This is a genomic window from Methylomonas fluvii (assembly GCF_014850975.1).
Taxonomy (GTDB): domain Bacteria; phylum Pseudomonadota; class Gammaproteobacteria; order Methylococcales; family Methylomonadaceae; genus Methylomonas; species Methylomonas fluvii.
Genome location: NZ_JACXST010000003.1, coordinates 173,015 through 288,124, shown reverse-complemented (window position 1 = coordinate 288,124; position 115,110 = coordinate 173,015). Strand labels below are relative to the sequence as shown.

Annotated in this window: 110 protein-coding genes, 2 tRNA genes, 3 pseudogenes and 1 other annotated feature (2 of these 116 only partly in view); of the genes and pseudogenes, 54 read left to right on the top strand and 61 right to left on the bottom strand. The window is 52.6% G+C overall.

Annotated features, from left to right (window positions below):
* Positions 1-244, bottom strand: the 5' portion of a protein-coding gene (locus EBB_RS18865) for a protein YgfX (RefSeq protein WP_192395303.1). Its footprint begins 188 nt before the window's first position; only the first 244 of its 432 coding nucleotides appear in the window; it begins with the start codon at positions 242-244; its stop codon lies beyond the left edge, outside the window.
* Positions 245-408: 164 nt separating this feature from the next.
* On the opposite strand from EBB_RS18865, the gene ygfZ reads away from it, so the two are divergent.
* The 4 genes from ygfZ to EBB_RS18845 all read left to right on the top strand — a co-directional run bounded on the left by ygfZ (position 409) and on the right by EBB_RS18845 (position 4,981).
* Positions 409-1,275 carry a CAF17-like 4Fe-4S cluster assembly/insertion protein YgfZ gene (gene ygfZ / locus EBB_RS18860; RefSeq protein WP_192395302.1) on the top strand — a complete coding sequence of 289 codons (867 nt, stop codon included), beginning with the start codon at positions 409-411 and terminating at the stop codon, positions 1,273-1,275.
* 14 nt (positions 1,276-1,289) lie between these two features.
* Positions 1,290-2,132, top strand: a complete 843-nt coding sequence (locus EBB_RS18855; protein WP_192395301.1) for an HDOD domain-containing protein — start codon at positions 1,290-1,292, stop codon at positions 2,130-2,132.
* Between the two features lie 13 nt (positions 2,133-2,145).
* Positions 2,146-3,120 carry a COX15/CtaA family protein gene (locus EBB_RS18850; protein ID WP_192395300.1) on the top strand — a complete coding sequence of 325 codons (975 nt, stop codon included), beginning with the start codon at positions 2,146-2,148 and terminating at the stop codon, positions 3,118-3,120.
* A 121-nt stretch (positions 3,121-3,241) separates the two neighbouring features.
* Positions 3,242-4,981 carry a DEAD/DEAH box helicase gene (locus tag EBB_RS18845; protein ID WP_192395299.1) on the top strand — a complete coding sequence of 580 codons (1,740 nt, stop codon included), beginning with the start codon at positions 3,242-3,244 and terminating at the stop codon, positions 4,979-4,981.
* A 201-nt stretch (positions 4,982-5,182) separates the two neighbouring features.
* Here EBB_RS18845 and EBB_RS18840 read toward each other — a convergent pair whose 3' ends face one another.
* Genes EBB_RS18840 through EBB_RS18830 form a run of 3 tightly spaced genes read right to left on the bottom strand, consistent with a single transcriptional unit; the run spans position 5,183 to position 8,095 of the window.
* Positions 5,183-5,365: a YbdD/YjiX family protein gene (locus tag EBB_RS18840; RefSeq protein ID WP_192395298.1), complete on the bottom strand. Its 183-nt coding sequence runs from the start codon at positions 5,363-5,365 to the stop codon at positions 5,183-5,185.
* 11 nt (positions 5,366-5,376) lie between these two features.
* Complete coding sequence (locus tag EBB_RS18835) at positions 5,377-5,808, bottom strand: PilZ domain-containing protein (RefSeq protein ID WP_225587598.1); 432 nt, start codon at positions 5,806-5,808, stop codon at positions 5,377-5,379.
* Positions 5,798-8,095: a DNA internalization-related competence protein ComEC/Rec2 gene (locus EBB_RS18830; protein WP_192395297.1), complete on the bottom strand. Its 2,298-nt coding sequence runs from the start codon at positions 8,093-8,095 to the stop codon at positions 5,798-5,800. Before EBB_RS18830 ends, EBB_RS18835 begins: the two co-directional genes overlap by 11 nt.
* A gap of 260 nt (positions 8,096-8,355) precedes the next feature.
* On the opposite strand from EBB_RS18830, the gene EBB_RS18825 reads away from it, so the two are divergent.
* Positions 8,356-9,675 carry a PepSY-associated TM helix domain-containing protein gene (locus EBB_RS18825; protein WP_192395296.1) on the top strand — a complete coding sequence of 440 codons (1,320 nt, stop codon included), beginning with the start codon at positions 8,356-8,358 and terminating at the stop codon, positions 9,673-9,675.
* 30 nt (positions 9,676-9,705) lie between these two features.
* Here EBB_RS18825 and EBB_RS18820 read toward each other — a convergent pair whose 3' ends face one another.
* The 17 genes from EBB_RS18820 to EBB_RS18740 all read right to left on the bottom strand — a co-directional run bounded on the left by EBB_RS18820 (position 9,706) and on the right by EBB_RS18740 (position 31,539).
* Positions 9,706-10,566 carry an HDOD domain-containing protein gene (locus EBB_RS18820; RefSeq protein WP_192395295.1) on the bottom strand — a complete coding sequence of 287 codons (861 nt, stop codon included), beginning with the start codon at positions 10,564-10,566 and terminating at the stop codon, positions 9,706-9,708.
* Entirely contained in the window at positions 10,559-15,670 is a 5,112-nt protein-coding gene (locus EBB_RS18815) for an EAL domain-containing protein (protein WP_192395294.1), read from the bottom strand. The genes EBB_RS18820 and EBB_RS18815 overlap by 8 nt, the downstream gene beginning before the upstream one ends.
* Positions 15,671-15,683: 13 nt before the next feature.
* Complete coding sequence (locus EBB_RS18810) at positions 15,684-16,223, bottom strand: YfiR family protein (protein ID WP_192395293.1); 540 nt, start codon at positions 16,221-16,223, stop codon at positions 15,684-15,686.
* Between the two features lie 63 nt (positions 16,224-16,286).
* Entirely contained in the window at positions 16,287-18,272 is a 1,986-nt protein-coding gene (locus EBB_RS18805) for a TOL_0244 family TonB-dependent receptor (protein ID WP_192395292.1), read from the bottom strand.
* A 387-nt stretch (positions 18,273-18,659) separates the two neighbouring features.
* A complete protein-coding gene (locus EBB_RS18800) occupies positions 18,660-19,727 on the bottom strand; it encodes an SPM autocatalytic domain-containing protein (protein ID WP_225587597.1) in 1,068 nt (355 codons plus the stop codon).
* A gap of 56 nt (positions 19,728-19,783) precedes the next feature.
* Complete coding sequence (locus EBB_RS18795) at positions 19,784-22,582, bottom strand: class I adenylate cyclase (protein ID WP_192395290.1); 2,799 nt, start codon at positions 22,580-22,582, stop codon at positions 19,784-19,786.
* A 42-nt stretch (positions 22,583-22,624) separates the two neighbouring features.
* Entirely contained in the window at positions 22,625-23,224 is a 600-nt protein-coding gene (locus EBB_RS18790) for a histidine phosphatase family protein (RefSeq protein ID WP_192396398.1), read from the bottom strand.
* 10 nt (positions 23,225-23,234) lie between these two features.
* Complete coding sequence (locus EBB_RS18785; RefSeq protein WP_192395289.1) at positions 23,235-23,981, bottom strand: phosphate/phosphite/phosphonate ABC transporter substrate-binding protein; 747 nt, start codon at positions 23,979-23,981, stop codon at positions 23,235-23,237.
* Positions 23,982-23,993: 12 nt separating this feature from the next.
* A complete protein-coding gene (locus EBB_RS18780) occupies positions 23,994-24,470 on the bottom strand; it encodes a PAS domain-containing protein (protein ID WP_192395288.1) in 477 nt (158 codons plus the stop codon).
* A gap of 27 nt (positions 24,471-24,497) precedes the next feature.
* Positions 24,498-24,860 (bottom strand): roadblock/LC7 domain-containing protein, encoded by a 363-nt coding sequence (locus EBB_RS18775; protein WP_101052602.1) that lies wholly within the window; start codon positions 24,858-24,860, stop codon positions 24,498-24,500.
* Positions 24,861-24,900: 40 nt separating this feature from the next.
* Complete coding sequence (locus EBB_RS18770) at positions 24,901-25,557, bottom strand: hypothetical protein (RefSeq protein WP_192395287.1); 657 nt, start codon at positions 25,555-25,557, stop codon at positions 24,901-24,903.
* Between the two features lie 5 nt (positions 25,558-25,562).
* Positions 25,563-26,099, bottom strand: a complete 537-nt coding sequence (locus EBB_RS18765) for a GTP-binding protein (protein WP_192395286.1) — start codon at positions 26,097-26,099, stop codon at positions 25,563-25,565.
* A gap of 19 nt (positions 26,100-26,118) precedes the next feature.
* The gene (locus EBB_RS18760; RefSeq protein ID WP_192395285.1) at positions 26,119-27,348 is read right to left on the bottom strand and encodes a hypothetical protein; all 1,230 of its coding nucleotides are present in this window, start codon (positions 27,346-27,348) and stop codon (positions 26,119-26,121) included.
* Complete coding sequence (locus EBB_RS18755) at positions 27,345-28,046, bottom strand: type IV pilus assembly protein FimV (protein ID WP_192395284.1); 702 nt, start codon at positions 28,044-28,046, stop codon at positions 27,345-27,347. The genes EBB_RS18760 and EBB_RS18755 overlap by 4 nt, the downstream gene beginning before the upstream one ends.
* A 60-nt stretch (positions 28,047-28,106) precedes the next feature.
* Positions 28,107-29,498, bottom strand: coding sequence for an argininosuccinate lyase (argH, locus tag EBB_RS18750; protein ID WP_192395283.1), 1,392 nt, complete (start codon positions 29,496-29,498; stop codon positions 28,107-28,109).
* Positions 29,499-29,533: 35 nt separating this feature from the next.
* Positions 29,534-30,877 (bottom strand): ATP-binding protein, encoded by a 1,344-nt coding sequence (locus EBB_RS18745; RefSeq protein ID WP_192395282.1) that lies wholly within the window; start codon positions 30,875-30,877, stop codon positions 29,534-29,536.
* On the bottom strand, positions 30,874-31,539 hold the full coding sequence (locus tag EBB_RS18740) for a response regulator transcription factor (RefSeq protein ID WP_192395281.1): 666 nt from the start codon (positions 31,537-31,539) through the stop codon (positions 30,874-30,876). The genes EBB_RS18745 and EBB_RS18740 overlap by 4 nt, the downstream gene beginning before the upstream one ends.
* A 135-nt stretch (positions 31,540-31,674) precedes the next feature.
* Here EBB_RS18740 and EBB_RS18735 point away from each other — a divergent pair, with 135 nt between their 5' ends.
* The 5 genes from EBB_RS18735 to lplT all read left to right on the top strand — a co-directional run bounded on the left by EBB_RS18735 (position 31,675) and on the right by lplT (position 38,350).
* Positions 31,675-32,304, top strand: coding sequence for a cytochrome b/b6 domain-containing protein (locus EBB_RS18735; protein WP_192395280.1), 630 nt, complete (start codon positions 31,675-31,677; stop codon positions 32,302-32,304).
* Between the two features lie 273 nt (positions 32,305-32,577).
* Positions 32,578-34,065, top strand: coding sequence for an Ig domain-containing protein (locus tag EBB_RS18730; RefSeq protein WP_192395279.1), 1,488 nt, complete (start codon positions 32,578-32,580; stop codon positions 34,063-34,065).
* Positions 34,066-34,134: 69 nt separating this feature from the next.
* Positions 34,135-34,752, top strand: coding sequence for a hypothetical protein (locus EBB_RS18725; RefSeq protein WP_192395278.1), 618 nt, complete (start codon positions 34,135-34,137; stop codon positions 34,750-34,752).
* A gap of 210 nt (positions 34,753-34,962) precedes the next feature.
* Positions 34,963-37,128 carry an AMP-binding protein gene (locus EBB_RS18720; RefSeq protein WP_192395277.1) on the top strand — a complete coding sequence of 722 codons (2,166 nt, stop codon included), beginning with the start codon at positions 34,963-34,965 and terminating at the stop codon, positions 37,126-37,128.
* Positions 37,129-37,174: 46 nt separating this feature from the next.
* Entirely contained in the window at positions 37,175-38,350 is a 1,176-nt protein-coding gene (gene lplT, locus EBB_RS18715; RefSeq protein ID WP_192395276.1) for a lysophospholipid transporter LplT, read from the top strand.
* Here lplT and EBB_RS18710 read toward each other — a convergent pair.
* Positions 38,289-38,918, bottom strand: coding sequence for a TetR/AcrR family transcriptional regulator (locus EBB_RS18710; RefSeq protein ID WP_192395275.1), 630 nt, complete (start codon positions 38,916-38,918; stop codon positions 38,289-38,291). The genes lplT and EBB_RS18710 overlap by 62 nt on opposite strands.
* Positions 38,919-38,986: 68 nt before the next feature.
* Here EBB_RS18710 and EBB_RS18705 point away from each other — a divergent pair, with 68 nt between their 5' ends.
* A complete protein-coding gene (locus EBB_RS18705; protein ID WP_192395274.1) occupies positions 38,987-39,490 on the top strand; it encodes an NUDIX hydrolase in 504 nt (167 codons plus the stop codon).
* 69 nt (positions 39,491-39,559) lie between these two features.
* Here EBB_RS18705 and EBB_RS18700 read toward each other — a convergent pair.
* Positions 39,560-39,636, bottom strand: a tRNA-Asp gene (locus EBB_RS18700).
* Between the two features lie 64 nt (positions 39,637-39,700).
* Here EBB_RS18700 and EBB_RS18695 point away from each other — a divergent pair.
* Positions 39,701-40,360 carry a class I SAM-dependent methyltransferase gene (locus tag EBB_RS18695; protein WP_192395273.1) on the top strand — a complete coding sequence of 220 codons (660 nt, stop codon included), beginning with the start codon at positions 39,701-39,703 and terminating at the stop codon, positions 40,358-40,360.
* On the opposite strand, the gene EBB_RS18690 is transcribed toward EBB_RS18695, so the two are convergent.
* The gene (locus EBB_RS18690) at positions 40,323-41,372 is read right to left on the bottom strand and encodes a cation diffusion facilitator family transporter (RefSeq protein ID WP_192395272.1); all 1,050 of its coding nucleotides are present in this window, start codon (positions 41,370-41,372) and stop codon (positions 40,323-40,325) included. The two genes, EBB_RS18695 and EBB_RS18690, sit on opposite strands and share 38 nt — an antisense overlap.
* 160 nt (positions 41,373-41,532) lie before the next feature.
* Between EBB_RS18690 and xseA the strand changes: the two genes are divergently transcribed.
* The 3 genes from xseA to EBB_RS18675 all read left to right on the top strand — a co-directional run bounded on the left by xseA (position 41,533) and on the right by EBB_RS18675 (position 43,964).
* The gene (gene xseA, locus EBB_RS18685) at positions 41,533-42,876 is read left to right on the top strand and encodes an exodeoxyribonuclease VII large subunit (RefSeq protein WP_192395271.1); all 1,344 of its coding nucleotides are present in this window, start codon (positions 41,533-41,535) and stop codon (positions 42,874-42,876) included.
* A 114-nt stretch (positions 42,877-42,990) separates the two neighbouring features.
* Positions 42,991-43,395 (top strand): bacteriohemerythrin, encoded by a 405-nt coding sequence (locus EBB_RS18680; protein ID WP_192395270.1) that lies wholly within the window; start codon positions 42,991-42,993, stop codon positions 43,393-43,395.
* Positions 43,392-43,964, top strand: a complete 573-nt coding sequence (locus EBB_RS18675) for an alpha-ketoglutarate-dependent dioxygenase AlkB family protein (protein ID WP_192395269.1) — start codon at positions 43,392-43,394, stop codon at positions 43,962-43,964. The genes EBB_RS18680 and EBB_RS18675 overlap by 4 nt, the downstream gene beginning before the upstream one ends.
* A 28-nt stretch (positions 43,965-43,992) precedes the next feature.
* On the opposite strand, the gene nqrM is transcribed toward EBB_RS18675, so the two are convergent.
* The 8 genes from nqrM to EBB_RS18635 form a co-directional block, all read right to left on the bottom strand.
* On the bottom strand, positions 43,993-44,181 hold the full coding sequence (gene nqrM, locus EBB_RS18670; protein ID WP_033159346.1) for a (Na+)-NQR maturation NqrM: 189 nt from the start codon (positions 44,179-44,181) through the stop codon (positions 43,993-43,995).
* Between the two features lie 87 nt (positions 44,182-44,268).
* The gene (gene nqrF / locus EBB_RS18665) at positions 44,269-45,489 is read right to left on the bottom strand and encodes an NADH:ubiquinone reductase (Na(+)-transporting) subunit F (RefSeq protein ID WP_192395268.1); all 1,221 of its coding nucleotides are present in this window, start codon (positions 45,487-45,489) and stop codon (positions 44,269-44,271) included.
* A gap of 10 nt (positions 45,490-45,499) precedes the next feature.
* The gene (gene nqrE / locus EBB_RS18660) at positions 45,500-46,108 is read right to left on the bottom strand and encodes an NADH:ubiquinone reductase (Na(+)-transporting) subunit E (RefSeq protein ID WP_101052580.1); all 609 of its coding nucleotides are present in this window, start codon (positions 46,106-46,108) and stop codon (positions 45,500-45,502) included.
* Positions 46,108-46,776 (bottom strand): NADH:ubiquinone reductase (Na(+)-transporting) subunit D, encoded by a 669-nt coding sequence (locus EBB_RS18655; RefSeq protein ID WP_192395267.1) that lies wholly within the window; start codon positions 46,774-46,776, stop codon positions 46,108-46,110. Before EBB_RS18655 ends, nqrE begins: the two co-directional genes overlap by 1 nt.
* 9 nt (positions 46,777-46,785) lie before the next feature.
* Positions 46,786-47,649, bottom strand: a complete 864-nt coding sequence (locus tag EBB_RS18650; protein WP_192395266.1) for a Na(+)-translocating NADH-quinone reductase subunit C — start codon at positions 47,647-47,649, stop codon at positions 46,786-46,788.
* Positions 47,642-48,841, bottom strand: a complete 1,200-nt coding sequence (locus EBB_RS18645) for an NADH:ubiquinone reductase (Na(+)-transporting) subunit B (RefSeq protein WP_192395265.1) — start codon at positions 48,839-48,841, stop codon at positions 47,642-47,644. Before EBB_RS18645 ends, EBB_RS18650 begins: the two co-directional genes overlap by 8 nt.
* Positions 48,841-50,187, bottom strand: a complete 1,347-nt coding sequence (locus tag EBB_RS18640) for a Na(+)-translocating NADH-quinone reductase subunit A (RefSeq protein ID WP_192395264.1) — start codon at positions 50,185-50,187, stop codon at positions 48,841-48,843. The genes EBB_RS18645 and EBB_RS18640 overlap by 1 nt, the downstream gene beginning before the upstream one ends.
* Positions 50,188-50,373: 186 nt before the next feature.
* Complete coding sequence (locus tag EBB_RS18635) at positions 50,374-51,102, bottom strand: metallophosphoesterase (protein ID WP_192395263.1); 729 nt, start codon at positions 51,100-51,102, stop codon at positions 50,374-50,376.
* 101 nt (positions 51,103-51,203) lie between these two features.
* Between EBB_RS18635 and ispG the strand changes: the two genes are divergently transcribed.
* Positions 51,204-52,424 carry a flavodoxin-dependent (E)-4-hydroxy-3-methylbut-2-enyl-diphosphate synthase gene (ispG, locus tag EBB_RS18630; RefSeq protein WP_192395262.1) on the top strand — a complete coding sequence of 407 codons (1,221 nt, stop codon included), beginning with the start codon at positions 51,204-51,206 and terminating at the stop codon, positions 52,422-52,424.
* Positions 52,425-52,726: 302 nt separating this feature from the next.
* On the opposite strand, the gene EBB_RS18625 is transcribed toward ispG, so the two are convergent.
* The 3 genes from EBB_RS18625 to EBB_RS18615 form a co-directional block, all read right to left on the bottom strand.
* Positions 52,727-53,899 (bottom strand): NnrS family protein, encoded by a 1,173-nt coding sequence (locus EBB_RS18625; RefSeq protein ID WP_192395261.1) that lies wholly within the window; start codon positions 53,897-53,899, stop codon positions 52,727-52,729.
* A complete protein-coding gene (locus EBB_RS18620) occupies positions 53,892-54,707 on the bottom strand; it encodes a ferritin-like domain-containing protein (RefSeq protein ID WP_225587596.1) in 816 nt (271 codons plus the stop codon). The genes EBB_RS18625 and EBB_RS18620 overlap by 8 nt, the downstream gene beginning before the upstream one ends.
* A gap of 105 nt (positions 54,708-54,812) precedes the next feature.
* Positions 54,813-55,202 carry a lipocalin-like domain-containing protein gene (locus EBB_RS18615; RefSeq protein ID WP_192395259.1) on the bottom strand — a complete coding sequence of 130 codons (390 nt, stop codon included), beginning with the start codon at positions 55,200-55,202 and terminating at the stop codon, positions 54,813-54,815.
* A 215-nt stretch (positions 55,203-55,417) separates the two neighbouring features.
* On the opposite strand from EBB_RS18615, the gene EBB_RS18610 reads away from it, so the two are divergent.
* Both EBB_RS18610 and EBB_RS18605 read left to right on the top strand, forming a co-directional pair.
* A complete protein-coding gene (locus tag EBB_RS18610) occupies positions 55,418-56,128 on the top strand; it encodes a DUF6901 family protein (RefSeq protein WP_192395258.1) in 711 nt (236 codons plus the stop codon).
* A gap of 375 nt (positions 56,129-56,503) precedes the next feature.
* Positions 56,504-56,590: transfer RNA gene (locus EBB_RS18605), tRNA-Leu, on the top strand.
* Positions 56,591-56,828: 238 nt separating this feature from the next.
* Here EBB_RS18605 and EBB_RS18600 read toward each other — a convergent pair.
* From EBB_RS18600 to EBB_RS18575, 6 genes and pseudogenes are all read right to left on the bottom strand, one after another.
* Positions 56,829-57,911, bottom strand: a complete 1,083-nt coding sequence (locus EBB_RS18600) for a phosphotransferase (RefSeq protein ID WP_192395257.1) — start codon at positions 57,909-57,911, stop codon at positions 56,829-56,831.
* 107 nt (positions 57,912-58,018) lie between these two features.
* Positions 58,019-58,764: pseudogene (locus EBB_RS18595) on the bottom strand (IS5 family transposase).
* An 87-nt stretch (positions 58,765-58,851) separates the two neighbouring features.
* On the bottom strand, positions 58,852-58,989 hold the full coding sequence (locus EBB_RS18590; RefSeq protein WP_192395256.1) for a hypothetical protein: 138 nt from the start codon (positions 58,987-58,989) through the stop codon (positions 58,852-58,854).
* Positions 58,990-59,016: 27 nt separating this feature from the next.
* Positions 59,017-59,259, bottom strand: a complete 243-nt coding sequence (locus EBB_RS18585; RefSeq protein WP_192395255.1) for a hypothetical protein — start codon at positions 59,257-59,259, stop codon at positions 59,017-59,019.
* A pseudogene (locus EBB_RS18580) lies at positions 59,259-59,468 on the bottom strand (lasso peptide biosynthesis protein); the annotation flags it as partial. The pseudogene EBB_RS18580 and the gene EBB_RS18585, both read right to left, overlap by 1 nt.
* 12 nt (positions 59,469-59,480) lie before the next feature.
* Complete coding sequence (locus EBB_RS18575; RefSeq protein ID WP_192395253.1) at positions 59,481-60,017, bottom strand: hypothetical protein; 537 nt, start codon at positions 60,015-60,017, stop codon at positions 59,481-59,483.
* A 114-nt stretch (positions 60,018-60,131) separates the two neighbouring features.
* On the opposite strand from EBB_RS18575, the gene EBB_RS18570 reads away from it, so the two are divergent.
* The 8 genes from EBB_RS18570 (at position 60,132) to EBB_RS18535 (ending at position 66,337) form a co-directional block, all read left to right on the top strand.
* Positions 60,132-60,635: a GNAT family N-acetyltransferase gene (locus EBB_RS18570; RefSeq protein WP_192395252.1), complete on the top strand. Its 504-nt coding sequence runs from the start codon at positions 60,132-60,134 to the stop codon at positions 60,633-60,635.
* A 112-nt stretch (positions 60,636-60,747) separates the two neighbouring features.
* The gene (locus tag EBB_RS18565) at positions 60,748-62,181 is read left to right on the top strand and encodes a tetratricopeptide repeat-containing sulfotransferase family protein (protein WP_192395251.1); all 1,434 of its coding nucleotides are present in this window, start codon (positions 60,748-60,750) and stop codon (positions 62,179-62,181) included.
* A 116-nt stretch (positions 62,182-62,297) separates the two neighbouring features.
* Positions 62,298-62,600: a PqqD family peptide modification chaperone gene (locus EBB_RS18560; RefSeq protein ID WP_192395250.1), complete on the top strand. Its 303-nt coding sequence runs from the start codon at positions 62,298-62,300 to the stop codon at positions 62,598-62,600.
* Position 62,601: 1 nt separating this feature from the next.
* A complete protein-coding gene (locus tag EBB_RS18555) occupies positions 62,602-63,540 on the top strand; it encodes a phosphoenolpyruvate carboxykinase (ATP) (RefSeq protein ID WP_192395249.1) in 939 nt (312 codons plus the stop codon).
* The gene (locus tag EBB_RS18550) at positions 63,537-64,373 is read left to right on the top strand and encodes a sulfotransferase domain-containing protein (protein ID WP_192395248.1); all 837 of its coding nucleotides are present in this window, start codon (positions 63,537-63,539) and stop codon (positions 64,371-64,373) included. Before EBB_RS18555 ends, EBB_RS18550 begins: the two co-directional genes overlap by 4 nt.
* 315 nt (positions 64,374-64,688) lie before the next feature.
* Positions 64,689-65,195, top strand: a complete 507-nt coding sequence (locus tag EBB_RS18545; RefSeq protein ID WP_192395247.1) for a phage tail protein — start codon at positions 64,689-64,691, stop codon at positions 65,193-65,195.
* Positions 65,196-65,215: 20 nt separating this feature from the next.
* Positions 65,216-65,749, top strand: a complete 534-nt coding sequence (locus EBB_RS18540; RefSeq protein WP_192395246.1) for a phage tail protein — start codon at positions 65,216-65,218, stop codon at positions 65,747-65,749.
* A gap of 12 nt (positions 65,750-65,761) precedes the next feature.
* Positions 65,762-66,337, top strand: coding sequence for a phage tail protein (locus EBB_RS18535; RefSeq protein WP_192395245.1), 576 nt, complete (start codon positions 65,762-65,764; stop codon positions 66,335-66,337).
* Between the two features lie 37 nt (positions 66,338-66,374).
* Here the strand turns inward: EBB_RS18535 and EBB_RS18530 are convergent, their stop codons facing one another.
* From EBB_RS18530 to EBB_RS18505, 6 genes are all read right to left on the bottom strand, one after another.
* Positions 66,375-66,527, bottom strand: a complete 153-nt coding sequence (locus tag EBB_RS18530) for a hypothetical protein (RefSeq protein ID WP_192395244.1) — start codon at positions 66,525-66,527, stop codon at positions 66,375-66,377.
* Between the two features lie 241 nt (positions 66,528-66,768).
* The gene (locus tag EBB_RS18525; RefSeq protein ID WP_192395243.1) at positions 66,769-67,284 is read right to left on the bottom strand and encodes a hypothetical protein; all 516 of its coding nucleotides are present in this window, start codon (positions 67,282-67,284) and stop codon (positions 66,769-66,771) included.
* Entirely contained in the window at positions 67,281-67,565 is a 285-nt protein-coding gene (locus tag EBB_RS18520; RefSeq protein WP_192395242.1) for a nucleotidyltransferase family protein, read from the bottom strand. The genes EBB_RS18525 and EBB_RS18520 overlap by 4 nt, the downstream gene beginning before the upstream one ends.
* Positions 67,566-67,668: 103 nt before the next feature.
* Positions 67,669-69,597 (bottom strand): asparagine synthase-related protein, encoded by a 1,929-nt coding sequence (locus EBB_RS18515; protein WP_192395241.1) that lies wholly within the window; start codon positions 69,595-69,597, stop codon positions 67,669-67,671.
* 54 nt (positions 69,598-69,651) lie between these two features.
* Positions 69,652-70,272, bottom strand: coding sequence for a hypothetical protein (locus EBB_RS18510; RefSeq protein ID WP_192395240.1), 621 nt, complete (start codon positions 70,270-70,272; stop codon positions 69,652-69,654).
* Between the two features lie 231 nt (positions 70,273-70,503).
* Positions 70,504-71,196, bottom strand: a complete 693-nt coding sequence (locus EBB_RS18505; protein ID WP_192395239.1) for a class I SAM-dependent methyltransferase — start codon at positions 71,194-71,196, stop codon at positions 70,504-70,506.
* Between the two features lie 305 nt (positions 71,197-71,501).
* Between EBB_RS18505 and EBB_RS18500 the strand changes: the two genes are divergently transcribed.
* A complete protein-coding gene (locus tag EBB_RS18500; RefSeq protein ID WP_192395238.1) occupies positions 71,502-73,178 on the top strand; it encodes a carbamoyltransferase family protein in 1,677 nt (558 codons plus the stop codon).
* A gap of 79 nt (positions 73,179-73,257) precedes the next feature.
* On the opposite strand, the gene EBB_RS18495 is transcribed toward EBB_RS18500, so the two are convergent.
* A complete protein-coding gene (locus EBB_RS18495; RefSeq protein ID WP_192395237.1) occupies positions 73,258-73,887 on the bottom strand; it encodes a 2OG-Fe(II) oxygenase in 630 nt (209 codons plus the stop codon).
* Positions 73,888-74,416: 529 nt separating this feature from the next.
* On the opposite strand from EBB_RS18495, the gene EBB_RS18490 reads away from it, so the two are divergent.
* From EBB_RS18490 to EBB_RS18425, 14 genes are all read left to right on the top strand, one after another.
* Positions 74,417-76,168 carry an ATP-binding cassette domain-containing protein gene (locus EBB_RS18490; RefSeq protein ID WP_192395236.1) on the top strand — a complete coding sequence of 584 codons (1,752 nt, stop codon included), beginning with the start codon at positions 74,417-74,419 and terminating at the stop codon, positions 76,166-76,168.
* Between the two features lie 3 nt (positions 76,169-76,171).
* Complete coding sequence (locus EBB_RS18485) at positions 76,172-77,413, top strand: lipopolysaccharide biosynthesis protein (RefSeq protein ID WP_192395235.1); 1,242 nt, start codon at positions 76,172-76,174, stop codon at positions 77,411-77,413.
* 105 nt (positions 77,414-77,518) lie between these two features.
* Entirely contained in the window at positions 77,519-78,634 is a 1,116-nt protein-coding gene (locus tag EBB_RS18480; protein ID WP_192395234.1) for a hypothetical protein, read from the top strand.
* Between the two features lie 31 nt (positions 78,635-78,665).
* Positions 78,666-79,808: a glycosyltransferase family 4 protein gene (locus EBB_RS18475; RefSeq protein ID WP_192395233.1), complete on the top strand. Its 1,143-nt coding sequence runs from the start codon at positions 78,666-78,668 to the stop codon at positions 79,806-79,808.
* Positions 79,809-79,815: 7 nt separating this feature from the next.
* Positions 79,816-80,937, top strand: coding sequence for a glycosyltransferase family 4 protein (locus tag EBB_RS18470; protein WP_192395232.1), 1,122 nt, complete (start codon positions 79,816-79,818; stop codon positions 80,935-80,937).
* A gap of 6 nt (positions 80,938-80,943) precedes the next feature.
* Positions 80,944-82,035, top strand: a complete 1,092-nt coding sequence (gene wecB, locus EBB_RS18465; RefSeq protein WP_192395231.1) for a non-hydrolyzing UDP-N-acetylglucosamine 2-epimerase — start codon at positions 80,944-80,946, stop codon at positions 82,033-82,035.
* 3 nt (positions 82,036-82,038) lie between these two features.
* Entirely contained in the window at positions 82,039-83,334 is a 1,296-nt protein-coding gene (locus tag EBB_RS18460) for an O-antigen ligase family protein (RefSeq protein ID WP_192395230.1), read from the top strand.
* 40 nt (positions 83,335-83,374) lie between these two features.
* Entirely contained in the window at positions 83,375-84,322 is a 948-nt protein-coding gene (locus EBB_RS18455) for an NAD-dependent epimerase/dehydratase family protein (protein ID WP_192395229.1), read from the top strand.
* A 65-nt stretch (positions 84,323-84,387) separates the two neighbouring features.
* The gene (locus EBB_RS18450) at positions 84,388-85,122 is read left to right on the top strand and encodes a class I SAM-dependent methyltransferase (protein WP_229429436.1); all 735 of its coding nucleotides are present in this window, start codon (positions 84,388-84,390) and stop codon (positions 85,120-85,122) included.
* Positions 85,123-85,188: 66 nt separating this feature from the next.
* Positions 85,189-86,133 (top strand): class I SAM-dependent methyltransferase, encoded by a 945-nt coding sequence (locus EBB_RS18445; protein WP_192395227.1) that lies wholly within the window; start codon positions 85,189-85,191, stop codon positions 86,131-86,133.
* Positions 86,052-87,707 carry a hypothetical protein gene (locus tag EBB_RS18440; protein WP_192395226.1) on the top strand — a complete coding sequence of 552 codons (1,656 nt, stop codon included), beginning with the start codon at positions 86,052-86,054 and terminating at the stop codon, positions 87,705-87,707. Before EBB_RS18445 ends, EBB_RS18440 begins: the two co-directional genes overlap by 82 nt.
* Complete coding sequence (gene asnB / locus EBB_RS18435; protein WP_192395225.1) at positions 87,707-89,575, top strand: asparagine synthase (glutamine-hydrolyzing); 1,869 nt, start codon at positions 87,707-87,709, stop codon at positions 89,573-89,575. The genes EBB_RS18440 and asnB overlap by 1 nt, the downstream gene beginning before the upstream one ends.
* Positions 89,565-90,584: a class I SAM-dependent methyltransferase gene (locus EBB_RS18430; RefSeq protein ID WP_192395224.1), complete on the top strand. Its 1,020-nt coding sequence runs from the start codon at positions 89,565-89,567 to the stop codon at positions 90,582-90,584. Before asnB ends, EBB_RS18430 begins: the two co-directional genes overlap by 11 nt.
* Positions 90,581-91,849, top strand: a complete 1,269-nt coding sequence (locus tag EBB_RS18425) for a hypothetical protein (protein WP_192395223.1) — start codon at positions 90,581-90,583, stop codon at positions 91,847-91,849. The genes EBB_RS18430 and EBB_RS18425 overlap by 4 nt, the downstream gene beginning before the upstream one ends.
* Positions 91,850-91,899: 50 nt before the next feature.
* Here the strand turns inward: EBB_RS18425 and EBB_RS26850 are convergent.
* Positions 91,900-92,362, bottom strand: a pseudogene (locus EBB_RS26850) (IS5 family transposase); the annotation flags it as partial.
* 788 nt (positions 92,363-93,150) lie between these two features.
* Here EBB_RS26850 and EBB_RS18415 point away from each other — a divergent pair.
* From EBB_RS18415 to EBB_RS18395, 5 genes are read left to right on the top strand one after another with little or no spacing between them, the layout of a single operon-like run.
* Positions 93,151-93,309 carry a hypothetical protein gene (locus EBB_RS18415; RefSeq protein ID WP_192395222.1) on the top strand — a complete coding sequence of 53 codons (159 nt, stop codon included), beginning with the start codon at positions 93,151-93,153 and terminating at the stop codon, positions 93,307-93,309.
* 42 nt (positions 93,310-93,351) lie between these two features.
* The gene (locus EBB_RS18410) at positions 93,352-94,251 is read left to right on the top strand and encodes a hypothetical protein (RefSeq protein WP_192395221.1); all 900 of its coding nucleotides are present in this window, start codon (positions 93,352-93,354) and stop codon (positions 94,249-94,251) included.
* A complete protein-coding gene (locus EBB_RS18405; protein ID WP_192395220.1) occupies positions 94,251-95,102 on the top strand; it encodes a sulfotransferase domain-containing protein in 852 nt (283 codons plus the stop codon). Before EBB_RS18410 ends, EBB_RS18405 begins: the two co-directional genes overlap by 1 nt.
* A gap of 11 nt (positions 95,103-95,113) precedes the next feature.
* Positions 95,114-95,380 carry a PqqD family protein gene (locus EBB_RS18400; protein ID WP_192395219.1) on the top strand — a complete coding sequence of 89 codons (267 nt, stop codon included), beginning with the start codon at positions 95,114-95,116 and terminating at the stop codon, positions 95,378-95,380.
* A gap of 32 nt (positions 95,381-95,412) precedes the next feature.
* The gene (locus EBB_RS18395) at positions 95,413-95,946 is read left to right on the top strand and encodes a hypothetical protein (RefSeq protein WP_192395218.1); all 534 of its coding nucleotides are present in this window, start codon (positions 95,413-95,415) and stop codon (positions 95,944-95,946) included.
* On the opposite strand, the gene EBB_RS18390 is transcribed toward EBB_RS18395, so the two are convergent.
* From EBB_RS18390 to EBB_RS18370, 5 genes are all read right to left on the bottom strand, one after another.
* Positions 95,943-96,839, bottom strand: a complete 897-nt coding sequence (locus EBB_RS18390) for a 2OG-Fe(II) oxygenase (protein WP_192395217.1) — start codon at positions 96,837-96,839, stop codon at positions 95,943-95,945. The genes EBB_RS18395 and EBB_RS18390 overlap by 4 nt on opposite strands.
* Before the next feature lie 68 nt (positions 96,840-96,907).
* Positions 96,908-98,728, bottom strand: coding sequence for an asparagine synthase-related protein (locus EBB_RS18385; protein WP_192395216.1), 1,821 nt, complete (start codon positions 98,726-98,728; stop codon positions 96,908-96,910).
* A gap of 3 nt (positions 98,729-98,731) precedes the next feature.
* On the bottom strand, positions 98,732-99,193 hold the full coding sequence (locus tag EBB_RS18380) for a hypothetical protein (RefSeq protein WP_192395215.1): 462 nt from the start codon (positions 99,191-99,193) through the stop codon (positions 98,732-98,734).
* 263 nt (positions 99,194-99,456) lie between these two features.
* A complete protein-coding gene (locus EBB_RS18375; RefSeq protein WP_192395214.1) occupies positions 99,457-100,149 on the bottom strand; it encodes a 2OG-Fe(II) oxygenase in 693 nt (230 codons plus the stop codon).
* Between the two features lie 352 nt (positions 100,150-100,501).
* A protein-coding gene (locus tag EBB_RS18370; protein ID WP_192395213.1) for an IS3 family transposase occupies positions 100,502-101,727 on the bottom strand; the annotation gives its coding sequence in 2 pieces (ribosomal slippage) (positions 100,502-101,436 and positions 101,436-101,727; 1,227 coding nt in all).
* Positions 101,324-101,443 (bottom strand) — a sequence feature (AL1L pseudoknot). It overlaps the preceding gene by 120 nt.
* A gap of 182 nt (positions 101,728-101,909) precedes the next feature.
* On the opposite strand from EBB_RS18370, the gene EBB_RS18365 reads away from it, so the two are divergent.
* Positions 101,910-102,623, top strand: a complete 714-nt coding sequence (locus tag EBB_RS18365; RefSeq protein WP_192395212.1) for a TylF/MycF/NovP-related O-methyltransferase — start codon at positions 101,910-101,912, stop codon at positions 102,621-102,623.
* Entirely contained in the window at positions 102,616-103,878 is a 1,263-nt protein-coding gene (locus tag EBB_RS18360) for a nucleotidyltransferase domain-containing protein (protein ID WP_195880894.1), read from the top strand. Before EBB_RS18365 ends, EBB_RS18360 begins: the two co-directional genes overlap by 8 nt.
* 191 nt (positions 103,879-104,069) lie before the next feature.
* Here the strand turns inward: EBB_RS18360 and EBB_RS18355 are convergent, their stop codons facing one another.
* The gene (locus EBB_RS18355; protein WP_192395210.1) at positions 104,070-104,813 is read right to left on the bottom strand and encodes a WecB/TagA/CpsF family glycosyltransferase; all 744 of its coding nucleotides are present in this window, start codon (positions 104,811-104,813) and stop codon (positions 104,070-104,072) included.
* Positions 104,813-105,874 carry a glycosyltransferase family 4 protein gene (locus tag EBB_RS18350; protein WP_223146870.1) on the bottom strand — a complete coding sequence of 354 codons (1,062 nt, stop codon included), beginning with the start codon at positions 105,872-105,874 and terminating at the stop codon, positions 104,813-104,815. Before EBB_RS18350 ends, EBB_RS18355 begins: the two co-directional genes overlap by 1 nt.
* Positions 105,875-105,986: 112 nt before the next feature.
* On the opposite strand from EBB_RS18350, the gene EBB_RS18345 reads away from it, so the two are divergent.
* Entirely contained in the window at positions 105,987-106,661 is a 675-nt protein-coding gene (locus tag EBB_RS18345; protein WP_192395208.1) for a class I SAM-dependent methyltransferase, read from the top strand.
* Here the strand turns inward: EBB_RS18345 and EBB_RS18340 are convergent.
* Both EBB_RS18340 and EBB_RS18335 read right to left on the bottom strand, forming a co-directional pair.
* A complete protein-coding gene (locus EBB_RS18340; protein ID WP_192395207.1) occupies positions 106,648-107,946 on the bottom strand; it encodes an O-antigen ligase family protein in 1,299 nt (432 codons plus the stop codon). The two genes, EBB_RS18345 and EBB_RS18340, sit on opposite strands and share 14 nt — an antisense overlap.
* An 84-nt stretch (positions 107,947-108,030) precedes the next feature.
* Positions 108,031-108,516: a lasso peptide biosynthesis B2 protein gene (locus EBB_RS18335; protein ID WP_192396397.1), complete on the bottom strand. Its 486-nt coding sequence runs from the start codon at positions 108,514-108,516 to the stop codon at positions 108,031-108,033.
* Positions 108,517-108,801: 285 nt separating this feature from the next.
* Between EBB_RS18335 and EBB_RS18330 the strand changes: the two genes are divergently transcribed.
* From EBB_RS18330 to EBB_RS18310, 5 genes are read left to right on the top strand one after another with little or no spacing between them, the layout of a single operon-like run.
* The gene (locus EBB_RS18330) at positions 108,802-109,443 is read left to right on the top strand and encodes a 2OG-Fe(II) oxygenase (RefSeq protein ID WP_192395206.1); all 642 of its coding nucleotides are present in this window, start codon (positions 108,802-108,804) and stop codon (positions 109,441-109,443) included.
* Entirely contained in the window at positions 109,443-110,285 is an 843-nt protein-coding gene (locus EBB_RS18325; RefSeq protein WP_192395205.1) for a hypothetical protein, read from the top strand. Before EBB_RS18330 ends, EBB_RS18325 begins: the two co-directional genes overlap by 1 nt.
* Complete coding sequence (locus EBB_RS18320) at positions 110,282-111,583, top strand: sugar-transfer associated ATP-grasp domain-containing protein (protein WP_195880893.1); 1,302 nt, start codon at positions 110,282-110,284, stop codon at positions 111,581-111,583. The genes EBB_RS18325 and EBB_RS18320 overlap by 4 nt, the downstream gene beginning before the upstream one ends.
* A 56-nt stretch (positions 111,584-111,639) precedes the next feature.
* Positions 111,640-112,836 carry an asparagine synthase-related protein gene (locus EBB_RS18315; protein WP_192395203.1) on the top strand — a complete coding sequence of 399 codons (1,197 nt, stop codon included), beginning with the start codon at positions 111,640-111,642 and terminating at the stop codon, positions 112,834-112,836.
* 26 nt (positions 112,837-112,862) lie between these two features.
* The gene (locus EBB_RS18310) at positions 112,863-113,459 is read left to right on the top strand and encodes an asparagine synthase-related protein (protein WP_192395202.1); all 597 of its coding nucleotides are present in this window, start codon (positions 112,863-112,865) and stop codon (positions 113,457-113,459) included.
* Between the two features lie 4 nt (positions 113,460-113,463).
* On the opposite strand, the gene EBB_RS18305 is transcribed toward EBB_RS18310, so the two are convergent.
* The 3 genes from EBB_RS18305 to EBB_RS18295 form a co-directional block, all read right to left on the bottom strand.
* Positions 113,464-113,757, bottom strand: coding sequence for a PqqD family peptide modification chaperone (locus EBB_RS18305; RefSeq protein ID WP_192395201.1), 294 nt, complete (start codon positions 113,755-113,757; stop codon positions 113,464-113,466).
* 70 nt (positions 113,758-113,827) lie between these two features.
* Positions 113,828-114,676: a sulfotransferase domain-containing protein gene (locus EBB_RS18300; protein WP_192395200.1), complete on the bottom strand. Its 849-nt coding sequence runs from the start codon at positions 114,674-114,676 to the stop codon at positions 113,828-113,830.
* Positions 114,676-115,110, bottom strand: the end of a protein-coding gene (locus EBB_RS18295; RefSeq protein WP_192395199.1) for an ATP-binding protein. It continues 507 nt past the right edge of the window; 435 of the gene's 942 nt are visible here — the last part of the coding sequence; its start codon lies off the right edge, out of view — the gene reads right to left on this strand; its stop codon occupies positions 114,676-114,678. Before EBB_RS18295 ends, EBB_RS18300 begins: the two co-directional genes overlap by 1 nt.

The window sequence follows — 115,110 nt, the reverse complement described above, 5'->3', positions numbered from 1 at the left end:
TTCCAAGCAGCGACCATCCATGCTCAGGAGTATAGCGCAGATAAGCGACGCTAATTCCGCCGGATACCATATTGTTTCGCCAACTTAGTATTACGAGCATCGTCAGCAAACATTTGTATGGCGACGGTAGCGCGTTCAGCCAACATGCCGCCAGCGCCGCAGCGTGAATGGCGCTAACGATGAATCTCAGCGCCCGTGAGCGCCCCACTGTAAAATTTATGCTCTGTTCAAGATTTTTCGACACAATCGCCGCACCTTTTTCGAGCTAAGGTAAACTACCCTGCTAAATTATGTTCATGTATCTCTAAAAACCTAGCCACCATGCTTGAAGACCGGACAAACCCCACAAACGCTTTTAGCGAACCCAATGGGCTTGCTTTATCGAGACGAGTATTCGCATCCACCGGCTTGAGCCTCATAGAAGTTACCGGTCAGGATGCCGCAAAACTCTTACAAGGCCAACTAACATGCAATATTAACGATTTATCGGCATCGCAAGCCAGTATAACCGGATTCTGTAACGCCAAAGGCCGAGTTATCAGTACACTGTTGGTGGTTAAATCGCCAGCGTCTTTTTACCTGATACTACCTGCGGATTTGCTCGACACCGTGTTAAAAAAATTGCGGATGTACGTATTGCGTGCGGATGCAAAATTGCAGGATCAAACTGGAAGCATGCATATCCTGGGCATAACAGGACTTACGCCTGAGTTTGACGCTCCGATCGACCGTTTCGCTGTAGGGCAAATGCCGTTAACTACCATTAAATTACCGGACGCGCCGCGTCATCTGGTATTGGGTGCGCCAGATCAAATCGATGAATTTATCGGATTACTGCGTAGCCAATACGATTTCGAATCCGGCTGCCTGGACGAGTGGCGTTATCAAGACATCTCTACCGCCCTGCCCTGGTTTGATATTAACCAATCAGAACAGCACATTCCGCAGATGCTGGGTATTGACCAACTGGGCGGCATCAGTTTCAGTAAAGGCTGTTACACAGGCCAGGAAATTGTGGCTCGCAGTCATTATCTGGGCAAAGTTAAACGCGCGCTGTTTATTGCGGAGTGTCAGCCATCAGCCAGCGGCTTGGTTAATGGCTGTAAGGTGTTGGATGGTATTTCTCAGCAAAGCATGGGGTGCGTATTGGCTAACGCGGTCTGGTCTGGAATAAACCGGGCACTAGTGGTCCTGCAAATAGTTGATGGACTGCCAAAAAACCTTATACTTGATGACGACTATCGGACGCCTATCACGATAATTTCGGATCAATAGCGGAAATTCAATCCATGCAATTCAAATCTGTTCAAGACTTTTTAGTCCATGTGCAAGCGGAACTGGACGCCAACCGATTAATCCTGCCAACCTTGCCGGATGTGGCCATAAAAGTCCGTGATGCTGTTAGTAAGGGCGATGCCACCGCGCAAAGCTTGGCCGAGATCATCGCCACCGATGCCGCGATTTCTGCCCGTTTGATACAAGTTGCCAACAGCCCCTTGTATCGCGGTACGATGGAAATCAAAAATATTCAAATGGCTGTTACCCGGCTCGGCAATAACACCATTCGCACCCTGATCACCAGTTTGATCATGCAGCAAATGTTCACGCCTACCACGGCGCTACTGGAAGGCTATTTTCGCAGCACCTGGGAGCAAGGCGTCAATGTCTCGGCGATCAGCCGCGCTTTGGCTGCATTCGTGCCACATTTAAACGCCGACGAAGCGATGCTGGCCGGACTAATCCATCAAATCGGTAAATTGCCGATACTGACGCTGGTCGAAAAAATCCCTGAATTCAAAGACAGCCCATCGCGGCTGGATAAGCTATTGGAAAAAGCTCATCCGCACGTCGGCAAACTGATCATGAATACCTGGAATTTCCCGGAAGAACTGAAACTGGTGCCTTCCGAATATGTGGATTTTCAGCGCGACTCGGGCGCCAAGGCCGATTACGTCGATTTAGTGCAAGTCGCTTTCCTGCAAAGCATCGCCGGCACCGACCATCCAGCTTGCCGCGTCGACTGGAACACTGTACCTGCCTTTGTGAAACTGGGCATTCAGCCTGATACCGAAATTTTGGAAATTGAAGGGGTCTCGGAAGAGATCGAACTCGCGCATTCAATGTTCCTTTGAGATTTAACAAGACATGATAGACGCTCAAGACGCCGCCCGCTTTCGCCGCTTAGGCACACTGACCATCTTTGCTGTGTATTTCGTAATTCTGGTTGGCGGCATCGTCCGCGCCTCAGGAGCCGGCATGGGCTGCCCGGATTGGCCGACCTGCTTCGGGCAATGGGTGCCACCCACTCACGAATCGCAACTGCCTGCCAATTATCACGAAATATATGCGGCGCGCGGCTATGAAAGCACCACCTTCAATCCGGTAAAAACCTGGACCGAATATACCAATCGTCTGGTTGGCGTGACGATCGGTTTTCTGATTTTTCTCACCGCCTGGACGTCGCGGGTTTACCTGAAAGCCGACAAAGCCATCTTTTATCTAGCGTTATCGGTGTTTTTGCTGGTCGGTTTTCAGGGCTGGCTGGGTTCGGCCGTGGTAGCGAGTAACTTAAAGCCATTAATGATAACGCTGCACATGTTGTTGGCCTTATTTATCGTAGCGCTGCTAATCTACGCCATTGCCAGATCGCAAAAACCCATCCTGGAAGCCATCGACAGCCATTGGCTGACACCGCGTTTTGCTTTGGTTTTAAAAATGGCGATGGGTATGACCTTGCTACAAGTGGCAATGGGCACCCAAGTCAGGGAAGCAGTAGATTACATCGCTCATCAGCACAGCTATATCGACAGGCAATATTGGCGAGATAGTTTTCCGATCATTTTTTATATTCACCGGTCTTTTTCATCGATCATTTTGTTCACCAACCTCTGGCTGGCTTGGAAAATTTATCAACAGGCCGACAAACAGAGCTTGCTGTTGCGCACGGCTTACGTTTTAGTGGGATTGATCGTTACAGCCATTTTGGCCGGCGTCAGCCTGGACCGATTGGGCTTTCCGGCTGTTGCTCAGCCGGTACATCTTTTGATGGCTAATCTGATTTTCGGCGCGCAATTTTTCATCTTTATTTGCTTAAATTACTCATCCAAAAAAGCAAACTAAACAAGCCAGGATTTTACGGTAATTATCAATAAGTTAAGCAATATCAGGCCAAGTTGCGATACAATGCCGGGCATAGCTAGCCCATGGCCGGCGACTCTCTTTTTTTCTACAGGTATTATTAATGTCCGACGCCCCTTCCTCCGCCACGCCTTCCTTTAAAGATTTATCGCTTTCAGACAGCATTTTAAAAGCGCTGGAAAGTGTCGGTTACGAAACGCCTTCTCCGATTCAAGCTCAGATTATTCCGTTCGTGATGGCTGGTCGCGACGTGTTGGGCCAAGCCCAGACCGGTACCGGTAAAACCGCTGCATTCGCTTTGCCGATTTTGTCGCGTATCAATCTCAATCAAAAAGACCCGCAAGCTTTGGTGCTAGCCCCTACCCGCGAGTTAGCGATACAGGTTGCCGAGGCTTTTCAAAGTTATGCCGCGCACATCAAAGGCTTCCACGTCTTACCTATCTACGGCGGCCAGGATTACACTAGCCAGCTACGCCAATTGAATCGCGGTGCGCATGTCGTGGTGGGTACACCGGGACGGGTTATGGACCACATGCGCCGCGGCACACTGAAGCTGGACCAACTGTCTACTTTGGTATTGGACGAAGCAGATGAAATGTTGCGGATGGGTTTTATCGACGATGTCGAGTGGATTCTGGAACAAACCCCATCGACGCGCCAAACCGCACTGTTCTCGGCCACGATGCCGACCGAAATCCGCAAAATTGCGCAGAAATACCTGAACAACCCCGAACAAGTCACCATCAAGGTCAAAACCGCGACCGCCGCCAATATTCGCCAACGCTACTGGTTTGTCAGCGGCGTGCACAAAATGGACGCGCTGACCCGGATTCTGGAAGCGGAAAACTTCGACGGCATGATTATCTTCGTCAGAACCAAAACCGCTACCATCGAAGTCGCGGAAAAATTGGAAGCGCGTGGCTTTTCCGCCTCAGCGATCAACGGCGACATGTCGCAAGCCTTGCGCGAGCGGGCTATCGATAACTTGAAAAGCGGCAAACTGGATATTCTGATCGCCACCGACGTTGCCGCCCGAGGCCTGGACGTTGATCGTATCACCCATGTCGTCAATTACGACATCCCTTACGACACCGAATCTTATATCCATCGTATCGGCCGTACCGGTCGTGCCGGCCGCACCGGGGACGCCATTTTGTTCGTCTCGCCGCGCGAAAAACGCCTGCTGGCCAATATCGAGCAAGCCACCAAACAAAAAGTCGAAGAAATGCAATTGCCTTCCACCGACTTTATCAACAACGCCCGCATCAACCGTTTCAAACAACGGATTACCGATACGCTGGCCGGCGAGGAACTCAGCTTTTATAACCAATTAATCAACCAATATCAGGTTGAGCATAACGTCCCGGCGCTCGACGTTGCGGCGGCGTTAGCCAAGTTATTGCAAGGTGATACGCCTTTGCTGATGAAAGAACCCAGCAAAAAACCGCGTAAAGACGCCGATGAAAAAAGCCGTTCCGATCGTGGTGACCGTGGCCCGAGACGGGAAAAGGGCCGCGTCGGCGCGGTAGAAATGGAAACCTTCCGCATCGAAGTGGGCCATAGCGACGGCGTGAAACCCGGCAACATCGTCGGCGCCATCGCCAACGAAACCGGTATAGACGGCGATCACATTGCCCGCATCAAAATCGAGGAGCACTACAGCACCGTAGAGCTGCCCGCCGGCATGCCCAAAGACTTATTCCAGGCCCTGAAAAAAGTCCGGGTAGTTGGTAAAACCTTGGATATTTCCAAATTCGACCCGGCTTTGGTGAAAAAGGACAAAAGTAAAAAACGGGTCGGCTCACCGTCAAGACGGGGCAAAAATAAAGATCAAGCCGAATAATAGCCTCATCGGAATTGACTACAAAGGCTTAGGTTGAAAAACCTAAGCCTTTTTTATTGCCTTGCGGCTCGCAGTGTCAAACTTGGGTCAAACATAAGTTCACCGAATTGCACCGGTTTTCTGAGACTGGACTATTGGAATGGAATAGTGAACTGCGGTCGGAATACTTTTTAGCGCAAGCAACTCAAGCAATAATTAAATTCAGCAACAGCGCTTGATACCATTCCATTTACGCTGCGTTTCAGCCGCAAAAAACGCTTTTCGACTTAACGGCGGAAGCTGTTCTGCGTGATGCTCTTGCCAATGCAGCAGATAGCGCTCATAAGCGGCATCGCCGTTGAGGTGGCGCCAGCATGACTGCAAACACAGCATGAACCTGCTCATAAGAGTCTTGATTAATCTTTACGCTGCGGCACCAACTTAACGCATTCGAACATCAGATCGTCGAATTCGTCCTCGCTGTGCTTGCTCGGGTTATATTGCAAACCGCATTCGCGGTCTTCGCGGATATGCTTAATGTTACCGTGTATCGACATCGCCACCCGCGACTCCGGCAGTATGATGGAAATCCGCAATTCAGCCTCGTCCACTGCTTGACCCAGGGGTTCTTTCAAGCGAATTTTTATGCCGCTGTAACTCATATCGACGACTTGGCCGTCAATGATGATCTCGCCGCCGGGCGGGGGCGGTTCGATAATGATGTGCGCTACGAGTCCTTCCGGGTTAAAACGTATTCTGGTACGGTTTTCATTCTCCACTGCAATGCTCCATATTTTGGTCCTGAGAGTATAGGCAGAAACGCCGACACGGCAAAATTTATCTGACATCAATACTCTGCCGATTCGGCACGGGCGCCCGCCAATATCGTTGCCGTTTGGCTCGTTCGCCTATCGGCTGAATCCTTTCGGGTCCACTACGCACAGAAATAGCGCCCTGTTCGGCAGTATTCAACCAAGCGATACCAAGTTGGCTATAGCGTTCGATAACCTGCCGATGCGGAAAACCAAAGCGGTTTTGATAACCGGCGGGAATCAAAATAAGCGTGGGATTTACTTTTTCAAGCAAAGCCAGGCTTGACGAGGTTTTGCTGCCATGGTGCGGTGCCAACAACACCTCGCTGGCTAGACTGTCAGCGTACTGGCGCACCAACCAGTTTTCGGCGGTTTGTTCGATGTCACCGGTCAGTAAAAAACCCTGCTGTGCGGTGCTTACTTGTAACACGCAGGAGTTATCGTTATCACCGATGAATCCACTTTCCGGCGGGGACAGCAGCTTAAACGTTACTTCATCCCAACGCCAGGTTTGTCCGGCCCGGCAATACTCGCCGTGTTTGCGTGCAGCCCATTCAGGAACGCTGCTAACGGCCTTGTCTACCGGCAATTCGGCAAGTATCGACTCCGCGCCGCCACTGTGATCGTTGTCGCCGTGACTAATCACCAAGCTATCGATCTTAGAGATACCCTGCTCGCGTAAAAACGGCAGAACCACTGAATCGCCCATATCGGAGTATTCCGAATAACGTGCGCCGGTATCAAACACCAGAGTATGTTCCGCAGTTTGCACCACGGCTGCTAATCCTTGGCCCACATCCAGCACAGTCAGCCAAGCTTCGCCGGGTTTCGGTTTTTCAACATCAACCAGTATTAACGGTAAAAACAGTAACGGACTTAAATACCGGCACGGCAAGCCCCTTGGCGCTAACAGCAGAAGCACCCCGATGACCGCCAAACCAATCGCATACCCAGGCGGCGGGAGGCAATAGATGCTGGCTAATGGTAGTTCGGCCATTTGCGAAAGTACCCACCACAACCCTTGCAACACATAGTCCAGAAGTTGCAACAACAGCGCCCCGAGTGCCGGCCAGATAAACAGTAACACCACCGCCAGCAAAGCCGGCGGGACAATCAAAATACCGATAACCGGCACCGCCAGCCAATTGGCGACAGGTGATATTAACGATACCTGCTGAAAAAACACGATCAATAAGGGCGACAAACCCACGGCCGTAGCCAATTGCGCGCTGCTGGCTTCGCGCCAATACGAAGGTCTGCCCAATCGGCCCGCCGACACGTAAATCAATAATGCCACCGCCACGAATGACAGCCAAAAGCCGACCGATAGCACCGCCAACGGATCGAATAGCAATACAGCCAGCAACGCCAGCAATAAAATTCGCATCGGCGCGGTGTTACGCTGCCAAGCGATTGCTGCCAAAGCCACACTGAGCATAATCACCGCGCGTAGAGTGGGCACCGAATAACCCGCCAAACCGGCGTAAAACACCGCGGCCAGCCAAGCGCACAATGCGGCGGCCCGTTGCGGCGAAATGCTTAGTATCCCGGTCCAAGCCCAAAGCCGCCTGGTCCAAAGGTAAATCAGGCCGGCGATCAAACTGATATGCGAACCGGAAATCACGATTAAATGCACCACACCGGTGATTCTGAACACTCGCCATTGCTCTTGAGTGATTGCGTTTTGGCTGCCTATGGTCAGTGCTTTTATGACGCCGAACTGTCCGCTGCCGGACAAAGCAGCGTCCAGTCGGTCCGCAATCGCTTGCCGACACCGAGCAAAATATTGACCGACACTCGGCGATAACCTCACGATTTGCGGCGGCGGTTTGTCGCGCACATAACCCGTCGCACCGATATGGTTGGCAAATAACCACGCTTCGAAATCAAAGCCGCCGGGGTTGAGGCGGCCGTGCGGCCTGCGCAACTTAACCTGGAACTCCCAGCCCTGCCCCGCAGCTAAGTTGAGCTTTGGGTAATACCAGCTCAGGCGAATTTTATCCGGAAAGTTACCGGATGGCGCCGTGACAATAAAATCAAAATTGGTGCGCTGCTCTTGTTGCTGCGGCAGACTGGCGATATAGCCTTGAATCTTAACTTCCCGATTTTGATAGGTATCAGGCAATTGCTGGGACAGCCGCCAGCTACCAAATAGACTCGCCCACAACACCCCAGCCAGCAGCGCAAAAAATCGCCAATGGTGCCGGTAGATCAACAGCAAAAAGCTAACAGCCAAACCGACAAACTCAAACATATCTGGTAGGCGGCTGAATTGTTGTACGGCGACAATACCAACCAGAAACATTAAACTAGTCGAGTTCATTGCATCCACACCCCCTGTTTATCCTTTACTAAACAACCCATCTTTTCTACCACACAAACTCCGCCGCCTAACGTAATTAATGCAGTCTAGTCGATTTTTTAAACTTGTCCGCGGCGCAACGGCTGTCATGGGCTGGTTGTTGTGACATTAATCCTGCAAAATAGCCGGTTGCCGTGCCTGGCAAATGTTGTTTTTTAAATTGATAACGCCTACGTCTGCCCAACAGGCGGGCTGTCGCTAAATCTCCAACTGTTTACCCCATGCAAGAAACCCATTACCCGCTGATTGTCCGCCCACGCTTTATCCTGAATGCCCGCAAATGGTGGCGCTTGTGCCATGTTTATCTAGCATTGGGTTTGGGGCTCATCTTCGCGCTGATCGGCTTGACCGGTAGTTTGAGTATTTACCGGGGAGAATTGGATAGCTTGTTCAATCCGCAATTGCGCGTCGATACCCCACAATCTACGGCTTTATCGCCGGACAAAATCGTCGCTGCGGTACGCGCAGCCCACCCGGATCGACACGGCGCCTGGACCCTGGAAATGCCGCGTACGCCGGACGGCATGATCACCGCCTGGTTTGAAAAGCCCAAGGAAAGCGTAGACGCTTTTTATGCACCCTTGATGGTCGCGGTCAATCCTTACACCGGCCAGGTTGTCGACAGCCGATTATGGGGGCAAACCCTGACTACCTGGCTGCTGGATCTACATACCCAACTGCAATTGGACGGCTTTGGCCGAAATGCGTTGGCGGTTCTGGGTGGATTATTAATGTTGTCGGTACTCAGCGGTTTGTACCTGTGGTGGCCGGGCTGGCCCAAGTTGTGGCGCGCCTTTTCGGTACGCCACGATGCCGGCTTGATGCGGTTATTGTTTGATTTGCACCGACTACTGGGCTTCGCCAGTTCCGGCTTTTTAATCTTACTGGCCTTCACTGGTTTTCATTTGGCCTACCCTAGCCTGCTGGAGAACCTGACCGCCGCGTCCGGCATGGGACATGGTGACGCCGGGCCCAATGTGCGCAGCAGCGCCATACCCAATGATAGGCCGACCAGCCTGTCGGAAGCAATCCTGGTGGCCCGCGGACCGTTTCCCAGTTCGGAAGTCCGGCGCATTACCACACCGGTTGGCGAGCTCGGGACGTATCGGATCAATTTGCGCCAACTTAACGAGATCAATCAACACCACCCGTTCACTACCGTTTGGGTGGATCGCTGGAGCGGACAAATTCGCGACGTGCAAAACCCCAGCCAATTCTCGGCCGGGCAAACATTTACTACCTGGCTTTGGCCACTCCATACCGGCGAAGCCTTGGGCGCAAGCGGCCGCTTGCTGTGGTTTTTGGTGGGATTGACGCCGACATTCCTGTTTTTGAGCGGCCTAGTACACTGGTTGTACCGGCATGGCATGGTCGCGGATCGAGAAGTCAACCTGAAACGGGTTGCAGCCGCTGTGACAACTGCTTGCATGACGGCATTAAAATACGCCGCCAAGGCAATTTTTAGGGTCGTGATCCCTGCTGCAAACCGCTTTTTGCAAAAGATCTACGGCCGAATCAGGCAGATAAAAAGACTAAAGTAGTTGTTTCGGGGCTTGTTTCTGAGACAGTTTTTAAGGGAACAGCACTTTTGCTAATTCCTGCGTTTTTAAATATTGGGCTTGCAGGTCGGCAAATATCTCAGCCTGACAGGCCGGGCTGATGGGCAGTTTCTCAAAGGCCGAGACTGGCCACGTCTCTTTATCGTCGAACAGACTACCCACCATATGCGTCGCAGCGCCGACCAAAGCTGCCTGCCGCCAATAACTGCCTTGATAAGCCGGATTACGATGGTAGCGAATAATCGCCACCAACGCTTCGGGTATTCCCCAGGAAACGGTCAGATGCGCCCCTACTTCGCAATAATCTGTATGCAGCAATTTACGTAAGGCTTGATTCAAATCCAATTCGGGATTGGCTTGTTTAAAACGCAAGGCTTGATGGGTTTCTTCGGGCATGATGTCGGCCATGCACAGCAAGCCGATATTGTGCAGTATGCCGGCGGTATGTACAGTTTGCGCCAAGTGCTCATTGCCCCGCTCCGCCGCAAGCTCGTCGGCCAGCGCACGGGCAGCGTGCGCCACCAGCATGGTACTGATCCAATAGCGTTTGATATCGAAGCTTCGGCAATCCCTGACATTAAACGGCTTCATCACCGCCAGACCGATACCGACGCCTCGGACAATATTCAAGCCCAGTTTCAAACAGGTTCTTTCCAATGAAGTTACCGGTTCGCTGGAGTTGTTAAACCATGCCGAATTGGCCAAGGCAATCAATCGCGACGAGATCGTCGCATGCCCAGCCAGAATCTTGGCTAACCGGGAATAGTCCAGATTATCGTCGGACAAAGCTTTGACCACTTGATGAACATCGTGCGGTAAAGAAGGTAGCCGTTTAATATCTGCGAAGCGTTCCGGCAATTCAAGATCAGTCATAATCGTTTCGATGAATATCGTTATTGGCTGGTTTGGCGTGAATAAATTCCAGCCGGAAATCTTTGTCAAACATGGCCGGCACTTCGGCGGCAGTCAAAGGTTGGCTAAACAAATAGCCTTGCACCACTTGGCAGCCCAAACCGCTCATCACCATGGCTTGCTCTATCGTCTCGACGCCTTCCGCCACCAGCGAGAAATTCATCGCGTTGGCCATGCCGATAATCGTCCCGAGCAAAATCGGGGTTTGCGGATTGAACAACACATCCTGAACAAAGGTTCGGTCGATTTTCAGACAATCCACCGGCAATTGCTTCAGCGACGCCAGCGACGAAAAGCCGGTGCCAAAATCGTCTATCGCTATTTTCACTCCTATGCCCTTCAGCTTTTTAAATATCTCTAAGTCTGCCGCAGTTTGCATGGCACTTTCCGTGACTTCGATTTGCAAATAGTGAGCCGGCAATTGGGTCTGTTTGAGGATTTCCCGCAACGTGAACGGGAATTGCGGATCGCGGAAATGGCTTGCCGAGACATTAACAGCCGTGGTGCTTAACGGCAGCCCTTGATTTTGCCAGGCGATTAATTGCTCGCAAGCCTGTTGAATAGCCCAGTCACTAATTTTACCGTTCAATCCCAAGGCTTCGGCCAAAGGAATAAATTCGCCGGGCCCCAGTAAACCGCGCAGCGGATGTCGCCAGCGCACCAAGGCTTCGAGACCTATCATACGTCCAGCCAACATACTTACCTGGGGTTGGTAATATAATTGCAATTGCTGATGCTCCAGCGCGTCCCGCAAAGCTTGCTCGTCTTGCATCCGCTTAATCGCCAGGCCCGTCATCTCTGGCCGATAGTAAGCGTAGCGCTGTTTGCCGGCGCTTTTTGCTGCGTACATGGCTGTGTCGGCGGCTTTCATCAGGTCATGCTCGTTCTCGCCATCTTTTGGATAAATAGCAATACCAATACTGACGCGGGGCTTTAAATGGTGGGTGTCCAGAATTAAAGGCCGGTTGATTTCCTGCAAACAGCGTTCGGCGATTTCCATGGCTTGAAATTCGTCGGTAATGCTGCTGGCGATGATACAAAATTCATCTCCGCCCAGTCTGGCGGCAAAGTCTTCTTCACGCACCACACTTTGGATACGCTGAGCAATCGCTTTCAGAAATTGATCGCCGACGTTATGTCCGAAGCTGTCGTTGACATATTTAAACTCGTCCAGATCCAGAAATAAAAACGCAAACTCCAGCTTACCGCGCGCCGAAGCTTTGATGGTCTGTTGAATACGTTTGTGATAATGAACGCGGCTAGCCAGGCCAGTCAACTCATCGAAATACGCCAACTGGTGGATAATCTGTTCCGATTGCTTTTGCTTGGAAATATCCTGCACCGTCCCGGTGACAAAGCTCAGCTGCCCGCTGCTGATCAAGGCCGTATCCTGACGGACACTAATGGGCGTTTCCAGATCCGGCCGCAAGCGGTACTCGACATACTCGACTTGTTCGCCTTGGGCAGCGGCTTCTATCAAGGTCTGCACAATTTTGCGGTCCGCAGCCTCGATTAAATTCAAATAGTTGCTGAGCTCACCCCGAAAATAGTCGGCCGGCATCTGACACATTTCCGCTAAAAACGGCGATATTTCGAATTTGTCCTGCCGCGGGTCCCAAGTCCAGTAGCCCAAACCGGCAATACGTTGTGCGGCGGACAGTTGCTGCTTACTATTGCGTAATTCCGCCGTGTCATGGCTGGAGCGCAGCAAAAAACGGATGTGATGAATCAGCACCACATGATTCAGCGGTTTGATGATGAAGTCGGTAGCGCCGACCTTGAATGCCCGATTTATTGATTCGATGTCTTCCAAGCCGGTAGACATAATGATGGGAATGTCGGTCATGGCGGGGTTGGCAGACATGCGCCGGCAAGTTTCAAAACCGTCGATACCCGGCATAATCGCATCGACTATCACCAAATCCGGAATGGCTGTCTCCAGCAATAGCAGCGCTGCTTCACCACTCTCCGCCTCCACGATGTCGAAGCCCGAGGCTTTTAACTGCTCGCCGGTAATTAACCTGAAGTTTGGATCGTCGTCTATCAGTAAAATTCGCTTGGCTTCCAGGGACAAGTCGGCTACCGGCTTATCCATGCCGGCTTGCGGCACATCGGGCTGCGCTGCGCAGGCATGGGCAATAGCGCGCAACTCTACTAAAGCCGCCAGCAATTGCGCCTCGAATTCCGCCAGCAGTTCCGGAATTGCAGCAAGATCCGCTTGGCGGCCGGCAGTTTCCAGCAATCGGCAGGTTTTAGACAAGTCCCTGGCACCCAGATTGGCGCTGGACGATTTTAGGGCGTGAGCCATATCAGCTAGCAAATCCGCCTGCCCATCGGCAGCGGCTTGTCTAAGTTTTTCGGCGGTTTCCGGCGCGGTTTGCAGATAGAGTGCGATGGCCTTGTTTAATAAACTTACCCCATTCGCATCGTAAATATCCCGAAGCTGTGCCAGATCGGCCTGGCAAATAGGTCCAAGAGTAAAGTCCCCTGCCATCGCTGCGTCTTGATATTCCAGCGGAGCCCGCTCCAGTGCATTATCCGCAGCAATGGGCAGCCAATTTATCAACAGATGGCGCAGTTGTTCCTTGCTGAACGGTTTACTTAAATAGCCATCCATACCCACCATTTCACACTGATCGTGTATGCCTTTTTGCACATCGGCGGTTAAAGCAATAATGGGAATTCGGCTCGAGGCCGTGGCTTGTTCATGCTCGCGAATTTTGATGGTTGCCGAAAAGCCGTCCATAACCGGCATATGGCAATCCATCAAAATCAAGTCATAACGGCGCCGGCAGGCAGCTTGGAACGCTTCCTGACCGTCTGCTACCACCTCCGCGATGCACCCCATGCTTTCTAAGAAGCTTTTGACCACTTCCTGATTGACCAAGTTATCCTCAGCCACCAAAATGCGCCCGGATAACTTAATTTGCTCCGGTGAAACAGCGGAAGGCGCCGTTTGCTCCAGAGGTGCGAAAGTGGCGATTTCCAGCAAGCAATTCAGCAGACGTTGTTGGAAAACCGGCTTGTTCAAGTAAAAGCTGATGCCGTATTCGTGAGTCAGGCCGGTTTTAATGCTGACATTTTCGGAGCTGAGCATGATCAGCGGCAGTTTGGGAATCCGCTGGTCGCATTGAATGGCCTTGGCCAGCATCAAGCCATCCATCACCGGCAAATGCCAATCCAGCAGAGCAACTTGAAACGGATTATTTAGTGTAGCGGCCTCGACCAGTAGCTTCAGCGCCCTGGGACCGCTATCGACGGTCGTCACATGCGCGCCCCATAGCGAAACTTGATCGTGGAGTATGTCGCGGTTTATCGCATTGTCATCCACTACCAGGATGTGCAGACCTTCCAACGCACTGGTATCGGCGCGTTCGATGTCGGCCTGGATGCCCAACCCCAATTCTAAGTCAAAGTAAAACCGGGAACCCCGACCGATATTGCTTTCCAGCCCCAGACTACCGCCCATTAATTCGACTAATTGCTTGGAAATGGTCAAACCTAAACCGGTCCCGCCGTAACGCCGGGTTATGCTGCCGTCGGACTGCGTGAAACTGTCGAAAATTTCCGCCTGCCGCTCTGCGGCAACCCCTATGCCGGTATCGATCACTTCGAATAATAATCTGACTTTATCGCGGGCCGCATTTTCCGGAAAACTCACCTTTAGCTGCACATCGCCTTCTTCGGTAAACTTGATGGCATTGCTCAGCAGGTTTACCAGCACTTGCCGTAATCTTTCCGCATCGCCTTGCACAATAAAGTGCATTTGGTGCGGCAGATTCAATATCAATTCCAGGCCTTTACGGTGGGCTTGCTCCGCCATCATTTCCACGGTGTCTTCCAATAAGCGGCGCAGATCGAACTCCTGAACGATCAACTGCAATTTGCCGGCTTCGATTTTGGAAAAATCGAGAATATTATTGATGATGCTGAGTAGCGAATTGGCGGAACGGTAGGCAGTGTCTGCAAATCGGCTTTGCCGGTCGTCCAAACCGGATGACATCAACAACTCGGTCATGCCCAACACGCCGTTCATCGGCGTTCTGATCTCATGGCTCATAGTCGCCAAAAATTGCGACTTGGCTTTACTGGCTTGTTCGGCTTGTTCTTTTGCGGAAAGCGCTTCAGCGATGCTGATACTCAGTTCTTGATTTTTTTCTTCCAATTGCTGGGTACGTTCGACAACCTGCTGCTCCAAAGAATTGCGGTGCATCGCCAGTTGATCATCCCGGAACTGGATTTCGGCAAGCATGGCATTGTACACATCGGCTAAATCGCCAAATTCGTCGCTGCTGGTCTTGTTAATCCGATGCGAAAAACTCTTCTCATGCCCCACTGATTGCATCGCGTCCATCAGTTTGAGTAGGGGCGCCAAAAATATTTGCTGCAATTTGGTGGTCAACATACCGATTAAGATCATGGTAAACACCACGATCAAACCCATAGTCGAATAAAAAGCTTTTAATATGGCGTAGAAACCGCTTTGGTCATCCACCAAATGCAATACACCTACGACGTCACCATCCAGCTCTATCGACCGGACAAAATGCAGATTATTGTCCTCATCGTATTTGAATACGTTTTTTTCCCCAGCCTTACCGACAACATTATTAGTATAAGGAAACAAGCGCTCATACCAATCAGCAAAAACTTCGCTTATAAAACCATATAGGCCTTCAGAACTGGGAGGCAATTGCGCATCGTTTAACAGCGCGGAAGCTTTTTCCGCATCCCAATGACTAACACCCAATTTTTGCGAGTGATAATCGGCAAATAACTTGCCTTGCTTATCATATAATTCGGCATTTAATATGCTATCCCGGGTTTTCATACTATTCAGCATAGTATTAGCCGAGACAGTATCTTCAAAAACTAGTGCTGCTGAAATATTCGACGCAATAATATTGGCAATTAATACCAGCTGCTGCTCGGTATCTTTCTTTTTGGCATAATATTCATTCACAACAATCGCAGTGCTCGCCGAAAACAGTGTCACCACAGCGATCAAAGTCATAATAAATACTAGCTTGATCTTGATAGGCGCATTATTAAACCATTTAAACATGCGATTATCTCTCCTAATTATCGCCGACAATTTTCGCTAAGCGCAGAAGGCTGGAACTAATCGTTAGCCCCGAACTTTTAACCATGGCAAGATTGATATGTAACTGTATTTTTCCATCCGTATTCACCATAGCCACCATGCCTCCCGATCCGATAAAATCGGCTTCTTCACCTATCGTCAACACCGGATACTGCTTGGTATCCAGAAAGACTTGCGACAACACACTATTGGACAACTCACTCAGAAACAGAATATGACATTGATTTAAGTTACGTAATTTATCCGTATTAATTATTTTAATTACTCTATTCCCAACTGCTTTACCGCTAATTGAATCAAAAGATTGCAATAATGCATTATCCCCCACCAAACAAACCTGCAAGTTATTTCCGGAATTGGCAAACGCCTGCTCCGGCCATTGCGTAAAGTGCGCAAAATTAAGCGTCAATGCGACCAATACCGTATATTGTTCAAGCGCCAACGGCGCTGCAGAAGACGCGCTTGAACTTATTAATATCACTACCAGCAGACAAGTTCTTATTGCGTTTTGCATATTAGCCGCAGCAATAATCTAATTAAATAGAAAAAACGCAAAACAGTCTATCTGCCAGCGGCATTAGAAATTCCAACTGATTTTTCCGTACATACCCCGATCAATAAATGTCGGCAGCACCAGGTTTTCTTGTTGATATTCCAAGTGACTATTAGTTAATAAGTTTTGGCCTACCAACGATATTTCCAGATCCGGCTCCGGACGCCAGGCCAAGCGCGCGTCCATCGTCACATAATCGGGTATGTAACTATTGCCGGAAGCCGTTGCCGCAACATTGTTACCTACATAGCGAAACCACACATCAAAGTCCAAATCAGGCCGAATATTGACCGCACTACGTAAATTCATTCGTTGTTGTGGGCTGACGCCGACTACCGCCATAGCGGTCTGCGGCACTTCGGTTTTAAGCAGGCTGTAATTGGCATCCCAACGCCACCAATCCAGCATTTGCCAGACAGTCGACACTTCGAAGCCATAGGTCTTGGCCTTTAAATTATTGCCAAAGGGTAAAGGCTGGACCAAAACACCACGAATAGGATCAAAATAAGCGGCACCTTGAGAAGCGTCGCGCATGTGCGCGTAATCGTTGTAAAACGCCGTCACATCCACCGATAGCGATTTGATCATAGTGGTGCGGTAACCCACTTCGTAGGCAATCACATCCTCACTGCGCAAGCTTGTGTTACCTTGCAGCGCCAATTCCACCGGTATAAAAAATGGCGACGACGGCGGCACGACCGCCGTGGTTAAGCGCATATTGGCTTCACCGCGGGAAGGCGTGCGCACTGCTCTGGATACCCCGGCCCAAAGCCGATGATTCAGAGCCGGCGCCCACATTAATCTGGCAGTGGGCTGGCCTTCAAATCCGGTGAAATCGTTATGTTCAAATTTGTTGCCCAAGGTCAACCACAGCGTGTGGTCTATCAATTCCATTTCGTCCTGGACGAAGGCGCTGAATAATTGATTTTTCCGGTGAGCGGGCGACATGCTGAAGATAGTGCTGCTTTCAAGGCGATCCGAGGTCAGTTGGTAACCCAGCCCCCAAATCAGCTCATGGCTATCAAACAAGCCCAAGCGATGCTGAAAATCCAAGTCAAAAGTATCCCGCCCCTCGGACATCCAGTTCTCATTGCGCCGATAATAGTCGTAAAACAATTGTAGAGACATATCGGACTGGGTGGAAAACGTGTGCTGCCAACGCCCCATGATATTGCCGCCGTATGCTTCGGCTTTATCGCGGGCAGTTAAATGATACGGCGACACCGCACTGGGCTGGGACAGAACCTGGTTGAGATGACTGTGATAAAGATCGCCCTGAAACTTAAGTTCGTCCGCTGACGACAGCTGAGAATCTATGCGAAACCCGCCCTGTACTTTGTCCCAATCGTCGCCGGCACCATGGCCTTGCGCATTGGTATTTTGATCACGTTTGAACCCCTTGGCATATACCCGGCCCGTCGTATCCTCGCCCAACTTGCCACCGTAGCGAAGCGCACCAAATCCCTGTTCCTCAGTACCACCGCCCGCAGCGATCAAACCGCCCTGCGTTTTCGAACTGTGTTTGGTGATGATGTTGATCACGCCGTTTACCGCGTTTGCGCCCCACAGCGTTGCGCCAGGCCCCCTGATCACCTCAATCCGTTCGACATCCTCCATCATCACATCCTGGTTTTCCCAGTAGGTACCGGAAAACATGCGGCTATAAGTATTGCGGCCATCAATCAACACCAATAACTTGTTGGCGAAGCGGGCGTTAAAGCCGCGGGCACTGACCGCCCACTTGTTCGAATCGATACGCGCCACGTCAAGGCCCGGGGCCATACGCAGTGCCTCGGGAATACTAGTCGCGCCCGTTCGCTTGATGTCATCGTTGGTGATTACAAATATCGCGGCCGCGGAATCGTTCAGAGCTTGGGCTTTCTTGGAGACTGAAGTCACTTCAACATTCAGCAAATCTTCCACATTCAGCTCAAGTACGTCTGGAGATGCGGCCTGCAAGACGCAGGCGTGACCAGTTAATACTAAAAATCCGACAACATATTTTTTCATAGGGGCTTCTAAGCAGCGCTTTAAGTCATTTAATTGTTATTAATCAGCAATCCCGGACATCTGGATTCCTACTCCGGCATGCGGTTTAACTATCAACCGGCCTTCATATTGACAGCGAGGGACATTCCCACCGCTTAAGGGCTTTATGGACCGCGAAGGGAATCAGTCCGGGTTCGCCGGAACAGCAATACTTGAGGATCGGGCTAACCATAAAGCATGGCATGTAATGATTGTTTCGATATTGTTTTGCAATGTGGGCAAGTCTAGCTCAATTATCGAATTCAGACTGATGATGAGGCAGGCGTGAGATGCGTAGGTATCCATGCTCAGCCAAGCCGGAAAAAATGCCCCGACTCGGCCGTAGGAAAATTATGGGGAAGCTTTGTTTCAAGCCAGGAAATTAAGTTGCTGCACGCTGCCGGCTTGGCCTTGTTCGGTTAAATAGATACCGCTACTGGCAATTTCACCCAGCGCTTGATTGGCGGTGTCTTTTAATTGAAACGGCGTCGTCAAATGACCTAAGTAAATCGCGCCGACATTTTTATCGCCCAGCGCCAATAATTGCTGTGACCCGTCATCATGCCGTTGCCAGATTCGCAGTTGTTTGTAGACCGCATCGCCGGCGTCGATAAACTGATTGTTATCGTCGTCATAAGCCGCTAAGTCGGCAAAGCCGTTGCCGCTGCGCGGACCGAACAATTCCGAACCGTCGTTAATTAGGCCATCCTGGTTTTTGTCCAATGCCAGCAGACCGCTGCCGGCTTTCAAACCGGCTATTTGATCCAAACGCCCATCGGCATCGATATCAAATTGAAATCGGCTACCGCTTAGCTCTGCGGCATTGCCGTCGAAATTGATGACCAAAGGGTCGGTTTTCGCGGCGTCGCCAGCGCGGATACTGAGATTGGATTCGGTATAAAAGCTGCGGCTCATCGACATTGACACTGAAAAACTCAGGGTTTGCCCATCTCGGGTGGTGATATTACCTTCGGCGCTGAAATTAGTCGTTTCGCTTTCGAAATAAGACTCGGATTTTTGGTAGACCAGTCCATACCCTTCGCGCTCCGGGGCCGATGTTGCCGGTGCTTGCTGTGGAGCCTGAATGGTCACAGAGTCGGCTTGCCCCTTGAGATCATCCGGTGCGAATAACTCAAAGTCGCGGCCGGTAATCTCCTTTACCATGCGTCTAATGATTTGCAACAGCAGATTATCTTTGGAACTGAGCGCCCTATTGGTATCCACGGTTTGCGCTGCGGTTGCCGAAGTTTGCGCCGACTGGCTGAGATCAAGGGTATCTTGAATGGCGTTGCGCGCCGTTTCGGGACGAGTCTTTCGCACTGTATCGGCGGTATCTTCCGGCTTATCGATCCAGATCCGCAGCGATTCGTTGCGTTTGCTGATCTGTTGCGCTTGATGTTGACTTTGCAGGTGGACGGCGGAATTCTGGATAATCATGGCAACCCCCATAGCTCGACTGGTGTGAGCTAAATATCGGCTGCGACCCGGAAATATTAAATATTTAGTTTGTCTTCTATTTTTTGCTTGTAGTTTAGGAAATGGGCGGCTTGTAACTGCTCGTTTCGGTCTGTGCCCAACAGACGACAAGGTACATCTATTTCAGTGATGTGAAACGGATAGTCGTCGCTATTTTTCCGATAGCCCAGTATGTGAGCGCGGATCGGTTTGAAGCTGTCGGCGTTGGCGACGGAAAACTTTTGTTCGTTACAATAAATGGCAATAGTACCGTCTTCCTCGGTCGCTATCCGGACTCTCAGATCCATCACACTGGCGCCTAGATTGACCGGCACGACTTGGCAAGACAGCACCCCCGCTGAATTGCGCTGGATTTCGTAAAATTTGACACTCAAACCATCCGGCAATTGCGCACGCGCCAGCAAAGTGCCTAAAAACACGGAATAGTGCGTGATGACATGCTCAGGATTGGCATTGCTATGCTGATGGACAAACAGCGCGCCTTTTTCATCAAGCACATAAACACCCACATGTTTGCTGGTTGCATGGTAAAAAACCTGAATCACATCAGCCAAATTCTGCGTATATAAAAACGGAATATAGGTTTGATCCAGTACGTAGGCATCAAAAAATACTGCAGAAAATTGCGGATTCGGTTTGGCTAGTTCATGCAGCAGTTGATTTTGGGTGTCCAGCCGGTAATAGCTCAGGCTGCCATTTCTTAGTTGGAACAAGCCATAACCGGTCTCCGCAGCCACGATATAGCGCTGCAAGCCGTCCCGAGCGGATGCAAAAAACTTGAGCAAATTGCCGAACAAGGCTTCGATGCGCAATATTATGCTTCTGCCGCGTACCGGGTTGTAACATAGCGCTTGGAGTTTATCGGCAGACAAGGGCGCGGCGCTGTTGTTGAACACATCGACCAGGCAGTTAAAAATCCCCTCTATGCCTATGTAGCGCTGCAAACTGGCCTCACCCCAACTGGATACGGATAGGCGCTGGATGCTCTGGATGAAACACTGACGGCTGTCACCATAACTCAAGGGGTCTGAGCGTTCGCTCATCACCAATTGTTGATTGTTGGCGTCGATAGCCAAACTTTCGCCGAGATTTATCACTAACAAGGACGACGAAACGCGATTCGGCTCTCCATAAACCTCCAGATCGCTCTCCTTACCAGGCAAATAGCGGCTTAGAAACGCGTTTAACTCATTAAACAGTTGATACAAATCATTGTTAGCGATTTTAAGACTGGGTGTAACCAGTTGCAGATTGAGCGATTTTTTATACAAGCCGTTTACCACGGCCCAGCATAAAACTTCGAGCAAGCTCTCGCCGGATTTAACCGCGCTTTCCAGAGAGGCTTTCTGCGACGCCGCTCGGTCATCGTATAAACACCAGCGCGGCGGCGCGTCGTCAGTAAGAACTTCGACCACCACCAGCAGATCCGGTTTGGCATGGACAGTGGTTCTGGTGGTGAGCACTTCGATTTTGTCGGGGCGTAAATCCAGGCTTGCGCGCAATTTCCGGCCGATCAATTTCAAGTCTCTGTTTTCCCGCTGCGCCTGGTCCAATGGCAAACCGGAAAACTTTAAAATCATCCGCAGGCATTGTTGCAGTTGATCGCGAATCACCACATGCTCGACACTGGCTTTCTTAATGTCCCAAAATTTTTGGCTAGCCAAATTATCCAGCAAATCCTCCGGCCATTCCCATTGACTTGCCACGCTATGCAGATAATCTTCACGCTGCAAGCGCACTCTGTTTTCAGTGAGGTTTTCGGACGCAGCCATGATCTTCATGTAAAAACATTCCCGAATCAGATTCAAGCGGCGTTTGGACTGAGCCTGGCGCAGATAGGCATCCACTTTGCGATACATCAGCAGATAAGGATCCAGGCTTTCGACACTGAAATCGCCTTGATACACCGCCTGTTTCAATGACAGACACAGCCACTGCGGGTCGGGAAATTCGCTGGCATAACTTTCCATCAGCAGCAGCTTCAACAAGGACTTATGCGGGGATGTCAAAGACTTGTATATATGCCAAAGCGTCGCGCTGACAAATTCCGCCATCGGCATATCTTCTAGGCCGCCGAAATCGACGACGTCGGTTTCCGAAATAAAGCGGTTCTCCAGCAAATGCCCAACATATTGCTTGTAGTATTTTTCCTGTTGCGGAGGTACCAACCACCAGACCGGTATCCGCCCGGCGATGTAAATCGAGGTGCGGTAAAACTCTTCCAACAACAGATAATGTTGGGTTTCCCCGCTACTTTCTTTAGAGATCGGCGTATTTTCGCCGCGCAAAAACTGCGCGGCATCGACCAGAAAAAAATGCGTCTCAATTTTTAAGGTCGCCGCCCATTTTTCCACTTCCTGGGTTTTTTGCCGCAATTCGTTTAATTCATCTGGCGCTAAAGTGGCTGAATGGCAAAGCCAAATATCAATATCGCTGTTTTTCGAAAACGCCATACTCCCGACGCTACCCATCAAAAAAATTGCCTGGATAGGATAGTGTCTTAAGGCCTTGCGCTTGTAGACAAAGCCTTTGGAAAACTGCTTGGCAACATCGGTGGTCTGCTTGTTGGGCGTGTAATCGGGAATACCGGCCGGACCTTCCAGCGACACGAAACCCGGCAACAAGGGATGGTTTTGATGAAACAGTAAAGGCAGCAGCTTCAAGAAATCCTGCTGGCGCGGCTGTAGAAAACTTTGTACGTGTTGCAAACGCAACTGATTGAAGTGCTTGAATCGTTGGGCAACCGCATAGAGATCTTTTTTGCTGATCTCTTCGCCCGGCGCGCCTAAATGGATGGGTAGGAATCGATTGGTCAAAACGGCCGCGCCTAAATCAAGTGTAAGGCCAGTATAGAGGAATCAAACCGGCTTATGAAAATTAAGCTGGATGAAGCGCCCGTTACCATCATCGAAACTGGTAAAACGGGTTAAACAGGCGTGCGGCAAATCGATATGAAAACTTTGGGTAACCGGCAGCTTGAAGGCATCCGCGAATACTGCTCTGATCACACCGGCATGGGTTACTACCAGTACGCGGCGTCCGGCCTGCCCAGCCAATAAATTCTCCCAGCCCTCCCTGACGCGGGCAGCGAATGTTTGGTAGCTTTCCGCATTGGGCGGGGTGAAATTGACGGGGTCTTTATAAAATGCCGCCAGTGCGTCGGGCCAGCGACTGGAAATTTGCTCAGCGGTTTGGCCCTCCCAAGCGCCGAAATCAATTTCACGCCATGCCGGTTCAATCACCAGATCCTGTTGCTGTTGTTCGCACCAGGCGGCGGCAAAGGAACGGCAACGGCGTAGTGGCGAACTGATCACCACGTCCCACTGCCCTGCCCCGCATTGGCTATACATCTGCCGCCAACCGCGTTCGGTCAGCGGATCGTCTGTGACTCCGCGATAATACGAACCGCCACGGGCTTCGCCGTGTCGCAGAAAATCGATTATGGTTGACTGATGCATCACGATGGAATCAGGTGTTCAAGGTGTCCATCAAATCGATCATGAACTCCATTTCCTCGTCCTCGATCCGTTGCCATGCGTTAAAGCCTAAGGCATTCAGCACCCCACCGCCTTTTTCATCCTTATCCATCTCCAGCAATATCTTTTGGAAGTCGGCGCGGCGATTCTGCAATCTCGGACCTATCATCAAAGAATGGTAGATGACGCTTATTTGGCTACGCACCAAAATCCGCAGCTGTTTTTTTATCACACCGGACAGGTTGTCATATGCCTCGGCCAAAATGATGCCGACATCCGCCTCGCCTTTCAGCAGGTGTTTGGCCACCAAAACATGATTGTCCGATAACAGCGGGGCGATATTCCCGGCGTGCAAATCGGCGGGCTCCAACATGATCATCCCCATCAGGCGCACATCCGGATCGTCGGTGAATGCCACCCGAGTATTCGGTTTTAAGTCGGCCACATCGTTGATATTACTGTTGGCGTTAACGGCGATGATCGCTTCGTCGGATTCTCCCTGGGCGCGTACCAGCGGCAGAAAACCTTTCTCTCTGACCAGCATCGCGGCATCGAAGGGATTGGCGTAAATCAAATCGATCTTATCGGCTGCGATGGCCTGATGCAGATCTTGATAGTGATTGTACATTTCCAAATGGATGGCCTCGGCGCTCTGCTTTTGCAACCAAGTGTTGAAGATATACCAACCCGACAGGTGGTCTGGGGCAAAATCCGGGCTGACTGTAAACATGTAAGACATGATGCTCCCCAATTAACTAAGTGTCGGATACAGTGCGATGCATTCATCGACTTTACTGCGCGAGGGTTTGCGGCGCACCGAGGTATAGCCAACCACCTTGCCGCCGCGCACATTCGGAATTACCGTGGCTTTTACCCAATAATAACCGCCGTCCTTACGCAAGTTTTTCACGAAGCCTTGCCATTTTTCACCGCGCTGCACCGTATCCCATAAGTCTTTAAACGCGGCGGACGGCATGTCCGGATGCCTGAGAATACAATGCGGCGCGCCGATTAACTCCGCTTCGGTATAGCCCGACATTTCCACAAATGCGCGATTGACGTGGCTGATGATGCCATCCGGCGTCGTGGTGGAAACAATTAACTTGCCGTCGGGATACGGCGTTTCAAGCTCGGTGTACAGCACTTTTCTGGATTGACCATCGCAATAGGTAAGTGTTGCTTCCTGGTACTCGCCAATGATGTCTTCGGGCGTCATATCAACGATCATGATTTACTCCGGGTTGCCGGTTAGGGTTTACAGCATTTCGGAAATACTCTCTGCCGCACGCTTCACATCAAGAAAGATGAGTCCGAGCTTGGCGTTGGGTTTGGCGAGTACGGTAAGCACGGCTTCATTACCGGCATAGGTCATTAGCACATAGCCCCTGGCACCTTTGATCAACACCTGTTCCAAATTACCGCGATTTAATTCTTGGGCCGTTCTATCACCCAATGACAACATCGCCGCACTCATAGCGCCCACTCGATCCTCGTCCATACCGGCTGGCAACACCGAAGCCATCATCAGACCGTCGGTGGAAATCACACCGGAGGCTTCTATATCCGCCGAAGTACCGTTCAGCTCGTTTAAAACCGACGTCAGCATGTCTGCTTTCATAATCTAATTCCTATTAACTAATGGGTGATATGCGATACGTTTAATTGGAAGCATCAGCAGCTTTGGTTAAATAACGGGTGATTAAAGCCCAGGCCAAGGTTACAAACTCCGCTTGGTTAAAATGCGGTACGCCGCTGATCGCCAACACGAAACGGTGCTTACCGACGAACATCGGCCAAAAGCCGATTTGACTGTTACCGAACGGATCGACAAGGGCCCAGGCATGGCTGGAAATGCCCATATTGTTAATCAGTAATCCGGAACGGCGTTTATGCACGGTTGCCAGTTCCGCGCTGAGCGCGGACAATTCTTCGGCGACCTCATGCGGAAAACCGCTGCACGCCAGATAAAACCCTTGGTCATCTGCCAATAGCACTTTACCGCTCTCGGAAATCGTTCCCAATAAATCCGGCAATATCGTCTCAAGCGCAGCCTGTGGTGCCTGTAAAGGCGTGTCTACGCCTTGCACCCAACCTAGCTTTTGGCAGTACAGCAGCAATTGCAAGGCTTTGTCCTCGTCATCGATTTCCATCAATGTTTGCAACTGCGCGATAGTCAGTGCCGGTGTCTGCTCCTGTTGCAGCAAGCGGATTAAAAACCGCCGGGGTTTATCGTTTTCCGGTGACGAGACAGCGTAGTAAGCACCAGCGGGAGTAGGATAGAGATACAGCCCGTTAATCAGATCAAATCTTTCCATGGTGATTACCCCGCCAAACCAGGATCCAGGGAATACAAAAGAGCTTGCACCAACAAAGAGACATCATTCTTTTCCCGCGCATCCACCGAAAAAACCGGCGGTTTCAAGCCAAAGCCTTGCAGTTGCGCATGGTAGTCTTCTATTGAGGGTGTGCTGCTTAAATCCATTTGGGTCACCCCAATCGCCACGCTGGTGTCGTCGATAAACTTACCGAACGCATCCAGAAAAAAACGCATATCCTGAAAAGGGTCTGCGCGGGTATTGTCTAGCAATAAAATTAAGCCGATGCCGCCGTTAGTCAAAATATCCCACATAAAATCAAACCGTTCCTGGCCGGGAGTACCGTACAAGTGAATTTTTTCGCCGCCCGCCAAATTCATTACACCGTAGTCCATCGCCACCGTAGTGGATGCTTTACGGTTTTTTGTCATATCGCTGGCAGCCGCATCAGTTTTAATCGGAGGCACATCGCTAATGGCATTGATTGCAGTCGTTTTGCCGGCGCCTACCGGGCCCGTGAAAATAATTTTGTATTGACTCATCGAGATTCCTTATCGTTTGCTAAGCGCCGCGCAATTTATTGAGAATTTTGCTTAATAAACCCTCATTCTTGGGTTTCTTGGTGGGTTCTACGGCAATCACCGCATCGGCCTGACGTTCGCTCTGTTTTAATATGCCTATCGTCTGGCAGGCGCTAATAAACACAAACACATACTGCGGTTTGACATGTAACAGACCGGCAACTTCCAACGGCGTTCTCGGTGCCTGAACCAACAATGCGGCAATGCGCAAAGCATCGGGCGTGATGACCAGCCTGGTGAAATTCGGCCATCTTTCTAAGTAGACCGGCCCTTGAATATCCAGGCCTATCGGGAAACGTCCTTTGGATGTCCAGATTGCCAATTTCCAGACAAAAGCCCCCATATCTTGAAACTTGTCTTCGGCGCGCTGAATGGCGGTTGTGGAATCGACTGCCGTCAAAATCATTTTGCCGACGGAGCCTTTACCCAATGGCATTCCAGCAAATGCGCGGGTTTGTTTATCGTCGGCATCTATCCAGACTTCCTGGCTTTCCGGAAAAATCGTCAAAGGTTTCCAAATCGAACAAAGTTGTAAAACACGCGACTGCAAATTGGCCGTTTTATATGCCGACATCACGTAGCCCAAAAAATACTGGCGCGGATCGTAACAGGCTGTTAACAGCTGCACCTCGTCGTCAAAATCGATATCGCTCAGTGTTCCCAAAAACGCTGTGAAGCCGCCTTCGTTCAACTGCATCGCCGAATGATGTTTGCTGGCTTTGTGGTGCTCAGCGGCATCACCTGTTTTTGGCGCCTTAGCCTTATTGACATAGACATCCATAGCCATTTTTTTCGGCTTATCGTCCATGGGCGGTTTGGGCTCATCAGGTATCTTTGCAGGTGCTTGCGCAATCTTCGTACGCTCAGCAGCGGCTTTGCGAGCCTCGGCAACCGCCTTAATTTTGTCCAGCACCGCCATTATTTGCTGGACATTCACCGGCTTCTTGATGAAATAAGTATTATCCAGTTGCAGATTTTGTAAGGACAATAAGATGATCGGTCGGCCCGGTGCGGCGGCTTTTCTGGCATCCAGAATATCCCGGGCTTTGGGGTGATCCGCGTCGATCATATCAATGCTGGCTTCGGCATCCTCGACCACGACGGCAGCCCCCCGACAAGGCCCCTTCAGATACATTTCCATGGTTTTATAGGTGCGGCTATCCATGCCATGCAGAGCGATTCGAAATGGCGTTTTGTTCGACTTGCTCATGATGCCTGTCCTTCAAAATAGTTTGCCAATTCCAGCCATTCACCCTCCAGCACCACGCCGGAGTCGCTAAATCGCTGCCGATTGAGCTGAAAGCGCTCCCGGTTTTTTGTAGACTTATACAGCTCTAACAAAGCCAGTTGCAAATCCGGACGATCATGCTGCAGGTTGATGCCCGTTTCCAGCACATCCATGGCCTGCTCCAGCTGACTGTATTCGATAAAATCGTTGGCTAAGGCCAAATAATCATGTTGGGCTTCTGTTTGCTGTCTGGACTTTACCAGTTCGCGGCTAGCCAACAGACCTTTGCTGAACAAAGAATATCGATTAGCTGGCGGCGTCTGCCCGTCAGTTTTAAGCAAATCCTGACATTGCTGGACAAGCAGCCGCGACTGGCTAGCTTGTATCATACGGCGACTGATCGAAGCGCCCTTCCCATCCAAAATAATCATTAAATCCAACAAGGCCGCGTAGAGTTGCTCGGACAGGCGCCGGTCGTAACAAAAATAAATCCTGCGTAGATGCGCCAGTAGATCTTTCGGGTTTCTACTAATTTTAAAAACTAATGCGGTCAATGCGTAATCAGCATCGGCGCTGGGGCAGCTAAACAAACTAAGCTCCCGGTCGTGCCAAAAGTCGGTTTCTTGCGGGATTGCATCCAGCGATGGTCCAGCAAGCAGTCGGGAAAAATATTGGGGCATGCCACCCTCCGAATCAAACGATGCTCGAAGGGTAGCAGTTAAAATGCCAAATTCCAGGATTTAGTGGGGTATTTGTTGTCTTGCTTCACATATTGCCTGACGAACGGCGGCTGGCGCCGTGCCGCCGATATGATTGCGGGCAGCGACCGAGCCTTCCAATTTTAGAATATCGAAAACGTCGGCTGTAATGGTGCCGGAAAAGCCCTGCAACTCTGCGAGAGTTAATTCCGATAGATCCCGCTCTGTTTGCAGTCCTAAGCGCACAGCTTGACCTACGACTTCGTGGGCGTCGCGAAAAGGCATACCTTTGCGGACCAAATAATCAGCCAAGTCGGTAGCCGTGGCGAAGCCTCTTTTTGCGGCGTTGTACATGTTTTCGCGTTTGGCTTGAATGCGCGGCATCATGTCGGCAAAGGCCCGGAGACAATTGATTAAGGTGTCGGCGGTATCGAACAAGGGTTCTTTGTCTTCCTGATTGTCTTTGTTGTAAGCCAAGGGCTGGCTTTTCATCAGCATCAACAAGGACACCAAATGCCCCGTAACCCGGCCGGATTTGCCGCGCACCAGTTCCGGTACGTCAGGGTTTTTCTTTTGCGGCATGATTGATGAGCCGGTGCAAAACGCATCCGGAATGTCGATAAAATTGAATTGCGCACTGGCCCACAGCACCAGTTCTTCCGAGAATCTCGACAAATGCATCATGATTAAACTAGCGGCCGCGGCAAACTCAATCGCAAAATCGCGGTCGCTGACCGAATCCAAAGAGTTATTCGACGGCCGAGAAAATCCCAACAATTCGGCGGTCATGAAGCGATCAATAGGATAGCTGGTGCCAGCCAATGCTGCGGCGCCCAAGGGCATCACATTCAGGCGTTTACAGCAATCTTGCAGACGTTCTTTGTCACGGCACAGCATCTCGAACCACGCCATCAGATGATGGCCGAATGTCACGGGCTGCGCGACTTGCAGGTGGGTAAAGCCGGGCATGATGGTGTCGGCCTCGCGTTCCGCCACATCCAACAAAGCGATTTGCAGGCGTTGCAACTGCGTCAATATCGTTTCGATTTCGCTACGTAAATATAAGCGAATATCAGTCGCTACCTGGTCATTACGCGAACGGCCGGTATGCAGTTTTTTGCCGGCAATCCCGATCAAATCAGTCAAGCGCGCTTCGATGTTCATGTGCACATCTTCCTGCTTGATTGACCAGACGAACTCGCCGCGTTCGATTTCACCGCCGATTTGCATCAATCCGCTGCGAATGTCGGCGAGTTCCTGCTCGGTCAGAATACCTATTTTGCACAGCATGGCCGCATGCGCCAACGAGCCTTGAATATCTTGCCGGGCCATGCGCCGGTCAAAATTGACTGAAGCGGTAAATTCTTCGACAAACGCATCGGTGGCTTCGGCAAAACGGGCGCTGGAAAGTTTTTCGGTGTTAACGGTGGTCATAAGCAATCAAACGGTAAATGCAAAAGAAGGGGGAATTATACCGATGCTGCGGCTATCCACCTGGGGAATTGCACTGTTACTCGCAAACCGCCCAGTTGCGCGGAACGCATGATCTCCAGGGTGCCGCCATAAAATACGGCAATGTCGCGCGCAATCGCCAAGCCTAGCCCATGTCCTTGTACCGCTTCGTCCAGCCTTAAACCGCGCTTACTGAGTTGCTGCATTTCCTGCGCTGAACAACCCGGACCGTCGTCTTCGACACTGATAGTAATGCCGGCGCCATGTTCAACCGATACTATGACCTGCTTGTCAGCCCATTTGCAGGCGTTATCCAGCAAATTACCGGTCAGCTCCAACATGTCTTCCCGATCAAAATTAATTAGTTGATCGGGGGCATTGAGTTCGATCGCTAAATTTTTCTCCGCATACACATTTTGCAACAGCATGACTAAGGCAGTGAGTTCTTGCTGCGGATTAAACATGCTGGCGGTTTGCATATTACCGGAGATGCGGGCGCGTTTTAATTCTCGCTCGATGCGTTCATGGATCGCTTGAGTTTGCTGTTGCAGCAGATTACGCAGCTCGGGATGGGCATCCAGTTGCGAATTTTCAGCGAGACGAAACAGCATCGCCAACGGCGTTTTCAGCGCATGCGCCAAATTGCCAATCGCGGTGCGGGACTGATGCAAGCGCCTCTCAACCAACACCAACAAGCGATTAACTTCCGCAACCAAAGGTTTGATCTCCGCCGGCACCCTGGCCTGGATCTGTGACTGGTGGCCATAGGCGATTTCCGCCAATTCGTCGCGCGCCGCCTGCAACGGTTTCAGCGATCTGTACACATCGTTACTTTGCAAGGCAATTGCCGTCAACAGCACCATGGCGGTCAGCACCAGATAGGCGAGCCGAATGTGGTCTATATCATGGCCAATATCGCTTAAATCCTCGGCGATGCTAATGGTGATTGCATGACCAAACCGCTCGAAACCTCGACTCAAAACCAGTAAAGGTTGGTGATGCGGTCCATCAGGAAAATGGAATTGCCTGGCGGTATTGGCCGGCTCAGTAACAAAAGGCAAAACGTCGTCTTGCAGCGATTTTGAAAAATAGGCTTTTCCAGCCACCAGGATCACAAAGTAATGACCCGAATAGGCTTGGCCGTAAACCGTGCCGGCATGCGAGCTATCGAAGATCAGTTGTCCTTCCGCGTTAAGCGTCAAGGTATCCAGCAACGAATCGCCATCGTGCTGCAAGCGGGTCAGCATTTGTTTTTCCGCCACGGAGCGAATCACCCAATCTGCTGCCAACCAGTGTCCCGCAAACACCATACTCAGGATAATGATCAGGCCGCGGTTAAGACGCTGGCGTAATGAGATCACGGCTTGTCACCAAAGATGTAGCCTTGCCCACGCCGGGTAGCGATCAAATCCTTACCCAATTTACGCCGTAACCGATTGATATACACTTCGATAACGTTGCTGGCGGGGTCGCCATCGCATTCGTAGACGTGCTCAAGTAAATGGGTTTTGGTCAGCAGCTTGCCGGGATGCAGCATGAAATAGCGCAGCAAACGAAATTCGATTGCCGTCAGCTCAACATGCTCAGCACCATCAACGCTGACCGTTTGCCTGTCTTCATCCAAGGCCACGCCGCAACCACACAGTTGCGCCTGCATCATCCCGTGCATGCGCTTTAACAGGGCCTGGATGCGGGCCTGTAACTCCTCGATATGAAACGGTTTGCCTAAATAGTCGTCGGCGCCCACTTTGAAGCCGTCGACTTTTTCATGCCAAGCGTCCCTGGCCGTCAGCACAATGACGGGCACATGATTGCCCGCTTGCCGCCAACGTCGCAGTACTTCTAGTCCGGGCATTTTCGGCAAACCTAAATCCAGGATGACGATATCGTAGGATTCAGTCATCCCCAAAAACTCGCCGCTCTCGCCATCCATGGCCAAATCGACCGCAAACCCGGCTCTTTCCAGATCAGCTTTTAAAGATCGGGACAGGCCTGGATCGTCTTCTACCAGCAATAGTCGCATAGTTGAGTCATAAAAAAACTTGGTTTCAAAGAGTTACTCGGAGAAGCGTATTTTAACCCCGAACTTTTAAGATTGGATTTATCTCGGTTTCCTACACTAGCTACATCCGCAACTAAGCATGCCGAGGTAAACCACATGAATAACCAACACACCGTAGCGGTCTGGGACATTTTTATCCGTATTTTTCACTGGTCGCTGGTCATTGCTTTTACTGTGGCCTATTTCACCAGCGAGGAAGAAAACGCTTGGCATGTTTACGCCGGCTACACGGTTTTGGGTCTGATTATCTTCCGCATTCTGTGGGGAATCATCGGCAGCCACCATGCCCGCTTTAGCGATTTTGTCCGTTCTCCCGGAACTGTTTACCGCTATATTCGCGAACTGCGCGCAGGCTCCGCGAAACATTATGTCGGCCACAATCCTTTGGGCGGCTGGATGGTCATGGCATTGCTCTCAACGCTGCTGGTTGTGACTGTCAGCGGCTTAAAAGTATATGCGATAGAAGAAGGCCGAGGCCCTTTGGCTGCCAATCCCCCGACATTATCTTTAATTAGCGCTGCCCATGCGGATGAAGACGACGAAGATGATGGAAAAGCAGAAACGGAAAGCCAAGATGAAGAATTTTGGGAGGAAATTCATGAGGGTGCGACCAATTTTATGCTGGTCCTAATTGCCTTACACGTAGTGGGCGTCTTTGTTTCTGGTAGAGCGCATAACGAACACTTAATCAAAGCTATGCTAACCGGAAAGAAATCAATCAAATGACAATAGAAATGTGAGATTTAACACAATTTTAATTTTAATTTTAAATTCATTTTGGATTGTTATAAATCACGCGACTTTAGTTGCCTAGATTTTGAGATGAACTCCCGATTCAGGTGACTCACTAAGTGCCTTGCGGCAAGACTTTTTAGATTTTTACTCCAGTTGGGCTTTAGGTCGGCCTACCAAAATCGTGAAGTAATCGATTCGTCAGCCGCTAAGTCTCATTGCTAGTTGAGGTCAGTTTAAACACCACCAACCTACAAGGAACACTCAATGAAAAAGATGACACTCTTACTGCCATTGCTAGCGCTTGGCTCTGCCGCCGAGGCGAGCAACATCAGGGGCTCTTTAGGCAATTTTGATGCGATGAACCGCACCGGCGAAATCGTATACGGTATCGAAATAGAATTAGACGATTGTCACAGCAAAGACGTCATCAGCACTTACCCAGGTAATCACTATGGTTACGGAAAAATACGTGAAGACCTTACTGACCCGGCGCATCCAAAAACGTTTGTTCGTTATGAACAACCGGTAGCCAGCGGCTTTCAAACTGGCTTCACTAATTTTTTACCGCCTAATAGCGCCCCCTCTTGCTATAACTTGGCTCAAAACGTTGGTTGCGAGCATTTTGGTGTGCATTTTGCGTATGGAAACGCCAATCCCTACAGTGCTGTTAAATACAACTGGCTAGTCAAAGACGCCAGCGGCAAAGTCGTTGTCGGTCCATCGCTACTTATCAGCACACCCGTTTTTGATTTTACTCCCCCAATTGTCGGCATTCCTGCGCAAGTCGTTGCGACTATTCCCGCCCCCGTCGTTCCGCAACCCGTGGTTAAAGAATTTGGCGAACCTAGCTGGGTTAAGGTCATCAAAACCAAAACACATAAAACCCGGCCTTTGGTCTTGGGCGATCTGATTAGTGATGACCATGATGGCGACAACCTCCCTGACTGGACCAACGGCGAACCTGACGAAGTTGAGTCGGAATGGCATTTATTACAAACACGAAACGGCGCCAGCAGCAAGAAGACTGAGTTAACCGGCAAAGCCGAGGATATGGGCGAAAATGGTGACAAAGTCATTACCCGCCGTTATGAGTTTTATGCCTATGCGGGTCCCGCTGCCTCGATAGACGGTGAAAAAGGCGAAGCCATGTGTGACGCAGTTGGTGCAGACGGCGTCTCCGGCTTAGACGTCGTGGACGTAACAAACGCCTTTGGCGAAACTCAAAGTTTTGATTGCAGCACGGTAGCCGTCGTCGGTGAATATCTGGGCGCGCAAATGACAGAGTTTTTGGCTGCCACACCGTTCAGCATGGTCGATGCGTTGCAAAACGGCAGTGTCAATGAGCTATTTCCACAACGGCCTGTCGCTAACGGCGGTAATACACCCTACGTTGTAAACGTTACTACAGGTGCGTTACCAAACGGGTTGGCAATCGATTCGGACACCGGCTTGTTATCCGGTGTGCCGTCAAAAGTTGGCGTGTTTAGCTTTACAGTATCCGCAAGTGATACCGATGGCGCTGCCGCTTCAAAAGCCTACACCGTAAAAGTAACAGGCCCAGGCGATACCGATCGCGATAACGACATAGACTTGATTGATTTGAACACCATCAAAGCTAAATACGGTCAAGTTGTAAGCGCGGGCGATCCGTCCGATATGAACGGCGACTTAAGGGTTAATATTGCCGATTACAGAAAAGCCGCGACGCTATGCACTTTGGCAAAATGCGCTTTAGTTACACCGACGCCTTAAATTACTTAGCCTCTTTTTTACACGGTGCCGGGGGAATCGCTCCCGGCATGACAAATCGACGGAATTCATATGAACAAAAATGTATTGATTAAACTGATTACGCTGGCAATCGCCGGTATGTTCCATAGTGCGGAAGCGAACACTGTGAACATTAAATTTCCAAACAATTCTAATGTTTACACAACAAGTGTTGGCTCATTTTTCGACGCCAATATCTATGTCGACAGTTTCGCGGACCTAGGCGGGTTCGATCTTTGGTTGACCTATAACAGCGATAATTTGGCGGCCCAGTCCCTGACTTCCAACACCATATTTGGTGCGGATACCGACGCTAACTTTGCTAACAGCATTGCCCCTAATTCAATCCATTTTGCCGAAGCAATTGCTTTCGACAGTCCGGCAACCGCAGGTTTGAATGTCACCGGGCCTACTTTACTGGGTACAGTAAAATTCAAAGCCTTAACTGTTAGCCCAATAAACGCCGCCTACTTAATCAGCTTTAGCAGTGCGTCTGGGTTCTATACTTTCGACGGTACTCCGCAAGGAGCAACTGCGCAAGGTGGGAATGTCAGAGTAACTGTAGCTCCAGCCGCAGTACCTTTGCCAGCCTCCGTGTTTTTATTCGCACCTGCTTTATTAGCGTTGTTTGGTGTTCAAAACAAAAACCGAAAAATGCTTTTGGCATAGACCCTGAGGGAACGTTTAGTATCGATTGAAGTAACGTCACGAATCTGCGAAAACGTTGGTTGTTATGGAAAAAGCCATCTCGATTGGGATGGCTTTTTTGTTTGTGTCTTCTCCAAAAACAAAATAATTGAACGAAGTTTAATTTGTAGTTATAGTGCCTTCCGGCAAATCGCAATCTGTCTGCTAATATGCGCTTACGGGAGGAATACCATGTTAAAAACTGTTTTACGCTGGCTATTGACGCTAGTCTATCGAGTGAAGGTCCACGGGCTGGAAAATTACGCTAAAGCCGGCAACCGCGTGTTGATCGTCGCCAACCACACTTCATTTCTCGATCCTTTGCTGCTGGGCGTGTTTTTGCCGGACGACATCACCTTTGCGATCAATACCCAAATCTCCGAACGCTGGTGGCTAAAGCCATTTTTGCGTTTATCCAAAGTGTTTCCGATGGATCCAACGCATCCCTTGTCTTTAAAGGCGTTAATTCACCATTTGCAAAGCGATACCAAAACCGTGATTTTTCCGGAAGGCCGCATCACCGTGACCGGCTCCTTGATGAAAATCTATGACGGCACCGGCATGGTCGCCGATAAATCCGGTGCAACCTTGTTGCCGATTCGCATCGAAGGTGCTGAATACAGCCGCTTTTCCAAGCTGGGCAGCGTGCGTCAACACTGGTTTCCGCGTATCACCATTCATATTCAGCCGCCAACCTTGATCGAGACTCACGGCGATGTGACCGGTAAAGCCCGCCGCAAGCATAGCGGCCACATCCTTGCCGACATCATGACCGAAATGATGTTTGCCACCAGTCATTACCAACAAACCATCTTTGCGGCCTTATTGGAAGCGCGGGCACTGCATGGCGGACGCTACACTGTTGCGGAAGATCTGGAGCGCAAGCCACTAAGCTACGACGCTTTGATCACTCGCAGCATCATCGTAGGTAAATTAATCAAAGCCATCACGCAAACCGGCGAGAATGTCGGCGTGTTACTGCCCAATAGTTGTAAGACATTGAACGTGGTGTTGGGCTTACAAATTTATCAGCGGGTACCGGCGATGCTGAATTATTCAATCGGCGCCGCCGGCATGGCAGCCGCCTGCCACACAGGGCAGATCAAACTTGTACTGACTTCTCGCAAATTCATTGAGTTAGCGAAACTCGGAGACGAAGCCGCAACGCTGGCACAACACGTCAAACTGATTTACTTGGAAGACTTGGCGACATCACTGACAAGCTTCGACAAAATCATCGGCTTGCTACAGGCTAAAACCGCAAGGTTTTGGTACAAAAGCCAGGACTACGATGCCGACGATGCGGCAGTGGTATTGTTTACTTCAGGTTCGGAAGGATTACCGAAAGGTGTGGTGTTGTCGCATGCCAATATCCTGGCCAATCATAAACAAATCAGAGCGCGTATCGATTTCGGACCAGGCGATGTAGTGCTGAATTTTCTGCCGATGTTTCATTCCTTCGGCTTTACAGTCGGCACGATGATGCCAATATTGAACGGCATGACCAGCTTTTTTTACCCGTCGCCGCTGCATTATGCGGTGATTCCGGAGATGGCATACGAGGTAGGCGCGACCATCATGTTCGGCACCAATACCTTTTTAGCGGCATATGCCAAAAAAGCCCATCCTTACGATTTTTACTCCTTGCGTTACGTGGTAGCCGGTGCGGAAAAATTGCAGGAAAGCACGCACACCACTTGGCTGGATAAATTCGGTATCCGTATCTTGGAGGGCTATGGCGCAACGGAAACCTCGCCGGTGACTTCGGTGAATACGCCAATGGATTACAAAGCCGGCAGCGTCGGCCGATTTATGCCCGATATGCTGCATAAATTGGAGGCTGTGCCCGGCATTGAGAACGCCGGTAAATTGCATGTCGCCGGCCCCAACATTATGAAAGGTTATCTACTGCCGGACAATCCCGGCGTATTGGTACCGCCCTGCTCCGCCGCTTTTGGCGAAGGTTGGTACGATACCGGCGACATAGTGCATGTCGATGACGAAGGCTTTATCCACATTCAAGGCCGCAGCAAACGTTTCGCAAAAATCGGCGGAGAAATGGTATCGCTGACCGCGGTGGAACAATTGACCATCCACGCCTGGCCAGAAGCTCAGCATGTGGTGGTCAGTTTGCCCGATCCGAAAAAAGGCGAACAACTCGTCCTGTTGACGACCCGCCGCGATGCCAACGCCAAACAATTAGCCGACGCCTCTCCTGGCGTCGCCACCATCAATCTCCCTAAAAAAGTGTTTGTGCTGGATAAATTACCGGTGTTGGCGACCGGAAAAACCGATTATCCGGGCGCGACAGCCTTAGCAGCGCGACTATTGGAAGGCGGCGACGTCGAGTCGGATTGAGCACGGACCGAACCTGTCTTGCCTAACTTAACTACCCTTTAACGCCATGAGCAAACACATCTATCCTCTGCTAGTCGCGCAATTCCTCTCGGCATTTGCCGACAACGCCATATTGTTTACAGTCATCGCTATGGTGATGCAGGACGCGCACCCAGTCAGTTGGTACGTGCCAGCGCTACAAAGCGTGTTTCTGGTGGCATTCGTGATCTTGGCGCCGTGGGTGGGTGGGTTTGCCGACAGCCATGCTAAATCGCGGGTGTTGATTGTCGCCAATCTGATCAAAGCTTGCGGTGCCGGCTTGTTGTTATTTAAAGTCGAACCGCTGTTGGCTTACTGTGTGGTGGGAGTCGGCGCTGCGTTGTACAGCCCAGCCAAGTACGGGATTTTACCGGAACTGGCCGGCCATGACGGCTTGGTGAAAGCCAATAGCTGGATAGAAGGCTCGACCATTCTGGCCATTTTGACCGGCATGGTGGTGGGTGCCAAGCTAGCCGATCATTCCACCACTTGGGCCTTGCTTGTAACAATATTATTGTTTTTGATTTCTGCTGCCACCACCTTATTCTTGCCGATAGGCTTACGCAAAGCCCCACCTTCCGGCTCGAAAATCAGGCTGTTCTACTTGGAAGTTAAAACATTTCTGGCAATGCCACGCTCACGCTTCGCGGTGCTGGGTGCATCCCTATTTTGGGCGGCCGCGGCTAGCGTGCGGGTTATCATCATTGCTTGGGTGCCCTTGGTGTTAATGACGCATAACGCCAGCGACATTGCCAATCTGACACTGTTTTTGGCTATCGGCATCATCGTCGGTTCGGTCCTGGTCCCGCGCTTGATTCCGTTGGAACATTTGCGCCGCGCCCGCATCCCGGCCTATTTGATGAGCATCTTCATCATCGCCCTAAGTTTTACTGAGGCGGTTTGGCCGGCACGCTTTGTGTTGTTTTTAATGGGTATGGCCGGCGGCATGTTTATCGTACCGATCAACGCGGCGCTCCAGGACCTTGGGCAACAAAGTATAGGCAGTGGCGGCGCGGTAGCGATGCAGAATTTTTTCCAGAATGTGGCGATGTTATTGTCCGTCGGCGGCTATACCTTGGCTGCTGCCGAACAAGTCACACCGATTACCGCGCTGATTGGTCTGGGTTTGCTGCTGCTGGCGGCTACTTTTCTGGTGGTTTGGCATTTACCTGAAGTGGAGCAAGCGCCTTCCAGCCTTGAATAAAGGTTTGCACTAACAAATCTACGCTTAACTTGGATGCTTCAATGTCGCTGACTTGCGGTTTGGCGGTTAGCGACAAAATACAGATTCCATGCACACCGCTCCACAAGGTTCTGGCTGCCAGGCGGCTTTGTTCAGCGGAGCTGCCGGGTGTAAGCTGGATAAACAACACCTCGACAATCGCAAACATCTGCTCCACCTTTTGTAGATACCAGTCAGGCTGAGGCTCCTCACTCTGGATATCGAAGATCATTCGCCAGCGATTGAAATGCTGGGCGGCAAAATTTAGATAAGTTTCCGCCAAGATCAGAATATTTTCCTCGACGCTGGCGGACGGTTCACAGTGAAGCAATTGTTTAGCCAACTCATCCAGTGTGCGGCCTTTGACGTGGGTAAGCAAATCGTTCATATTGGCAAATACCATATAAATGCTGCCCACGGTATAGCCAATTTCCATCGCGATTTTGCGCACCGTCAGAGCACTATAGCCGTCCTCTATAACGATAGTTTCCGCGGCGACCAACACCATTTCCTTGATTTGTTCCTGACTATGTTCGCTTCTTCTTGCCATATGTTCTCTGCGACATGCACTAAAAACAGCTACCATACACGACCTTGCCTCAGGAATCGATAGTTTACATGCACAACGAACTTCTCGATGTCGTCGATAGCGACGATGCAGTGATTGCCCAACAGCCCAGATCGGTGATTCACGCCAAAAAACTGCGTCACCGGGCCGTGCATATTCTGGTTTTCAACGATGCCGGCCAGTTATTTCTGCAAAAGCGCTCAATGAAAAAAGATCTGAACAAAGGCTTATGGGATACCTCGGCGGCCGGTCACGTCGACGCCGGCGAAAGCTACGCCTGTTGCGCGCCGCGTGAATTAAGAGAGGAATTGGGTGTCATTGCCGAAAGCCTGGAGGGTTTATTTAAATTGGAGCCTAGCACCGACTTGGGCATGGAATTTATTCAGGTATACCGTTGCAGGCATAACGGACCGTTTAGCTTAGCGGCAGATGAAATCGACGAAGGTTGCTGGATGGAGCCGGATATTCTGGATACGCGTGTTGCCGAGAACGATCCGACCTTGACGCTGACGTTTAAAATTATCTGGCAACGGTTTAGGAATATCGCAAACTAAATGGTTGCAAGACACTCATCACCAATGCCACTTAAACGATGAGATCAAAGCGCGGGTAAAACAAGAAAGTGGCGGAGCGGACGGGGCTCGAACCCGCGACCCCCGGCGTGACAGGCCGGTATTCTAACCAACTGAACTACCGCTCCGCAGTAGAGAGCGGCGCATTCTACAGCATATCGCCCACGCGTCAAGCAAAAGCCCAAATTAATTATGCCGGCACCATTCTGCCCACTCTGTAACAGCCCCGATATCCATCGTTATCACAGCGACGCAAAACGCGATTACACTCAGTGCCGACAGTGCTTACTGGTATATGTTGATTGCTCTCAGCACTTATCGCTGAGCCAGGAAAAAGCAATTTATGATCTACATCAAAATACCATTGACGATCCGGGCTACATCGAATTTCTATCCCGCTTGGCAAAGCCTTTGCTCAGAAAATTACCGAACAATTCTGTTGGACTTGATTATGGTTGCGGCCCGGGACCTGCGCTTGCAGAACTGTTCAAGGCGCAGGGACATCGAGTAAATGTCTACGACCCATTCTATGCGAACTTTCCTGAACACCTGCAAAGAACCTATGATTTTATCGTCTGTACCGAGGTAGTAGAGCATTTTCGCGTGCCGAAACGCGAATTCGACACGCTGTTTAGATTATTAAAACCCGGCGGTTGGCTGGGCATCATGACCAAATTGGTCATAGATGCCGAGGCCTTTGCCAAATGGCATTACAAAAACGATCAGACCCACATCGCTTTTTTCTCGCAACCGACTTTTCATTGGTTGGCGGCGCATTATCACTGCCGAATCGAATTCATCGGCAACGACGCGATTATTCTGCAACGCAATCCTGGCCCTTACAACAATTGACTTCCACGGTGATGTGGTCGAGCTGAGCGAATTTGCCCAATAGATTCTTGTAATAACTGGGCGATTTTGGCTGCTGCGCGACCAAAACCACTATTGCCGCATAATGATTGGCACTAACAGGCCAAACATGCAGATCGCTGACGAGGCATTCGCCGTCTTCCTCCAGCGCGGTTTGTATCGCGTGGGTGTATTTGGGGTTCATGGTCTGGTCCAACAATACCGGGCTGGTCTCTTTGATTAAGCCGTAAGCCCAGACCAGAATCACTGTCGCGCCAACAAAACCCATCACGGTATCTAGCCAAACCCAGCCGTAATATTTGCCGGCGACCAGGGCGACGATGGCTAATACCGATGTCAGCGCATCGGCCATTACGTGTAGATAGGCCGCCCTTAGGTTGTGATCGTGATGATGGGAGCGCTTAGCTTGATCCTTGTGACCGTGTTCTTCATGGTCATGGTCATGGTCATGGTCATGGTCATGGTCATGGTCATGGTCATGGTCATGGTCATGGTCATGGTCATGGTGAGAATTATGCCCGTGCCCATGGTGGTGGTCGTGATGGTCTCGCAATAATAGCGCGCTCAACAGGTTGATCAGCAAACCCACTTGCGCGACTAAAATCGCCTCGTCAAAGCGAATTATTTCCGGCATCAGCAGCCGTTGTACCGAGTCGGCAATCATCACCAAGGCGACCATAGCCAATGCTATCGAACTGGCAAATCCGCCCAATACACCCACCTTGGCGGGACTAAATGCGAAGGTTTGGTCATTCTGGTGGATACGACTGTAACGATAAGCAAAGATTGCAATCATAAAAGCCACCACATGCGTGGCCATGTGCCATCCGTCCGCCAACAAGGCCATCGAATGAAACTGCATACCGGCAACAATTTCCACAATCATCGTCGCAAACGTCAGAAGCAGCACCCATTTGGTACGCCGCTCGCCTTTGCGATTGATCCGCGCGAAATCGTGCGAATGTTGCCAGTTACTCAATTGATGTTCATGCATCCGTAGTTCCTTGTTCGCTAAAACCGAAATCATTACCGAGGCAGCATTTTAGCGCAGCTTACCTGGAAACACTTCCGCAATGTAAATGCCTCTGCTATTTGCTGAAAACCGCCGTAAAATAAGATTTTCAACCTATTCGCCCTGCACTCTCAAGCATTCGATGAGTAATTCCGAGCACATTTTCAGCGTATCTCAGCTAAACCGCGAAGCCAAACGCTTGCTGGCTAGCCATTTCTTAACCGTGCAAGTACAAGGCGAGATTTCCAATCTCAGCCTACCCTCATCCGGCCATTACTACTTTACGTTGAAAGACGCCCAAGCCCAGATCCGCTGCGCTATGTTCAAAGGCCAGCAGCAACGGCTACGTTTTAAACCTGCTAACGGCAATCTGGTGGTCGCCACCGCGCAAGTCAGTTTGTACGAACCGCGCGGCGACTATCAATTGGTGGTGGAACAGTTGGCAGAAGCCGGCGACGGCGCATTGCGCCTGGCTTACGAACGCCTGAAACAAAAGCTATTACTCGAAGGTTTGTTCGAGCAAAACCGCAAGAAACCGCTGCCGCAACTGCCAAAACAAATCGGCGTCATCACCTCGGCCAGTGGTGCGGCGATTCATGACATTCTCAGCGTTTTGAAAAGGCGCTTTCCGGCTATTCCGGTGCTGATCTATCCGGTGGCCGTACAGGGCGAAAGCGCTAAATTCGAGATCAGCGCGGCATTGGCAGCAGCCAATAAGCAAGCTCTGGTAGATGTCATCATCCTGGCGCGCGGCGGCGGCTCGCTGGAAGATTTGTGGGCCTTTAACGAAGAAAGTGTGGCCAGGGCGGTAGCGGCCAGTGGAATTCCGGTGATTTCAGCAGTAGGCCACGAAGTGGATTTCAGCATCGCCGATTTCGTTGCTGATTTGCGCGCACCGACACCATCGGCAGCGGCCGAATGTGCAGTGCCGGACCAATCCGCCTGGCTTAACCGCTTTGCGGCTATCGAGCGCCAACTAACTCGGCAGATGCAGGATAAATTGCAGCAGCAGCAGTTGCACTTGACCTGGCTTAATAAAGCCCTACAAACCCAACATCCGGGCGAAAAACTACAACGTAATGCCCAGCGTCTGGACGAATTGGAACAACGCTTGAATAGGGCGGCACAAGCCGGCTTGGAACAGCGCCGCCAGCGACTGGCTTTAAACGCGCAGCGTCTGAACGGCCAGCAGCCGTTGACATCGGTTCAAGGCTATCGGCAGCAACTTGATTACTTCCAACAAAGACTAAGCCGTTCCATGCACATTAAACTGACGACATTGAAAAGTCGGCACCACGCGACTGCACAAACCTTACATGCGATCAGCCCACTGGCAACGCTGGAACGCGGTTATGCTATCGTGCAACGACACGAAAGCTCCCAGCTGGTGAAGTCGGTTAAACAGTTAGCAAAGCTTGAACTGCTCGATATTAGAATGGCCGATGGTCGCATCGTTAGTAGAGTTGATCAGGTGATAGCCGATTAAATTTGGCCTGCGTTTTAATTGCTATCGCCAATCATCCATCCGTTTTATCGCCCGCAATAACTGGGCATAAAACATGCCTTAGTGCATTAGTTTACAAATCATACGAGTGTTTATATGACAATATTCGACAAAACCATTCCCCTGAGTGTTGGTTATACTCACATCGATCATGATCACAGCATATTTATTGATTTGGTAAATCAATTGGATAAGGCCAATAACACCGACTTTCCGGGATTGTTTGCGCAATTGTATCAACACACCCAAGAACATTTTGAATCGGAAAATCGGTTAATGGCGCAATTCGGATTTCCGGCGGAAACCGAACACAAAGGCGAACATCAACGGGTTTTGGACGAATTCAAACAGTTTAAAACCCGGATCGACAAAGGATTGATTTCCTTTGGCCGCGCATTTGTCAAAGAGCGTCTGCCACAATGGTTTTTATTGCACATTACGACAATGGACAGCGCATTAGCGTCGCATATTAAAACGCAGCAGGAGCTGCCCGACGAATGACGCCTGATAAGGAGCTAAGAATAATAAAAGATTTTTACAACGCAGCCGAAAGCGATGCCATCTATAGCCGTTTGCTCCAGGAACAGAATTGGCCGGACAATTGTTATAGCGTTGCCGGCCGGGACTTTACTCTACCCCGCCTGCAAACCTGGCATGCTGATCCGGAGATAGTGTATAGCTACAGCAATAATCTGTTAAAAACTCGGCCCTGGACGCCATTACTATCGGATATAAGGCAAAAAATCGAACACTTCTTAAACTTTTCGTTTAATTCGGTATTAGTGAATTTATATCGCAACGGCGAGGATTATGTGGGCTGGCATGCTGATAACGAAGCGGAGTTGGGACCGCAGCCTTTTATCGCATCATTGACGCTGGGAGCGACCCGACAATTTGCATTTCGGCATAAAAAAACCGCGGAAAGCGGCAGTATTTTACTGACTAGTGGAATGCTATTGATTATGCAGCCCGATTTTCAACACCACTGGCTGCATAGTATTCCTGTCGATCAGAAATTGACTCAAGGACGTATAAACTTAACGTTTCGAAGAGTTATCGCTCCGAAATAGCTTAGTTTATTGCTTTAGGCAAGCAGTCTTAATGTTGTTCCAATGTTTTAGCTTGCTCAGCTTCAAATTTCTTTCTTTTGTCACATTTCTCGCTGCATACGCAATTACCTGTGCCGCCGCAAGACCCCTTGATAGCATTCCTACCGAAAAGCACACCGACAGCCATGACGGCAATAACGATCAACATAAATAAAAACGTTACTAGAAAATAACCCATTTTTTTCTCCTGTTTTTCTAATCACTGAAACGAAAAAAGGAGCGATCCGAAAATCGCTCCCTATGCTTCGCATCAGATTAATACAAATTAACCGCCGAAATCATCCAACATAATATTTTCAGGATCAACACCATTAGCAAGCAGCATGTTAATCACTGAAGAGTTCATGATTGGCGGCCCGCACATGTAATATTCACAATCTTCTGGATTCGGATGTTTCTTGATAAATTCTTCAAACAACACGTTGTGAATGAAGCCGGTATAACCTTTCCAGTTATCTTCAGGTAAAGCATCCGACAAGGCTACATGCCATTCAAAATTGTCGTTTTCTTTGGCCAGCATATCAAAATCTTCTACATAGAACATTTCGCGTTTGCTACGTGCGCCATACCAGAAAGTCATTTTACGCTTGGATTTCAGTCTGCGCAATTGATCGAAGATATGCGAACGCATCGGCGCCATACCCGCACCACCGCCGATAAATACCATTTCAGCATCAGTTTCTTTGGCAAAAAACTCGCCGTAAGGACCGGATACGAAGACTTTATCACCGGGCTTCAGATTGAAAATAAAGGACGACATGATGCCTGGCGGGATGCCATCCGGCGCACCTGGAGGCGGCGTAGCGATCCTGACGTTCAGCATAATTTCTTTTTCTTCAGGATAGGATGCCATTGAGTAAGCACGCAGTGTTGGCTCTTTTACATCGGAGACATAGCGCCACAGATTGAATTTATCCCAATCGGGCCGGTATTCCTCGGCAACATCCATCTCCGCATATTTTGAAATATGTGGCGGACATTCGATTTGTATATAACCACCGGCACGGTAATTGATGGCTTCGCCTTCCGGCAATTCCAATACCAACTCTTTAATGAAAGTTGCGACGTTGTCGTTGGACTTAACGGTGCATTCCCATTTTTTAACACCGAATACGCTATCTTCGACTTCAATATCCATATTTTGCTTAATGGATACTTGGCAAGCCAGACGTTCACCATGTGCGGCTTCCCGTTTGGTGATATGCGATTGCTCGGTTGGCAGAATGTCGCCACCGCCGCTATGCACTTTCACTTTACATTGACCACAAGTGCCGCCGCCGCCGCAAGCGGAGGACACGAACAATTGGTTGTCCGCCAATGCGGTCAACAATTTGGAGCCCACAGGTACATGGATTTTCTTCTCGTTATTGATCAGAATTTCCACATCGCCAGAGGCCACCAGCTTACTTTTCGCGCCGATGATCAAAAACACCAGCGCTATCACGATGACCGTGAAGAAAATAACACCTAATGCAATTTCCAGCATTACGATACCCTTATAATTGAATTCCAGAGAAAGCCATGAAGCCCAGAGACATCAAGCCAGCGGTAATAAAAGTGATGCCCAGACCTTGCAATGCAGCAGGAATATCGCTGTATTTCAATTTCTCACGCACACCAGCCATCACGGTAATCGCCAAAGCCCAGCCGAAACCACTTCCTATACCGTATACCACGCTTTCACCAAAATTGTAGTCGCGTTCGATCATGAATAAGCTACCGGCCAAGATCGCGCAGTTAACGGTAATCAACGGCAGGAAGATACCCAAGGCTTGATACAGGGCAGGAAAGAATTTATCCAAAATCATTTCCAGAATCTGCACAATCGCAGCGATCATACCGATGCAGCTCAACAAGCTTAAAAAGCTTAAATCCACGCCGGTAATGCCTATCCAAGATAAAGCATCTTCTTTCAACAAGGTTTGGTAAATGAAGTTATTCGCAGGCACTGTCAAGGTCTGCACCACCATTACCGCGATACCCAATCCCATGGCTGTGGAAATCTTCTTGGAAACCGCCAAGAAGGTACACATACCCAGGAAGAATGACAGCGCCAGGTTTTCAATGAAAACCGCTTTAACAAACAGACTTATATAGGCTTCCATTAGTGATGTCCCCCTTCACCGTGAGCAATCGACATGATTTTGAACTCGTTGTGTTCCACCTGTTTCGGTTTCCAGGTGCGGAAACCCCAGATGATCAAGCCAATGATGAAAAACGCACTAGGCGGCAGCAGCATCATGCCGTTCGGCACGTACCAACCACCATTTTTGACCAAAGGCAACACATCGAAGCCAAGCAGTTTGCCTGAACCCAAGGTTTCTCTGAACAGCGCGACGATGACCAGAATTAAACTGTAACCTAAGCCGTTACCGATGCCGTCTACAAAGCTTTGCAGCGGCGGGTTCTTCATGGCATACGCTTCAGCACGTCCCATAACGATACAGTTGGTAATAATCAAACCTACGAATACCGACAGCTTTTTGCTGACATCGAATGCGAAGGCCTTAAGCAACTGATCGACCACAATAACCAGCGAAGCGATGATGATCATCTGCACGATAATCCGGATGCTGCTCGGTATATGCTCTCGCACCGCACTGATCGCAGCGCTTGAACAGGCTGTAACCGAGGTCAAGGCCAGTGCCATGATCAATGACGTAGACATTTGCGACGTTACCGCCAGCGCCGAACACACACCAAGCACCTGCAGGGTGATTGGGTTGTTATCGACCAACGGTTCGAATAATACTTTTTTAGTTTCTTTATCCATGATAAGTTCCTAACCGTTTTTTCTAATTTTGTTTAGATAGGTGGCAAAACCTTCGGTACCCATCCAGTATTGGATCAAATTACTGACACCACGACTGGTTAAGGTTGCGCCGGCCAAACCATCCACTTTGTAAACAGAATCCGGGCGACTGGAATCGACACCACCTTTCACTAAAGTCAAAGCCACTTCGCCTTTGTCGGAATAGACTTTTTTGCCTTTCCACAACGCGCGCCAGTTAGGATTGACTACCTCACCACCCAGGCCAGGGGTTTCACCTTGGTCGTACAGGTTGATGCTCTGTACAGTTTGCGCATCAGCTTCCAAGGCTAAAAAGCCGTACATCGTAGACCACAAACCGTAACCGTTGATAGGCAGAATAATGGATTGCAACTGGTCGCCGTTTTTAACCAAAAACACTTTGGTGTATTTGGCTTTTTGACGAATGCTGGCAATATCTTTCTCAACCGGAATCAATTCGTTCTGAGTTGGGTCTTTGGCAGCCTTACGTTGATCGTATTCGTCGACATTGATATTGTCTACATAATCGCCTGTTTTCAGATCGACAATCTTGCTCTCGATTCTTTCCGCAAAGGCTTTATCAATATCAGTACCCTCTTCCAACAATCCGGCCACATCAAGAATGTTTTTCTTCATGTCCAGTGCTTTGTTGTAGCCTTGCAAAGGCCGTAAAGCAACTGTTGCGATAGATACCAATACAGCGCAAACCAGACATAAAGCCAACGCCACGTTAACGGTTTTTTCCAGGCTATCATTGCTTAAAGCCAGAATTCTGTCGGCGTAAACTCTGAACTGTTCGTAGTACTTGCAGAGTTGCTCGTTGTACTTAGACGTTTTTTTCTCGGCATTAAGCATGGCGTTTGATCCTTCTTCTAATATTTGCTTGAACAACAAAGTAATCAATCAATGGTGCAAACATGTTTGAGAAAAGAATTGCAAGCATCACACCTTCTGGGAAAGCCGGATTAATAACCCGAATGATGATAATCATCACGCCGATCATGCAGCCGTAAATCCAGCGACCGGTGTCGGTCACAGCGGCAGAAACAGGATCAGTTGCCATAAACACCGTACCGAAAGCAAAACCGCCGACAACCATATGCCAGTACCAAGGCATCGCAAACATTGGGTTGGTTGCGCTGCCAACGATATTCAACAAAGTGGACATAACGATCATACCGATCAGCACGCCAGCCATGATGCGATAAGAAGCAACACGCGTGTACAACAAGAATGCTGCACCCAGCATACAAGCCAAGGTGGATGTTTCGCCCATTGATCCAGGGATAAATCCTAGGAAGGCTTGGAACCAACTGAAACTGGCTTGAATCGCTTCCACGCCGCCGGCAGAAGCCAGAGACAAAGCCGTAGCACCGCTATAACCATCGACTGCAACCCATACCGCATCGCCTGAAATGGACGCAGGATAAGCAAAGAACAGGAATGCACGACCAGTAAGCGCAGGGTTGAGGAAGTTTTTGCCGGTACCGCCAAACACTTCTTTACCCAACACGATACCGAACGAGATACCCAGCGCCACTTGCCACAATGGGATATCAGGCGGCAGGATCAGGGTATACAGCATTGACGATACCAAGAAACCTTCGTTGACTTCGTGTTTGCGTACGGTTGCGAACAACACTTCCCAAACGCCACCTACCGCTAAAGTAGTGATGTAAACCGGGAAGAAATACAGCATTCCGTGCACCAAGCAGGAAACCGGGTTGTAAGGGTTGTAACCAAACAACGCCATAGGAATGCTACGCCAGTTGTTGATCGACTCGACACCCATGCTTTGCATGGCTAAGTTAGCCTGATAACCGGTGTTGTACCAAGCCATCAAAACACAAAACGCCGTGGCGATTACCACGAACGTCATGGTACGTTTCAGATCGTTACCGTCACGTACGTGGGTTTTTCCGCGCGTTACATCGGATGGCGTGTAAATGAAAGTATCCACCATCTCGTAGAGACCGTAATATTTTTCAAACTTGCCGCCCTTTGTAAAATGCGGCTCTATGCTGTCTAAAATATCTCTAGCCGACATTATCCTTCCTTCTCGATTTTTGTTAAATTAGCTCTGAGCACAGGCGCGAAGTCATGCTTACCTGGATCGACAAAGGTGAACAAAGACACATCTTCTTCACTCAATTCCAGGCAGCCGAGAGACTGTGCAGTGTCGGTATCGCCGACTACAATCGCTTTCAATAAAGGTGTAGCCAAAATATCCAAAGGCATGACGGACTCATACACGCCTACCGGAACGATGGCCCGATTGCTACCGTTTTTATCGGTGGTCAATGGGAACAGGCGATTATCTTTGCGATCTTTGCTGGACACGTAAACATTCAAAGCCGAGTATTTATCTTTGCCAGGAACGATCCAACCGAAAAACTCGCGATCACGGCCTTCTTTAATCGCAGAAACTTGCAAACTGTAAGCACTCAAAAATGCCGCCGATCCGGCCGCCTCGTGACCGTACAAAACAGAACCGGAAATCACGCGATTTTCGACATCTTGCAATTCGCCGGCAACCAAATCGTCCAGGTTCGCGCCCATACGTGTGCGCACCAATCGGGGATTTTTAACGGTTGGACCCGCCAAAGAAACGACGCGTTCTACATTCAGCTTACCTGTGGTAAACAATGCACCAATAGCAATCACCGCTTGGTAATCAATATGCCATACGAACTTATGGATATTGACCGGATCGATAAAATGAATATGGGTGCTTGGCAATCCGGCGGGATGCGGCCCGGAAAACTCGGCTACCTGAACGGCTTGATTAACAACCACATCAGTACCGGTGGCTTTGCAAAGATAAGTTTTACCGGACGTCAACTTGGAAATCACAGTCAAGCCATTAGCAAAGTCGGCAGCGCGTTCCTTGATAATGACAGTTGGATCCGCCGCAAGCGGACGAGTATCTATTGCTGTGACAAAAATTGAACTAGGAGCGGTATCGACCGCAGGGATTTTGCCGTAAGGACGTGTCAGGAACGCAGTCCACAATCCTGATGCCAGCAAATTTTCCTTAACCTGTTCTTGAGTCAAATTGCCTAACTCGGCCTCGCCGTATTTTGCAAATGACTCTTGCTGATTACCCTGCAATTCGATTACCACAGACAGCAAAGCACGCTTGTCTCCACGGTTGATAGCTTTGACGACGCCAGCGCCGGGCGATGTAAAGTTGACGCCTGGATTTTTTTTGTCGGAAAAAAGCGCCTGTCCTAATTTGACCTTATCTCCTTCGGCAACCATCATTTTCGGCTTCAGATCAATGTAATCGGCACCCAATAGGGCGACCGATTTGACGCTGTTACCATCGCTTATCTTTTGTTCGGGTCCGCCTGTTATAGGCAAATCCAAACCTTTCTTTATATTAAATTGCATAGTTAATACGCCTGCTCCCCAGACTAGTTGCAGCAAAAAGCCCATTGAGAAACACCGATCCCAAAGGGCACTTCAAGACAAAACATGTTTATTACATCACAAGTTATCGGCTTTCTCAACGGAAAATCCCAAGGCTTGTAGCCCCGCAAGCAACGCGATAGCGCCCGGCATAATTGCAAATACCGCTCAAATATCAACAACTTTATCAATATCAAAACCACTGACATACTTGCGCCCGACATACCCCCGGGTATTGCTTAAAATCCGGGCATCCGCTATCCGGTAATCACCCAAATTGTGCACATGACCGTGAAACCAGGCAGCTATTTCATACTCGTGAAATAAAGGCTTCAAATCATTACAATACGCCAGCTTTTTAATTACGTTGGGTGAATCGATCCAACTCCATTCGGTGGGTGCATGATGAGTGACCACAATCGTCCTGCCGGCAAAAGGTGTAGCGAGTTGCTGTTCTAACCATATCTTGGATTCCCGGTGTAGTTCAGCAAAGTGTTTGGGTTCGAATGCTTGACCTGTAAACGACACCTTACGAAAGTCATTCAAGGTTTTTCCCAGCACTTCGGCTTTTTCAGCGCCCTCGATAAACAAATTCGTCCACAAGGTGCAACCCAAAAAGCGCACGCCCTGGAAAATAAACTGATCTTTTTCCAAGAACTGAATTTGACTGCCCGCACATTCCCTACGCAACATGTCAATGGTTTGTTGATATTCGTAACCATAAAACTCATGGTTACCAGCCACATAAACCACGGGCTTGCCGATAGACTTCAACCATTCGACGCCTTGTTTGAATATGCCGATATCGCCTGCCGCCACGACTATATCGGCATCGGTTTCCGGCAAACTCTGCTCACCGAATTCCAGATGCACATCAGAAAAGTAATTTATCCGCACAATTTGCTCTTTCGTCCTGTAACTAAGGAGGTATAATTTATATCCTAAGTGAATTACTTGGTATTTTTAGATAACTTTCAGTTTTTGCAGACCACAATTCTATGTCGATTAGCCCCAGAAAACACACCCAACAGGTTTTGGTAGGAAACATAAAAGTCGGCGGCGGTGCTCCGATTGTAGTTCAATCCATGACTAATACCGATACAGCTGATGTTGCAGGAAGCGTTCAACAGATCATGGAATTAGCGACAGCCGGCTCGGAAATGGTCCGCATTACAGTCGACCGTGAGGAAGCTGCGCAAGCGGTACCGGAAATCGTCAACCGACTGGCGCAAAAAGGCTTTTCGGTGCCTATTATCGGCGACTTCCATTTCAACGGCCACAAGTTACTGGAAAAATATCCGGATTGCGCGCAAGCACTTTCCAAATACCGTATCAACCCCGGTAATGTCGGCAAAGGCAAGGCGCGGGACCCGCAGTTTCAGCAGATGATAGAATTTGCGATTCAATACGACAAACCCGTGCGCATCGGCGTCAACGGTGGCAGTCTTGATCAAGCCGTGTTGACCCGCTTGCTCGACGAGAACAGACAATTGGCGCAACCCAAGGAATTACCCCTGATAACCCGCGAAGCCATTGTACTATCTGCCCTGGAAAGCGCAGCAAAGGCCCAGGAGCTGGGATTGGGCAAAGACAAAATCATTCTGTCTTGCAAAATCAGTGATGTTCAGGAGCTGATCAGCATTTACCAAGACCTGTCCAGCCGTTGTGATTACGCCCTGCACTTAGGCCTTACCGAAGCAGGCATGGGCTCCAAAGGCATCGTCGCATCGTCGGCAGCGCTTGGCGTGTTGATGCAACAAGGCATAGGCGACACCATCCGCGTGTCCCTAACACCAGAACCCGGTGCGGCGCGCACCAAAGAAGTGATCGTGGCCCAGGAAATTCTGCAAACCATGAACTTCCGCTCCTTCACTCCCATGGTAGTAGCCTGCCCCGGTTGCGGTCGCACCACCAGCGATTATTTCCAACGTCTGGCGCAAGACATTCAAGGCTATTTACGCGATCAAATGCCTATCTGGAAAGATAAGTACAAAGGCGTGGAAGATATGAAAGTCGCGGTGATGGGCTGCGTCGTCAACGGCCCCGGCGAAAGCAAAAATGCCAACATCGGCATCAGCCTCCCCGGTACCGGAGAGTCACCTGTTGCACCGGTTTTTGAAGACGGCTTCAAAACCGTCACCCTAAAAGGCGACCATATCGCTGAAGAGTTCCAAGCTATAGTCGAGCGTTATATCGAATCGCATTACAGCGCACAGTAAAAACGTTTCGACACAAAAAAGGCGGCTGAATGCCGCCTTTTTTTATAACCCTACCAAGCCCCCCTATCACACTCCTACCAGCAACAGACTCGCTTACGCCGTTAACCAAAGACAATTCATCCGACTCGTCTTAACATCAAACCTGTCGAGCAATTTTTTCCATTCACTCTCATTTCATTGGCCGCATCGCGCAGTAAATCGATATAGCAAACCTAGCACTGCCGCTCCAACAAATTCAATGTAAAAAAACGCCATGCTTTGGAAAAGGCCATCCGCCATCGCCACTGTTTTTATGAACTACGCTACCCCGGCTGCCCATCCAACCTGGGCGACATCAAAATTGGCGAATAATAAAATGCGAACAAGGAAAATGCCGCCAACCAGCAATAGGTGGACACCATTACCAAACCACCATACCAGTTTGGCAACAAAGCCGGAAATAACACTCGAAACAACGCGGCCAGATTTATCAGTACAAAGGCCAGCGCCATCACATTCGACGCTTTTAGCGCCCTGCCGGTATGACCCAACGCAACGCGGGCCATCATACCCAGAGTCAATATGCCAATGCCGCCGACAGTAAAGGCATGTAAAGCCAAAGACTGCGGAACAAAATCAAAAGCAGCTAGTGATACCAAGCCAAATCCAAGAATCAACCAACCGTAGCCGATGTACAAAACCCAAAGCAAAGGCACAAACCAAATCCGCGGGTTGTACCAAGCCGCCACTCGCACAATATTAATCACAATCGCCGCTACCGCAGCAACAGCCAACAAAGCGCCGGATATATTCAGCATCAATAATGCAAACACCGCCAGACTCACCGCAACAGCGGCTATATCCAATGCTGGATTGCGAATACAAATAACCCCGGATAGCCCCCGTTCGGTAAAAAACGGAAATACCCGACCGGCTATGACCAAAATCATCGCAACGATAATGGTAACCACCAACATCAGCCCTAGCGCGGCACTATCGGCCAACCCCAGAACTTGGGCATGAACCAAACTATTACCCAAGGCCAATAACAGCAATAAGGCGATAAAAATCAGATTTTGGTAGTTGCCTGTTTTTAAAATCGGCTTACCCACAAAATACGCCAACACCGGTAAAAATACGAAATCGACGACACCTATCAACAAATCGGGCAATAGTTCCGAATAAAAAGGCAATACCCGACCATAAATCCATAGAAAACAAAGCGATGCCAGTTGATCGGGAGTAACTGTTTGTATGCCGGTCCAGTTTCTCACTGCTGTTAGTAAAAAACCGGCAATCACCGCTGTGGTGTAGCCCAGCAACATTTCATGGGCATGCCATGTACTGCCAGTGAAGTAATTATCGATATGCAGCGAACCGTTGGACATTGAGTTCCATACTGCAATCAAAGCCAGAGCTGATAACCCCGCCAGCGCGAAAAAAGCCCTAAAACCCATCGCAAATAGTGGATAATCAAAAACCGGTTTGTTATTCATGCAAACGCTCCTCCAGCCAATCGATTTCGTTATTCGAGAAGCCGGCGATTATACGCACTTCTCGGTTAAAGGGCCCCTTAGGCTTGCCCTTGAAATAATTCAGAATCAAGTCTTTAAAGCAGTGTTCAGGTTCCAGACCGCGCTGCCTGGCCAGATTATTGAACCAGTAAGAACCGCGCTCGACATGCCCGACTTCGTCGTCGTAAATCCGCCGCAAGATAGCCAGACCGGGCTGATCGTCGATAGCGACCAGTTTATCCATCATGCCCGGCGTCACATCCAATCCGCGCGCTTCCATACAGCGCGGAACGATCGCCAAGCGCGCCAAAATATCATCCGAAGTATCTTCGGCATGCGACCAAAGCCCGCGATGCGCGGGCAAATCACCGTAATCGAATCCCAAGCCTAGCAAATGGGTGCGAATCAACTTGAAATGCTGCGCCTCTTCGTCGGCGATGATCAGCCAATCCCGATAAAAATCGTCGGGCAAGCCGGGAAACCGATAAATGATGTCCCAAGCCAAATAAATTGCCACAAACTCGATATGTGCGAGCGCATGAAAAAAAGCCGCTTTACCCTCGTTGGAATCCAGACGACGTTTAGGCATCTCTCGCGGCATCAACAAGACCGGCCGGCTCGGAAATACTGTATTGCTTATCGGCAATATCGTCCCTGCTGTCTGCAGGGATAATAAGCCGTTATCCAACAACTGCCTGGCTTGATGAGTTACAACAAGTTTTTGCCCAATATCGCTATTAAACAAACAGCGCTCCGCAAAATCGGATAGGCTCTGGGGCTGTTCTGCCAAAATCAAAGTTCCTGTTTTCACGTTAAACCCAATGAGTCCATCCCTGCCGACTGCTAAATAAATAGGTCAAACTAAGCACAACACTATCAGGAATGTCCGGCGTTCCTATTTTTTAGACATAAAGAAGTAAACGGTTTGGCATTTCAAAACCATGTTGTTGCCAGATTTTTCGATTGCCTCGCAGGTTTCCATCTTCGATCGCCCCGGAGCCGCCTGCTTGACAATCTTGCCACCTTCGACGGAGTAATTCAGCACCGCCCTCATTTGGTCAATTCTGGCATGCGAATCGTTTTCATGGGTCATGCCTTCGATAGTGCCGTCCTCTTTAAACGTCCAGGTAGTATTGGAGCTACGGGCCTTGCTGCCATCACTGGTGTTGGATTCTTTATCGATTTGCCAAGTACCCAGAATATCGGCTTTGGTCAGTTGGACTTCCGCTACGGCATTAAAAGATAAAAGCAGCAAAGCAACAGCGGGGAGTTTAATAAATTGCATGGTAAAGCCTTTTGAGATTATGTTTTTAGAACCGCCGATTGTAGCATGGAGCCTGAGGCAGCCCCCTTTACTTGAATACCGCGGCTATACTCAAGCCAAACTAACCGTTTCCTTGAGCCTTGCCAGTGAACGACGGCGCATCTGAAATCGCCCAAATGCGGTTTAGCGACATTAAAATCCCCCATTAAAACGCATCACAAGTTTGCCGAGTTTATATGTCCGAAGACATCCTACATTTTACCTACCGCCTAAGCGCAGAAGATTATGAGAGCGCGGATTTCCTGATAGAAGTTGATAAACAAAGCATGACCCTTATTTCTGCGGCTCCACCTCCCTATCCTCTATGGACGGAGCTTGCGTATCAGCAATGCCGCAATTGCCCGTTAAATCCGGAGCAGGTTCCGCACTGTCCTGTCGCAGTTAATTTGGTGTCACTGTTAGATTTATCTGGTCACTTAGTTTCCCACAAGCAAATGGCTGTAGAAGTCGTTACCGATAGGAGAACCATACGGGCCGAAACCACAGCACAACATATCACTAGTTCGATTTTAGGCTTAATTATGGCCACCAGCCCGTGTCCACATACCGAATTTTTAAAGCCAATGGCACGTTTTCACTTACCCCTGGCCGATCAAACTGAAACGATTTACCGAGTAACCACGATGTTCCTGCTGGCACAGTATTTTCGGCAAAAAGACCACCTACCCTATTCGCTGGAACTGGATGAACTGCTCGCGCTTTATCAACACTTACAAGTCATCAACCTGCATTTAAGCCAACGGTTAAAAACGGCGATTAGCGAAGACGCAGCGGTAAACGGCGTGATTTTACTGGACTTATTGTCAAAGTCGGTTTCTTGGTCAATCGAAGACGGTCTTGAGGAAATTCATCATTTATTCGATGGATACCGCAAGCTAGCTCAATAGCCTACCGACAATGGCTTTATTGCACAAACTATCGCTCGCCGCTGGCAGCCAAATAGACTAACCAGCCGCCCAGATGCTCAAACCACTGCATCAGAACGACTGCATCACCAACTGGCTACAACAACCAATCCGTGAAGCGCGGAGATCGGCTCGCTTGCGAGCCGACACTAACCAGCAAGGGTGAGCAAATAAATTTTTAATACGACCATCCCGTTTTGCCTGATGATTAAAAGCCTGTTTGGGCCGATGTCACGTCAAGCCAGTGCTCCTTCAGACGTGCCAACTTTACGCTACTCAGCGATGTGTATAATCATAAAGTTGACACCCACCATCCATGCACTTATAATGCTCAAATTACTTGCTGACACAAGTAATGCCGAGGTGGTGAAATTGGTAGACGCGCTAGCTTCAGGTGCTAGTAGGGGTAACCCTGTGGAGGTTCAAGTCCTCTCCTCGGCACCATTTTTATTTTCTTCTTGCGATAAGCAGCAAGATAGAAATTAAAAATCCTTATAGTTTTTTCATAGCTACAAACTCTGTAGCAGTCAATTATAAATTTGATACTTGTTTAAGATTTTTAAGGCTTCATATGCCCGCTAAAATCTCTCTCTGTCGAGAGATTCTCGGCAAAATAGTATCAATCCAATTCTCTGATCTAATTCAACATACAACTGCCTTCCAGAAACGCAGGTAGAAAGCGTTATAGGGATAACGCAGCATAGCTATCATTATCGTCAACAGCCGCTGAAACGCGCGCAATTAACTCCAAGTTACTATTACGCTCCATCATACCGCCTATAGCCAAGGTAACAATCATCGCTTCGAACGGATACACCAAATGAGCGCGGTAGCGTTGGTAATACGTTTCTTCATCCAAGTCGCCAATCCCGTGACTAGCTAACGCCGTCAAGTATAGTTTGAGCAATTGTTTTTCATGAGCGCGACGAGACTCCGGCTTCAGCGATGTCGCTAAAAAATAAGCGAGATCACTAACACCCTCACCCATCCGCACCAATTGCCAATCCAGAAAGCCCGGCTCAAAGTGATTCCAAAATAGATTGCCTGGATGACAGTCATGATGCACCAGGGTCTGTACACCAGTTGCCAAGATCCCGGTGATTCGCCGCCGATCCGCAGCATAGCGTAATGCGGATCGATGCAATTTGCTGGGGACCAAGCGCCCTACGCGATCAAGGCCACGCTTCATCAAGGGCACAGCCAGTAAGGTACCCATATGATTCTCGACATTGTGACTAAAACCGTTTAACCAGCGATGCGTTTTCAATAGCCCCGCATTGCCCCAATAGTGAGCATGAAAACCGGCTAACTTTTCCACCACCCGCTGAGCTTGTTCCAAAGACAGAGCGTCGGCGGTCAGCCCGGGCCTAAATCCCAACTCATCCAGATCCGCCATTACCAATGTAGTACCGCGCCCTAACAGACTTTCAGCCGCTAATATTTGCGGCAAATTCACCGGCACCCCCTGAGAAAGCGAATTATAAAAATGAACTTCCTTATGCAATAAACGCGGTATAGCGGTAATCGCTCTGGACTTAATCGCCAGCGACGGCGTTTTTACAAACCACCGACTTGGAACGACGCCGATGGCGTCATGATTCACGGTTAGCCGCAAGCGCGTCGATGTGCCAATATTGACGGATTGAATATCTACGGCACGTACTTTGGCACTACTTGCGTATCGATCAACAATACGCTGCGCCCATTGCCGGGATAATTGATCCGGGTGCTGCACGACAATATGATCTCTAAAACGGCTCAACATCGGATTAAGCCTGTCTCAAATATGTGATAAATCGAAATATTAGCGGCCGTATTCATTGACTTTAATTTCATCGATCAAGCAGTGATTAACTAGGGGCTGTTGCCGTTTTACATGGGCAACCATATAAAAGCGCAAGCCAAAGCGATGACGCTTTCAAAATTGCGTTTCAGTTTGTCATACCGCGTCGCGATGGCTCTGAAATGTTTCAGCCGCGCAAACACATTTTCAACTAGGTGGCGATACTTGTAGAGGCACCAATCCACAGCATCATTGCCAATGGTTGAATTCTGCTTTCTTGGTATGATTGGCTCAGCACCTTTCTCACGAATTTGAATCCGTAAGGGTTCGCTGTCATAGCCTTTGTCAGCAATCATATAGCTAAGGGAAGCTTCGCCACTAATTCGGGTGCTTCTTTACAATCGTGGACTTCGCCGCCCGTGACCGAGAAATGAATGGGCAGTCCGCAGGCATCCACGGCCATATGGATTTTGGTGGTGTTACCCGCTACCGATTTTCCGATCGCCGTTTCCCGTTCATGGGCTGCGCCGCTACTATGCTGATGTGCTTTCACAATACTGCCATCAATGAATGTCCACTCCAAATCCGGATCCACAACCAGCTCCTGAAAGATACCCATCAGTTTTTCTTGAAGCGACCAGGCATTGAATCGCTTATACACGGCATTCCACTTGCCAAATGTTGCCGGCAGATCTCGCCAAGGACAGCCGATTCGCATGCGATAAAAAATACCTTCTACCGTTTGCCGAAGCGTCGGCTTGTCGTAAATCCTCACGCTCAACAGGATGGCTTTGAATTTATTCCAGTATTCATCCGTAAACATTTGTCGCGGCATAGTTTGCTTGTCTTTTGATTGAAAAGCTCAATCAATCAGGCAGAGCAGCTCAATTTCAAGGTTATCGATCCAAAATGGCAACAGCCCCTAATACCCCACCAAAAATAATAGCATCGGCAATACCAAGGTGCCGGCCGACGATAACGCAACCCGCGCCGGAACGGCCTTGGCCAAACCCACGGCAAGATAAACGGCGACAAAGGAAAAATAAAGACCTATGGGCATTGCCAATAGGCGGGGGATGCGCACGGTTCACAAGCACAGCAGGGCAATGGCGACGATGGAAACGTCACGCAAAACGCGCAACATGCCAGCCTGGGACAGCCCCCCACCATACAGCCAGGCGGCCAGCATATCGAGCACCGGAAACGCCAGCGCCAGGACCAACACATAAAAAAATCTTAGCGAGATATATCCCAGCCCATTCGCCACATCGCAAAATACGTCCTTCAGAAAGGCATCTCCATCTAAAAAATCGGAACCAGCTTCAGCCACTAGCCTGAATGGGATAACCGCTTGGAAACGAAACACCCCACCACAGTGAAGCGGCCAAAACTTCCGCCGCCGGTGACGCGGCCCCGCCCGGCGGCCACCCAGGCATGGGCCGTAATTTTCGCCCCCACGGTATCGCGGCTAACACCGAAAAATACAGCATAAGGCACGCCATAAAAGCCGAGCAACATTCTAGCCACCACGGCCTGCGGAAAACATTTCGATTACCATGGCTTATGTCTGGCCGCGATCCGCACCACTTTGGCGATAGACAATGCCACGGCCTCGTCGCGGGTCTGCAGCAGCGGCACCGACGGCTCCAATCCTCCCGGCGCGCCCAACAGAGCCGCAAGGCGCCGGAAAGGCACAAACAGGATCAGAAAACGACTCATACCGAGAAAAAACCAATCGGGCAACAACCAAATTTTCTCGAAACGGCTCAACCACGCACCCCCTCGCATCCGACGGCCCACGAAAACGAATGCCCTAAAATAACGCTGTGAAAACATGATGACATCCGTAGTCCGACCGTAAAATACTCTATATCTATGGGCGTACCAAGATAACACGGGGCATTTTAGCCAGTCTCCGCGCGCTTGAACACCCTGAACCGTGAAACCCACCGGCCGAAACCCAACAAATTCGCTAGCCGCATAATGCCTCATGCCGCAGCCATCGATCTTGTCCAACGATTTCAAAGCATTGTCAGTGGTGGCACTTGCATATAGAATCATTCGATCGACATGAATAAAACCAGCCATGTCCCATATCCCAAGTTTACCTTGTGGTGCTTTGCTTTGTTGCAAGACTCGGCCCCGTTTTGCAATTTGCGGATTGCCCCCATTAGTCCCGCGCCCAGTCATGAGAAATCGATTATGCCGCCCCCGTTTTTAGCCGGCGTCGAGCTTACCGGCAACCTCGCCTTACGTCCGGCGCTAGAGGAAGACGAAGCCTTTATCCAGTTGCTTTATAGTTTAAGCCGCGATGACCTGAGGCTTATGCCAGGCGATAGTCATTTTGTGGAAAGCTTGATAGCCATGCAGTATCGGGCGCAACGCCAAAGTTATAGCGCAAGTTATCCTCGCGCTTATCATCTTATCGTCGAAAAGCAGGGGCAACAAATAGGCCGCATTCTTGTGGATTTTAGCCAAGACCGGATGCATTTGATAGACATCAACCTTATGCCCGAAGCACGCGGCCAGGGCAGCGGCACGGCGGCCATCAAAGCCTTGCAGGGTGCTGCGGCCAAGGCCGGCAGCCGGCTTACGCTATCGACATACCACAGCAATCCTGGCGCCAAACGGCTTTATTTGACTTTAGGCTTTAAGGTCGAACAATCCGACGAGCTGACAGAAAAAATGGCATGGCCCTCTCTTTGATTAGTCCATGCTTTAGCGCGGAATTGGCACCTTAAGCGTTGCCTTGTACGCTTTGTTGAAGCAAAAACCATTAAACTAACAAGCCTGAAACAAGTAAAAGCGGAAGTCTGCATTGGCTAAAAACATTTCAATTCTAAACGCACTTGAAAAGGAAATTGACCGTCAGCTGGCGAAATTGCCGGATGACGCTATCCATGCCGGGGCAGCGGTCATGAAAAAAAGATGTTTGGCCGGCTACCTCCGGATTGGAAAAAAAATGGCCGAAATTGGGCATCCGGAAGACAGCCTTCCCACCTTTCGCAAAGCCCTGCAATTGCAGCCGGACGATCCGGATGCGAATTATCAGTTTTTATTCAAATTGGAAAAATTAAACCGTATCGATGAAGCATGGTCGGCTTTACAAGTATTTGAGGATAAATACAGCCTCCCTACCCCTTTATATAGCATCAGCAAAAAATTATATATTTTAAAGGCGCGCCTGGAGTACAGAAAGGGCAATACGGGCGCCTCCCGGAACATGCTGGAGAAATTTCTCAAGGAAAACCCCGTCCATTCCCATCGCGCCATGGCTTGTGGCTGGCTGGGAAAAATGCTCGACAGCCTGGGTGAATATGATTTAGCAATGAAGGCGTTTCACGAATACAACTTAATCGTTTCCGGTACGCCCGTTGCCGTCGAGATGATCCGGAAAAACAACGCCGCCTTAGCGGATATAGAAACGAGTTTGCGCTGGTATGGCGATAAAGCATCGTTCGGTTGGCAAGGGCCAATGGTCCGAGACTATTTCCCGCAGCCCATTGTACTGGTGGGCTTTCCACGTTCGGGGACAACGCTTCTTGACCAAATTTTAAATTCGCACTCGGCATTAACCACAATAGAAGAGAAGTCAACTCTGGCAAATATCGCAAAAAGGTTTTACGGAAGCCAGGAAAAATTAGAGTCCCTTTATGCCCTTTCCGGCAATGAGCTATCGGCTTGCCGTCAAACATACTGGTCAAATGCCACAGGTTTTTTGGAAAAGCCCCTCAACAACTCAAGGTTGGTTGACAAACTCCCCCTAAACATAATGCTTCTGGATATTTACGCCCGCTTATTCCCCGAAGTAAAAATCATTGTCGCCCTAAGGGATCCGCGCGACGTTGTCTTAAGCAACTATATGCAAATGTATCAGTTAACCCCGGAAATGGCGGCAAACCTGACCCTTATCGGTAGCACCAAATATTATGCCAAAGTCATGCAGCTGTATTTATTGTTCCGTAAGTTTATGCCAGGCAACATCCATGAAATAAGGTACGAAGATCTTGTTTGCGACATCAAGGGGGAAAGCATAAAACTATTAGGATTTCTGGGGCTTGAATGGGAATGCTGCCTTGAGAGCTATTACGGAAGCGCGAAAGACCGTTACATTAATACGCCAAGCTATGACCAAGTCACCAAACCCATTTATCATGACGCTATTGGCAGATGGAAAAATTATGAGCGGCACTTGGAAGAGATCAAGCCTATATTGCTGCCCTTTGTCGAAGCGTTTGGGTATTCGGCTTAGCAAAGCGGCCGTTAGCCATTCTCCATTCCACTGGCTTTCGCCGTATCGCCAGATTATGGCTTGCCACGCCATTTAATTTGCAATACAGTTTTTCAAGCTAACGATACTAAAGCATTATGACAACCTTAATTACCCAACAAGCCCTGTCTTTGAATTCGACTATTTGCCGCAGTAAAGAATTATTATCCACGCAAATCGACGACGAAATGGTGTTAATGTCCATTGACCGCGGCAACTACTACGGTTTGGACGCTATTGCGACCGACATCTGGCAGCGCTTGGAACAACCCGTGGCGGTAAGCGATTTGTGCGCGGCATTGGTTAAAGAATACGACGCCGACACCGAAACTATCAGTCGCGATGTCTTGAGTCTGCTTGAACAATTCGCTAGCGAAGGCTTCATCGACTTCATAGCTTGAGATGGGCGACGACCTGATCTTATGCGGCTGGCGGGTGCGCTCGGCCTTGGCCTTGGACGAATTACTGCCTTGGCAAGGCGATGACCGCCCCGCCGATGTTGAAATATTGCTGGACTTCATCCCGAAACCTGCAGAACCCCCGATTTTTGTATTGCCGCACAGTCGTTTGTGGGCTAACGGCGATTTCCTGCTCGAATTGGATGACGTTGGGAGTTTCCGGGTGGAAGGCGGTTGCCGGGTTTTGGTGGAACCGTCAGAAAATGCCGACCCATCCGCACTTAAGGCTTTTTTGTTGGGGTCCGTCCTCGGGGTGCTTTGTCACCAGCGCGGCCTAATACCCCTTCATGCGTCGGCAGTGCATGTAGACGGTTCCGCAATATTGATCGCCGGCATTTCCGGGGCGGGCAAGTCCACGCTGGCGGCAGCTCTGGGCATACGCGGACATGCATTGGCGGCGGACGACGTGGCCGCCATCGATCCGAACAGTGCTCGGCTGCTGCCCGCCTATCCGCAACGCAAGCTCGCGCGGGACGTGCTGGAAACCCTGGACATGGGGCATGAAGGGTTGGTGACACACCGCACCGGCCAAGCCAAATTCCGGGTTCCGGCATTGGCCGGATTCGACCCCGCACCGCTGCCGATTGCGGCGGTTTATATCCTGAATGTTTCCATGTTGGCGGGTTCCGTGGAGCCCGAACGTTTTTCAGCGGTCAAGGCCATGACCATGCTCGACAAAATGCTATACCGGCGGGCAATCGGCAGAAAAATCCAGCCGGCCCAAACACTGTTCACCTCCATTGCGCGACTCGCCCAGGTTGCCCCAATCTATTCTTTGCACCGGCACAAAAGCGCGCCGCTGGACGAGTTGGAACAACTGGCCGAACGGATCGAATCCCATGTACGCGGTTGCGTTAAACCGCGCGGGCGAACGGCCGCATGAACGGCTTCTATTGGTTAGCCTCCTATCCAAAATCGGGCAACACTTGGCTGCGCCTGTTCCTGGAAAGCCTGTTTTTAGATGGAGATACGCCCGACATCAATGCATTGCAAACCGTCGGCAATAATGCAGCTAACCGTTACGCTTTCGACCGAGTCCTGGACATCGCCTCGTCCGACCTCACCGACGATGAAATCACTTGCGCCCGTCCCCGCCAATATGAAATCGAAGCACGCGAGGCTCAAGCGCCGATGCTGCGTAAAGCGCATGACGCCTGGCGGCTTACCCCTGCCGGCGAACCCCTGTTCCCGCCCGGCTTGACCCTCGGTGCGGTCTATATCGTGCGCGATCCGCGCGATGTCGCAGTGTCGCTGGCGCACCACATGAACCAAACCATAGACCAGTCCATACAGCGCATGTGCGACCCCGAGGCCGTGATGGAGCGCGGGCTTCGTCGCGTGCCCGATCAATTGCCCCAACTGCTGATGTCGTGGAGCCAACATGCCCGGAGCTGGCTCGAAGCCCCAGTCCCTTTGCTGTTGCTGAAGTATGAAGACCTGCTCGCCGATCCGGCGACGCATTTTGGAAGCGCCGTGCAATTCCTGCAAGCCAAAGCAGCGCCGGACAAAATAGCCGCCGCCGTTGAGGCAGTGCATTTCGAGCGTTTGCGCGCTATGGAAGAAAGCGAAGGTTTCGCCGAAAAGCAGCCGGGCATGGAACGCTTTTTCCGCCGCGGTATTGCCGGCGGCTGGCGCGACAGCCTGAGCAGCGGACAAATCGGCCGCATCGAAGCCGATCACGGCGACATGATGCACAGGCTCGGCTATCTACCCTGAGTCAGGGTGGCTGTGTAGGCAATGTGCTCCGAGCGGCGTTCTCGGTTAAAGATGCTCGTTGTTAATCAAACACTTTGACGGATGCCTCTAACGCCACTGCGGTTCCTCCCATTTTCCCGAACTCCTGCGCGTTACCTGTCTTAGCCGCTAAATCCAAATAACTTACTCAGGTAAGTTGCATATTTAACTCTAGCGTACAAACTATTTCGCCTCACACGATTCATAAATCCGTCTAACCGTTGTATTATCCCCGATGCCGAAAATACTTGGCATATTAGGCGTTAGACTTAACTTAAATCTAAACGAGGGGAAAATATGGATCCAATACTAGGGGAAATAAAACTTTTCGCCATCAACATTGTTCCGAAGGGCTGGGCGCCATGTAACGGCACATTGCTGCCTATCGCGCAGAACCAAGCGCTTTATTCGTTGCTCGGCACTTACTACGGCGGTGACGGCAGGAACACGTTCGCCTTGCCCGACCTGCGCGGGCGTGTTCCGGTAGCCACTGTAGGCGAGCAGCCCGGCGCAAGCGGCGGCACCGAAATCGTCACGCTCACCGCCGCCCAAGTTCCGCCGCATACGCATGAAATCAACGTTTCCACTGCGGCGGGCGATCAGACGAACGCTATCGGACACCATATCGCGGCGCCAGCCAATAACAACAACCTTTATATTGCGGCCACCGGCGCGAGTACGATTGCCCTCGATCCGGCGACAGTCGACACGCAGGGTGGTAACGGCAACCACAACAACATGCAGCCCTTCCTTACCCTGAACTATTACATCGCGACGGCGGGCGTCTACCCGCAACGCCCATAACTTTAACTCGGGAGAAAAAAATGGCAGATTGTTATGTAGGCGAAATCAGACCTTTCGCCGGAAATTACGTTCCAGACGGCTGGCTGCCTTGCGACGGGCGCTTGCTCAGTATTTCAAGTTACGAAGTGCTCTATAGCCTGCTCGGCACCGCTTTTGGCGGCGACGGCCGCACTACCTTCGGCATCCCCGATCTCAGGGGCAGGTTGCCGATAGGCACGGGCCTGGGAACAGGGCTCACAAACAGATCCTTTGCGTCCTCCGGCGGCAGCGAAAGCGTGAGCCTCGCGCTCAGCCAAACCCCCGCGCATAGCCACGCATTTAATGTGGGCACAGGCGCCGCCACCCAGAACAGCCCGGCGAACAACCTATACGCCAACCCGGCCCCGAATGTTTTTTACGCGACCACTGCCACACCGGGCTCGGCGGCCCAGGTTCTAAGCGCGGATACCATCGGCGCATCGGGCGGCGGCAATTTGCTGCACGAGAACCGCATGCCGGCACTAGCCATCAATTACATGATCGCGACCAACGGAATTTATCCGCAACCCGCGTAATAGGAGAAACAAATGTCGGAACCATTCATCGGCGAGATTCGCCCCTTTGCCATTAATTTCGTTCCCATGGGCTGGCTGCGCTGTAACGGGCAGCAAGTTGCCATAAACCAATACCAAGCGCTGTATGCCGTGATCAGCAGCATTTACGGAGGGGATAACCAAACTTATTTTAATGTACCGAATCTGAACGGCACCAATGGGCAAAGCATGATGCCCATGCTGGGCATGGGCCAAGGACCGGGCTTAAGCGACTATCAGATCGGGGAGGCAACCGGACAGGGAAGCGTGGCCCTGACCCAAGCGGAACTGCCCGCGCACGCCCATAGCGTGACCGGAATCAACGCCGCCGCTACAAGTGTTTATTCAACGCCGATAGCCGGGCAATCGCATCTGAGCCGTTACTTTGTTTCAGGCAAAGGTAATCCGGCTTATTCGGACCAACAACTGCTGGCCCACTCCCCCACGCTCGCGCCATCGACTCTGAGTCCGCCACCACTGGCACAAGGGCAAGCGCACGACAACCACCAGCCTTACCTGGCCGTCATTTACGCGATCGCCTGGGACGGTATTTTCCCCTCCCGAAACTAACGCTAGGTCTTCCGGGCCTCAATGGCCCGGAAGTTTTTCAGGATAACGTCGACGTGCCGGAACCGTCGTTTCCCGGGTTGCCCATATTTTCCGTGCTGTCGGAAATATCGACCACGGTCATTTTCGGCGCACTCCAGATTTTACGTACCTGAACCGCTTGCAGGACTTCATTGGTTTCCTTTTCAATCATTTTCATTCTCCTGGTTTTTTAATAGTCTAAACATAGACAGAAAAAGAAGACGCAATCCTCTTTCGAAATTAGCTAAGGAAACACTGAATAAATCGATTCCTTTCATGGCTCGACAAGCTTTCGGCAACTGCGCCTGCGTTGCCCTACCTCCTCATCCGCGCAGTCGACCACGAACGGAATTAACCACTTGCAGTTTCATGTCGAAGGACTTGTTCAGCGCTTCCCTAATAATGTAGGCCTACTATTGTCGCACATCATTTTTCTCTGACAGGATGACGGGCATTAATAGGTGTTTATCCGCTAAATAGCGGGTAATGTTATCGAATACATCAATAACGAACTTGGATTCTTTAATCAGCAGGTTGAGTCGATCCAATTGCTTCCTGCTTTCTTCCGGATAATGATGCGCGAATTTATTCCTGAGCACGATAGCGACAGAAAAATCATCCGCGGATTTGAGCGCACCGAGTTTTTCCATTAAAAGCGATTTGTCACGATTGGATTTTGCGTGAATATCTTCCTGCTCTGCAAGCGCAATGCTCCTGAATAGTTGATCTTGTATCATTGACACACATTGCGAATACCTCAGAATCAACGCATCTATCGCTTCTTTTTGTTCCGCGGACAACCGCGATAGCGTTTCCAGATTCAATGGAAAAATCGGTAGATTTTTATTAAGCGAATATTTCAGCGATTCGATCCGTTCACGGCAGGATGAAAGATTCTCTTTCAGCAAACGCGCTTCATCGGCAGTCATAATCGCACGCCTTTTTTGGCAATCCTATGGATCGGTAATTCCGCATCATTGGGTGATTTCACTAACAAGTCCACCTTGGTGTCACAAAGAGACGCAATGCGTGCCTCCAGGCGCAATGTTTGTTCAAAATCAAGATTCGCAGATGCCTCAAGGAACAGATCGATGTCCCCGCCTTTTCCGGAATCGTCCGTTCTCGATCCGAAAAGATAAACAACCCCTTCAGGGTCTATTGCAGCCACCTCGGCTCGAATAGCGTTAATCTCTTTGCCGGCAAGCCGCATAGCGCATCCCAAACCTGTAGAAAAAGAAGAAATAGATGTGTTTTTAATATTACATAGATACGCATGATTTTCAATTCATGAAAGGGAACGGCGCAACCTGTATTTAAAAATCGCTCTGTTCAACCCAACGCAAAAAACGCGCAACGTTCAACGCACGCGGCAAGGCCAGCGTAACTGCCGGCCCCTGTTTCGGCCAATCGCTTACGGTTTTTTCGAGGCGCGGCAGATCGATGCAACGCGCAACCAGCGGTATCTCCGCCAACCCGGCGATTTCGCCCCCCATATCCTCGCGCAGTTTGTCCAATCTGCTCAGGATTTCCGGGTTTTGCATGCCAATCCGTTCTTTTTCCAAAACCGAGGGCGGCAGCCGGTCGCTCAAAGCCTTGCGGGCGAGACGGCGGGCGATGCCGTCCTTTAGGTATTGATCCTGGGGTATGGACAGGAAAAATTCGACTAGCCGCCTGTCGAGCAACGGATCGCGGCTTTCGATCCCGCCCAATGAACGCATGGCGGTGAGGATGTCCTTGCCATGCTCATTCCGGTTCAACATCGACAGCATAACGCCCTGTGAGTCCATGCTCCCCGTGCAGATCATGTCATAGCCTGCGTCGCGACTACGCCGGTATAGATTTATTTCGCTGGCGAAAGCCGGATTAATCATGCTGAAGGCGCTCCACAATTCGGCTTGGCCTTGTTTCATCCGGCGGTGCCAACGCAGTAGCGCGGTGGGTAGCAGTGGGCGCACCACCTCCGTTTTGAGCAAGCGCTTCCAGCCATATCCGAAAGGCGCGCGCTTTCCCGTCAAATAAATTTCGCGTCCAAGGCGCAGCCAGCGTCCTTGCCTGAACATATCGGACATCGAGCGCAATCCGTCATAACTCCATGCAGCGTTTCCGGCTTGCCCGGTCAATAACACCTTGATGCCCAAATTTTCCGCCAACTCGCGTCCCGGCATGAACCAACCGATGTTGGTGATGTTGCGCGCGGGCATGCCCCCCGCCTCGAAAAATGCCGAAGGGTCTTTTTCTATCCAGTGCGGCTCGCTGGAGCTTGCCAGATGAATATCCAGGTTGGGATGGAGTGCGGCGATTTCCCGCAAGTAGGGGCGTTCGTCGTTGTACCAGGCGGGCGCGGGCGGCGGCAGTTCCATGCCTTCGGGCGGAACCGAGCACACCGCGAACAGGCGATTGGGTGCAAGTAGCCGTGCCGCCGTGGTCGCCACGGCGGAAGAATCGAGCCCGCCGCTGATATGCGAAGCTATGGGGTCTTTGGCCCGCAAGCGGCAAGCGACCGCGCGTTCGAGCTGTTCGCGCGCCGCTTCGACATATTCCGAGTCGGAAGACAAGCGCAAACGCTTCGCCGGATTCGGCGTCCAATAAGTTGAAAAGCTCAAGCCTTTGCGATCGAAAGCCGCGATGCTCGACTTGGGCATCCGGCGCACGTTTTCATAGAATGTATTCTCGGGGTGGTGCATGTTCAGGATCAGGAAATCGGCGATGCCCAGTTCGTCCACTGTTTTAGGTACGCCGGGCAAGGCCAGCAATGCCGGGAAAGTATTGGCGAACGCGAGAAAGCCATGTCCTCGGTAATAATACAAGCTGCGCGTGCCCATCTGGTCGCGCACGAGCAGCAGACATCGTCTTTGGGTATCCCACAACGCAAACACGAAATCGCCGACCAGCCGGGCAGGCGCGGCTTCGCCCCAGCGCTCCAACGCTTGCAGCAACAGCCATCCATCCGGTACAGTTTCGGCCTGCAACGAAATACCTAGCGCCGCGCCAAGCTCTTCGCGGTTGTCGATACGCCCGTCAAGGACGAGCACCAGACGCCCGTCGGCGCTTACCCAGGGCTGGCGCTCCATCAGGTCTTCGTGGGTGACGAGAGACTGCCTAACTGCGAAACCGGTTCCATCCTGCGTCCAGTATTGCGCCTCCAGCAATCCCGGCTCGACCATGCGCTTTGCCGCAGCCGCCAAGTCGAACGGCGTGACCGCCTCGCCTATATGGCGGACAATGCCCGCGATAGTGCTCATAATTTCTCCAGTTTATAAAACATCGCCTCGTTGTACGCATTGTGAAATATCAAGTCACTTTTTTCGTGCATCATGTTCGGCCAATCGCGCCAGTTCCGGCATGTTGAAATAATTCGCCCAATCCACCGGGCGGACAAAATGGCTCGTGCCCTTGGGAATGAAATGAAAAAAAACCAAGTGGCAGAAATTTTCCCGTTGCGCTTGCTGTATGGGCTCCCGGTAGTGCCACTGGCTACTCCCGGAAAAAATGACGGCATCGCCGGGCTGGAGTGTGCGGGGTGTGAAACGGAGCTCCGTATCGTGCTTGATCTCGTTTATCCAATTTTCCTTTTCGTAAAGGCATTCCTCCGGCCAAGGGACAACCTGGCTGAAGTAAACCGGCCAAGGGGCGGATTGTTCCAGGCACAGGTCCAATGTCCATTTGGCCAAGGGGGCGTCAAGGTGCGGCGTCAAAAAGCCCACATCTTTATATAAACTGAGGAAATTGTAAGAAGGTTCGACCTGCTCGTTTACTTCCTCGCTCACCCTGGCCGCGAGCTCTTTTTGAATCTCAACCAACTCTGGCAAATTATGCAGTATGGTTCGTCCCATGTGCAGCAGTTCTTTTTTGTTCAGGTTCCCCGGAGGAATGGCATGCGCCGCCTCCAGGGCTTTCTCGAAAAGCGCCTTGCCCAAAACATTTTTTATTTCCCTAACCTGAAAATCCGCCGGCGTCCGGAAAACGTCGAATGCCTCGGTGAATTCGGCCAGCCTGCCGGGATAACATTGGCTCACGATTTCCTTTGCGGAAACATAGCTGCTTAGCCAGCCGCTGTCGTACCAAGGGAATCTTTTAGTCATTTTTTATCGTGGCCTGGTTGTCTGGAGTCGGGAAGAAAAATAAGGCTCGCATTTACAGCACGTAAGCTATGGCCCCGTGCCGCCAAACTGCTGCTCGAGCAGGAGCCGCGGCCGCAAAATAAAAAAAAGCGCCGGCGGGCCTTGGGTTTGTTGACCATGATAAAAGGTATCCCAGGACTTTTCTACGCGAAAAAGTGATTCTAGGGGCTTGACCATGCCGTACTGTCCGGCATTGGCCTTGAGCAGAAACAAGCCGTTGTCTTTCAAAAGACGGCGGACGTTACGGCAATAATCCTCCAGCTCCCAACTCTTTAGCGTTGCGAAACAGCCCCGGTCGGCGACTACGTCAAAGGTATCCCGCAAGGTGGTGGATAGAATGTTATCGGTGACAAATGCCAGGGAAGCGGCCGGTATTTCTTGCTTTGCCGCGTTGCTTCGGGCGGTGTTTATGGCTGTGGCCGAAACGTCGGTCGCCGTCACCTCAAACCCCAATTGCGCATAACCAATTGCCTGCATGCCGACGCCGGCCCCAATCTCCAACAGCTTGCCGGACTCCAGCCCATAAAGCCCTAGGGATTCAGAGAAGTCCGGGTCCAGCGTGTCGAGTTCGGGGCAGAATGCGCCTTCCCCGGTCAGGTGCTCCTCGTTGCGGTAGCGGTTCTCCCACCTGAGCGTGACCGCGAGTGTTTTTAGTTTTTTTTCATCCGTTTTCAACGCTATTTCCCGGCTGGCCTTGTCGGCCACCTTATCAGATTGCATGGGCGCGCCACAATTGATGTTTATGCATTGCAATCGCGTAACTGCGCGCTCCATGTTTAAACGTTTACTTGGACAAGCGCAGGCGCTCAAGATTGATGTGTAGTAAGGTATATTGCACACATTGTCGAAACCGGATATTTTTTTCGGGGCTTGCACATGCAGTCAAAGCATTGCTTAGCACCACTGTGGACTAGATCAGATTGATTTAATTGCGGATAGCGAAACACCTAGCGCGAGAGTATTGAATGCCATTATTCATGATATTTCCTTCTTTTGTCAGCCAGGCCTGATCACTCGTGTCGTCCTTGCGTGAACCCTATATTCTCGGCCTAAGCGATTCCCATGACGGATCGGCTTGCCTCCTTCATGGCGAACGCCTGTTGTTTGCCGTGAAGGAAGAAAGACTGACCCGGCGCAAACATCAGCGTATTTCGGCGGGCGCTTTGTGCGGCTCGATCGTTTATTGCCTGAATGCCGCCGGAATTACCATCGAACAGATTGATCTGGTGGTGGTCTGCGTCCAGGGACGATCCCGGGCACCGAGGCATGACATTCGCCAAAACAGGTTGCTCGGCCCATTGGCTGCCGCCAGAAAGGTGCGCTGGATTCCTCACCATGCCGCTCATGCTGTCAGCGCGTTTGCACTGTCCGGGTTTTCCGAGGCGGCAGTTCTTGTCGTCGACGGTATCGGCTCCTCGGTCGAAGATTTGTGGGACAGCGAAAAAGCCGTCGCTCGCGGTCCGGACGAGATGAGCTTTGAGACTATCTCTAGCTATATGGCTAGCGGCACACGGCTTGAGCCCGTCCATAAAATTCTCAGCCCCAAGAGCGCCAGTAGCGCCATGGAAGGGCCGGGGCTCTTCCACTTCGGCAGTCTGGGACTGATGTACTCGGCAGTGGCCAAATTAACCTTCGAAAAAGGCACTGAATCGGGCAAAGTCATGGGACTTGCCCCATTCGGCCGTCCGGTGTTCCCGCCTTCGGCGTTTTTCGACATCGAAGGCGACGATTTTCATTTCCACCCGACGGTTCCCGACCTATTCCCTTCGATACCCGCTTGGCCAAAACAGGCCGAGCGGCATCAGGATCTGGCCTGTTCGGTTCAAGGAGCGCTGGAGGTAGGCGTTCTACATCTGGCTAAAAACCTTCGTGCCCGCACCGCCGCGCGCTATCTTTGCTACTCGGGGGGCGTGGCGCTAAATGGGGTGGCCAACGAAAAACTATTGCGGGAGGCGGGCTTCGAGGACATCTTTATCGTGGCGGCGGCGGATGATTCCGGCTGTGCCATCGGCGCGGCTTATTGGGGGCTGTGGCAACTGGGCGGACACCATCCCAAGCAAAGACTGCTTGCCGACTCGTTTGGCCGACTTTACGACCGGCAAAGCGTGTGCAACGCAGCGTCAATAACCCCCGGCGTTCGCCTTCTTCCAATCGCATCGGAAAGCCGCGAAGCAGTCGATCGCATACTCGATGGTCAATATATCGGTTTTTTCAACGGCGGCTCCGAACTGGGGCCACGTGCATTGGGTCAGCGCAGCATCCTCTGCGATCCGCGCGGTGCCCACCGCAAAGACGAGTTGAATGAACGTATAAAAAAGCGTGAGTCGTTTCGTCCTTTTGCACCAGCCATCCTGAGCGAACATGCCCGGGATTGGTTCGATTTGGCTCTCGACAACAACGACAGTCCCTTTATGTTGCGGGTCAGCCCCTTCCATCCGGAAAAGCAAAAGCTAGTGCCGGCAGTCGTACATGTAGACGGAACCGGACGTCTGCAAACGGTCAACGCTGAAAACAACCCTTCCTTGCATGCCGTCATCAACGAGTTTTACCGGCGGACACGCGTGCCGCTCTTGCTGAATACCTCGTTCAACGGCAAAAACGAGCCCATCGTCGAAACGCCAAAGCATGCCCTGGACTGCATGCTCGCCATAGGTCTCGATGCGGTCATCTTTCCCGGATACGTCGCCATTCCGGTGCGCTGACTACGCCGTATCGTTTGCCGAAGATATAGATAACACCGGTCTTCCGGGAAAAAGTGCGATTCCGCCGGGGAGGATTCCCTTACTTTTGTAGCCGGGAGCGCCGGTACCAGCAATTGATGGAAAAACGGGATTTAGCAAATTCGCCCGACGGGCAGGATACCGGCAGCACCTCGTGCGGAACCCAAGCCGGAAACAATACCAGCTTATCGCGCTCGGGTTCGATATCGACGAAACCCTCCCCTACGAAAGAATAAAGCCGAAGCTGCCCGCCGCCGAAGTTTTTCGGCAACGCATGAAAATACAATACCCCGGTCAAAACCCTTTGGGTTTTCTCGTCCGGATATTCGGTTGCCGTGTCGATATGCCGTTTGAAAAATGCCCCATCGTTATGCGCCACTATTTCGATTTCGCAGCGGGCCAAATCGAATGGAGCGAGCCGGAGTCCATCAACAGCCCGTGCCATCACGTCCTCGAATCGCGCTTCCAGTTCGGGGCGCAAGCCGCAGAAATCGCGTAGTACTTGCGACAAGCGGAATTCAGGATCGAGCCGTTGCCCTGCGTAATTGCCGATTTTCGTCGGCGCAAATTCGGCTTCCCGCACTATCGCATGATCCAGCAAACGCTCGACCAGATCGTTCCCCAAAAAATCCTGCACAATGCAGTAAGGGGGAATGCGGTCGAATAGATTCGAAGCTTCCTTTGCTTTCATGTATAACATGGAGGCTGATATTGCATGGTTTTCAAGCTTGCTCCAAAGCGGTTGTGGAATCAGGAAAACGACCGGAGGCGCCCTGGGCTGGCTCTCCGCGAGGTAAAAGCATCCCGGTATTTACAGTATCAAAAAATTTTATTATACCGCATGCCTAGCAGTGACCATGAGAGGAAAGGAGCCGTCTACTGCGTCTTAGAGTTGAAGGATAGACTACCTCTTTTGCCCCTTTTATGGGCGTTTTGCGCAGCAATGACCGAAACTTCGTTCGCCGTCACTTCAAACCCGCATTGCGCGCAGCGTATCTCCCGCATACCGATCCCAATCTCCTCGTCTATTCGCCGCTCCCTCGCCCGAGAAGCCCGATGCCTGGCCGCGGCTGAAGCGTGATAGACGGTATAAGCATTGCCCCAAATCGGAATAAAAACATCGTTCGCCGCGAAGGCCCGCCTATCATGCTAAATAGCGGCATTCAGGCATTCTTGACACAACCGCCGGCAACCCTACCCGCGTGTTATTATTCAACACTATGACATCGGACACCCAAAATAACCGCGCTGGAGATCAAGGGCTTTTTCGCGCTTATCTACGAGAATTTTTACGTTTCGACCCACCGACAATCCGTCGCGCCGCACTACTCAATATTATTTCGGCGGGCATGGAAGGCGCGGGGTTGCTGATGCTGTTGCCGCTACTGACCTTGGCGGGCGTGTTTGACACCGAAGACAGCAGCTTTACGGTGGCTCACAGCCTCCTTTCCAGCCTGAAGCTAAACTGGGATTTCGAAACCGCGCTGGTGTTTTTTGTGACACTGATTGCGGTGCAAGCCTGGCTCATGCTGCTACGGGACCGGGTATGTCGCTCGCTGCAATTGCGCTTCGCCGATCATTTAAAACAACGACTTTATGATGCGGTAGCCCACTCACGCTGGAGTTATCTCACCGGCCGGCACAGCGGCGAAATTCTCAACGTTCTTACTTCCGAGGTGCAGCGAATCGGCATCGGCACCTATTTCCTGTTGCGCCTGTCTACCCTGTCTCTGCTGGCACTTGCCTACCTGTCCGTCGCCTTCCGCATGTCGCCCCCTCTCGCCCTGCTTGCACTGGGCACCGGCTTACTGCTTTGGCTTTTGCTACGGAGCACGGACAGGGCAAGCCGAGAAAGCGGCATACTGCTGGGACAGGCGAACCGCGACCTGCTCACCAGGACACAGGACTTCCTGTCCGCCTTGAAGCTCATAAAAATACACGGCGAGGAAGCCAGCCACATCTGCCAGTTCAATGATGCAGTCACCGATGTCAGTCGGCGCTTTATCGATTTCCAAAAAAGCTGGACCCGCGCGCAAATGGCCTACCGCATGGGCGGCGCCGTTGCGCTTGCCATACTCAGTTACTCAGCGCTCACCCTGATGGCGCTGACGCCTGCGCGTTTGCTGGTAATGATTGCCATATTCGCCCGCATGTTGCCCCACCTTTCTGAAATCGCCGGCGGCCGGCAGCAATTGCTGCACATGCTGCCAGCGTTTTCGGCCTGGCAAAACCTATTAGCAGCTTGCATGGCAAACCGCGACTTTCCGCCAGCCCGCGATGAGCCCGCGCCACTACAAGACCGGATTGTCCTCGGCCGGGTAGCTTTCCGCCATCCCCAATCGCACCTCGCGCTGACGGTCGAGCACTTGGCGATACCCGCCAAAAAGACCACGGCCATCGTCGGCGTTTCCGGCGCCGGCAAAACCACCCTGCTCGATTTGCTAAGTGGACTGCTCGCACCCGACAGCGGCACCATTTGGGTTGACGGAGTCGCGCTGGCCGAACTTCCGGGCTGGCGTAAAAGCATTGCCTATATTCCGCAGGAAACCCTGATCCAGGACGGCACCCTCCGTGACAACCTGCTCTGGGGCAACGCTGCGCCGACCGATAATGAGATCCGGTGCGCCCTTGAGCAATCCGCTTTGTTCGAACTAACCGAAAAGCTGACGCGTGGCCTGGATACACCGATTGGCGAACGCGGCGTCAAACTTTCCGGCGGGGAGAAGCAGCGTCTGGCACTGGCTCGCGCCCTGCTTCGCAAGCCGCAATTGCTGATTCTGGACGAAGCCACCAGCGCACTGGACGGCGACAGCCACCGGCAGGTGCTGGACACGGTCCGCGGCCTGCACGGCAACATGACGATACTGATAGTCAGCCACCGGCACGAAGAGCTGGCCGGGTTGATCGACGGCAGCGTACAAGTGGCAGACGGCAGGGTTGAACCCTGGCGCCCGGCGCCGGGCCATCGCTAAAACATGCCACTGCCGGCCGCGCTTCGCGCGCAACTCCGTTCGGCTTCGGCGCAATGGCTGGCCACGTTTTACGTCGCCCTGGTATCGCTGGGCATATCGGTGTTATTGGCGCGCCGCTTGGGGCCGGAAGCCTTCGGCACCTATTCCTATGTTCTGAGCGCAGCCACGCTGCTGGTACCGCTCCAGAACGCTGGACTTTCCACCTTGCTGCTGAGAGAAAACACTTCCGCCACCCCGGCATTGGCCGGATTGACGCCGGCTCTGCCCGGGCTGGCGCGGGGCCACTTACTGGCCGTTTCGCTGGCAATGATGCTCGGCGCAGCCCTTGCGCTGCCGCTCCCCGAGGCCGCGAGGCTGTCCTGCGCCATCTTCTGCTTCGGCGCAATCGTGCTGTCCCAACAGATATCCGCGCGCCTTAAGAGCGCCGGGGATTTTTACGGAGAAGCCCACTGGCAGATATACGGCAGAACCTTCGGCGCCTTACCGGTCACCGCCGTCGCACTGCTAACCGTCCCCAGCCCAAACGCCGTATTCTTATCCTGGGGCAGCGGATTACTAATGGCATGCTGGGCGATGTCGGTCAGGGGCGGCCAACTGCGTCCGCATTACCCTTTGGAGCCTTCCGTCTACAGAGCAAGTCTCGGCTTTGTCTGGATCGAACTGACCACCACCATCTACCACAGGATCGATATTGTGATTTTGCATCAGGTGCTCGGGGATACGCCAGCGGTAGGCCATTACGCCGTCGCTTACCGTCTGTTTGACGGCGTGGCACTGTTAATCGCGCCGATCGCCGCCATGTGTTTCAGAGAGCTGCGGCTGGTATGGCGAGACGCGGATGCGCTACGCCAACTGAGCGGCAAGCTGCTGTTAGCGGCAATCGGTGTGGGCATTCTGCTGGCCGGTGTCGGCTACTTTGCGGCCCCCGTCGCGGTGCGGCTGTTTTTCGGTGCTGCTTATGCCGGAGCATCCGCCGAACTGGCTGGCTGGCTGTTTTTCGGCTTGGCCTTCATGCTGCCCAACGCCGTTCTTACTCAGCTCGCCATCGCGACAAACCGAGAAAGATGCTATGCTTGGGCCGCTAGTTTCTCGGCACTCCTGAACATCTCGCTCAATTTCACCCTGATCCCCGCATACGGCATACTGGGAGCCGCCTGGGCGACAATCATGACGGAAGCCGGATTGGGGCTGGCACTCTATATAGGGATGACCCGGCGGAAAAGCTTTTTCGGTCCGCTGGCCTGATTTGAGCGACAAATCATTTGTTCGGTTTAATTATTCATGCACACGAAATCTTCCGTTCCTTCCACAGCGCACTACCCGGACGAAATATCCTTAACCGAAGCAACCTTGAAAATCTGGACGTTTTATCGCGGCTTTGCGCGCTTGCTATTCCCCGCCGCCCTTTTAACGGCTCTTGCGGCCGCAGCCTGGGTCTCGTTCCGGCCCGTTTACGCGGTTACGGCCATTCTGGATGCTCCACAGTTAAGTTTGAACGAATGGCGCACTTTCTCACCGCTGCTGGCGGACAAGGCGCTAGTTCAAGCCTCTCTCTCGGCTATGACGAGCCTGGAGGACCGGGAACGGCAAACGTTGGAGAAAAATTTTCTGACGCCGGCTTTCTGGGAATCCCGCATCCAGTACAAAACCGCCCTCCGCCGCGACGATATCAAGGAAACCCCCAACGCCGATCCGAAGAAATCAGACACCCTGGGTCTGGAAATCTCTATAACGGCAAGCGACGAAAAAGCCGCCGCGCAACGGTTCGAGGCCATGGCCAACCACATCCGCCAAACCATGATCCACCACAGGCTGACGAACTATTTGCAGGAGCAAAGGCAAACCATGGCGCGAAAGCGCGATGAAACCGCGATCGAACTAATCCGGCAACAGTTCGCTGTCGACCTTAGCGAGCAGCGTATCGCCGACATGCAAAAACTGCTCAAAACCTATCCCGAATTGCGCCGTATGGATACCACGACCGTGGTCTCAGTCGAAAGCGGAGGCGGCAAGTATTTGTCTCCACTTGCGCAAATCGTGGCGCTCGAGGCGACCATTTCCGAGGCCAATGCCAGTATGCGCGCCGTACGCCGGCAGCAGGAGGAAATGGCATTGCGCGGACGCTTCCTAGCCGAAATCGGCACCCCGCCCCCGCTTACGGGCAAAGACTTGGCCGCCTGGCTGAATGAGCGGAAAAAAACGCTATTTGCGTCAACCGATCAGCAATCGCAGATAACGCAAGAAGTCTCGCACGATTTGGACTTGCATTTGCTGGACCCATTGCTATACACCGACCTTTGGCAGTTTAAAACCCTGCCGACCAGCTTTCGTACCCCCATATTGCTCCGGCGCCCCGTGCCGGTGGCTGTTATCACGTTCCTGGCGGTCTGGCTGTTGCTTCCCCCTGTCGTGTTAACATTTCGCGCAATCCGCCGACGAATCACCCCGCATTTTCCGGCCACCTGAAAAGCAACCGAACCCTCCGCACCGAACTTAAATGGATATTATTTTATCAACCGATGCCATTAGGCAGCCGCTGACGGGTATCGGACGCTATACCAGCCAACTAGCCCGACAACTGGCACAGCATCCGGAAATCGGCGAGATTTGGTTTTCGCATGGCGGGAAACTCTTGCCCCAAATCCCCGAAGCACGGCATCGGCCAGCGGTCGTCACGTGGTTACGCGACAGCTTTTCAAAATACAGCCCGCTACTCGATGCTTACCGCAAAATGCACTCGGTTGGCAAAGCCCGTTCAATCCAGCACGTCAACAATGCCCTTTATCACGGAACCAACTACTATCTGCCGAAATTCGCCGGACGGAGCGTTGTCACTATCCACGATATCTCGGTATTCACTCTGCCGGAGTGCCACCGGGCGGATCGGGTAAACTTTCTGCGAAAGGAAATGGCCCTGGCACTTGAGCGCGCCACCGCCGTGATCACGGTTTCGGAGTTTTCCAAACGGGAAATCATGGCGTACTTCAATTGGCCGGCGGAGCGAATTTTCGTCACACCCTTGGCAAGCGCCGGCATTTTTTATCCGCGCTCCGCACCGGAACTCGCACCTCTGCTCAACGCTAGCCAACTGAATCCCGGCAGTTACTGCCTATACGTAGGTACCCTAGAACCCCGGAAAAATCTCGGCGTTTTGCTGGATGCCTACGCGGGCTTGCCGTTACCCTTGCGTAGGCTATATCCGCTGGTACTATCGGGACATTCAGGCTGGAACAGCCAGGCACTCCATGACAGAATTCGGCAAGCCGAGCAGGAAGGCTGGTTGCGCTACCTGGGCTTCGTTCCGGACGCTCGATTGCCGGCACTGATGGCCGGTGCCCGGCTCTTCGTGTTCCCGTCATTTTATGAAGGCTTTGGTTTGCCGGTGCTGGAAGCCATGTCCTCGAGCGTTCCGGTTATTTGTGCCAATACCGCCTCGCTCCCCGAAGTCGCCGGTAATGCGGCCGCCATGTTCGCGCCACAAGACACGGACCGGCTCGCCGAGCTGATCGCCATGGGCCTGAAAAACGAAGAATGGCGCTCGGCAGCAACCCAAAACGGCCTACGGCAAGCGGCATGCTTTAGTTGGGAGAAATGCACAGAACTGACCCTGCTGGCCTACGCGGCTGCCTTGAGCGACTGAGACGGGCATGCGTATCCTGCATTTCTACAAAACGGCATTCCCTGAAACCATGGGCGGCATCGAACAAGTCATCGACCAGATTGCCCGAGGAACCAACAAACTCGGCATCGAAACCGCAGTCCTCACATTGACGACTGGCGCCGATACCCATCCAATTGAAGTGCACGGCTACCAGGTCCACCGCGCCCGGCGCGACTTTCAGCTCGCATCCACGGGGTTTTCCGCCTCTGCGTTCATGCGCTTTAAGCAGCTTGCTCAGCAAGCCGACATTATCCATTACCACTTTCCCTGGCCCTTTATGGACCTGCTGCATTTTGCAGGCCGTATCAACAAACCCTATCTCGTGACTTATCACTCCGACATCATCCGCCAAAGGTTACTCCTCAGCGTCTATCGCCCACTAATGAATCGGTTCATGCACGACGTCGATCATATCGTCGCTACCTCTCCCAACTATTTGGCAACCAGCACGGTGTTGCAAAAATATGCCGCCAAGGTCAGTGTCATACCGATAGGATTAGATAAAACCACCTATCCGGTTCCAGACCCGGAACGTTTGAGTTTTTGGCGAGAAAAACTAGGCGAGCGTTTCTTTCTGTTCGTTGGCGTATTGCGCTATTACAAGGGGTTGCACATCTTGCTGGAAGCCGCCAAGGAAACCGATATTTGCATCGCTATTGTCGGTGCCGGACCGACAGAATACGAATTGAAACGCAAAGCCGCCCAACTCAAGCTTCACCACCTCCGTTTTTTCGGTTACCTGCCAGAAGAAGACAAGGCGGCTCTTCTGGAACTTTGTTACGGCGTAGTATTCCCGTCGCATTTGCGTTCGGAAGCCTTCGGTATTTCATTGTTGGAAGGCGCGATGTACGGCAAGCCCATGATCTCTTGTGAAATCGGCACGGGAACCACGTATATCAACATCGGCAATGAAACCGGGTTGGTCGTTCCGCCCAGCGACCCCACCTCGTTACGCGCCGCCATGCGTTACCTACTGAATAACCCCGCCAAAGCCGCCGAAATGGGACGCCATGCGGAACACCGGTATTGGCAGTATTTCACGGCGGAGCAGATGGCGCATAGATATGCTGCTTTGTACAAAAATCTGTACGCTAAGACATTACACTGATAGACCATGCACATCACTTACGTCTTGGGTACACGCCCGGAAATCATCAAACTTGCTTCACTGATTCAGGCCAGCGTCCGCGAAGGCTTGCCGTTTTCGATTATTCATACCAATCAGCATTACGCCGAACGGATGGATCGTGTTTTTTTCAATGATCTGGAACTGCCTGAGCCTAACCACCATCTGGGTATCGGTTCCCTTTCGCACGGTGAGCAGATCGGTCGGATGTTGACCGGCATAGAACGGGTATTGCTGGCACAACGCCCTTCTGTTGTAGTCGTGCAAGGAGATACAAACAGCGCGTTGGCAGGCGGACTCGCCGCCAACAAACTCGGCATCCCCCTCGCGCATGTCGAGGCCGGGTTGCGTAGCTACGACCGCAGCATGCCCGAAGAAATCAATCGGGTGCTAATTGACCATCTCTCCGACCACCTCTTCTGCCCGACTGCCAACCAGGCCAATTATTTGGTCGGCGAAGGCATCCGCGGCGGCCACATTCACATCACGGGCAACACCATCGTCGATGCCGCCTTGGATTATGCGGAGACCGCCCAACGGCGTTCCGACATCTTGGACAGGCTCGGCTTAACGCAGGGAAAATACAGTCTACTGACCTGCCACCGCCCTTCGAATACCGATGATCCGGCCCATTTTGCCACCTTGATGGACGCAGTTGCCGACATTGCCGAAGCGTCCGGCTTCCCGTTGGTGTTTCCAATACATCCCCGTCTAGGCGAACACCAACGGCAGGCGGCCGCAAACCACCACCAGATTACCTTAACCGATCCGGTCGGCTATTTGGATATGCTGGCCTTGCTGCAGAACGCCGCGTTGATTCTGACCGACAGCGGCGGCGTCCAGGAAGAAGCCTGCATCCTGCAACGCAAATGCTTGATTCTGCGCCGAAATATGGAACGCCCGGAGGCATTAGAGAACGGCGGCTGCGTCTTACCCGCCAGCTTGAGCGCATCCGATCTGCGCTCAGCTGCGCTGGCACTGCTCGAGCGCCCGGTGGTTTGGAACAATCCTTTCGGTGACGGATTCGCCTACCGGCGAATTCTGGACACATTGACAGCAACCGCCGACACCCATCTTTGACGCATGGCCTTGTGCAAAGACGTCAGCTCGACCAGCCCCCTGACGCCAAGCGCCATTACGACGGTACTGTGCCTGGTTGCCTACCTACTGTTCAGCCTGCAACAAGTCGTCATAGCCGATTGGTTGGGCAGCGGTGTCTCCCTCGGCGCGACGGCTATCCGCGTATTGGTCGGCGCCTCGTCAGTTTGGCTGTGGCGGCGACAAGGCATACCGCCTGTACTCCGCCTGCCGTTTCTGGCTGTCTTAGCCTGTATGGCCGCGCTCGCAGCCTCGGTACTCATGTCGGCGCATCCTGTTATCGCCATCAAATTCGCCATCAAATACGGCACGTCCTTGCTGCTGTTGTGGATCTTGCTGAATCTGGCTCTCGCTTTTCCTGCTTTCCCCTTGGCGGCGACCAAGGCAGCATTGCTGGCCCTTTGGGGAAACCTCCTGCTGAGTATCGGTGTGCGTTTTGATAGCGCTGTCCTAAAAAACTTGTCTCTAGCCTTCCATCCCGAAGCGAGCTTCAAATATTTGCCAAGGGTCTCCGGAATCTATGAACATCCGGCTATTTTTTGCGCCATTTCGGTGATGCTGGCCCTATTGGTCACACAGCTTTACCTCCTCAACAGGTTAACAAAGCCTGCGTGGTTATGGGCCGTCACAGGGGCGTGTCTGACGCTGCTGCTGACGGAATCCCGCAACGCCTTGGTACCACTGGTGGCGTTCGCCGGCGGTATGGCTTTACTGCGACGAAAAGAATTTCTCGCTTACGGGGTTTGGAGGATCCTCGGCGGCATCGCCTTGCTCGCCGGCTTCCTAGCCTTCATGCTGTGGAAGCGCCACGCTGAACTGACCAGCGCCATCCACGAAAGCCCACTAACGGCGTTTTCCCTGGGGCGCACCTACATTTGGGCCGGTGCTTTCGAGGCCTGGCGCAGCCACCCATGGACCGGCCTGGGAGCGGGCGTCTTCCAATTTTTGACCCCGGATTACACTGGCGGACGCTTCGACCGAGGCGAGCTACACGCCCATAACCTGATGCTGGCAATCCTCTCCGAAACAGGGTTGGCCGGGTTCTCGGCTTACGCCTTGCTCCTGTATTCAATATGGATGCCGCTATTGAAACGCGGGATCGGCGCGGCGGGACGCCATTGGATTTTACTTTGGCTGCTTACCTTACCTTGCTTCGGGCTTTTCGATTTTTACTTGCCGTTCTACGGCTTTACGATACATTTGGCCCTAGTCATCGCCAACCAATATGCCTTGGCGTATCCTTGCCCGGAAAAACGCATGACTGGTAGGACAAGTCCCTAATGAACATATCGACGCAAGAATCGCCGGAGACAGGCCGCACATGAACGAACTTTCCCGAGTTTTGGTGACGGGCGGCGCGGGTATGATCGGCCGGCGGGTGGTGGCGCAATTGCAGGGTTTGGGGGTGGAAACCGCCGTGTTGGACAACCTTTCCAGCGGATTGCCTATGCCGAAATCCACCGCGTTTACGGTGCAAGGCGACATTCGCAACGCCGACGCTCTCGACGAACTTCTCCGCAACTTCCGCCCCGACGCCATTCTGCACCTGGCCGCCGTGCACCACATTCCCACCTGCGAGACTCAGCGCGCTTACTGCCTAGATGTCAACGTGACCGGTACCGAAAACCTGCTGTGCGCAGCGGAAAACAACGCCATCGGCCGGGTTGTCATAGCCTCCAGCGGCGCGGTCTACGCCTGGGAAGACGCCCGGCTCAGCGAGGACAGCACCCCGCTGTGGGCCTGCGACAATTACGCCCTCGCCAAAACCTGCACCGAATCCCAATTGCGCTTCTGGACCCAGCGTAGTGGCGGCGTTGGCCGGGTAGCGCGCATTTTCAATACCATCGCCCATGACGACCCGAACGCCCACCTGATCCCGGACATCACCGCGCAACTGAAAAACGGCGACGGCACTACGACGTTACGCCTGGGCAATTTGTCCTCCAAACGCGATTACCTGCATGCCGACGATGCCGCAGCCGGATTGATAGCCCTGTTGCGCGACGACCGGCGGACAGTCGCTTACGATAGTTTCAACCTCTGTTCGGGCAGCGAACACTCGGTCGAAGAGTTGGTTCGCGCCATGGCAAATCTCCTGGAACGGGATATCCGCATCGAGACCGATCCCATCCGCCGGCGTAAAATCGACCGTCCCAGCCAGCTGGGCAACCCCGACAAGGCACGCCAGCTGCTAAACTGGATAGCCCGCATGTCTTTTAACGACGCTCTGTCGGCAACCATTTTGCAAAATAGCGACTTCGGACAATGACAAACCAGGCACCAGAAGCAGATCGCCACTCCGGCCCCACCGTCGACCCGCCATCCCGCCGTGGAATGGCCGACCTGCTCGAACAAACCTCCAAATTCCGGTTTCAAACCCTGTTGGACATTGGTATGGGAGACGGATACGCATCGAGATGTTTCGCCAGCCAAGGCAAGCACGTCACCGCGACCGGGTTCGAAATCGACTCTTACCCGGCATCGCCCCTGCCGGACGCCGTTAAGCTGGCGCGAGACACCGACATCTGCGACATGTCCTGCTTTGCGGATGCATCGTTTGATGCCGTATGGTGTTCGCACGTTCTGGAACATGTACAGAATTCTGGACTGGCGCTTGCCGAAATCAGACGCGTGTTAAAACCGCAAGGCATGCTTTTTCTAGTGGTGCCCGAATACGCGCCAGTCCTGGTCGGCGGCCACGTCAATACCGGTTGGAACTTGGGAACACTGATGTATAACCTGGTACTATCCGGCTTCAATGTCCGCGAAGGCGAGTTTATCAATCATTGCTGGAATGTATGCGGATTTGTCTCGCGCGGCGAACTACCTGCCGTTAGCTTGCGCCGCGACCGGGGCGACCTGGAAATCTTGGCCGGCCATTTTCCGGAGGAAGCGCGAGTTCACCAGCATATGCGCGTAACCATGCTAAACGTGGGCTGGCACTGGCATGAGCTCATTCGCGTTCGCGCCGAAGCCACTTTCCGAAAAGTCTATCTGCACCGGCTTATGCTCGGTTGGGCTCCGCCCGCGCTTATCAACGCGTTGCGCCGGTTACGGGCACGAGACTGATCGCCGGGGCTGCGCGCATGTCTGTCGGTAAAAACCTACTCCTTACCTTGCAACTCGGGCTTCCCAATGTTTGAACGCATTCGTGCATCGCTGTCCATACGCCGTTATCCGTGGCAGGAATTGTCGTGTCCGGCATGCGGCAACACGCAAGGTGAAGTGCTGTTGGCGCGTGACCGGTATTTGCTGCGGGTGAATGTAAAAGTATGTGCGGGTTGCGGGCAGATCTACACGGGTCGCAACCTCAACCGTGCGGCACTGGACTCGTTTTATCGCGACGAATATAGAAGGTTCTACGAAGATATCGAGCACATTTCTCCGGCCTATATCCACGACAATCGCGACAAGCTCAAAGCCTGCTATCGCCTAGCGCGCATCCGCGAGCGTGTCGGCGCTATCACCGGTGTAGTCGAAATCGGCAGCGGTCTGGGATTTTTCATTCGCGAATGCCGGCAAAGCGGCATCGAGAATGTTCTCGGCTTTGAACCCTGCAAACTATCCGCCGATTACGCGGCCAAGCAATCCGGGCTAGCCGGCAAAATTATCGACAGCGATTACTGCAGGTATGACGGCAAGCTGCCTCAAGCCAACGTATACGCACTTTTCCATGTTCTGGAACACCTGCCCGATCCGGGCGAATTGTTGAGGTGGATTGGCGACCGCATCGAAAACGGCTGGCTCGTCATCGAAGTGCCGGATATTGCGCACGGCTGGGAGCGGCTCGGCTTGATCAATTTCCATTTTGGGCATCGCCACTATTTTTCCGTCGGGTCGCTGGCGCGGCTCTTACAGCGCCATGGCTTCGGCGTTCTAGCATTCGATGCCGATATGGACGACGGTATTTACCCGGGAAATCTGCGAGTATTCGCCCGCCGCCTTGACGTGCCGGATATAAAATTCCCGGCGCTGCCCGCCGAGGATAACCGGGAAATTTGCCGAAAAGTGCGCCGGGTGGGCAAGGCCCCTTGGCGCAATGGTTTACCGCGTTGCGCCGCTCGCTTGCTACGTCCATGAAGGATGTTGGAGCGCTTGTCACCGACAGCCTCGTTCCCGGCAATATTCCGGCCAAACCGCCCCATGGCGGTCTTGGCGGCCACGCCGTAGCAGGTGCCATGATCTACATTACTGGCCAGGCCTTCAATCTCCTGTTCCAGCTGCTGCTGCTCCGCGCGTTGGGCACGCAAACCTATGGCCATGTCGGTCTCGCCCACATCAGTCTTACCGCTCTACTATTCGTCGGCGACCTCGGCTATAGCCTGTATTTCTTGCGCGAAAAACCGAACACCGCGCACTGGCGTAAGGCCTGGCGCGCGGCGCTCGGCCACCGTCTGTTGGTTAGCTTGCTGGCCTTTGCCGCGCTGGCGGCGTTCTGGATAACGCGCTTCGGCAGCGTGGACCCAGGCTGGATTTACCTATTGGCCGCCGCGCCGGCCGTGTTGGCGGCGCTAGTCAATTTTTCCTCACCCTTGCTGGCAGGTGGGCGTCATGGCATCGGCTTCGCCATGCAGCAAATCGCTTGGCCGGCCGCCGCTATTTCCTTGGTTTTGGCTTGGCCGTTACGGGAGAAAATCTTGCCACCGGCAGCACTGGCCGGCGGCTGCGTCAGCATCGGTTATCTGATTCAGGCATCGTTCAACCTTGCGGCGATGCGCCGCTTCTGCCGCGTGTCGGAAACCGGCGCCCACTTCGGCGCATTGCTGATACCCGGTTTCAGCCGTAGCGGCTGGCGGATGTTAAAAGCCTCGCTGACGCTTTCCACACTCGGTTTTCTCGGCGTGGCCAACGACCGCTTGACCGCCTTTTTGATTGAAGACGTGGCAGCCGGTTTCCTGCCGGCCTATCTGCTGCTGGGGCAAATACTGGCTGGTGCATCCGGCATGCTTGGTCAGCTCAACCGCTTGCTGGTGGCGGGCGAAAGCCGCGGCTACAGTTCGGCATCACCAGTGCGGGTGATGGCCGCCCTGCTACTGGCCCCCATGTCTTTATTGCTGTTGGTCATCGCCCCAACTTGCAATGGCGGCTGTTGGCAGGTGCCAACGGCTTGGTTGCAGCTCGGTTTGCCGGTTTTATTGGATTGGACACTGTCAGCGCTGGGAGGCAGCATGGCCGCCGTCCTAATCGGTCGCCATCAGGAAAAAAAATTAGCACTGACCGTCCTCTTCGCCATCGCCTTCAGCATCGCTACCCAACTTGCTGGTGCCCAGCAAGGGTCGGCGGACGCCGTCCTGTGGGCCAGGGTTGCCGGAGCATCGTTGGGATTTGCGGCCACGGCGAGGCTATCCGGCCTAGCCGTACCCGTATCGCTGCTACTGTTCGGCCTGGCCGTCGCGCTGAGCTCGATGTCGCAGGCCCGATTATTGCCTTGGCCAGTGCCGGCGGCGGCCAGTCTAATCATGCTGTCGGCTGTATTGAGCCGTGATACCACGCTTATCCGGCAGGCATTTTGCGCCGCGCGGTACGGACGAAACGCTTCAACCGAAGAGAACGCCGCTGGATTGACGGCCATTTCTGACAGTCTGGCTCTGCAAACCGGCACGCTTGGCGAAACGGCGGAACCCGAAGACGACCAAGCAGAGACAAAAACCTGATGTGCGGACTGATTGCCCTGCGCGCCCATAGTGCGATACCCGATCTGCCCCGGATCGGAGCCGCCGCCCTCGACACGCTGGCGCATCGCGGGCCGGACGATGCGGATTGGCTAATTGCCAACGGCGACTCGTCCCGCCCACCGACCTTTCTCGGGCACCGGCGCCTGTCCATTCTCGACTTGAGCCCGGCCGGACGCCAACCCATGACCTGTCCCGTCACCGGCAATATCCTGATTTTCAACGGCGAAATATACAACTTCATCGAATTACGCCGGGAATTGGAAACCGAAGGCTGCGCGTTCCGCACCGACACGGACACCGAGGTTGTTTTGCACGCCTGGCGTGTATGGGGCGAGACCGCTTTCGAACGTTTCAACGGCATGTGGGCGCTGGTGCTGTTGGAACGCGCCAGCGGCGACCTGATCTGCTGCCGGGACCGCCTGGGGGTCAAGCCGCTGTACTATGCGCGGGACCATGGCGGCGGCCGGCAGATGACGATTCTGGCCAGCGAAATTCGCGCCATTGCCTCGGTCCTGGGTGCGTACCCCCCACCCGAGCCCAAGTCGGTGTTCACTTTCCTGATGAGCGGCGTTTCCGACCACGGCTGCCGCACTTTTTACCAAGGCGTCTCGTCCGTACCGCCGGGCTGCATCATGCGCCTGGAGTGCAATGGAGACATACACTGGCAACCTTACCACCAGTGGCCGGTGTCTTGCCAGGACAATCAGCTCGAACCCGCACGGCTACGGGAATTGGTCGCCGATGCCGTGCGCCTGCGCCTGCGCTCGGACACGCCCAGCGTCACGCTGCTGTCGGGAGGGCTGGACAGCTCCATCATTACCGCAATGGCCGCCAGGGCAAGCCGGACCGAACCCCTCAGCCGCCATGCCGGCGCCTATACCTATGGTTACCGGAACAGCAGCGCGGCGGAACACGATGAAACCGCGAGGGCAGCCGCCTTCATCGCCGGCTACCTACCGGATACGCGGCATTTCATCCACTTGGCCGATGCCCAGCCCAGCGAGATCGAATTGTTGGAGCTGGCGTACATTCAGGAAGAGCCCATCGCCACGCCGTCGGTATTGGCCGGCTACCGGATATTTCGCGGCATCCGCGACGCCGGCTTCAAGGTGGTGCTGAGCGGCGAAGGCGCCGACGAAGTCTTCGGTGGCTACACGGCCCGCTACATGAGCCATTTGGCGCGCGACAAAATTCTCTCGGGCGAGTTGCTGCCGGCCTTGCAAATGTTGCGCGACGGTTCGGTCAAATCGCGACAATTGGCCAACCAACTGGTGTGGAGCTTGCCCGCCAACGTCGTGCGCGGCCTCATGCGCCGCACCCGACCCGGCGCTCAAGTGATGAGCGCAACATTGTGGGAAACAATGGCCGCCGAGTTTTCCGCCCTATACCAGGACCGACAAGTCGATCTTGAACAGCGCCTGCGCCGCGATGTCACGACCACCAACCTGCCGATGATCCTGCGCTGGACGGACCGTAACAGCATGCGCTCCGGCATTGAAGTGCGCTCCCCTTATCTCGATTGGCGCGTGGTATCCGCCGCGCTGGCCGCGCCTGTTAGCGCGCGCATGGGGGACGATCACGGCAAGGCCGCCCTGCGCCGGGCATTTGCGGGCGAACTACCCGACGAATTGCTATGGCGGCGTAAAACTCACGGCTTCGGCCATGCCGAGCAATTCCAGGTCAACAATATCCGGTTTGACGCCCTATGGGAAAAGCTACCCGCTTGGGCCGGCGAGTGGCTGTCGCTACCGATGCTGCGCCGCGAGCTGGCACGCCCCACCAGCCATGCCACGTTGTGGTGGGGCGTGTCCTTGGCGCTGTGGCTGGCCACGACTTATGGCGAATAGTCCAAAAAACCGCGTAATGCGCCTTGAATTCGTCCCCGACATCGACGGCTGCCGCCTGTGCCACGCCACCACCCGGCAAAGAGAGTTTTGGCCTGAAAGATACCTAGGAATCGGCCAGTCCTTGCGCCGTTGCGGACATTGCGCCTGCCTCTATCTGGCTCCGGATTTAACTCCCGCCTCACTGGAGGATTTTTACGCCCATCATTACCGTCAACTGTTTCTGACCGAGATCATCGGCACAGACCCGGAAATGTTTTTCAAACAGCGTTTCGAAAGCCGTATCGCCGAGCAACGCTTGCACATCGTGGCCCCCCTGCTACCGCCAACCGGGCGCCTGTTTGATCTAGGCTGCGGCTTCGGCAGCTTCCTGCATGCCGCGTCTCAGGCCCGTCCCGATGTCACTCTACATGCTTCGGAATACGACTCCGCCCAGCGCGGCATCCTTTGTGAAGATGCGAATGTGCAATGGATAACCCATTTTCAGGCATTCCCCTTGGCTGGCTATTTCGATGTCGTGGTCGCCTTTCATGTGCTGGAGCATTTACCAAGGCCAACCGCCTTTGCGCATTGGGCCGCCAAGGTACTCAAACCCGGCGGTCATTTGGTCGTCGAGGTCCCCAATGCCGCTGGCGGTTGGCACACGCGCAAATTCGTGCACCCGGCCCACTTAAGTTATTTCACCACCCATACCCTGCGACGGACGCTGCAAAGTGCCGGCTTGGAAATCATCAGCTGCGGCGAGCATCCGTTGGGAGCAGCCTTTACCGGCACCTTACTGGTCATAGCCCAACTGCCGTTGAAGGGTGCGGAACCGCAGCCCATCTCGCCGGCCGACCCACAAGAAATTGCCGCCATCGACCGGCACATCGAGTCCGTGCGCTGGACCCAAACCGATGCACTGAAAACGCATATCAAACGCGCCATGGCGAAAATCTTCGGCTTGGAGAACACCGGCGCATTTCAGCGCTGGATAGAATATCGTCGTCTGAAACGGTATTGGAACCCATGATGGACTTCAGCCTATTCGAACAAGCCTTACGTCAGTATTGGGGCGAAGATGCCGCGCTGGCCCGCCATGAAATTTATTTCATCTCTCAACGTCGCCGGGGCTGGCGCCAAATTATCCACGCCACCGCTGGACTTCTTCGGGACATCTGGCTTTGCGGGCGCCTACCTCACCAAGCGGAACTTTTCTCCGGAACTGTGTGCGTGGTCAGCTTACAGGGGGCCAGTGGCTGGGATGCTCTAGCGCCACTACTACCCACTTTACAAGCCACTTCGGTATTTATCCACCCGCGTTTGCGGAACAAGATAGAGGGTACACTTATCGCCGCCCCCGACTGCAAGGCCTGGCTGATGGCTGTTCAAGCCATTTTTCGAAGCGGCAGAACACCTATACCCGGCGTCTCAGCTTGGACGGTACGCTGTTGCCTAGCTCGCCGCCAGCTCTGGAGCGGTGCATGGCGACGCACCCTCACCCACGCGGAAGGCGATGTCAACCTGTTGCTGCATAACGATTTCGATATGTTTTCCGCCACGGCAACAGAAACCGCCAAAGGTATTCCATCTATCCGCAGCGTATGCGTACAACACGGCCTGCCAACCGACGAATTCTTTCCCACCCGAGCAGACATTCAGCTGGTTTGGGGAGAGGCCAGTCGCAAAACATACCTACTTCACAACACGCCCCCCAACACTATCGTAATGGGTACATACCGCGCAAAACCGCCCATACAATTGCCTAAACACCTTCCGCCCCCCCAACGTGTCTTATTGGTATCGCAAACCCATACGCCAGTATTCGGGCGCCCTCTGAACAGCGATTTTTTGCGACTGGCAACACAACTGCACAACAGTTTGGAAAAAGACGCGTTCCATATACTGTTGCATCCGGAGGAAAGACGCCTTGGACATCCTTATGCAGCAGAAAACATGTCATCCCGCTGCAGAAATCCACCGCATGAAATACTGGTTTCCCAAAATGCCCTGCCGGACCGACCCGCCTTGGTAATTGGATTTTGTTCAACTGCGTTGCTGGAAGCCGTCCAGGCCGGACATTTTGTGCTAGGTATTAAGTGGGATGCACCAGCAAGCAAAGGTGCGGTGGCCTTAGGAGCTCCGCAACATCAAGTTTGCAACGGACAGGAGGTGCTCCAATTGTTTGAAGTGCTGCGTCAGAATGAGCGTTTTCGATCCGAATGGCTGAAACAACAAGCGCTATGGATTGACAGCGTTTTTGCTCCATTATCCGAAGGATGGTTAGGAAAGCGCTGAACAAATCCTAATCAAGATCATCCCTGCCAACCAAAACGTGGTTTTTAAAAGACGCTGTGTACCGCGCCCGAATCCATGTCGGCACCAACATGGATTTTCATGCCGAAGAACCCGTAGCTGCCTTTCTTGGTTTGATGCATGTCAGGGTCGCGCGCTTGCTCCTGATTCTTGGTTGAACTGGGGGCCTGAACAATGGAGGCATCGACCATCGTGCCTCGAAAGAGCAACAGGCCTCGGTGCGTCAGGTGCTCGTTGACCGTCAACAGCAATAGAATAGGTCAGCTGATGCTTTTCCAACCAATGGCGAAAGTTGAGAAGAGTGGTTTCATCAGGCAGAGCTTCGGTGACGCTGCCAAAGCCGGCAAACCGGCGGATACTGTCGATTTCATGCCACTTGTGCCCTAAGAATATCTGACGGTCCGAATAGCTGGACCATTGTTGCAGGCAGTGGATACGCAGCATGCGCTTCAGCGGCATCGGTTGCCGGCTGCGGCGGCCGCTTTGCGAATAATGCGGCTACAGTTAGACTAACAATAACAGCCACGGCACTAATTCTACTTTGTCAGTTTACTCGAACTACATCTCTGAGTCCGTCGTTTCGGCAGGGATTGCCGAAATCCAGACTCCAGGGATGGATCGAAGCTTACCATCCATGGCACTGGGTGCCCCCCTTCCCAGCAGGTATGACGAACCTTTTTTGTAATCTGACAAAGTAGAACTAAGGCGATCTATGGCTATAAAGGCACCCAAACCAAGCAATTTACCGTTGACTGAGCGGACCTGTGCTGAGCAAAGCCAAATTAGCCTAAGTCAACCCTTCGCTTTGGTTACGCTCAGCGAACCACATATTTGGCATTGCCAATGCGTATAAACTTTCTCAAAAATCACCTAAGTGCTGTATTTCCGCCATAAATTTTTCCCACCGGGTTCAGAGGCGTGATTAGGTTACGTAAGTGACATATTGCGGCAGATACGATGGTGGGCCCGGAACGTATCTTCCTGAGTCAATTCGCTTGTCCCCTTGGCGTTTGTTGCTAGCGTATTCAGGTGCGGCAAAGCTGGTTTGGGATTGCTCACTAGGGGATTTAATCAGCGATGCCTTAGACAAATGCCTACAGAATGAAACGAGGTAAAAGCGGCCTTTGGAGACTGTAAATAAAATAAGGCTTTGAATTCGCTTTATCTAAATTCTACTTTCAAGCGCTCTTAAGCGCGATTGGCCTGACGCGAACGTGCTTAGGCTTGATCTTGCCACCAGTCTTCGGTAGCATGACTGGATTACTGGAAACAGGGAAAAACCCATGAACGAACAACAAGTCAAACCCGAACCGGCTAAGCCACCCGAGGAAAAAAAGGCTTGGTGTACCCCCGAACTGCGCGAGCAAACGGTATTGAGTGCCACAGCCGCCAAGAGTAACAGCCCAAACGAGAGCAGTCCAAATTCGGGGCCGCCTTCCTAAGCCGATCTACTGGCTGCTGAACCAGAATATTCGTCTAATCCTGTGTTGCATTACCTCATTTCCGGCTTGCGTGTCGTTTCGGATTTTCCCTTGAGCGGCGTTGCCGAATCCGCCTTCTCCGCCGATCCCGAAGTTCATATCCGCCGAGGCCCTCTGCCCGACACCTTGGGTACGCCGGTCTTGGCTAAACCCAACTGGATGTTATCCGAACAAGACTTCCTGTTGCGTATGCCCGGTATTGCCCGAATCCAGGTCAGCCGTGGCTGCCTGATCACGCTTGATGCCGAATGCAGCGAGGCCGATGCCATGCCATTCCTGCTAGGCACCGCCTTTGGCGCACTGCTGCACCAGCGCGGCATCTTGGTGCTGCATGCCTCCGCCGTCTCTAGCAATGGTCATGCCATCGCCCTGTGCGGGCCGAGTGGCGCGGGTAAATCCACCCTGGCTGCTGCGCTGTGTCAGACAGAGTGCAACTTCATCGGCGATGACGTGGCCGCCATCCAATTAAATACTGGCGGCAAACCAGTGTTGTGGCCGGATAGCCGCTCGCACCGACTGTGGGCCGATACGATAGCGCACCTGGGCCTCTCGGAGCGTCAAGGCCAATCAGTACGCAACACCATTCAAAAATACCATATCGAGCCGGAGTGTGAGGCCAAGGCAATGCCTCTGTCCACGATTGTGGTCGTGCGTATAGCCGAGCAGGCCGGGCAAACTGCCGCCATTGAGCCTTGCAGTATCGTGGATGCGGCCGCCCTGCTACGCGCCGAGGTCTACCGCCATTTTCTGGCCAAATGCATGGGACGCGATGCCGCCCTGTTCAAGCAGATATCAGACATGCTCAGCCAAGTGCGGGTGTTGCGCCTAACTCGGCCGCGCGAGCCCAAGCGCTTACCGGAAACCCTTGCACTATTGCGGCAGCACATAGCCGAAGCGCATTGATGGTGGGCTCCATCGTCTGGCTCGCGTCTTACATGAAGTCCGGCAATACCTGGCTGCGCCTGCTGCTCGCCAACCTGTTGTCTGATAGCCCGGAACCTGTGAATATCAACGATATTCGGCTCTCTCCTCTTTCCGTAACCGGGCGCGCCGATTTTGAAGAACTGACCCTGATCGACAACAGCCTGCTGACCTTAACCGAGTTGGACGCGCTACGCCCATTTATGATTGCGTCTATTGCGGATAAACTGGAGAGTGTCGCATATATAAAACTGCACGAAGCTTACCGCCGAACCGCGAATGGTGAGCCGCTGCTGGGCCGCAGCCATGCACGAGCCGCACTATATGTGATGCGCGATCCGCGTGATGTGGCCGTTTCTTTGGCGTTTCACAGCGGCATCTCACTGAATGAGGCGATAGACCAGATGAATCGTCCGGATTGGAGCACAGGCACAAAAGCTTGGCGCTACTCAATGCAACTCCCTCTCGTACAATTGGATTGGAGTAGCCATGTCGAAAGCTGGATCGATCAGGACGACGTGCCTGTGCATGTCATGCGCTACGAGGATATGCGGGCCGACACAGTAGCTGCATTGTCTGCGGCAGCGGATTTCCTCAATCTTGATGTCAGTCTAAAAAAAATAGCGCATGCTGTGCGTTGCGCCGACTTTTGTCGCTTGCAGCAACAAGAACGAGAGGTAGGTTTCTGCGAGCGTCCACCCGTACGTGGCGAGGCGGCGCCGTTCTTCCGCTCCGGCCGTGCGGGGGGATGGCGCGAGGTGCTGACTACCAAACAAGAACACGCGATCAGCGAGGCGCATACTCGGGTGATGGCGCGTTTCGGTTATTTTTAATAGGAGTTAACATGCCGGAAATGAAAAAATTCAAACGCTCGGAAGACATGCTGGGGGCTACAATCGGCGACGAGCTACTGATGATGAGCATAGAAAAGGGCAGTTATTTTAGTCTGAATACCGTGGCTGCGCGGATATGGGAGTTGTTGGAGCAGCCCATGAATCAAGATGAACTCGTGGCGCAACTGCTGCAGGAATACAATGTCCCTTCAAAAACGTGCCAGGAGGAAGTCGAAAAATTTATTGCAGCCCTGCGCGAGCGCGGCATGTTGGCCTAGGCTGGCGTGGCGCGGGATGCCCCGTTTTCGCCATGAACGAATTCCAAAATAACGGCTATCTGTTCGTGCCCAGCCTGATCGATACCCTGGCCTACGATTGTTTTTTGAAGAAATTGGCGGCCTATGGCAAGGGCAACTCTGACGAGAAACAGGTAACCGGCTCGGTCGTTTTCTACAAGGAAGGCCTGTTCGAGAAATTGCTGGAGCACTTGTTGCCGCAGATCGAGGTGCTCACCGGGGTTGATTTGTTCAAGGCCTACAGTTATGCCCGGCGCTACGAAATGGGCAACGAGCTGAAGCCGCACATCGATAGAGAATCCTGCGAGATCACAGTCAGCTTGGCCTTGGGTTTTGAGGGCGAAATTTGGCCTCTTTGGGTAGAGGATAGGATGAAAAAGCACCACTCATTCTTACTGCAAGCAGGAGATGCGCTGATCTTTAGGGGCAAGGAATTGCTGCATTGGCGAGAGATAAACCGGTACGGTCCGTGCTCCCAAGTGTTTTTGCATTATGTCGACCGCCACGGCCTTTACGCCAATTTTAGAGACGACCACGCCTCTAATTAGTGGTTATCCTCTGGACGAAGCGCCCAACCGGTTATGGCGAATCGCCCGTCGATCGGGTTTTTGGATGCACACTCTATCGGAGTGACTTCATGCAAGGCGCGGCTCGGGAAGAACGTAATGCTATTATTAACCGGGTGTAAGCAGGTGAAGTTATTGACCTGGGCGATCTCTCCCGCTACCTGGCCCGCGTCGTAAAGATAGAGCGCTCCGCCACTGAAGCGCTTGGGCTCTCTGAAAAAATGGTAGACGAAGCTTAGTTCGCGCAAGCGGTTGTTGGGCATCGTGCCTGAATCTCGGTGCGCCTTGAAATAATCGCCGTCACCGTACGCGATCAGGCTAATTTGTAAATCCCGCACGGCATCCAAGTTCGAGATTTCTAGCTTGCCGATAATGTCGTGCCGCTCGACCAGCTCGGCTACGCGCTGGTAAAAGATGTCACGGATGCGCTGGCCTGCCCGATTCGAGTGGGAGCGGCGCGTGTTCTGGTGTAACCCAACCACGCCGTATTCTTCCACTACAGAGGGATGCAACTCCGGTAACTGTTCCGTTGTCGCCTGCCAAAGCGCCTCTTGCATCCTAGCATCGAGAAAGTTTTCGAAGCGTATGAACGGTGGCGCGAGGGAACCGCAGGTATTGAGCGGTGTATTGCCGCCCTTGCCGCTCAACAAGTCGATGAAATAGCTTGCTTCGGGATGACCAGGCTCAGCTTGTTGAACAGCGCAGTAATAATGCAATGCATCATCGAACTCGCCCAGGGCGCGATGAATTTGGGCGATGCGCCACGCCAGCGCGGCATTGCCGGGTTGCGTGACCGCCTTCGCCTTGAGTTGCACAAGGAACAGCCGGTGTGCCTCGGATGAAAACAGGGCGATGTCGATGTCAGTTTCCGTCATATTCTTTTATGGCGTTTATTCGTCTTTGACAGGCATATAGGCCTTATTGCCGGTCTCGTCTATCGCGTTTAGTAATGTTGTTTCAGGTATGCCGCTGCATGGATACTTCGCATCACAGCCAAAGCCTGCGCTTCGCTGAAATCCGAGGCCAGCATGTTCTTTATCTTGTCCATATCGAGAAAATGGGTCACCACCGGATGGGCGTGCAAATTGTCCAGCACCGGCAACAAGCGGTTTCGTTGCGCCGCAAGCATCGCAAAAATTTCTTCGACGGGTATGATTTTTTGGTCACGCCAGCGTATCTTGTCCGGCAGTACGCCCGCCATTGCGTCTCGGAATATCCGCCGCCGCCGGCCCTCGCGTTGAAACAGCTTACTGGGCAGGGAGACAGCCAGCTCCACTACGCGCCGATCCAGCATAGGGAAGCCCACCGCCAAGCCTTGGCGCGCGCCCATTAGCGCCCATTTCTCTGCGCGCCGGGACAAGTGCGGGCTGCCCAACAAACGCCAGCGGTTAAGCGCTGCATTCGGGCCGAGGATGATATTCTCATGCCATTCTCCAGAGAATTCAGCTTGCAGCAGCGCGGCCAAACAGGATGGAACGTGGCGTTTGTCCTTGCGCAGCCGAGATTTGAGTCGCTTGAGTTCGTGGGGAACAATATAACTTATCACCTCACTCTTCAGCAGCGCATAAAGCGATAGGCCGCGCGTATGCTGAAAGGCACGAAACTCGTTTGCCAGATAAGGCCACTGCCCATGTAGCAGTGCCTCGGCCAGCGCGCCGCGCCCGTTGAAGGTTGCACCTTCGTCTCCCCCCCAACCGCTGAGCAACATCTGGGCGCCGCGCCCGGCGGCATCGGCGCAGACACGGATATCTAAATTTCTGGTGTCGTTAGGAAGCAACTGGTCGCAATCCATCTGCGGCAGGAAGAAGGCAGGCCAATCCTCTACCGTAAGCGGCGTCCAATCGATATCAGGCTCCTGACGAAGTACGGACTCAACAAAGGGACGCTCATCTTCGGCATCGGGATGGGAGGACAAAAATGAATAGGCCAACAGCGGACGCCCTTCGCTACGCAACATACGCGCGGCCAGTATGGATATTGCAGAGGAGTCCAAGCCGCCGCTGAGATGGGCGGCAACCGGCCCTTGCGCGGGTAGGCGGCAGCGCACAGCACGCTCAATCTCGACCCGCAGTGCCTCTGCCGCCGATTGCGACGTGCAAGTATGGCTGCCGGCTAGTCCAGGCTCCAGTTTCCAATAGACCTGCTCGCATCTACCCTGTGACGATATGCGCAGCGAATGCCCCGGGGCGAGTCGGGCAATGTCCTCGAACAGGGTACGCTCCGGTTCTGGATAGCTATTGAGTAGATCGCGGGCGAATTGCGTCTCGTCCAACCGACGCGTGGCGAAACCGCCGGCATGGAGGGCGCGTGGCAATGAGGCGAAGGCGAAATCCGGCCCCTGTTTTTTGGTCACGAACAAAGGACGTATGCCCATGGCATCGCGCACGCACAGCAGGGATTGGCTGAGTGGGTCCCAGACGGCAAAGGCAAAATCGCCCAGCAGCTCAGGCAACCCTGCTTCGCCCCGCTGCAGCAACATGGTCAGTAATAGATTGTCGTTGCTTGAAACACCCAACATGCGCGCCAATTCCGCCGGTTCGTCAAGGCGGCAGTCATCCGCCAACAACATACCGTTATCGCCACACGCAATCTCGAACGGTTGTTGTGCTGCAAAATCCAGCACAGCCAGCGCCAGCGAACCCTGCACCCGGTAGGCAACCTGGGGTTGCAGACCGGGTTCTATCATGGCTGCCACCATGGTTTCCAGTCGTTCCGGTTCGGCTGGCCGCCCGTCGAAATGATGAAATCCGCAGATCAAACGCATCTTTTAATTGCTCCGGTACTCAGTGTATTGTAAGGCGATGCGGGGGAACGCGGTATGCCCGATTGGCGCATCATCCAGCAATGGGCGATAAAACACGACGGGCGCGGAGTTGATTTCGATCAGCAGCGAGCTCTCGTTGGTGAGCGCGACATCCAAGCCGAAGAATACGAAACTCGAAAACGCCTCGCGAATTGCACGCGCCGCCAGCTTCAGCGCCTCATGCCAAAATGGGGCGACGAAATCGAGAATAGGCAGCCAGTATTGGAATGTCGCTCTACCAGTGTATCTTCCCCGGTCATGGCGCGTAGAATGCGGCCATTTGCACCGATCTTGTCGAAAATGGAGAAGGGACGGACTCCCATCAACCCTAAGACAGGTTGGCCGCCAACAAATTTCATCGAAGCACGCCTTGTCCGGCAAATCGTCATGTTTTGCACTGCGGCGCGCATTGAGTAGACGAAACATTTGGTCTTCGCTCCAATAAAGAAAGTTATCCGCCCAGCTGGGCTCGGAAGGCGGTTGGTCACATATTCTAGGTATCACGTTACCACTGTGCACCACCTGATGTTCAGCAAGCTTCTAGATGCACGTGTGTGCGCAGCCACCACATTTCGTTTTTGCTGCGGCTCAGTCACATGAATGGATAGCCGCGCTTGCTCTGGGAATAGAGTTTGCCCAAGAACGGCCAGAACGGGTGCAAGGCACGAGCGAGGATGAGCCGTCTGTGTTCAAGTTTCACTTAGTCCATTAGAATGAGGGGCTGGACGACAGTACCAGCAGTTGATTGCAAAACGCGAGTCCGCAAATTGATCGGAGGGGCAGGAGATCGGCATAACCTCGTGCGGTGCCCAGGCTGGAAACAAGACGAGGCGGTCTCGCTCGGGGTCGATGTCGATGAAGTTTTCGGACGAATGGTTAAGAGGATACAACCGTAATTGCCCACCGCAAAAGCCTTTGGGCCACCGATGGAAATATAACACGCCGGTCATGGCGCGCTGGATTTTGGCGTTTGGTTTATAGATTCTTGTGTCGATGTGGCGCTTGAAAAACGTGCCGTCACCATGGGCAACTAGCTCGATTTCACAGCGTTCCAGTTCGAACGGCAGCAGCCCAAGATCGGCCGTGGCCTGCGGGGCAATGGCGCGAAATCGCTCTTGCAAGGTTTCTTGCAAGCCGCCGAGGTCGTATAGCACGCTGGATATACGAATCTCCGGACTGTATCCACTTCCAACCTGAGTCGGCGTGAATTGTCGCTCCTTTGATTGAACATGCGCCATAAGCTGCTCGATCAAATCCTCGCCCAAAAAATCGGAAACAACACAATAAGGCGGAAGGCGATCAAAGGGGTTAGAGGGTACGACTAAACTCATAATCCGTTTATTACTGCCTAATTCTACTTTGTCAGATTGATTTTCAATCATCTGCGGCTGTCATTTACCGTGGCGGTGTTATCGTGCAATACATTGGTTTAATTCAATATTATGGCGTTGTAAATGAGCATGCCAACTCCAACAGGTAAACTTGGGATTTGGGACATGCGCGGTGTTACTCAATATTCATCGGTTAATTCTATACGCCAGTGCTGTCACTGACAATGCTTTGAAGTCGTTGCATAAGATAGATGGCTATCTGTTATGAGGAATTATTTATGCACCGAATTTCTTAGATGTTTGTAATGGTCAACTCAAACCGGACACCTACCCAGCCACACTTTTCAAATAATCCCGCTCGAATTGAATCGCCCCGGGAATCTCGGAGGCTGATTGTTGTGAGTCATGCTGCCTTAGCTGACTCGGAAAGTTGTTGATAATACATAGCCTCGGCTTCAGCTGGCGGAATATGACCAATCGGTCCTAGCAAGCGTCGATGATTAAACCAATCAACCCAAGTCAAGGTGGCGAGTTCGACGGCTTCGCGATTCTTCCAGGATTGTTTATGAATCAGCTCGGCCTTATACAAGCCATTGATGGTTTCAGCGAGGGCATTGTCATAAGAGTCACCGACGCTGCCCACGGAGGCCTCAACGCCGGCGTCTGACAGGCGTTCGGTATAGCGGATCGAAACGTACTGCACACCTCGATCGCTATGGTGAATCAAGCCGCCGTCTCGTAGGGGTTGCCGGTCATGTAACGCCTGCTCCAGCGCATCCAGTACAAAGTCGGTCTGCGCAGAAGACGAGACTTTCCAGCCGACAATGTAACGGGCAAACACATCGATCACGAAAGCCACATAGACGAAGCCTTGCCAAGTTTTGACAGTGCTGAAATCCGCCACCCACAACGCATTCGGCCGCTCGGCGCTGAACTGCCGATTGACGCGATCCAACGGACACTCCGCGTTGGCATCGCTGATCGTGGTCTTGATGGTTTTGCCACGCCTGACACCTTTCAGCCCCCGATTTTTCATGAGACGCTCCACGGTACAACGAGCCACCGTCAAGCCTTCTCGCTTCAACTGAAGCCAAACTTTACGCGCACCGTAGTTTTGGAAACTTTCCTCCCAAACTCGGCGAATCTCCTGACTGAGAGCCTCGTCCTGCTTGGCACGGGTTGAGCGCAAATCAGGGGCGGTGCGTGCCACATGCAGATAATACGTCGGGGGCACAATCGGCAACACCTTGCAGATTGGCTCGACCCCATACGCCTTGCGATGGTCATCGATAAAGGCGTTCATCGTTTGAACGGGCGGTCGAGCTCCGCCTGAGCAAAATATGCTGACGCCTTGCGCAGAATCTCGTTGGCTTGGCGCAATTCACGGACTTCCCGCTCCAGGGCCTTGATCCGTTCCGAATCGCTACTGGCGGCTTCACTTTGCGCGTCATGCGTATTTTGGGTGTGCCTCAACCAGCGGCGTAACGTTTCAGAAGTACAGCCAAACTTAGCTGAAATCGACTGAATCGCTGCCCATTCCGATGGATATTCGCTTTGATGTTCTCGCACCATGCGAATGGCTCGTTCTCGGATTTCTGATGAATATTGGTTTGACGTTTTCTCTTTCATTGCTCCATTCTCTCAAAGGTTGGAGCCTCCGAGATTCCCGGGGCGATTCACTTCTTGTTACTTGCTTGCTTGCTTGCTTGCTTGAGGACAGGCGCCTGTGGAGATTTCAGATTTTTTAAGGATGACTTTATAATCAAAAATCCTGAAGCGCGGCGAAACCCAATCCTTGGCGAAAATATTTCATGACCATTAGTCTGTTAGATACCCTAAACGTCCGGTATCGCCGCCTCCGGGTTGCGTCGAACTTACATCGGATGGATACTCTCAGAGCAATGCATCGCGCATGGGCTTATGTGCATGCTACGGTGCTTCCGGGCGACTATTACGAATTCGCCGTCTACAAAGACAATTCTCTGATTAATAGTTGGCTCTCTCAACAACACTTTCGCCGGCGTTTGGAACACTCGGACAAACTTCCGTTTGCGCGAACGGGAACAGTGGCTAACTTCCTGGCTCGGAAACCCACCTTTTACGGATTCGATACCTTTGAAGGCATGCCAGATAATAGCGAGGGCGAGGATGCGCTGGCTTCCGGGTCATTTCAATGCGCCATCGCCGACGTTACCCACCGGTGCGCAGTGGCGGGTCTAGTCTCTCCGACTGTCCGCCTTATACCGTGGTTGTTTGCGGAAACCAAGTCACAAATAGGCCCAGCTCAGGCCGCTATTGTCCACATCGATTGCGACTTGTATCAATCTACGGTTGATGCTCTCGATAGCATCGCCCCCCTGACTCAAGGAACTGTCTTGTTATTTGACGATTACAATCTATTCCGTGCCGACAAACGGCGAGGCGAACGCCGCGCTTTGACCGAATTCACGTTAAAAACCGGCTTAACCTTAGACCCTTGGTTTAGCTATGGCCCAGCGGCGCAGGCATTTCTATGCCATGAATAAACTTAAAAACCAGTTGAGCAGCCCAAACCACATTAGAGAGATTATTCTCAACATATTGCACCTTTCCCCGTTGTCACTGTATCCCACCTTGATGCTTCGCATGCAAGGGGACGATTGGGAATGGTTTGCGAGGATCGCAGGTACCCACCGGCTCGGGCCGATTCTTTACGACAGTATTCTCCGTAAAAACTTAGTAGAGAACACCCCTCCAGGAATCCTAACGGTTTTACAAAAAGCAGCACGCAAGCATACCGTCCGTAACTTGGCCATCGGTCAGGAACTGCTTGCCGTGACGCGCTTGCTTACCGACGCAGGAATACCTTCGCTTGCCCTAAAAGGTGCGTTCCTCGCAAACTTCACCTATCAAGCACTGGGCCTCAGGCCTATGCGCGACCTTGACCTGCTAATTCCCAAAACGCATGTCGTCAAAGCCTTCGAACTACTAATCAAAAATGGCTATCAACCCTGCTACGAGGGGCTACCGGAAGCCTATCTTGACGGTAACAAAATCCATCTGCCTCCCTTAGCGCGCGCCAACGGCATCCCTGTGGAACTCCATCACCGGCTGACTTTCCCAAGTCCCGGCGGTTTTACCGACGACTACGAGTCGAACCTCTGGCGCCGCAGCATTTCTAAACGGCTTGCTAATACCAACATCGAGTTTCCATGCGCGGAAGATATGCTGCTGCATCTTTGCTACCACGCCACAGCGGGCCACCAATTTTCCATCGGCCCCCTAGCCTTGCTGGATTTGGCCTTGCTGGCCCAACACCATCCCCTCGATTGGAAAGAGATTCTGAACCGGGCGTCCAGCGGTTGGCGGCGCTATCTTATCGCCCCGCTCTATCTGGCAAAATTGCATCTGGGCGCGGACGTACCCGACTGGGTTATCGACGAACTGGATGTGGCTCGCGATAAGACTCAATGGCTGGCCAGTGCTGAATATCTGTTATTTTCCGAGCTCGAAGACCACATGTTGTTAAATGCCGGCGTGCAGCAAATCTTATGTTCGAAAAATCCGCTTGAGCGCATTGCCGCCTTCGGCAAAATCGTTTTCCCGACGCGCGCCACTATTGCGACCCATTTCGCCGTCCGTCCCGACTCGGCGTTAGCGTTCCTTTACTACCTGCAGCACTGGCGGAGATTACTGAAGAAGAAGTTACCGTCCTTGCTGTCTAAGCTGGTGAAAAGACCTCGCGACATCGAGAAATTAGCCTCCCATAAGCAGACCTTTAGCCGCTGGCTAGGTAGCTAACGGCAACCAATTACCGAAAGGTATCGCACAGTCTCTTGGAAAACCAAAGGGCACGAGAGCAGCTACCTGATCCAACGGTGAGCAATTCGCAAAGCGCGGATTTGGCATTCCCTGCGAAACTGACGATTTAGAAAATACTTGAGAGACAAGGCGGCATTCGTAAGTTACGGTTACCAAAAAACCTCGGCTAATTATTTCGCACCCAAACGGGCGCGAACGAGTAAACAGAGGAAATAGAAATTGGTGCGCGCATAACGTTCAAACAACCGCACAGGCTCCTGCTTTAAACGGTACAGCCATTCAAGCCCATAACGCTGCATCCAAAGCGGAGCGCGCCGCAAGACGCCGGAAACCACATCAAATGAACCTCCTACCCCCATACCAACGGCAACACCCAACTGATGCCAATGCGCCTGAAGGAAACGTTCTTTCTTAGGCGAGCTGATGCCTATAAACAAGACTCCCGCACCGGATCGTTGAATATCCTGAACGACTTCCGCCTCTTGCGCTGCGGCAAAATAGCCGTCCCGTATCCCGGCAATCTTCAAGCCCGGTGTACTATCCGCCAGGCGTTGGGCAGCTGCCTGCACCACCTCGAGCCGGGCGCCCAATAGGTACACGCCGCTGTCCATCACAGCCGCCAACCCACACAGATCGCCCATCAAATCAATGCCGGCCCGCCGCTCCGGCGCCGCCATACCCAGCACGTTCAGGCCAAGGCTAATGCCGGCGCCGTCCACATGCACCAGTTCAGCCTCACGCAACGCCGCCATCAATGCCGGATCGCCGCGAGCCTCGACCAGCTTGGCTACATTCAACCCTTCGATACGCAACCGCCCCCGGCCACGCAAAGCCTTAGCGGCTTGCTCCAACACTTCAGCGGGCGTAATCAGGTGCAGAGGGCACCCCAGAAAAGCGATGCGTTTAATTTCCATCAGTCCGCCCCCGCCCCTTGCTTACACTGCAAATACAGGGCGGCAACCCGGTGAACGTTACGTTCCCAAGTAAAATTCTCCTGCACCGTGCGACCGACCGTCTCGGATAACGGTGTTACTGCCGCCGCCGCTATCCGCTCGGCCATACACGGCACATTCCCCACCGGAAACAACACCTCCAACCCCAACAAATCGAGAATGGCACGGTTACCCGGAATATCACTGGCCACCACCGGCAAACCCAGCAATAACATTTCTATAAGCACTGTCGGCATGCCTTCTATTGCGGAAGGCAGTACAAACACATCGGCACCAGCGACCAGCTGTGCCACCTCCGCGTCATCAACAAAACCGTAAAATTTTACGCGCGCGCCAACCCCAAGTTCTTCAACTAACGATGCCAGCCGTTCCTCATCCGGACCACGCCCGACAATGTGCAACACCGCCCCGGCCAGGGTGTTGCAAGTCAGCGCGCGGATGGCATCGTCAAGACGCTTGACCGGATCTAAGCGCCCTACAGACAGCAACGCGGGAGCGCCGAGCAACTTGCCGCTGTGCAGACGGCGGCGGCCGTCGACATCGCGTCCGAGAACACAATTGGGAATAATCTCGGGGTGGGCTACCGGCAACCGTCGCGCCGCCAAATATCGAAGCCAATGCTCGGATAAAAGAATGACCGCATTGCTCTGCCGCAATAGCCAACGTTCGCCCGTTGCGTCCCATAAGCGCTTGGCCAGCTTCTTGAGCACCCCACTCCCTTCGTAATAGCAATGCGGCGTATAGATCAGCCGCCGCCTGAGTAAAACGGCCAGGAAAGCCGCGAATGCGGCATAGGGCTTGCGTGCACCGTGGATATGCACAATATCGGCCCATATGACGTGACGCCTAAGTTCGCGCCACCCCGCACGTTCAACTTGATAGGCTCCGCAGCCTGCTGCGCTATCGACCACCTTAGCCACCACCCGAATGGCCATCCCCCGTGCCGCCAGCGTTTCCGCCAATCCGGCAATATGCCGCGCCACGCCGCCGCCGCCCTTTTCCGGCTCGAAATCGTTGTACACGTGAAGAACATTTCCAAACAATGACAATTCCTTAATCGTTTTGTTGAGTTTTAGCCATGACCACCCTGGGTTAGCTTATCATTACTGCGTTTATACCAGAGAAGGTAACATCATGGCCTGGACCGACAAACTGATCGATTATAAGAATCCACATTCGATCGGCTCAATACTCAGGCAGCGCCGAATCGCACCGCTGCTTGAACTGGTGAAGCAATGCTACCGCGAACGCGGCGGCTGCAGAATACTCGACATTGGCGGCACCGAAACGTACTGGCGGATTATCGACAGCGATTTTCTCAACGCCCATAATTGCCGAATCACTCTCGTCAATACTCACCGTGTTGCACAATCCGGCCACCCCCGTTTTACCCATGTAATAGGGAACGGCTGCCAGCTGGACTTTAGCGACTACGCATTTGACATTGCCCATTCCAATTCAGTGATCGAACATGTGGGCAACTGGCAAAACAAAGCGGCGTTTGCCGCCGAAATCAGGCGCATAGCACCGTGTTATTTCGTGCAAACACCCAACTTTTGGTTTCCGGTGGAACCACACTATCTCGCACCGTGCATACATTATCTACCCCTGCATATCCGGGCCATTCTATTATTCCGACTGCCTCTGGGACGGATGAATCGTCCTCGCACAATGGCCGAGTCCCTACAAACTGTACAAGGCATTTCGCTGCTGACGGAACCTATGATGCGGACGCTGTTTCCCGATGCCGACATTCTGGCGGAACGCATATGCGGCATGAAAAAATCGCTAGTAGCTATTCGCCGTTGACGTCCGTGCGCCGCACGCGGGAAAGGCGCGCCACGCGCGCGGCGCCTCCGGCCATTAACCAGGGCGCGGCCATGCCGGATAGGGTCAGAATATGCTCGGACGTCACAAACGTAGTAGCAAAACCGACCAGTAAGGCCGCCAACGCCCAGGCCAATCCTCGCCCACCGCCGTCCGCCGCTGCCAACAAACGGATACAATTGCCGTAATACCACAGAAATACCAGCGCTCCCGGCAATCCCAACTGGAATGCAATCGAAAAGAAAGCACCCTCTCCACCGCCGATTACCGCTGCCCGACTTTGCGCGGCAATCGCCCCCTGCCGCCCGACGCCATCGCCGAACACCGATACCTGGGAAAGCTCCTCAAGATTCCTAAACAACGCATTCCAATGACCGACAGTTGAACTGTCGGAACCGGACAAACTGCTATCGATCGACTGATAGAGCAGTCCTAATGCGGTCACGCCCAGCAAAGCCGCGGCCAGCCAACGGATGCCGCGCCTCGTTCGCAACACACCACTGTTCGCCGCCAACACACCAAACATACCAATGCCTGCCACGATCATGGCTCCGCGCGTAGCGGATTGCCAGATGCCAAAACCTAGCACGCCCGTTAACAACACGGCCGCTAAACGCCACCGGCGGGCAAGCGACGCCAGCGCCATGACCGATACGGCGGCCAGAAAAGCCCCTTGCGCCAACGACGCTGCCAGTAACCCCGCGGCTCGGCGTTCCTTCTCCATATTCCTATAAAAATTCCACGGCAACTGGGTGTCGGGATCCAGTCCTAAGTCAACCCGCTTCACATCGACCATATACTCGGGTAAATGTATAGTATTTATCCAAAACTCGGTATGCCGAATTTCCCACGCACCGAAAACAGTGCTTATTAGACCCAGTAGTATCCAAACCGCCAGCACAGCATGCAATTCCCGCTCGAATCGTAAACAGTAATATCCGGCCAATAACAAAAGCACCGGCAGTACCAGGGTACCCGCCGAAGGTAACGCGATCCCGACCGGTACAGCCTTGACTAGACCTACCGCAAGATAAATGGCAACGAAGACAAAATAAACCACCATGGGGACCATCAACAAGCGAGGGATACGCACCGTCCACAGACACAGCAGCGCAACAACAGCAATTGAAAAGTCCCGCAAAATACGCAGTAAACCCGCCTGAGCCAGGCCAATTCCATAAAGCCAAGCCGCCAGCATGTCGAGTACCGGAAACGCCAGCGCCAGCGCCAACACATAAAAAAATCTAAGTGAGATATAGGGACGCACTATCCCTGCCTACGCGCCAAATAGCGAAATACGTCCTTCAGAAAATATCCCCCCGGAAAAAATCGAAATCGGCGTAACAGGCCATTATTCTAAAGATGAAAACCGACTGGAAACGAAACACCCTACGACGGCGAAGCGGCTGAAACTCTCGCCACCCGTAACGCGAATCCGGCCGGCAGCCACCCAGGCATGGGCCTTCATCTTCGTCTCCGCAATATCACGAGTAACACCGAAAAATAAAACATACGGCACGCCATAAAAACCGAGCAACATTCTCGCTGCTAAAGCTTGCGGAAAACAGTTGGATTTCCAAGGCGTATTCCTAGCAGCCGACAGCACTATTCTTGAAATGGCAAGTGCCATGGCTTCTTCCCTCGCACCGAGTAACGGCACCCAGGCATTGGAACCGTAGGGCGTACCAAAACCCAGGACCAGCAACCGGAAAGGAACCAGCAGAATCAGCAGCCTACTCAGTCCCAGCAAAAACCAAGCAGGCAGCAACCACGCTTTCTCGAATCGGCTCAACCGGGCAAAGCTTCGGATCTTGCGAGTAATTATGAGTAATAACATCAATGTAGGACTGCAAATATCATCTGGATATCCTCCTACATTACCGCCAATCTGGTTTGGGAAGCAACACCACGTTTCTTTACGCCTAATTAAGCGCGCTTGTTTACACCTCTATTTTTTCCTTCCCACTGAGTAATATCCGTCCCAAACAAGGCTGGTACGGCGCGCAGCAAATTGGAGAACGAACTCTAGGTCGCATATAATGGAGCACTCATGTTTTGATACCTTGCCAATACCCGATACTATGACAGTCGTTACAATGCATGCTGACTCTTCAGGGGTTAAATGAGCTCAATCCCGCCTTTTAACGCTTTCGAGCAACCTGCACCCTATCGGCGCATTGAGGGCTTTATGGGAGAGGAGACGGTAACACGATTGCTGGCCCACACCGTCGCGCGCGAGAAGGATTTCCAGCTGACAGGTGTCCACGGCAGAGAAGGAGGCAAAATCAACCCTGAAATTAGAATTTCCCGTGTACTGCGGGATTTCGGCGACTTAAAGGGTGAAATGCAGACCAGATTCACCACCGTCATCGACTTAACAATCAAAGAACTAGGCATGTCTGCCATCGACTTGGAGCATCTGGAACTGGAAATAGTCGCCCATGGCGATGGCGCTTTCTACGGTAAACACATTGACACCATGACCGAATACCCCGATGCCAAGTCTGATCGGGCATTGACTGCGGTCTATTACTTCCACCGTCTGCCCAAAGGCTTTAGCGGCGGTGAATTACGCTTGCACAGCATTGCCGAAACAGAAGAGGGAAAACACTTCATCGACATCGCCCCCGCCCGGGATAGTCTCGTACTATTTCCATCTTGGGCGCCACACGAGGTACGGCCCATATCCTGCCCATCGGGAGATTTCTTAGATAGCCGCTTCGCCATCAATTGCTGGTACCACAATCGTAGAAAAACTGCGTAATGCCACTTGCACCCCCTTCTCCTTTTGTCCGCAACCGGGTCGTCGATACGGTGATTCGAAAACACAGCGAACCGCAGCGCATCGAAGTTTGCTCCCACTCGCTTACCCGAGGATTCATCAAAACATCGATCATTCAAGGCGAGGATACCGGTTTCGAGGTGGCAACTGCCCTGCTAAACGGAAACGAAAGCATCCTGCCACAATTATCGCCAGATGAGGCGATGGCACTATGGCGAGCCGGGCTAATAGTATTACCGGACGAACGAACGCCACCTTTCGCCCCCGAGAGCTTCTCTACGCCGAGAGACTTCTATGCCGCCAATGGCTACACCCTGATCAACAACTGCATATTTCCGGCGATGACTGCTTCATTAATCAGCCATTATCGCGCCAAACTCGAAGCGGGAGCACTTTTGCGCGGCGATGTGCAAGTCGACCGCTATACGGCCCACAATGACCCCGCAGGGCGCGTCGTTCAACAGGCGCTACGGCCGGCGGTAGAACACATCGTCGGAGCCCCGATAAAAGCCAGTTACACCTACACGTCCTTGTATTGCGGCGGCACGGATTTGCCGATCCACACCGACCGCTCCCAGTGCCAATATACGGTATCCCTTCTGATCGACTATCAGCCCATACCAAGTGATGGCATATCGCCGTGGCCGATTCGGGTATACCCCAACGCCAATGATCCGATGGACTGCCATCAGCGCCTTGGCGGCGGGATATTATTTCGCGGCTGCGAAATTCGTCACGGCCGACCAAGTCTTCCGGCGAACGATACTTGCTGGGTCATGCTGTTGCATTACGTCGATGCCGATTTCAGCGGATCACTGGATTGACTAGTCCCACCGCTCCACCCTTTTGCGGACGGGCCAGGCCGGAGGCATGGCTCAGCCGGCATTGGCCCTGGGCCGGCAAAATATACCGCCTGAGTACCATGGGCTTTCCATTTATCCCGGTGCCACGAAGCGACGAGACGATGGATCAGGTAAGGCGCGCGGCGCGGCGCGCCATGTTCGCGGAAAAACCCGGCTGGCAATGTTTAAGCTTGCGCGTATTGATGACTTTGGCCTGGCCTCTCGGGGCAGTAACGGAGGTGTTGTACTACCTGTCGGTGATGCGGCCGGACGAACGACCAAAGTCTTCATTGGCCTGGGCGGGCCGAGGGTACGATATGTTAGCCTTGGCTGTTTTCCGTAACGTGCCGCCGCGCGAATACCACACCTATCGCCTGCACCAGCCTGACCGACGAACCTGGATTACGGACTGCCTTTACGCGCCCGAAGGTTATCCATTACTATCCTGGCTCAACCGTCGCAATGGTGCCGACAATAATACCGTCCAGGACAAAGCCCACTTTGCCGACCTATGCCGCCGTCATGGACTGCCCTGTATTACCACACTGGCGGTATTCAGGGATGGCTCTCAGCTTTGGCCGACAACCCCATTCATTCCTGCCCTACCGCTACTGTGGGCGAAGGACTTGACCGGAAGCCTAGGTGCCGGTGCCGCGCGTTGGCGCTTGGATGCCGAGTATTACCATAACGACGACAGGCAAGTGACCTTATCGCCTAAGACCTTAGCGAGGCAATGGCTGCTGCGGGATTGCCTGATTCAACCTTGCCTGACCAACCATCCCGCGCTGGCTGCGCTGTCGGACGGCACATTGGTGGATTTTCGCGTGGTGACCGGCATCCACCGCGACGGCCGAGTGGAAGTGGTCGCCACCCTGGGCCATCTACCATGTGGCGGACCGTCGAGACGCCGCTATATCACCGGCGCAATTGACAAAGACAGCCAGCGCTTGATATCGCCTACGCTGAGCGGCTTTCAAATTATCAAACATCATCCCGACACCGGGGCCGAGATCACCGCGCAGCCGATTCCATTTTGGCGGACAGCATTGGAACTGGTTGTTAACGCACACAAAAAGGTGCCGGAGTTTTCCCGCTTCGTTTTCCTGGGTTGGGATGTGGCGATCACAGCCGACGGACCACTGCTGATTGAAACCAATTCCGGCTGGGGAGCCTTCAATCATCAGCGCGGTGCCGGCGTACCGTTGGGCTGGACATGTTTTCCCGGCATTGTGGCGGAATATCTGGATTTCTCGCAACAAGGGGATGCCGCGTGCGGTTGATCTGCGGTTTCCTGAATTTTGACGGACGCCCCGCTGAAGAGCGGCGCCTGGACGCCATGGCGACGGCAATGATCCAACCCGGTTTGCGTCCACGCATCGCCAAGTGCGTGGACGGCCCCATCGCGCTGGCGATGTTGGATTTCGCAGCAAAATCTGACGAGAGGAAGCCTGCAACCAATCTGCCGCAAGGGCCGAGTGGCTTATCGCTGGCTGCCGATATTCGGCTCGATGCCCCTGACGAATGTACTGACGATTTCAGCCTGCTGGCTTTGCTGGAACAAGGGGGAACCAACAACATCGAACAGCTGGCCGGCGATTTCGCCTTTGCCGCCTGGGATCCAAGACACCGCACCTTGCTGCTTGCCCGTGACGGCATGGGCGTACGGCCGCTATTCTTGGCCCAGCGGCCCGGCAGTGCATTCGTCTTTGCCTCTCTGCCGCGAGGCTTGCATGCGTCCGGTCTGATTTCCAAGAAATTGGAGCAGTCGTTCATCGTCAACGAATTATTGTTGCAATCGAACCAGCCGCAGCACTCGCTGTTCTCCGGCGTGGAAAGACTGATACCCGGCGATTGGCTAAGGGTCGCCCAAGACGGGAAAAGCGAACAGGGGCAACATTGGCGACTCAATCCGGCGACGGCAGGCCGGCTTAAGATAAACGCCAAGGATGCGGCTGCGGAGCTGTCTACGTTGATCTCTGCTGCGGTAAGCCGGCGTCTGCCTGCGACAGGGCCGGTAGCCTCCCATCTCAGCGGTGGCATGGACTCCTGTGCTCTAGCCATTCTGGCGGCGCGGGCGCTGCGCCCGCTTGGACGTGATCTGCTGGCCTATTCCTTGCTGCCAACGCCTTTTAACGAACACGCATTTGGCGGCGCGGGCCAATTCATCGCCCCGGTACTGCGGCAAGAGCCGGATATGATGTGGTTTCCGATGCAAGCGGAGGATCCCCTGGCCTGCGTTCTGCCTAAGATGGATGAAGATCAACTTTTCCCCGCCGACCCAAGCCATCCCGAAGTACGGATCATGGCCGATGCCTCGGTGCGCGGCGCGCAAACCTTATTTTCGGGCTGGGGTGGCGACGAAGGAGCCAGCTATAATCACCGCGGCGTATTGGCCGAGGCGCTGCTGACCTGGCACTGGGGCTATTTGACAAGGGAGTTGCGAGCAATGGCAGCTCAGCGGCAAAAGTCGGTGGCGCGGACGGCATGGAGCGAGATAGCTCCCTATCTTGGGGAGGACGGATACATGCACTAGTCGGCCGGCTGCTGGGGAAAGAGGCGATGGCGCGGTCACAGGAGGCTTTGGCTGATCTACTGCGGCATGAAATAGTGATAGAGCGCAACTTGGCGCTTCCAGCCTTTCCACCCGATACCCGCCGTATCCGCTTCAATCTATTGACCCGCCCCGGCTTGCTTCGAAGAATAGAGCAATGGTCACTACTTAGCGCACGTTACGGGATGAGTACCACCTTTCCCTTGCTGGATCGCCGGGTGGTGGAGTTTGCGTTGTCGCTACCCAGCGAACTTTTCCTGCGCGAAGGCTGGTCGCGGCGGGTGTTCCGCGATGCCATGTCCGGCGTGTTACCGAATGAATTGTGCTGGAAACAGTCCAAGGTCGATCTCATTGGGGTAATGCCGCTCTATGTGGCAACCCAGCAATCGTTGTTACTGGAGCGTTTGGTGGATTGGCGAGGCTCTCCCCAAATCTGCGAATTTTTCGATCTTGATGCGGTGGAGGTGAGGTTACGCTCGCTACCGCCACCGGCCGATTTAGCAAGGCTATTAGATATCGGTATTGGTAAATACGCTGATTTCAGTCAGGCCCACACTCTACTACGCACCATGCAATTCATCGCTTTTCTAGAACAACACGGATAACGCTTCAGTGAGAAGAATCGTCGAGCAGGTCACGTTCGCGCAAGGCAATCAAGAAGCGTTCCACTTCCCGCCGAGCGGTATCGGCTTCCACTTTATACTCGGCAGTCAATGACACCACCAGATCATCGAGAGTAATTGGCTCGGCTAGCAGTTCCCAGATGCGCGTACCGACATCGTTAAGGTTGAAATATTTACCTTGAAGCACGCTCATCATCAGCAATTCGTCACCCACTTTAGTGGATAACGCCTCGTCGCTACGGCGCAAAATACTATTCGGTAGGGGATAGGCTTCTGTCATGGTTCGTCCTTCTATTGTTTTGTTGTGTACGGTCCCGCCATGGTCATTTTTACATAGGGGAAGAAAGAATTCACAAATAACCAAATTCCGCCATCACCTCGCCGTGAGCGGCGACGATAGCGGCTGCTTGTTCGGGTGTCAGCGCATCGACCCATTCGCAGACGCGACCGGAGCGGAAAAACGGCGCCGTCGATATAGCTTGCCGTTCGCGGAAACCCTTTTCCGCCTCCTGTTGCTGCAATTCGGTGAAATCGGCAAAGCTCACGGCTTGTTCCACGGTCTCTTGCGATGCACCTATCTGCAAAAAGCCCAGAATACGACTGAAAACCTCCGCGGTGTCCGCTCGCAAATCCTCGTAGCGGCAGACGTGAATCGGCACGTCATTCTGGCGGGTCCAGCTCCGCACATGATTACTCCAATCAAGTAGCGGTTGCGGCAATTGCCCGCGTTCCGTGCCCAACTTGCCACCCATTCGCGTGTCGGCGGAAAGCAACCTATCTATTGCGGTATCGATTGAAAAACCGCAGTGAAAAGACAAAGATACCGCGACGTCGCGGGGATCACGCACAAAATACAGCGCGCGGGCCGCAGTCTTACCCGTTAACGGGGTGCCGTCATGCAACCGAAAGTAAGCGTCATGCAGTTTGACGAATACGTCCTTGTTTTCCGCCGCTGCTTGCTCGGCAATAAAGTCAGCCAGCAAAGGGCGCAACGGATACGTTTCCTCTTTGCTTAAAAGATTCGTATCGATTAGCGTCAGTTCTTCGACATGAAGGCGGTTAACGATATTGCAAGCATTCACCGCAATCTGGTTAATATCCACTGCCTGGTTTTTGCCGGATAGCAGGTTGGCCAGCAACAGGCGTACCCAGGTATTGCCCGACTTGGGATAAGAGGCCAACCAGACCACTCCCGCCATCAGGCCGGCATCTCCATCAACTTTGTCACGGCGGCCACGGTAGCGGGGAGCTGTTCGAGCCCTAGCGTCCGCTCCAGCAGAAACACCCGAGTTCCTCCCAACAAAGTGGCAATCTGACCGAACAGTTCGGCGTCGCGCGCCATCCGCTGGGCTAGAACACCTCTGAAAACCTCTTCTCGCAACAGCGGTGCGGCATCCGTCAAATCCAACCGGGTTATTTTCGGCGGAGCCGGCGGCTCTATCGGCTCTCGCGTGCGCAGCAATAACACTACCGCCAATGGTGTTGGCCGCGGCTCGCCACCCGCTTCATACCCCGACGGCGTAACGTGGAATTTTTGCATTCGCTCCCGTACCGCAGCACCTTGCAGTTGTCCAAGGCCGAGATGATCGACGGCATCTGCCCACAATCGGTGCTGGCGGCCATCGGGCACAAC

What these genes read in the sequence shown, in the direction of transcription:
- EBB_RS18855 (WP_192395301.1), top strand. Translation starts at nt 1,290, where the DNA reads ATGCAATTCAAATCTGTTCAAGACTTTTTAGTCCATGTGCAAGCGGAA.
- EBB_RS18850 (WP_192395300.1), top strand. Translation starts at nt 2,146, where the DNA reads ATGATAGACGCTCAAGACGCCGCCCGCTTTCGCCGCTTAGGCACACTG.
- EBB_RS18845 (WP_192395299.1), top strand. Translation starts at nt 3,242, where the DNA reads ATGTCCGACGCCCCTTCCTCCGCCACGCCTTCCTTTAAAGATTTATCG.
- EBB_RS18840 (WP_192395298.1), bottom strand. Translation starts at nt 5,365, where the DNA reads ATGAGCAGGTTCATGCTGTGTTTGCAGTCATGCTGGCGCCACCTCAAC.
- EBB_RS18835 (WP_225587598.1), bottom strand. Translation starts at nt 5,808, where the DNA reads ATGTCAGATAAATTTTGCCGTGTCGGCGTTTCTGCCTATACTCTCAGG.
- EBB_RS18830 (WP_192395297.1), bottom strand. Translation starts at nt 8,095, where the DNA reads ATGAACTCGACTAGTTTAATGTTTCTGGTTGGTATTGTCGCCGTACAA.
- EBB_RS18825 (WP_192395296.1), top strand. Translation starts at nt 8,356, where the DNA reads ATGCAAGAAACCCATTACCCGCTGATTGTCCGCCCACGCTTTATCCTG.
- EBB_RS18820 (WP_192395295.1), bottom strand. Translation starts at nt 10,566, where the DNA reads ATGACTGATCTTGAATTGCCGGAACGCTTCGCAGATATTAAACGGCTA.
- EBB_RS18815 (WP_192395294.1), bottom strand. Translation starts at nt 15,670, where the DNA reads ATGTTTAAATGGTTTAATAATGCGCCTATCAAGATCAAGCTAGTATTT.
- EBB_RS18810 (WP_192395293.1), bottom strand. Translation starts at nt 16,223, where the DNA reads ATGCAAAACGCAATAAGAACTTGTCTGCTGGTAGTGATATTAATAAGT.
- EBB_RS18805 (WP_192395292.1), bottom strand. Translation starts at nt 18,272, where the DNA reads ATGAAAAAATATGTTGTCGGATTTTTAGTATTAACTGGTCACGCCTGC.
- EBB_RS18800 (WP_225587597.1), bottom strand. Translation starts at nt 19,727, where the DNA reads ATGATTATCCAGAATTCCGCCGTCCACCTGCAAAGTCAACATCAAGCG.
- EBB_RS18790 (WP_192396398.1), bottom strand. Translation starts at nt 23,224, where the DNA reads ATGCATCAGTCAACCATAATCGATTTTCTGCGACACGGCGAAGCCCGT.
- EBB_RS18785 (WP_192395289.1), bottom strand. Translation starts at nt 23,981, where the DNA reads ATGTCTTACATGTTTACAGTCAGCCCGGATTTTGCCCCAGACCACCTG.
- EBB_RS18780 (WP_192395288.1), bottom strand. Translation starts at nt 24,470, where the DNA reads ATGATCGTTGATATGACGCCCGAAGACATCATTGGCGAGTACCAGGAA.
- EBB_RS18775 (WP_101052602.1), bottom strand. Translation starts at nt 24,860, where the DNA reads ATGAAAGCAGACATGCTGACGTCGGTTTTAAACGAGCTGAACGGTACT.
- EBB_RS18770 (WP_192395287.1), bottom strand. Translation starts at nt 25,557, where the DNA reads ATGGAAAGATTTGATCTGATTAACGGGCTGTATCTCTATCCTACTCCC.
- EBB_RS18765 (WP_192395286.1), bottom strand. Translation starts at nt 26,099, where the DNA reads ATGAGTCAATACAAAATTATTTTCACGGGCCCGGTAGGCGCCGGCAAA.
- EBB_RS18760 (WP_192395285.1), bottom strand. Translation starts at nt 27,348, where the DNA reads ATGAGCAAGTCGAACAAAACGCCATTTCGAATCGCTCTGCATGGCATG.
- EBB_RS18755 (WP_192395284.1), bottom strand. Translation starts at nt 28,046, where the DNA reads ATGCCCCAATATTTTTCCCGACTGCTTGCTGGACCATCGCTGGATGCA.
- argH (WP_192395283.1), bottom strand. Translation starts at nt 29,498, where the DNA reads ATGACCACCGTTAACACCGAAAAACTTTCCAGCGCCCGTTTTGCCGAA.
- EBB_RS18740 (WP_192395281.1), bottom strand. Translation starts at nt 31,539, where the DNA reads ATGCGACTATTGCTGGTAGAAGACGATCCAGGCCTGTCCCGATCTTTA.
- EBB_RS18735 (WP_192395280.1), top strand. Translation starts at nt 31,675, where the DNA reads ATGAATAACCAACACACCGTAGCGGTCTGGGACATTTTTATCCGTATT.
- EBB_RS18730 (WP_192395279.1), top strand. Translation starts at nt 32,578, where the DNA reads ATGAAAAAGATGACACTCTTACTGCCATTGCTAGCGCTTGGCTCTGCC.
- EBB_RS18725 (WP_192395278.1), top strand. Translation starts at nt 34,135, where the DNA reads ATGAACAAAAATGTATTGATTAAACTGATTACGCTGGCAATCGCCGGT.
- EBB_RS18720 (WP_192395277.1), top strand. Translation starts at nt 34,963, where the DNA reads ATGTTAAAAACTGTTTTACGCTGGCTATTGACGCTAGTCTATCGAGTG.
- lplT (WP_192395276.1), top strand. Translation starts at nt 37,175, where the DNA reads ATGAGCAAACACATCTATCCTCTGCTAGTCGCGCAATTCCTCTCGGCA.
- EBB_RS18710 (WP_192395275.1), bottom strand. Translation starts at nt 38,918, where the DNA reads ATGGCAAGAAGAAGCGAACATAGTCAGGAACAAATCAAGGAAATGGTG.
- EBB_RS18705 (WP_192395274.1), top strand. Translation starts at nt 38,987, where the DNA reads ATGCACAACGAACTTCTCGATGTCGTCGATAGCGACGATGCAGTGATT.
- EBB_RS18695 (WP_192395273.1), top strand. Translation starts at nt 39,701, where the DNA reads ATGCCGGCACCATTCTGCCCACTCTGTAACAGCCCCGATATCCATCGT.
- EBB_RS18690 (WP_192395272.1), bottom strand. Translation starts at nt 41,372, where the DNA reads ATGCATGAACATCAATTGAGTAACTGGCAACATTCGCACGATTTCGCG.
- xseA (WP_192395271.1), top strand. Translation starts at nt 41,533, where the DNA reads ATGAGTAATTCCGAGCACATTTTCAGCGTATCTCAGCTAAACCGCGAA.
- EBB_RS18680 (WP_192395270.1), top strand. Translation starts at nt 42,991, where the DNA reads ATGACAATATTCGACAAAACCATTCCCCTGAGTGTTGGTTATACTCAC.
- EBB_RS18675 (WP_192395269.1), top strand. Translation starts at nt 43,392, where the DNA reads ATGACGCCTGATAAGGAGCTAAGAATAATAAAAGATTTTTACAACGCA.
- nqrM (WP_033159346.1), bottom strand. Translation starts at nt 44,181, where the DNA reads ATGGGTTATTTTCTAGTAACGTTTTTATTTATGTTGATCGTTATTGCC.
- nqrF (WP_192395268.1), bottom strand. Translation starts at nt 45,489, where the DNA reads ATGCTGGAAATTGCATTAGGTGTTATTTTCTTCACGGTCATCGTGATA.
- nqrE (WP_101052580.1), bottom strand. Translation starts at nt 46,108, where the DNA reads ATGGAAGCCTATATAAGTCTGTTTGTTAAAGCGGTTTTCATTGAAAAC.
- EBB_RS18655 (WP_192395267.1), bottom strand. Translation starts at nt 46,776, where the DNA reads ATGGATAAAGAAACTAAAAAAGTATTATTCGAACCGTTGGTCGATAAC.
- EBB_RS18650 (WP_192395266.1), bottom strand. Translation starts at nt 47,649, where the DNA reads ATGCTTAATGCCGAGAAAAAAACGTCTAAGTACAACGAGCAACTCTGC.
- EBB_RS18645 (WP_192395265.1), bottom strand. Translation starts at nt 48,841, where the DNA reads ATGTCGGCTAGAGATATTTTAGACAGCATAGAGCCGCATTTTACAAAG.
- EBB_RS18640 (WP_192395264.1), bottom strand. Translation starts at nt 50,187, where the DNA reads ATGCAATTTAATATAAAGAAAGGTTTGGATTTGCCTATAACAGGCGGA.
- ispG (WP_192395262.1), top strand. Translation starts at nt 51,204, where the DNA reads ATGTCGATTAGCCCCAGAAAACACACCCAACAGGTTTTGGTAGGAAAC.
- EBB_RS18625 (WP_192395261.1), bottom strand. Translation starts at nt 53,899, where the DNA reads ATGAATAACAAACCGGTTTTTGATTATCCACTATTTGCGATGGGTTTT.
- EBB_RS18615 (WP_192395259.1), bottom strand. Translation starts at nt 55,202, where the DNA reads ATGCAATTTATTAAACTCCCCGCTGTTGCTTTGCTGCTTTTATCTTTT.
- EBB_RS18610 (WP_192395258.1), top strand. Translation starts at nt 55,418, where the DNA reads ATGTCCGAAGACATCCTACATTTTACCTACCGCCTAAGCGCAGAAGAT.
- EBB_RS18600 (WP_192395257.1), bottom strand. Translation starts at nt 57,911, where the DNA reads ATGTTGAGCCGTTTTAGAGATCATATTGTCGTGCAGCACCCGGATCAA.
- EBB_RS18590 (WP_192395256.1), bottom strand. Translation starts at nt 58,989, where the DNA reads ATGCCCATAGGTCTTTATTTTTCCTTTGTCGCCGTTTATCTTGCCGTG.
- EBB_RS18575 (WP_192395253.1), bottom strand. Translation starts at nt 60,017, where the DNA reads ATGGCTGGTTTTATTCATGTCGATCGAATGATTCTATATGCAAGTGCC.
- EBB_RS18570 (WP_192395252.1), top strand. Translation starts at nt 60,132, where the DNA reads ATGCCGCCCCCGTTTTTAGCCGGCGTCGAGCTTACCGGCAACCTCGCC.
- EBB_RS18560 (WP_192395250.1), top strand. Translation starts at nt 62,298, where the DNA reads ATGACAACCTTAATTACCCAACAAGCCCTGTCTTTGAATTCGACTATT.
- EBB_RS18555 (WP_192395249.1), top strand. Translation starts at nt 62,602, where the DNA reads ATGGGCGACGACCTGATCTTATGCGGCTGGCGGGTGCGCTCGGCCTTG.
- EBB_RS18550 (WP_192395248.1), top strand. Translation starts at nt 63,537, where the DNA reads ATGAACGGCTTCTATTGGTTAGCCTCCTATCCAAAATCGGGCAACACT.
- EBB_RS18545 (WP_192395247.1), top strand. Translation starts at nt 64,689, where the DNA reads ATGGATCCAATACTAGGGGAAATAAAACTTTTCGCCATCAACATTGTT.
- EBB_RS18540 (WP_192395246.1), top strand. Translation starts at nt 65,216, where the DNA reads ATGGCAGATTGTTATGTAGGCGAAATCAGACCTTTCGCCGGAAATTAC.
- EBB_RS18535 (WP_192395245.1), top strand. Translation starts at nt 65,762, where the DNA reads ATGTCGGAACCATTCATCGGCGAGATTCGCCCCTTTGCCATTAATTTC.
- EBB_RS18530 (WP_192395244.1), bottom strand. Translation starts at nt 66,527, where the DNA reads ATGATTGAAAAGGAAACCAATGAAGTCCTGCAAGCGGTTCAGGTACGT.
- EBB_RS18525 (WP_192395243.1), bottom strand. Translation starts at nt 67,284, where the DNA reads ATGACTGCCGATGAAGCGCGTTTGCTGAAAGAGAATCTTTCATCCTGC.
- EBB_RS18520 (WP_192395242.1), bottom strand. Translation starts at nt 67,565, where the DNA reads ATGCGGCTTGCCGGCAAAGAGATTAACGCTATTCGAGCCGAGGTGGCT.
- EBB_RS18515 (WP_192395241.1), bottom strand. Translation starts at nt 69,597, where the DNA reads ATGAGCACTATCGCGGGCATTGTCCGCCATATAGGCGAGGCGGTCACG.
- EBB_RS18505 (WP_192395239.1), bottom strand. Translation starts at nt 71,196, where the DNA reads ATGCAATCTGATAAGGTGGCCGACAAGGCCAGCCGGGAAATAGCGTTG.
- EBB_RS18495 (WP_192395237.1), bottom strand. Translation starts at nt 73,887, where the DNA reads ATGAAAGCAAAGGAAGCTTCGAATCTATTCGACCGCATTCCCCCTTAC.
- EBB_RS18490 (WP_192395236.1), top strand. Translation starts at nt 74,417, where the DNA reads ATGACATCGGACACCCAAAATAACCGCGCTGGAGATCAAGGGCTTTTT.
- EBB_RS18485 (WP_192395235.1), top strand. Translation starts at nt 76,172, where the DNA reads ATGCCACTGCCGGCCGCGCTTCGCGCGCAACTCCGTTCGGCTTCGGCG.
- EBB_RS18475 (WP_192395233.1), top strand. Translation starts at nt 78,666, where the DNA reads ATGGATATTATTTTATCAACCGATGCCATTAGGCAGCCGCTGACGGGT.
- EBB_RS18470 (WP_192395232.1), top strand. Translation starts at nt 79,816, where the DNA reads ATGCGTATCCTGCATTTCTACAAAACGGCATTCCCTGAAACCATGGGC.
- wecB (WP_192395231.1), top strand. Translation starts at nt 80,944, where the DNA reads ATGCACATCACTTACGTCTTGGGTACACGCCCGGAAATCATCAAACTT.
- EBB_RS18460 (WP_192395230.1), top strand. Translation starts at nt 82,039, where the DNA reads ATGGCCTTGTGCAAAGACGTCAGCTCGACCAGCCCCCTGACGCCAAGC.
- EBB_RS18455 (WP_192395229.1), top strand. Translation starts at nt 83,375, where the DNA reads ATGAACGAACTTTCCCGAGTTTTGGTGACGGGCGGCGCGGGTATGATC.
- EBB_RS18450 (WP_229429436.1), top strand. Translation starts at nt 84,388, where the DNA reads ATGGCCGACCTGCTCGAACAAACCTCCAAATTCCGGTTTCAAACCCTG.
- EBB_RS18445 (WP_192395227.1), top strand. Translation starts at nt 85,189, where the DNA reads ATGTTTGAACGCATTCGTGCATCGCTGTCCATACGCCGTTATCCGTGG.
- asnB (WP_192395225.1), top strand. Translation starts at nt 87,707, where the DNA reads ATGTGCGGACTGATTGCCCTGCGCGCCCATAGTGCGATACCCGATCTG.
- EBB_RS18430 (WP_192395224.1), top strand. Translation starts at nt 89,565, where the DNA reads ATGGCGAATAGTCCAAAAAACCGCGTAATGCGCCTTGAATTCGTCCCC.
- EBB_RS18425 (WP_192395223.1), top strand. Translation starts at nt 90,581, where the DNA reads ATGATGGACTTCAGCCTATTCGAACAAGCCTTACGTCAGTATTGGGGC.
- EBB_RS18415 (WP_192395222.1), top strand. Translation starts at nt 93,151, where the DNA reads ATGAACGAACAACAAGTCAAACCCGAACCGGCTAAGCCACCCGAGGAA.
- EBB_RS18405 (WP_192395220.1), top strand. Translation starts at nt 94,251, where the DNA reads ATGGTGGGCTCCATCGTCTGGCTCGCGTCTTACATGAAGTCCGGCAAT.
- EBB_RS18400 (WP_192395219.1), top strand. Translation starts at nt 95,114, where the DNA reads ATGCCGGAAATGAAAAAATTCAAACGCTCGGAAGACATGCTGGGGGCT.
- EBB_RS18395 (WP_192395218.1), top strand. Translation starts at nt 95,413, where the DNA reads ATGAACGAATTCCAAAATAACGGCTATCTGTTCGTGCCCAGCCTGATC.
- EBB_RS18390 (WP_192395217.1), bottom strand. Translation starts at nt 96,839, where the DNA reads ATGACGGAAACTGACATCGACATCGCCCTGTTTTCATCCGAGGCACAC.
- EBB_RS18385 (WP_192395216.1), bottom strand. Translation starts at nt 98,728, where the DNA reads ATGCGTTTGATCTGCGGATTTCATCATTTCGACGGGCGGCCAGCCGAA.
- EBB_RS18380 (WP_192395215.1), bottom strand. Translation starts at nt 99,193, where the DNA reads ATGTTTCGTCTACTCAATGCGCGCCGCAGTGCAAAACATGACGATTTG.
- EBB_RS18375 (WP_192395214.1), bottom strand. Translation starts at nt 100,149, where the DNA reads ATGATTGAAAATCAATCTGACAAAGTAGAATTAGGCAGTAATAAACGG.
- EBB_RS18365 (WP_192395212.1), top strand. Translation starts at nt 101,910, where the DNA reads ATGACCATTAGTCTGTTAGATACCCTAAACGTCCGGTATCGCCGCCTC.
- EBB_RS18360 (WP_195880894.1), top strand. Translation starts at nt 102,616, where the DNA reads ATGAATAAACTTAAAAACCAGTTGAGCAGCCCAAACCACATTAGAGAG.
- EBB_RS18355 (WP_192395210.1), bottom strand. Translation starts at nt 104,813, where the DNA reads ATGGAAATTAAACGCATCGCTTTTCTGGGGTGCCCTCTGCACCTGATT.
- EBB_RS18345 (WP_192395208.1), top strand. Translation starts at nt 105,987, where the DNA reads ATGGCCTGGACCGACAAACTGATCGATTATAAGAATCCACATTCGATC.
- EBB_RS18335 (WP_192396397.1), bottom strand. Translation starts at nt 108,516, where the DNA reads ATGTTATTACTCATAATTACTCGCAAGATCCGAAGCTTTGCCCGGTTG.
- EBB_RS18330 (WP_192395206.1), top strand. Translation starts at nt 108,802, where the DNA reads ATGAGCTCAATCCCGCCTTTTAACGCTTTCGAGCAACCTGCACCCTAT.
- EBB_RS18325 (WP_192395205.1), top strand. Translation starts at nt 109,443, where the DNA reads ATGCCACTTGCACCCCCTTCTCCTTTTGTCCGCAACCGGGTCGTCGAT.
- EBB_RS18315 (WP_192395203.1), top strand. Translation starts at nt 111,640, where the DNA reads ATGGCGACGGCAATGATCCAACCCGGTTTGCGTCCACGCATCGCCAAG.
- EBB_RS18310 (WP_192395202.1), top strand. Translation starts at nt 112,863, where the DNA reads ATGGCGCGGTCACAGGAGGCTTTGGCTGATCTACTGCGGCATGAAATA.
- EBB_RS18305 (WP_192395201.1), bottom strand. Translation starts at nt 113,757, where the DNA reads ATGACAGAAGCCTATCCCCTACCGAATAGTATTTTGCGCCGTAGCGAC.
- EBB_RS18300 (WP_192395200.1), bottom strand. Translation starts at nt 114,676, where the DNA reads ATGGCGGGAGTGGTCTGGTTGGCCTCTTATCCCAAGTCGGGCAATACC.